Raw genomic sequence first — 114,393 nt, 5'->3', positions numbered from 1 at the left:
CGGGTGTGGAGTTCGTCCATAACGAGCTGGTCGCCGCGGCTGACGGATCAGTGCGGGTGAAATCGAGTGGGCGCGAACGGGTTATCGACGCCGGCCTGGTGCTGACATCCATCGGTTACCGAGGCCGGCCGGTGGCGGGACTGCCGTTCGACGAAGGCACCGCGACGGTCCCGCATGAGGGCGGCCGGGTCACGCGCGGCGTGTACGTGACCGGCTGGATCAAACGTGGGCCGACCGGCTTCATCGGGACCAACAAGTCCTGCGCCCAGGAAACCGTGCGGAGCCTGGTCGACGATTACAACGCCGGACTGCTCTAGCTAGCGCTTGGTCAGCGCGGCGATCACGGCCGTGAACTCGTCGTCGCGGTTGATCTCCAGGCCGCTCGCGCGCGCCGCGCCGTCCAGGACGTACCAGGCGAAGTCAGCGAGGTGCGTCACGACCTCTTCGCGTGAGCGCTCTGGCGCCGCGCCACGGATCCACGCCGACAAGGTGGCTTCCACCATCGTCACCACCGCGAACGGCACGGTCTTGAACGCGCTGTCGTCCACTCCGATAGTTTGGGCGATCGCGGCGATGACCTCCTCGGACTGCCTGGTCATCCGGAGCTTCAGCTCGCTGACCGCGTCGAGTGTGCCGTCGCCCTCGAACGTCGGACCGCGCCGGACGAAGTCATCGAGCCGCGGGTGATCAAGCATCCAATCGGCAACCGCCGCCACGGTGCGGGTCAGGATGTCGCGCAAGGAGCCGTTCGAGACATCGAGGTTGGTGTCGAGAACCGCGGCAAAATCGTCGAACACCCAGGACCGGACCCGCCGCTCAAGCTCGTCCTTGCCGGTGAACTGCCGGTACACCACCGACTTCGCCAGGCCGGCGCGCTCCGCGATGCGCACCATCGAGATTTCCGTGCCCGGCGGATTCTCCTCGACCAATGCCACCGCTGCCTGCAGGATCTGGGCACGCCGCTCGGTGTTGTGCTGCTCCCAGCGGGCCTCATAACCGCTGACCGCAGCGGGATCGGTGGCGGTCGGCATGGGTCCACCCTACCGACGGCATCGCACCCGATACGCCGGATAAGTAGCTCTCGATGAGTCAAACGGTTGCGGGCTGCGCATTCAGGCTGTTCGGTCGTAGGGTGGACGGAAAGGATGTGACGTGACGGAGCCGCAACGGCAGAACCTGCTGATCGTGCACTGGCATGATCTGGGGCGCTACCTCGGCGTATATGGCCACTCGGACGTGACCAGCCCGCACCTCGACCGTCTCGCCGCCGAGGGGGTGCTGTTCACACGTGCCCACGCCACCGCCCCGCTGTGCTCGCCGTCGCGGGGCTCGCTGTTCACCGGTCGCTACCCGCAGAGCAACGGACTGGTGGGCCTGGCCCATCACGGCTGGGAGTACCGCGCCGGGATACGCACGCTCCCGCACCTACTTGCCGAATCGGGCTGGCACACAGCCCTGTTCGGTATGCAACACGAAACCTCGCAGCCGGCCAATCTGGGGTACGCCGAGTACGACGTGTCGAACTCGTTCTGCGAATACGTCGTCGAGCAGGTCAACGCCTGGCTGACCGCTCCGCCGCGGCAACCGTTCCTGCTGACCGCCGGCTTCTTCGAAACGCACCGACCGTACCCGCGCGAGCGATACGAACCGGCCGATTCGGGGTCCGTCGAGCCTCCCGACTATCTGCCTGACACCGCCGAGGTGCGCGACGACCTCGCGGAGTTCTACGGATCGATCGCGGTCGCCGACGCGAAGGTGGGTGAACTGCTGGCCACGTTGGCCGCGACCGGTCTCGACGAGAGCACGTGGGTGGTGTTCATGACCGACCACGGGCCGGCGTTGCCCCGGGCCAAGTCGACGCTGTACGACGCGGGCACCGGCATCGCGGTGATCGTGCGCCCACCGCGGGGCGCCCGCATAACGCCACGCCGCTATGACGAACTGTTCAGCGGGGTCGATCTGCTACCCACCCTGCTGGACCTCCTCGGCGTCGAGATCCCCGACGAGGTCGAGGGCCTGTCGCACGCCAGCAACCTCACGGCCACGCCCACGGAAACGGCAGAGGTCCGGTCCGAGGTGTATACGACAAAGACCTATCACGATTCTTTCGACCCGATTCGCGCCATTCGCACAAAGGAATACAGCTATATCGAGAATTACGCGGCGCGGCCATTGTTGGACCTGCCGTGGGATATCGCCGACAGCCCCTCGGGACGCGCACTCGGCGATACCGTCCTGAGCCCCCGCCCCGGCCGCGAACTGTACGACCTCGTCGCGGACCCGACCGAGAGCAACAACCTGCTGGGAGCGGACGTCACCGACAAGGCCGAGGCGATCGCCAACGATCTGGCACTGTTACTCAACGACTGGCGCGAGAAGACGCTCGATGTCATTCCCTCCGAATTCGCCGGCACCCGGATATCGGAGCGTTACACCGAGACGTATCTGCATATCCATGGCCGCCCGGCCACCAGCAGATCGGCCATCGCCGCCGACCGCGGCATCACCGATACCCACCAATAGTTTTCCTCACGATGAACGAAAACTCTTGACGCCGAGTTAAATAGGCGCCGCAAACAAATCATGATTAGAGTCTCGCCCATGCCAGATCATCCGACGGCCTACCTGGTGCTCGCGTCTCAGCGCAGCGGCAGCACCTTGCTGGTGGAATCCCTGCGTGCCACCGGCATGGCCGGTGAGCCCCAGGAGTTTTTCCAGTACCTGCCGACCACGAGTATGTCGCCGCAGCCGCGGGAATGGTTCGCCGGTGTCGAGGACGAATCGATCCTGCGCCTGCTCGACCCGCTGGTCGAGGGCAAGCCGGACCTGGCGCCGGCCGAGATCTGGCGTGACTACATTCGCACCGTCGGCCGGACTCCCAACGGGGTGTGGGGCGGGAAGCTGATGTGGAATCAGACGCCGCTGCTGCTGGAGCGTGCCGAGGGTCTGCCCGAACGATCCGGGCCCGGCCTGCTCGCCGCGATCCGCGATGTCACCGGCAGCGACCCGGTGCTCGTCCACGTCTACCGTCCTGACGTTGTGTCGCAGGCGGTTTCGTTCTGGCGGGCGGTGCAGACCAGGGTGTGGCGCGGCCGGGCCGATCCGGTGCGCGATGCCCGCGCCGAGTACCACGCGGGTGCCATCGCCCATGTGATCCGGCTGCTGCAGGCCCAGGAGGAGGGCTGGCGCGCCTGGTTCGCCGAGGAGAACATCTCCCCCATCGACGTGTCGTACCCGTATCTGTGGCGCAACCTGACGACCGTGGTGGCCACGGTGCTGGAGGCACTGGGCCTCGACCCGCGACTGGCGCCGCAGCCGGTTCTGGAACGTCAGGCAGATCAGCGATCCGACGAATGGGTGGACCGCTACCGCCGCGATGCCGAGAAGGAGGGGTTGCCGGTATGACGAGCGCCGATGAGCCGCTTGCGCGAAGAGCACCAAGCACTGACACCGTGCACGTCGACGAGCTGCGACTGCTGGAAGCCGAGGCGGTGCACATCATCCGCGAGGTCGTCGCCGAACTGCAGCGCCCGGTGCTGCTGTTCTCGGCGGGCAAGGATTCGATCGTCCTTTTGCGGTTGGCCGAGAAAGCTTTTCGTCCCTCACCGTTGCCGTTTCCGGTGCTTCATGTGGATACCGGGCACAACTTCGACGAGGTCATCGAGTTCCGCGACCGCCGCACCACCGGGCTCGGGCACAAGCTGGTGGTGGCCTCGGTACAGGAGACCATCGACAGCGGTCGGGTGGCCGATCCGGGGCCGGGTGCCTCACGCAACCGCCAGCAGACGCGCACGCTGCTCGACGCGCTGGAGGCCGGCGGATTCGACGCGGCGTTCGGCGGCGCCCGCCGTGACGAAGAACGGGCCAGGGCCAAGGAACGCATCCTCAGCTTCCGTGACGAGTTCGGTCAATGGGATCCGCGGGCTCAGCGCCCCGAGCCGTGGTCGCTGTATAACGGCCGGATCCGCAAGGGTGAGCAGGTGCGGGTGTTCCCGCTCTCGAACTGGACCGAACTCGACATCTGGCGCTACATCGAACTGGAAAACCTTGAGCTGCCGTCGATCTACTTCGCCCACGAGCGCGAGGTGTTCGAGCGCGACGGCATCCTGCTCGCGGTGTCCGAGTACGCCGCACCCGCCGGCGCCGAGAAGGCGGCGGTGGAGTGGGTGCGCTACCGCACCGTCGGCGACCTGACCATCACCGGAGCCGTGCGGTCGCGAGCCACCACCATCGACGGGGTGATCACCGAGATCTCGGCGGCCACCGTCTCCGAGCGCGGCGAGACCCGCGCCGATGACCGAACATCTGTTGCGGCGATGGAAGACCGGAAACGGGAGGGTTATTTCTGATGAGCGCTCGCGCGAAGAACCGAGGATCCTGATGTCCACGCGTCAACTGCTGCGCATCACCACCGCCGGTTCGGTGGACGACGGAAAGAGCACCCTGATCGGCCGCCTGCTGCATGACACCGACAGCCTGCCGCTGGATCATCTTGAGGCCGTGACCGATTCGGAAGGCGTTGCCGATCTGGCCGCACTGTCCGACGGGCTGCGCGCCGAACGCGAACAGGGCATCACCATCGATGTCGCCTACCGTTTCTTCTCCACCGCCACCCGCAGCTACATCCTGGCCGACACCCCCGGGCACGAGCGCTACACCCGCAACATGTTCACCGGCGCCTCCAATGCGCATGTGGCGATCCTGCTGGTCGATGCCCGGGCCGGAGTGCTGCGCCAGACCCGTCGCCACGCCCGCATCGCGAAGCTGTTGGGTATCACGCACTTCGTCGCGACGGTCAACAAGATCGACCTGGTCGACTTCGACAAGAGCCGGTTCGCCGAGGTCGAGCGGGAGCTGCAGCAGGTCGCCGACCGGCTCGGCGGGCTGGATCTGACGGTCATCCCGATCGCGGCCAAGCTCGGCGACAACGTGGTGCACCGCTCCGAGAACACCCCCTGGTACGACGGACCGACGCTGCTCGAATACCTCGAAAACGTCGAACTGTCTGCGCCGCATGCCGATCCGTCCAGTCTGCGACTCGCCGTCCAATGGGTATCGCGGCCGACTGCGGAACAGCGCCGTCGCTACACCGGCCGTCTGTCCGCGGGCACGCTTCAGGTCGGTGACCCCGTCGTGAGCCTGCCGGCCGGTACCCGCTCGGTCGTGACGGCCCTGGACACGCTCGACGATGACCGGTCGGTGGGCGTTGCGCCGCTGTCGGTTTCGATCGAGCTGGCCGACGACATCGATGTGGGCCGCGGCGACGTCCTCGTCAGTGGCCTCTCGGACCCGGCGCTGCCGGTGCTGGCCCGTGAGGTCGACGCGACGGTGTGCTGGTTCTTCGACGATCCGCTGCGCGCCGGCGACCGGCTGGCGCTCAAGCAGGGCGCCCGCACGGTGCGGGCCACGGTCCAGGAGTTGCACACCAAGCTGGACCCGGAAACCCTGGACGAGGTCGAGACTCCGGTTGAGCTGGCACTCAACGACATCGGCTCGGTCACGCTGCGCACCAGCTCGGTGCTCGTCGCCGACAATTACGCCGACAACCGCGACAACGGCGCGTTTATCCTGATCGACGAGGTGTCCAACGACACCGTCGGCGCCGGGATAATCCTGCAGGCCCGGGAACTCAAGCCGAGCGGGCACAACCGCTCCGACATCAAATGGCACCCCTCGTCACTGGACCGCGACTACCGCTGGAACAGCACGGGACAACGCGGCGCCACGATCTGGTTCACCGGCCTGCCCGCATCCGGCAAGTCCACGCTGGCGGTAGCGGTCGAGCGGGCCCTGGTCGAATCGGGTCAGGTGGCGTATCTGCTCGACGGCGACAATCTGCGCCACGGCCTGTCCGATGATCTCGGCTTCTCCGCCGGCGACCGGACCGAGAACATCCGCCGCGTCGGACATTTGACCCGGCTGCTGGCCGATGCCGGCGTCGTGGCCCTGGCCTCGCTCGTCTCACCGCTGAAGTCGGATCGGGATACCGCGCGGGCCCTCAACGACGCCGCCAAGCTGCCGTTCATCGAGGTGCATGTGGCGACGCCCGTCGAGGAATGCGCACGCCGGGACCCCAAGGGCCTCTACGCCCGGGCCCGCGCCGGCGAGCTCACCGGGCTCACCGGGGTCGACGCCCCCTACGAGGCCCCCGAGAACCCCGATCTGGTGCTCGACACGACCGGCGCCGTCATCGACGACCTGGTCCAGCAGGTGATCGACCTGCTCGGCACCCGCCGCTAACCGCCGATCGGTGGAGTACCGGCGGGTACGGCTGAGACTCCGCAGATCGCATCGACGATGCGGTCGGTGTGGGTGACGTACAACCCGTGGGCGGCGCCGGGGATCTCGATGAGCTCCGCGCGCGGCAGCAGCGCGGCGGTGCGTCGCCCGGTGAGTTCGATGGGTGTCGATGCGTCGGCGTCGCCGTGGACCAGCAGCACCGGAAGGTCGAGTTCGGCGAGCTCGGCCCGGTAGTCGGTGTGGGCGCCCATGCTCTGCGTGCCGAGCAGGGTCTCGACGGGCACGGCGGCGATCTGGTCCACCGTCCAGTCGACGACCTCGGGCGCCACGGTGTGGGCCCCGAAGAACGGCGGGGCGTTGTCGATACACCATTGCCGCACATCGCGTTCCAGCTCGACGAGGATTCCGTCGAGCATCTCCTCTGGAACACCGTCCGGGTTGTCCGGTGTCTTGACCACCAGCGGGAGTTGCCCCGCCACCAGCACCGCGCGGTTCACCCGTGCCGTTCCGTGCCTGCTGAGGTAGCGCACAATCTCCCCGCAGCCCAGCGAATGCCCCACCAGCGTCACATCGTCGAGATCCAGGTGTTCGACCACTCGGGCCAGGTCGTCGGCCAGCAGATCCACGGTCCACTCACCGTCATAGGCGCCCGAGCTTCCGTGCCCACGCCGGTCATAGGAGACACACCGAAAGCCCTTGTCCACCAGGCGGTCGATCACCTGATTCCACTGGCCCGAGTTGAGTCCCCACGAGTGGGTGAACACCAGCACCGGCCCGGACCCGGTATCGGTGTAGTGGATGTCGGTGCGGTCGGCGGTCTCTAACGTAGGCATGCGTCGATGGTCGACCGCGCAGGTACCCATGTCGATTACGTCGTAGGTAATGCCGGCTCCCCCGCTGCGCCGGGCTCCGCCGCTCTCCACGCCCGCCACCGCTCTCCACGTCCCCTTTGTCACGCTGGAGTGGCACTCGACTTCGAGTGCCACTCCAGCGTGACAATGGCGCAGGATGGGCGGGCGGAGGATGGGCGGGCGCAGGATCGGCGGGCGGCGGCTCCACGGGCGGCGGCGGATCTACCGCACCCGCGCCACCACGAACACGCGACGGAACGGGAAGAACGTCGTGCCGTCAGCGCGCCGAGGGTAGGCCTCGGCCAGCATCGGGATGATGGTCTGGCGGTATTGCTCCCACATCTGCTCGCTCAGCCGACCCTTGACCTGTGTCAGCGCGGTCCCGGTGATCCAGTCCAGAACCGGTGTCTCGCCGGTCAATTGGTGGACGTAAGTGGTCTCCCAGGCGTCCACCACACACCCCGCATCGGTCAGCAGCGCGGCGTATTCGACAGGTGTGTCGACCTGGCCGACATCGCGCCACGGCATGTCGCGCAGCGGCTCGATGAACGGTTCACGACGGGCCAGTTCCCGCACTGCATGGTGGGACGGGGCATCGAAATTGCCCGGCACCTGGAAGGCGATCCAGGATCCCGGCGCCAACTGTCCGGCCCAGCGCACCAGGAGTTCGCGATGGGTGGGCACCCATTGCAGTGCCGCGTTGGTGACCACCACATCGGTGTCGGGTTGCGGCGTCCACTCCTCGATCGCCCCGACGTGTGCTTCGAGCCCGCGGGACTGCGCTGCCGCGACCATCTCCGGGGAGCTGTCCCAGGCCTCCAGCGTGGCACCCGGCCAGCGCTGCGCGAGCGTCTCGGTGAGGTTGCCCGGCCCGCAACCCAGGTCGACCACCCCGCGTGGTGCCTCCGCCGCTACCCGCGTGAGCAGGTCGTAGAACGGCCGGCCCCGATGGTCGGCGAAGGCGAGGTACGTGTCCGGATTCCACATGCCCCGATCATGCCCGGAACCCGGGTCGATATCGTCGGACGCGATGGATGAATCGGAGAAGGTGCGGAAGATCTGGACGGAGCTGGGGCTTCCCGGCATCGTTGACGTGCACACGCACTTCATGCCCAAGAACGTCATGGACAAGGTGTGGCAGTACTTCGACAGCCAGGGCCCGATGATTGGCCGGGAATGGCCCATCACCTACCGCGCCGACGAGGCCGAGCGGGTCGCCACGCTGCGGGAGTTCGGGGTCCGCAGGTTCTCCTCACTGATCTACGCGCACAAGCCCGAGATGGCCGCCTGGCTCAACCAGTGGGCGGTCGGCTTCGCCGAGGACACCCCGGATTGCCTGCACACCGCCACGTTTTTCCCGGAACCCGAAGCCCCCAAGTACGTCGCGGAGGCCATCACCGCAGGTACCCAGGTGTTCAAGGCGCACATCCAGGTGGGCAACTACGACCCGAACGATCCCCTGCTCGACGAGGTCTGGGGAGTGATCGAGGACGCCGGCGTGCCGGTGGTCATTCACTGCGGTTCCGGACCGGTGCCGGGTCAGTTCACCGGCCCAGACCCCATCGCCAAGCTGTTGGGCCGCTATCCGCGGCTGGTGCTGATCGTCGCGCACATGGGGATGCCCGAGTACTCCGCCTTCCTGAATCTCGCCGAGCAGTTCGAGCAGGTGAGGCTGGACACCACGATGGCGTTCACCCCGTTCGTCGAAGAGACGATGCCTTTTCCCACCTCGGAGACAGACCGGCTGAAAGCGCTCGGTGAGCACATTCTGTTCGGCAGCGACTTCCCGAACATCCCCTACGGCTACGCCGAGGCCATCCACCACCTGATCGACCTGCCGGGCGTCGACGACGCCTGGCGCCGCAACGTCCTACACGACAACGCCGCGAAGTTGTTCGGGCTGAGCTGAGCAGTTGGCTAGCATCGGGAAGCGTGGAGCCGTCCAGCGCAGATCCGGTCGAACCCCCGATCCCTGTTCCCGACGTTCCCGGCGGTGAAGCCGGTGCGCGCGGCCTGCCACGCCGCTCCGACCTGACGCTCAAGCAGCGGGCCATCGTCGACACCTCCGCGATCGCCGACATCGCGTTGCGCACGGGGGTCGCCTCGATCGTGGCCACGTCGATGGTGCCGACGACGTTGGCGTCGCTGTTGCACCCGTCCGCGTCGCGGGCCGAGCACGACCACATGCGGTTCTACGCGGATCTGGCCGCCGCACGGGATCCCGCGGTGTCGTTCCCGGCGCCCACCCGGCCACCCCGGGTATCGACCCGCCGGGCCAGTCCGGTGGCCGAGTTGATCGCCCACGGCCGGGTCGAGAACATCCGGTTCCAGAGCGGCTTCACCGCAGTCAACCCGGCACTGCGGGATATGTGCAGCGGATTCACGCGCAACAACGTTGTGCGGGCCCAACATTGGCGCCATGACGACGGACCGCACCCGACGTTGTGCGTGATCCACGGTTTCATGGGATCGCCGTATCTGGCCAACGGGCTGTTTCTGTCGTTGCCGTGGTTCTACCGCTCCGGGTACGACGTGTTGTTGTACACCTTGCCGTTTCACGGTCAGCGCGCCGAACGGTTCTCACCGTTCAGCGGCTACGGATACTTCGCCCACGGGTACGCCGGCTTCTCTGAGGCCATGGCCCAGGCTGTGCACGACTTCCGTTCGGTGATCGACTATCTGGAATCCACCGGTGTCGACCGGATCGCCCTGACCGGCATCTCACTGGGTGGGTTCACCTCGGCGCTCCTGGCCAGTGTGGACGACCGGATTCAGGCCGTGGTGCCGAATGTTCCTGTGGTGACGCCGGATCGCACGGTCGACGAGTGGTTCCCGGCCAACAAGCTGGTGGCCCTGCAACGCCGGGTGGCCCGAACCGATCCCGCTTTGATCGAAGCGGCGGCCCGGTATGCCTCGCCGCTGAACTACCGTCCGCTGGTGCCCAAGGAGCGACGGATGATCATCGCCGGCCTGGGCGACCGGCTGGCTCCGCCGCAGCAGGCCGAGATGCTGTGGGAACACTGGGATCGCTGCGCGTTCCACTGGTTCCCCGGCAACCACCTGTTACATGTGAGCCAGCCGGACTACCTACGCCGGATGACCCGCTTCCTGCGGGATTTCATGTTCGACTGACCGCTGCAGCAGTGCCTGCGGCAGTTCGGCAGGGGCGCCGTCCAGACGGTCGGAGGACAACGGGTTCAACGCTGCCAGTGCCGGACGGTGCCGGCCACCCGCCGGCTTCAGACCGGCCAGCGGAGCCTTGCGTGCGGGCCGGTCCGTCGTGCGGATCGCCGCACCGACCGTCAGCTGCGGCTGGGTGGGAGATCCGGTGAATTCCAGTGCCGTCCACGTTTCCTGGGCTGGCAGGGCGCCGATCCCGGCGAGCACAGCGTCCAGCTTGTCGCTGACGCCGACCAGGTAGGCCGCCACGAATCCCGAGTCGTCCTTCACCCCGCGCCAGGTTTCCTTGCCCGGGTCGGGCAGCGGGGAGTCCACCCCGTCGACGAGCGTGACGGTCCAGCCCTGCTCACGCAGGTGGTCGGCGAGCCGGCGCCCCACGATTTCAGTGGTGTCCCGCAACGGGACCTGCGACGAACGGGCGCGCAACGCAGCGAGATTGTCCGCTGCGGCAACCGTCAGGCTGATCCAGCTGCGCCGGTTGCCACCGGCGTCGCGGTGAGTGACCCGGACCTTGTCGCAGCGAATGCCGTAGCGGTCGAGGTAGCTGACCACCACCGGCAACTGGGCCGGGTCCGCGGGATCGACCCGCAGGACAACGGTCTCCGCGCCCGGCTGGTCGACCGGCTGGTCCTTGGCGAGGTTGCGACGCCACACGGCGATGTGCCGGGCGACCCGCGTGGTCAGGAACAACCCGCCCCACCACGCCAGCAACAGCACGACAGCCACGACGGAAACTCCGAGCACCCACCGTTCGGTGTTGGTCTGCCATGGCCGGGCCAGGACGGCTGCGACGATGAACAGCGACGCCAGCGCGAGTCGGGCGGTCATGTGGTGGGGTCCTTCCGTCGGTATGCGGCGAAGGCAACGGCCAGCGCCGCCAGCGCAAGTGCTCCGGTGCCGGCGAAAGCAACGATTCGGCCGGTGTTGTCACGCGGGGCTGGTTCTTGTGGTGCGGCAATGGGTTTGCCTGCGGGAGTCGCCGGTCCGTCCAGCGGCATGTCCGCGACATCCCAGGTGAGTGCGGCCACCGGATCGACACCGCCGGCGCCGATGACGTTCGACGGCGAGCGGGCGGCACCCTGCGCCGTCGTGGTCAACCGGTGGACCACCTGGCGGGCGTTCAGATCGGGAAACTTGCTGCGCACCAGGGCCGCAACGCCGGACACATAGGCCGTGGCGTAACTGGTGCCGCTGAGCGGAATCAGCTTGCCCTGATCGGTGGGCAGCGCGTTGGCCAACCCCCCGCCGGGTCCGTTGCTCACCGAGGAGATGTTCTCGCCCGGCGCCGAGATCCCCACCCAGGGACCGGCCATGGTGAATCCGGACGGCTGCCCGGTGGCGTTGAGCGCACCGACCGACAACACGTAAGGCTGCCACCACGACGGGATCGACACCGAGGAGACGCCGCCCCAGTTGCGGGGGTCACTCGGAGTTCCGGACAGCGGATTGGACGCGCACGCGGTCCCCGTCGTGACCCCGCCCTCCGTGTTGCCCGCGGCCGCGATGATGACCGCGTCCTTCTCCACCGCTGCATAACGCAGTGCCGCACCGAGTTCGGTCTGGTCCACCTGTTTGTCGGCGGGCAGGCACGTCACCACCGAGATGTTGATTACGCGCGCACCCATGTCGGCGGCACGCACGACGGCCCTGGCCAGGCTGGCCACATCGGCAACAGCGCGAGCCTCGGCGGCGTCGGCACTGGGCGTACGCGGCGCAAAGCGCGGTGAATTCTGCCGGATCGAGATCAACCGGGCTTCCGGTGCCACCCCGGAGAATCCGTCGGACCCGGGTTGGCCTGCGATCAGACCGGCGACCGCGGTGCCATGGCCGTCACAGTCGGTCAGGCCGTCGGTGGATTCGATGAAGTCTCCACCACCTTCGACGTGGGGCAACCGGGGTCCCGGCTGCACTCCGGTGTCGATGACCGCAACGGTCTGGCCCTGCCCCCGACTCTGTTTCCAGGCACCGGACAGGTTGAGCGCCAACTGGTTCGGATTGACCGCACCGGGGTCACTACCCGGCCTCGCCTCGGTGGCGACACAGGCCGAACGCTGCGCCATCGCCTCCACCGGGCCGGCACTGCCAGCCGGTGGGGCGATCTGCGGGTCGACCTCGGGCGGGCTCACCGCACCCGCCGACGGGGCGCCGACCAACAACACCAGACCGGCTGTGGCCAGAACACCCAGACTCTTGTGGATCACCGATTCATCACCTGTCGAGGACGAGGCTGAACAGCCCGATGAGGAAGGCCATCACAGGAATCAGCGATGCATCGACCCCGGTTGCCAGGAAGCCCACCAGGCGCCGCATCGGCAGCGAGTAGGTGTCCGGCGACGCCGCCCGCGGATTCAGTGCGGCGAAAACCCACACCACGACGAGCGCGGCGAGCACGGCCAGCGCCAACCAGGCGGCCTGGTACCGGCCGTCGATCACGAAGGCCACCAGCAGGACGACGGACAGCAGGTAGGGATGGCCCAGCAGCCACGACTTGCAGGAGGCGGAGTCCCAGACACGAGCCCGCAGCACGGCGCCGAGCGCGGCGGCGACGACGACGTACCAGGCCCACGGCGACGCGGTCGACGAACCGACCAGCGCCACCGATCCGGCGACACCGAGCAGCACGCCCGCGGCGATCACGCCGGTCTGGTGCGACTGGCTCACGCGGACCCGCCGCGGCAGGTCGGCCAACACCGAAAGCGGTTGTGCCGACGGGGAAGGATCACCCGGCGCCGGGATGACCGGCAGCGGGAAGCGGGCCCACATCGCGGACAGTTGGGCGGCCTGGACCGTGACCACCAGGGCGATCAGGATCAGGGCGCACCCGATCACTGTCGAGTTGATCTCCCACAGCGAGGCGGCACCGGCCACCAACAACACGCCGGTTCCGGCCACCGTGGTCGCGGTGAACACGGCGATACCACGGTCATCGGGCGAGCTGGCCATGCTGATCAACGACCATGCCGCCACTCCGGCCGCGGCCAGCAGGATGCTGGGTGCACCGAAACCGCCTGGCACACCGAGTGCGAACGCTGCGCCGACGGGAACCAGCCCGGTGACAGCCAGCGCGGTGGCCAGAGCTCCCGAGCGGCTCCGGGTCGACAGCGAGGCGAGCACGGTGGCGATGGCGATGCCACCGACCACGAACAGCCCGAGCAGTTCGCCGGTCAGCACGCGATGGGCGACGGCCAGGCCGGTGCCCACCAGGATCAGCCCGATCACGGCCAGCGCCGCAGCACGCGCAATGTGCGCGGCGCCCCACGGGCGTCGGCGGGCAGCCGAGAAGATCACAGCGGCGTCGGCGATGTCCTCGACGATGCGCGGGGCGGCCGGGCCGGCGGGGACGGCCTGCAGCGCAAGCAGATCCCCGTCCACCACGCCGACCGTGTCGAGGGTGGCGTCCAAGCTGTACGGCGCACCCCCCACCGGGGCCAGGCTGAGCCGCACCGGGTCCGGGGCGCTCGCCCCGTCGTCGCCGCCGGCGTTGGGGGGCAGCACGATGCGCTGGACCGCGGGCAGAATCTCGCGCAGCGGCAGCTCGGACGGCAGGGCCATCTCGGTCAGCCGGCCACCGTCGTCTCCAGCGGCCAGCACGGCCACCCGGACGATCGGCATCACAGTGTTGTCGGACATTCCTATGCTTTCTGGGTTCTTCTCATGGAGCGTGGATCTCGGTGGGATACAGGGTTGTTAGATACAGCGGCGTTGGATAACTCGTCGTTTTCGGCTTCTCTGTCGAAGTCGCGGATGAGCGGTTGGTCGGGGAACCAGGAACCGCTCGGCAGGGAGGCGGTGAGCCGTTCGACCGCCATGGCGATCGCGTCGGCACTGCCTGCCGTGAAGGTCGAGATCCACTCTCCGTCGAAGGCTTTCGACGGAGAGACCAGAATCCGGCCCCCGGGGGAGTCGATGATGCTGACTCCCACCTGGGTGGTTACCCGGTGGCCGTCACGGTGCTCTCCGGCCACGATCTCGACGTATGTCCGCCGTCCTTCGAACACCGCCTCCACGATCGGGCGGGCCGAGGCGGGGACTCCGAGGAATCCCAGCACCTCGGTCAGCGGGGTGCCGTTGCGGATCTGCTCGTCGGCGCGGGCGCCGGCCGCGGCCGGCAGCGCGAACTCTTCGAACCGCGCCGGCTTGCGGTTCGACAGCCCGGCCGTGAGCACCGGGCCCAGGGCGTGCGGGTGGGCGATGTCCATCTCGGTGAACGTCACCAACTGCGCGTTGCGCAAGACGACAACAGTCCGACCGTCCGACCGCGCCACGATGCCTCGCAGCAGATCCCCGGGCCCGGAGACAAACCGCAGGTCCAACCACTGGGTCGCCCGGCAGGCCAGCCGAACCCATTGCGCCACCCGCGGATTGACTCCGCCGCCGGCGTCGAGCACGCCCATCCTGGTCAGTTCAGCGGCCTGTTCGGCGACAAAGCCGGCCCGCTGTACCGGTTCGCTGTAGGGCGGCGTGATGGCCAGCACCCACGGATACGCCCCGGCACCGAGTACCTCGGCGAGGTACCAGGCCTGATCGGTGGTCAACTCGACGGCGTTAGCTCCCACTGGTCACAATCAGCCCCACTTGGCGCCTTCCGCGGCATCGCGTGCGCTCATCGACATGGTGTTCATCTCGTGAGTGGACGCCATGGCACGGTAGGCCCGGGTCAGCTCTTCCATCGCCTGGTTCCACTGGGCCTGCCAGGCCTGGTAGGTCATACCGGTGTCACCCTGCCAGGCGCTGCTCAGTGCGGCCTGCTCGCTGGCGATGTCGGCACCGACGGCGTGCAGGGCAGCCGAGTAGGTGTTCATCTCTCCGGCGTGAGCCAGCATTGCCGGGTAGTTGTACATGATCTGAGACATGAAAACTCCTGTATCGCTGTGGATCTAGCTCGGTCAGATGGAGGTGTAGGTGCTGGCCGCGGCCGCATCCTGCGCCACGTAGGTGCCCGCGGCGTCGCCGAGGTTGAGCTGCGCGTAGTCGAGCAGGGCGTTGACCTTGGCCGACACCTCGACGAACCGGGCGTGGGCGGCTTGGAAGGCAGCTGAGGCCTCACCCATGTGGAAGGCCTGCGACGACATGGCAGCCTGCTCGGCCTGCGCGATGGTGCTGCGCATCAGGGCGGCCTTGGCACTGAACGCCGCCTCGGAGGCGATCAGCTGGGGGATGTGAGCGTCCAACATGCTCATGGATTTTCCTTTCGGGTCGTAGACATTTGGCGGTGCATCGAACGTGATGAAGATGATCTGGTCAGCTGCGGGTACCCCCTTGCGAATCGCCGGGTTCCCAGGAACCGGGCAGCATCGGCGAGACGGGACTTTCGTCGTCGTAGCTCTCGCCGGCGAGCGTGGTCAGCCCGGCCGCGGTGGTGTCGGATTTGGTTTCGGTGCCGGTGAATCCCATGGCGCCGGCACCGCTTTCGGACGCCCGCACCCGCGGTTCCGGCGTCGGCGCCGGGTCCGGTTCTGGTTGCTCGTAGTCCATGTAGGCGTCCGCGTAGGCGTGGTCTTCCAATGCCGCACCACGCTTGCGACGCCGCTTGCGCCGTGCCGCCAGCGACGCGGCCACACCGGATGCCGCGGCGGGAATGCCGGAAGCCGGTGCCGAGGCACTGGACTTGCCGCCCACGGTCGGGCTGAAACCCTCGTCGGGGTCACTGCCGAGCACCGCATACGGCGCGAAGGCCGCCGCCGCCACGGGCGCCGGTGCAGGAACACCTGCGGGGGCAGGCGCAGCGGCGGGCGCAGCGCCCGCGCCGACTCCACCGCCGAAGCCCGCCGGCGACAGGCCGGCCATGGGCAGTCCCTGATCGACGCGCGCCGGTCCCGCCGGAACATCGGCGTCGGCGGGAGCGTCGGCCGGTACATCATCGGTGGGAAGCAGGTCGAGGAAACCCAGTGCAGCAAGGCCGATGCCGAGCAGCGGTACCAGGAACGGCGAGAGCGCCACACCGATCCAGGTTCCCCAACCCACCGGCTGGAAGATCATCTGGTAGATGACGCCGAACAGGAAGGGCCCCCAAGTGGTCAGGAAGCCCGCCGGATTGGTCATCAAGTCGGTGAGCATGCTCTGCAGCGTCCCCAGCGGATCGTTGAGGAACCTCAGCAGCTCCTTGCCGCCGATCATCGAGTCGTTACCGAGATAGTCGATCAGCCATTGCGGCAGATTCGGGTACTCACTGTCGGCCGTCGCGTCGGCGTTCGTCAGCGCCGTACCGGAATCCGTGGCCGTGCCCTGCGCCATCATCTGCTGTGCGTTGGCCGACGCGGTGCCGGCCTCCCCGGCGCCCGGCTTGAGCAGCATCGGCGACGGCGTGCTGGTCGGTGCCGCCATCACGGCGGCCCCCGAGACAGCCTGGTAGGTGGCCATGGTGGTGGCCGCCTGGATCCACATCCGGACGTAGTCGGCCTCGTTGACCGCGATCGGAATCATGTTGATGCCGAAGAAGTTCGTGGCCAACAGCACGCCGTGCACCACATGGTTGAGCGCCAGCTCGGGCATGGTCGGCATGGCCGCCACCGCCGTGGTGTAGGCCGCGGCCGCAGTCTCGTGCTGGACAGCCACCGCAGCGCTGTTCGCGCTCTGCTGCGCCAGCCAGGTCAGGTAGGGCCCGTGCGCGGCAATGTACTGCTCCGAGCTCGGCCCTTCCCAGGACCCGGCCTGCACCGAGCCCAGCACGCTGGTGAGTTCGGCTGCCGCCGAGGCATATTCGGTACTCAGCGACTGCCAGGCCCCCGCGGCGGCCAGCAACGACCCGGCGCCTGGACCGCTGGAGAGCAGCGTCGAGTGCACCTCGGGTGGCAGGGCCATCCAAATGGGGGCAGTCATCTCAGATGCCGCGCGCAGTCATGTAGGACGAAGCCGCCATCGCGTCACCGGTCATGTAGCTGGCACCGGACTCGCCGACGCCGACGCCGGAGCGTCCGAGCTCCTCGACACCCTGCGCGGCCATCGTCGAGTGCTGGGCACCGTGGGCGCTGAAGCCGGTCGCGGTCTGCAGCGAAACCGCATCGGCCGCAGGCGGGATCACCGCCGAGACCAGGGGGGCGGCTGCCGCGTGCGCGGCGGCCAGGCGCGCGGTGAGCGCCTCCACGGCCGCGCTGGCGGCGGTCAATCCTTCTGGAACTACCCGCAATGTCATCAGAATTCCTTTCGCCCGTTGTTCACGGAGAGTGCCGTGTCTTCGATGAGTGGGTTGACGAGCTGGACGAACTCGGGCGCGTCACCGTCCCCGAGCAACATGCCGCGTCCCGCCGGGAACCGGGCGAACCGGTGCCCGCGGAGCTTGCCGCTGTCTGCCGGATTGCCCGACAGCATCAGTGTGGTCGCCTGCAGATCGTTGAGGCGACGCAGCAGCGGTGCCGTCATCACGGCGTGGGCCGATCCGGTGGCCCTGGCCGTCACGATGACCCGCAGCCCCAGATCGGTGGCCTCGGCCAACAGTCCGACGATGTTGGTCCACGGACGCTGCCCGGCGAACGGACCGCTGGCCGAGGGGCCGTCGGGGATCTGGTCCACGTCGTCGATGATCAGGTAGTGCGTGTGGCCATCCTGTCCGGACCGCTGGTTCCAGGCGCTGAGTTCCTGCGCGCTCAAACCGGCCGGCGGACGACGCTTCTCGATCAGCGACGACAGCCCCAGCATCGCGGGCAGCACGCGGTCGATGTTGGCCGTGTACTCGTTGTCCGGGAACAACGGCTCCTCGACCAGATGCAACCGTCGGTCGATCACGGTGAAAGCCACCTCGTCCGGCCGGGAGTTCTCCCGGATGGTCCGGATGATGTGACGCAGCAGCGTGGTCTTGCCCGACTTGGTATCGCCGAACACTGCCAGCAGCGGGTTGTGCTTGAAGTCGAGCACCACCGGCGCCAGATCCTCTTCGCGCTGCCCGATGACCACCTGCTCGGGGGCCGGGTACAGCGGTGCCAGCGCGGCGGGGGCCAGCGCGGTGGGCAGCAGCCGCACCGGCGGTGCGCTCTGACCCGGGTAGCGGGAGTTGATGACGGCGATGTCGCTCAACTGTGGCTCGGCGAACAGGAAGTGTTCGGCGGCCATGGTCAGGCCGCGGCCCGGCTGATCAGCAGGCACCGACTCCGCCGGCCGGCGCAGCGCACCCACCACCCGCACGATGCTGTCGTGGCTGTCGTGCAGCTTGAGCTCCAGCCGCAGGCCCAGGCCGTCACGCATCGCCAGCGGCACCTCCAGCCAGTTCGGCGTGGTGATGACGACGTGGATGCCGTAGGACAGGCCGGTGTTGGCCAGCTCGGTCACCTTGGCCAGCAACGGGTTACGCGTGTTGAAGGTGTCGGTGTTGTCGCGGCTGAACGCGTACAGGTTGTCGATGACCAGGAATACCTCGCCATACCCGTCTGCGTAGCTGCCCACCCGGCTCACGGCACCCTGCCGCTGGCGGGCCTGCAGCAGCTGTTCGAGCTCGCCGAAGGTACGACGGATGCGCTCGGGCTCCAGCGGGGTGGCCACGCTGCCGACGTGGGCCAGGTCCTCCAGGCCGGCGAGCTGTCCGCCGCCGTAGTCGAGGCAGTAGAAGCTGACCTCGCTCGGCGAGTGCAGCGCCGCGGCCGACAGCACAAAGGTCTGCAGCGCGGTCGACTTGCCCGAGCGCGGACCACCGTGGATCAGCACGTTGGCTGCCGACGAGTTGGCGTCGAACACCAAGGCGTCGCGGCGCATCTCGAACGGCTTGTCGATCTCGCCCAGCGGCCAACGCAGTTGACCGGGTTCGATGTCGGTGCTGGCAAGCACGTCGTCGAGGGCGATCGCGCCGTCCAGCGGCGGTAGCCACAGCTTCGGCGCCTGCGGTCCGTAGGTGGCCAGCTGGTCACCGATGGTGGCGATCAGCTTGCGCGGCGGCAGGACGTCGATCTCGGGCTCGTTCGTGACGATCACGGTATCGGGTTCGGGCTCCACCCGCGAGGCAGTGAACAGCTGAGGTTGCGGCAGCGCCCGGACCACGATCGACTTCTCGGCCCGCGGCGGGTCGTAGATGCCGTCGACGTAGGTGCTGCGGAACTTGATCGGCACCGCACCCGGGGCGGGTACCAGGAAGCCCTCGCCCTTGTGCTCGCGACCCGATTCGATGTGATACGCGTCCTCGACCCCGATGATCTGGCGGGAGATGCTCGGGCTGGCCACCTTCAGGCCGATCCGGTACGACGTGTTCTTGTCGATGTCCTTGATGCGGCCCACGTCCAGGGTCTGCGACGCGAACAGGATGTGGATCCGGAACGAGCGGCCCTTGCGCGCAACGTAATCGAACAGGTCGGCGTACTCGGGGTGCTCGGCGAGCATCAGCGTGAACTCGTCGGCGACCACGAACAGCGTCGGCATCGGCGGCAGGTCATGCCCGGCCGCGATCGCTGCCTCGTACTCGGTGACCGAGTTGAAGGCGCTGCCCTGCACCCGGCGACCGGCTTCCTTGAGCAGCTGCTCACGGCGGGCCACCTCACCGCGCAGGGTGTCGGCGAACCGGTCGGCCAGCGACCGCTTCTCGGCCATGTTCGAGATGACCGCGACGACCTGCGGGAAGTTGCGGAAGATGTCGGCTCCGGCCTCACCCTTGAAGTCGGCGTAGATCACGATGAGCCGATCAGCGGAGTGAGTGGTCAGCAGCGACAACAGGATCGACATCAGGGTCTGGGACTTGCCCGAGCCCGTCATACCGATCATCAGGCCGTGCGGGCCCATGCCGCCCTCGGCCTCGTCCTTGAGGTCGAAGTACAGCGGTTCGCCGGTGGCGGTGACGCCGATCGGCACCCGCAGCTCGTCGTCGCGGTTACGCGGGGCCCACAGACTCGCGACGTCCAGGGCCGAGGCATCTGGGATGTCGAGCAGCGTGCCGAAGGTGGCGCCTCCAGTGGCGGTGGACCGCACATAGCCGGGGTTGGAGTCCCAACGCGACAGCCGCCGCGCGATGTGGGCGGCCTCGGCGGCCGACATCGAGTCCGCCTGACCGACGTAGGGCTGCCAGCCGCTGCTCTGCCAGCGCTCGATCCGACCTTCGGTGACCCGCAGGATGGGCCGCTCGGGATCCGGGTACTGCTCGCGGTTGGGCAGCTTGTCACTGCGATGGATCACGGTCACCCCGGTCAGACCCGGCTTCCGCGCGATGTCGTCGGGATCGGCCTCGGGATCGTCGAGGACCACCAGCAGATGCTTGAGCACCTGGTCCGCCTCGGCGGGGAACGCGGGCCGGCCGACCAGGGCCGAATCGAGCTGCTCGCGCAGCTCGGTGACGCCGGTGGTCAGGTAGCGGGCCGGGCCCACACCGTCGGCCTGTGACGGAATATCCACGTGTGGAAGCCATTTCAGCCACGACCAGGCGTCGGAGTCGACGTCAGGAGAGGCCAGCGCCACCCCGAGCATGGTCGGGTCGTGCCAGGTGACGGCCTGGGCGATCCAGGCCCGCAACGCATCCCGGACCTCATCGGCCTCACCGATCACGGTGATCCGGGCGAGCTTGGTGACGTCGATGCCGGTCGGGGCATCACGCACGGTGCGCTGCACGTCGAGCAGACCGCGAAGGGTGCTGTGCGACACCGGCTCCAGGTCGATCTCGTCGGCGGTGTCCTTGACCTTGAGCGCGGCGTCCAGCGGCACGTCGTGCAGCCCGGCGCGCAGCACCAGGAAGTCACGGTCACGTGGATCGCGTTCCCACTGCCTGCGGGTGCCCGGGACGGAGGCCAGCGCCTGAGGCTCCGGGTGTGACCACTCCAACGCCTTGCGCTGCTCGGCGGCATGGGCCCGGACATTGTCGCGCACCACCGACAGGTAGCGCAGGTAGTCGGCGCGTTCGGCGTCGACCTCCTCGGTGCGCATCTTGTTGCCGCCGCGGTAGAGCGCGGTGGCGGCCAGCAGCAGCACGAACGGGAAGAACAGCATCGTCGGCGAGATCATCCGCATCCCGGTGGCGAACAGCGCCACGATCATGCCGACGATCAGGATGACGATCAGGTAAGGCAGCACCCGGCGCAGCAGCGACGGCGGGACCATCCGCTCCAACTGGGGCGGCGGCTCGATCGTGATGGTGCCCTTACGGGTGGTCGGCGGGGCCAGCCTCCGCTGGTGCTCGAAGATCAGCCGGCTCATCGGGTCGTCGCCTCCAGGCGTGCAGCGTTTGCGTTGGGCGACAGCGCATCGTGTGCGGTCAGGGCGTCGCCACGGGACAGGGTCGGGCCGGCCGCGAACTGCGTCAGGATCGACCACGGAATGGGCAGGGCCGGCGCGGTGAGGCCAAGCGCCTCGACAACTTTGTCGTTGCCGGCGGTATCGATGCCGTAGCGGACGCCGGTGTCGCTGACCCAGAACAACGAGCCTGCGGTCGGCGAGCCGGGCTCGGCCCCGACGGTCTGGACGAAGTAGCCGCTGCCCGGGGTCAGTGCGACCCGGTTGGCGGCGCCGTTGCTGCCCGCGCCGACCAGGTCGACGGTGTGCAGGCCGTCCGGCACCGGCAATGCCGCACCGGAGAGGACCGACAGCTTGCTCTCGGTGGCACCCGTCGGCTTGATCCACTGCGCACAGGTCACCGGGGCGGTCGACGGCGCGACCAGGTTGACCGGAGCGTCCGGGTAGCCGGCGGTGTCGATGGCGTGCGAGACAGGCATCCGCGATACCTCGTCGGGCCCGATCCGCGGTGCCTGGTCGAGGCCATAGGAGTTGGTGTTGCGCAGGATCGAGGCCAGGACCGGCGAGACCGGCTGCAGACCGTCGTTCAGCACCGCGTAGTAGCGGGCAGTGTTGTCGGCGTCGTAGGCCGCCAACACGCCACCCACGGGCACCGGGGTCGACAGCTCGTAGCTCGTCGGCGCACCGGCGTCGGCGATGTGCGGGGCCGCCAGCGCCGGGGCTTCGGGGATCGCGTTGAACAGGCCGGCCGCGATGGGCCGCGGCGTCGGGATCTGCCCGCCGAGACCGAGGGCGTCGGTGACGGCGCGGTTGGCCAGATCGACCGGGCTGCGCTTGCCGTCCCACAGCAGCCAGTCGCCCGGGGTCGGACCCTCGCTGTTGTGCACCAGGACGGCCTGATCGGACGTCAGCGTCAGGGCACGCTCACCGCCCGACGCGAGGGTGCCGGCAATGATGGTCACACCCGCGTTGGCGCCCGAAACCGCATCGCACACAGTCCAATCCGCGCCGGTGCTGACGCTCTGCACCATCCGCTCCGGCGCACCGGCGATACCCAGCAGGTTGCCGCGCGCGAACTTGTCGATCTCACTGGTCTTGACCGTGCTCGGGTTGTCCGCCTTGCCGGTGATCAACCGCGCCGAGGTCAGGTTGAGCACGGGGTGCAGCTGCTCCCCCACCCGCACGTACAGCGCGGCCGTTGACCGGTCGGCGAGAACGGCATCGTTTCCGGCAGTACCACCCGGCCGGAACAACGAGAACAGGAAACAGCCGACCAAACCGGTGATCATGATCAATGCACCGGTCAGCACCGCACGGCTCTGCGTACGGAGCGGGTCGACCAGCATGCGGGTGTCGTGCAGCGCGACGCCGGAGGCGATGCGGCGCATCACGAATCGCCAGCCGGTGACCTGGTTCTTGGTGACGAACCCGCGCCGGTAGGTCACCTGGTCGGGGTTTTCGTTGTTCGGCGTGCGGGACGCGAAGGAGCGCCGGTCCGGATCGGGCGCGGTCATGCGGGCACCGTCAGCCCCAGGCCACGCAGCAGCGGGCCGGCCGAACTGTTCACGTCACCGGCGGTGATCGTCATCATTTCCTCGTCGGTGAAGTCGTCGTGGTCGGAATGATCGAGGCGGTACTCGCGCTCCTCCTCGGAACGCTCGACCAGGTTGCGGACGAAGCGGCCGTTACCGGCGATGTCGAGGCTGCGGCGCGGCACACCTTGGGCGTCGGGCGTGGTGGCCTCGGCCAGGTAACCGAACAGCCGCTCCATCTCGTCGTGCGCGGTCTTCTCGAACGTGCTGTCCCGCTTCTCGGCCATCCGCTCGGCGATCTCGACGAGTTCGGACGAGGAGTAGGACGGGAAGTCGATGCTGCGGGTGAAGCGCGAGCGCAGACCTTCGTTGGTGTCGAGGAACATGTCGAGGTCCTTGCGGTAACCCGCGACGATCACGACCAAGCGGTCGCGGTCGTTCTCCATACGGGCCAGCAGGGTGTCGATGGCGACCAGACCGAAGTCGTTCTTGGCGCCGGTGGACACCAGTGCGTAGGCCTCGTCGAGGAACAGCACGCCGTCCAGGGCGCTGTCGATGATGGCGTTGGTCTTGGCCTCCGTCTCACCGATGTGCTGACCGATCAGGTCGGCACGGTGCACCTCGCGGACCGTCTCCTTCTTGAGAAGTCCGAGGCCGCAATAGATCTTGGCGACGACGCGGGCGATGGTGGTCTTACCCGTTCCGGGCGGGCCGGCGAACACGAGGTGGTTGGTGCGCTGCGCGACGGCCAGCCCACGCTCCTGGCGACGGATCGACATGGCGACCGAGCTCTTCAGCCGCGCCACCTGGAACTTCACTTCTTCCAGGCCGATGAACTCGGCGAGCTCGGCTTCGGCCTCGACGAGCAGGTGCGCCTTGCGTTCCTTGGCGCCCGGGTCGACGAAGTCGGACTCCGACGGTTCCGTCTCCGGGTCCCACGGATCGGTGCGCGCGTCGATGCGGGCGGCATTGGTGATGAGCAGCCCGAAAGTCGGATCCGACAGGGCTTCTTCGACCTGCTTGTTCTCCGGGTGGGCGGCGAAGAGATCCTGCAGCACCTCACTCGCGTCTTCGTCCTCACCCTGCGCGCGCAGCGTCAGCGCCTTGGCGAGCGCGCCGTCGAGCGCGGCCACCGTGATCGGGCCGGACGGGTCCTCCAGGTACGACAGCGCGGGCGCCAGCATGCCGAGCCGGGCCAGCGCGATGCCCAGGGTGACGCGGGCAGCGTGCGTAGTGACCTCGTCGAGCGACGGGTTGGTGACCACCGGGGTGAGCAGCCGCACCACGTCGTTCCAGCGCTGGGCCCGGTGGTTGATCGCCACCCGCAGCCAGGTGGCGTTCAGCCAACCCGGCCGGCGGTCGAGCAGCTCCCCCACGAGCGCGTCCGCCTCGGCGAGTTCACCCTGGCCGGCGCGGCGCGCCGCGTAGGCCAGCTGGAAGTCGTCGACCTCACTGGCGCGGAACTGTAGGTACAGCCCACTGTCAAAGGTGAAACCGAGGTCACCGGCAGCCAGGTCGATCTCGCGCTGGAGCAGACCGGCGCTGGCGCGGGTGCGCCACACCGCGTCGATGACCGCACCGGACACGTCGCCCGCGGCGGCCAGACCCGTCCAGGCGTCACAGTGGTCGTGTGCGATGTGTGCCAATCCAGCAAAGCCGGACCGGGCCGCGGTGAGGTCGGCCGGCCGCTGCCGGTCGTTCACCGTCAGACCCAGCGCACGACAACATGTGGCGAAACGGCTGATCACATCGCGATCGAGCCGGGGCGCTCCCTGAGGCGGAGCCGCAAGCGTGTCACTACCCATATGCGTGCACGGGAGCGACTAAGCCCCCGAATCTCTCCCTTATGTATGGCTAAGCTAACTTTTGCTGAAGTTAGCATTGCATAACTTAACTGTCGAGAGGCACGTACTCGGGCTAGCTCGTGAACTGCCTCACCTTTTGGTCGCAGCCACCAAGGTGATAGTTCCCGTCATCAGGCCTGCTTCGGAGTCCGGACCGGGCACGGGCCGCCCCGCGCGGGCCAGAAGCTCATGCAGCGGAGTCTCAGCGGCTTCCCAGCCACGCTCGCCGAACCACTGCTGCGCGGGCGCGTGCTGCTGGTTGTACACGAGAGTGAAGAACGCGTTCTCTTCTCCGGAGGAGACCGCTTCGGCGCGCTTGGCCTGGAATGCCTCGTCCGGCATCGGGATCGATTCCTCGATGCCGACGAAGCTGCCCGGCGCTGCCAGCGCATCGATTCCAGCAAACAACCGTTCCTGTGCTGTGGCAGGCAGATAGATCAACAGTCCCTCGGCGATCCAGGCCGACGGCCGCGACGGGTCGAAGCCGCTCTCCCGCAGCGCGCGTGGCCAGTCGTCGCGCAGATCGATCGCCACCTCGCGCCGCTCGGCCGTCGGCGCCTCGCCGAGGCGGTCTACCGTCTCGCGCTTGAACTCGAGCACTCGCGGCTGGTCCAACTCGTAGACCACGGTGCCGTCGGCCCACGGCAGCCGGTAGGCGCGTGAGTCCAGACCGGCGGCCAGAAGGACAATCTGTGTGACGCCGGCCTCGATGGCCCGGCCGAAGTACTCGTCGAAGTACTTGGTCCGCACGCCCTGGAAGTTGACGAAGTCCTTGCCGAATTCGGTCTGCAGCGGATGCTCTGGATCGGTCCCCTCGGCAGCGATCGCCCAATCGCCACCGACTGCACGGCAGAACGCCTCGGCATACTTGTCGACAGCGATGGGATCAGGCTTTCGGGCCTCCAATGCCCTTGAGGCAGCGACGAACAACGCTGTCGCACCTACGCTCGTGGTGATATCCCAGTTGTCTGAATCTGTTCGCACCGCCGCGAGGGTACGCCGCGAGCCTGACAGCTACACCAATGGACGGCCGGTGCGGATCCGCCAGTCGAGGTCTTTGAGCAGCACATTGAACGGGAACTGCCGCAGGACCGAGGGCAGCAGGTCGTTGATCGTGCGGAGCACTTTGATCAGCTGGTCGAACCGCTTCTGACTCTTGGCATCCCACGGCAAACGCATCTCCTCACGGAACCGCTGCGGCAGGAATCCTGTGGTGATCAGCAAGGCCACTGCATCGAGCCGACGTTGCACGAAGCGGGGCAGCACCGGTTTCTTGGGCCGGCCCGCCGCGATCGGATAGAGATAGCCGCGCACGGTGTCGTCGATGTGCAGCTTTTCCAGGGATTCCTCCCAGTACCGGTCGAACGCAGCCCGGTCGGCCGGCCACATCGACTCGGGCACCTGCAGTGTGGTGCCCATGGTGACACTGTCGCGGTAGTGCTGGTCGGCGGTCTCGTCGTCCAGCTCGCCGATGAACATGCGGAACACGTCGACGCCACCCTTGTAGAGGCAGGCGGCCACCCAGAGCTGGAGGTTCTTGTCGAACGCGTTGTATTTCACCGGACTGTCCTCGGTGGAGTACACCTGCGCGTGCGCCTTGTTGACCGCGCGCCGGTATGCCGCCTTCTGCGCGTCGCTGCCGCGGGTGGCCACGGCCAGGTAGGTGAAGGTGGTCCTGGCCCGCTTGATCGGGTGCAGGTCGGTGCGGCCGCTCTCGACGCGGCTCTCGACCACGCCGTAGCCGACGCCGGGGTTGGCCAGCTGCATGATCACGTTGGCCGGGCCGGCCAGCAGCGCCACGCCCATCAGCCCGTCGTCGAAGCTGGCGCCGCGCCGGCGCTTGGGCGCGGCGCCGGGCCGCGGCGACTCGTTCATCGGCCGCTCGACGTGCGGGATCGGTTCGCTGACCGTCATGGCCACCCCTTCTAGAAACTGAGAACCTGCGTTTCCTGATACTGGCCCGCCGGAGTGACAGGTGTCAAGATGTGGGGGTGAAGCAGGTCCGCCCGTACCGCGGCGTCGAAGCGGCCGACCGCCTGGCGCAACGTCGCAGCCAGCTGCTGGAGGCCGGGCTGGATCTGCTGGGAGCCGAGGACGGCGAGGTCACGGTGCGGGCGGTGTGCCGCACCGCCGGTTTGGCCGCTCGGTATTTCTACGAGAGCTTCACCGACAAGGACGACTTCATCGCCGCGGTCTACGACTGGGTGATCGCCGATATCGCGAGCTCGACGCAGGCGGCCGTCGCGGCCGTTCCGCTGGCCGATCAGACCACCGCCGGGATGACGAACATCGTGCATCTGATCGCCAAAGACCCGCGGATCGGCCGGCTGCTCTTCAGCGTCAAGCTGTCCAACGAGGTACTGGCACGTAAGCGCGCCGAGTCCACCGCGCTCTTCGCCACCCTGCTCGGTCAGCACGCCGGCGATGCCCTGCAGCTGCGCGCGAACGACTACCTGCGGGCCACCTCTCATTTCGCCGTGGGCGGGGTCACCCAGACCATCAGCGCATGGTTGTCCGGCGAGATCACCTACTCCCCCGAACAACTCATCGACCAGCTGCGGTCGATGCTCGACGCACTGGCCGGAATGCAGCAGCCGGGGGTTTGAGGTGGCCGGCCCGGTATTGCTACGTCCGAGCCCACCGCTGGCCGCCCACGTTCAGTTCTTCGGATATTGGCACAACGCGCAGGCCACGACCCATCGCAGCCGTGCCCTCCCCCGCGGCGCCGCCACCGTGATCATCGATCTCGGTTCCCGCGAGCGGGTCGATTTCTTCGCCGCCGATGGCACCACCCGCCTCGACGTCGGGACCGCTTTCATCGCCGGCGCCGGTGTGGCCTCCTACGTCACCCAGATCGATCCGTCGCAAACCGTGCTGACCATCCATTTCCGTCCCGGTGGCGCGTCGGCGTTCCTGCCGGCGCCACAGGACGACCTGGAGGACCGCTGTGTGGACCTGGACGCGATCTGGGGTCGCGACGCATCGATCCTGCGCGCCCGACTGATCGAAGCACCCTCGGCGCGGTCGCGAGTGGCACTGGTGGAGTCATTTCTGCTGGCGCGCATGAGCTCCCGCGATCCCACAGTCGGCGCGGTCTTGCTCGCGGCCGAAAGTCAACCCTCGCTGCGGGTGGCTGAGGCGTCGGCGATGACCGGGTTGTCAGCCCGACGGCTGATCGCGTCCTTCCGCGCCGAGGTCGGCCTGACGCCCAAGACCTATCTGCGGTTGCGTCGGTTCCAGGCGGCAATGAGGCTCTTGGACGCCGGCGACACCAACGGTGCCCGAATCGCGGCCGATCTGGGCTACTTCGACCAGGCGCATTTCGTCCGCGAGTTCCGATCGTTCACCGCGATGACACCGACGGAGTACACCCGGCGCCGCACCCTGCTGCCCAGTCACATCGGGATCAACCCACACCGGTGAATCGGCGCATCTCCCCCGGCGCCCAGCCCGGATCTCCCGTGGTGGCGTACCGGACCCAGGCACCGTGCATCTCGGCGGCCAATGCGCCAGGAGGCTCGCCTGGCCCCAGCAGGGCACCGGGTCCGCGTACCGACTCCAGACCGGTTCGTTCGAAGACGAACGGTAGTTCCACCGCGTGAGCCGCCCCCAGCTTTCCGTCCACTGCTGCTGAGCGCCAACTGAATTCGTAGCGGTGGGTCGCGGGGCCCGACAGCTGCTCATGGGCCTGAGCCGTGCCTTCACTACCGGTGCGGAACAACGCGTCGCCCAGGATCGCCGACCGCAGCTGGCCCCAACCCGCCCGGGGGAAGCGGGAGCGGTACCGCTGGACCACGGCGGCCGGGTCGGCGTCGACCTGCGTGGCGAGCCGCTCGACGTCATCGAGGGTCGAGGAGTCGAAGTTCCCTTGCGGAACCAGGTACAGGTTGCCCTCCTCGGTGTTGGTCCCGATCAGCAGGTCCACCTCCGGATTGAGCTGCCGTGCAGGCTGCTCGGCCAGCACCAGACTGAACGGACTCAACCCCAGCAGCGGGTCAAAACGTCCTTCGGTGCGCAGATCCAGCCCGGCCAGTTCGGGGATCGCCTCGACCAGCTGTTCATCGGAGAGGGGGTCAAATCCGGTGACCGTGGCCTCGACGTCGAGAACCTTGGCTGCCGCCCGGCTGACCTGTTCGGCCTGCTCCGGATGGAACGCACCGAAGCCGTTGCCGCTCTGCATGATTGCGCGACGGATCAGCTTGTCCGCGCCGGGTGCGGCCAGAGCTCCGGCGGTGATCGTCGCACCGGCGGACTGGCCGAACAGGGTGACGTTGGCAGGATCACCGCCGAAGGCCGAGATGTTGGCCTGCACCCACTCCAGCGCAGCCAGCACGTCGAGCAGGCCGCGGTTGCGCGACGCGCCGGGCAGGTCGAGAAATCCGGTGATGCCCAGCCGGTAGGTGACCGTCACCAGCACCACGCCGTCGCGGGCGAAGGCGATGCCGTCGTAGAGCGGTGAGCGGGTGGAGCCTGCCACGAAACCGCCGCCGTGGACGAACACCATCACCGGACGGCGCTGGGCGCCCGGCGGGGCCCACACATTGACGGTGAGGTAGTCGGAGCCGCGCACCCAACCCGGTCCGAAGAACGGTGTCATATCCAAGCGCCCGAAGCCGTTTCGGCGTGGCTGGGGTGCCGTCGGCGCGGGGCGGGTCGCATCGCGCACGCCGCGCCACGGCTCGTGTGCTGCCGGAGCCGCGAAGCGGCCGGTGATGCCGGGCGGTGCGGCGTAGGGGATGCCGAGGAAGGCCGAGCCGTGGGCGGTGCGGATTCCCCGCACCACCCCGGTGGCAGTGTCGACGGTCGGGTCGATCATGCCGTCGCCCGCTCGAACGCTGCCCATTCCTTGACCGCGAACCGGTCCCCGTCCCGCATCACCTCGGCCGCGCCGTAACCGCCGAAATGCGCTGGTATCACGAGCGTGTTGGTATCGGCGGCGTGGCCGAGTACCCGTCGGCGCGATGCCCGCGCCTGTTCCAGGTCCTCGCAGTAGCAGCTGTTGACATCAGGATGAACGATCTGCAGCGCGGTGTGCATCATGTCGCCGACGAACACCGCACGGTCACCGCCGGACTGCAGCCGGACCACCGCCGAGCCTGGGGTGTGCCCGGGGGCAGGCTCCAGCGTGATGTTGTCGTCGATCTGAAAGCCGTTCTCCCACAATGTGGCCTGACCGGCCTCGTGGACCGGTGCCACGCTGTCGAGGAAGACGTTGTCCCGTCCCGCGGCGGGGTCGTCACGATTGGCCGGGTTCCAGAAATCGAAGTCGGCCCGCGGCATCAGGTAGGTGGCGTTGGGGAACGTCGGGACCCAGTTGCCGTCGTCGAGGTAGGTGTTCCAGCCGACGTGGTCGATGTGCAGGTGGGTGTTGATCACGACGTCGACGTCTTTTGGTGCGACCCCGGCCCGGGCCAGATTGTCCAGAAAATCAGTGTCCAGGTGATGCCACACCGGGGCATGCGGCCGCTCCTTGTGGTTGCCCACGCCGGTGTCGACCAGGATGGTGCGGCCCGCACTGCGCAGTACCCAGGTCTGGATGGCCGATACGCAGTCATCGCGGCCGGGATCGTAGAAATCCGGAGCCAGCCAGTCCTCGTTGCGCTGCCACATGTCGTCGGTGCTCTCCGGGAAGAACTCCTGCGGCGACAGCCGCACCGAGCCGTAGTACTCCATGACCCGGGTCACCGTGACGTCGCCCAACACAATCTCGTTCATGTCCCCAGCCTGGCGAGGCGGTGATCGGCCAACCAGGCCCAGCCGTGCCTACCACTGGCAGGGATAGGCACAACCCCTCGAACCGGAGGCATAGTGGGCTGATGAGCACCGGACAACTCGGCGAGTTCCTGCGGGCCCGGCGCGGGCGGCTGCATCCGGAGGACGTGGGCCTGGACCGATACGGCGAAAGACGACGCGTGGCCGGTCTTCGGCGCGAAGAGGTCGCCCAGCTGGCCGGAGTCAGCGTTTCCTATTACACCCGGTTGGAGCAGGGGCAGTCGGTGAATGCCTCGGAGGCGATCCTCGACGCGCTGGCCCGGGCTCTGCAGCTCGATGTTCACGAGCAGGCACATCTGCGGGAGTTGGCGTCCCAGCGCGTACAGCCGCCCCGCCGACCTCCCGTCGAACGCGTCAGCACCTTTACCCGCGATCTGTTGCGCTCCATGGACCACCTGCCGGTGCTGGTGATCGGTCGGCGCACCGACGTGCTCGCCTGGAACGAGCTCGGCCACGCCCTGTTGGCAGGCCATCTGGATTTCACCTCGGTGGACCACCCCGCGACCCGGCCCAACCTGGCCCGGCTGCTGTTCCTCGATCCGCACACCCGCGACCTCTACGCGGACTGGGGCCGCAAGGTGCGCACGGTGGTCGGCAGCCTGCGCCTGGCCGCGGGCCGATATCCCGACGATGCACTGCTGTCCGCCCTGATCGGTGAATTGTCGGTCAAGAGCCCGGAATTCGTCGCGCTGTGGGCCGATCACCGGGTCAAGCCGTGCGAAGCCGACTCCTATGACATGCGTCATCCGCTGGCCGGATCGCTCACCGTCACCATGCAGAACCTGGCGATTACCCGGGATGTCGACCAATCGCTGTGTGTCGTCACGACCGCGGAAGGTTCGAGTTCGGCGGACGCGCTGCGGCTCCTCGCGCAATCGATCCAGGACAAAAATATCCAAGGCTCCACGGCAGCTGCCCGCGCATGATCGCTGTATGACTAACTCTGGACCCACCCCAGGTCAGGCCGTCGCGGATACCGGCACCCTGGTGGCGGCGATCCGCGCCGAGGAAACCCGCCGCCCAGACCGGCTTTTCGACGATCCGTTCGCCGAGCGGTTGGCCGGGGAATCAGGGCGGCGGATGCTCGCCGAGTCGGTGGCCGCGACCGGCGACAAATCGACATTGCAGATCGTGGTGCGCACCCGGTTCTGGGACGAGGCGCTGTTGAATGCCGTGCCACCGGTGAAGCAGGTGGCGATCCTCGCCGCGGGTCTGGACGCGCGGGCCTACCGGCTGCCCTGGCCCGATGGCACCACAGTCTTCGAACTCGACCAGCCCGCCGTGATCGCGGCCAAGGCCGATCTACTGGCCGGCAGTGAACCGAACTGCCGGCGGGTGGCCATCGGCGTCGACCTCACCACCGACTGGACCGATGCCCTGCGGTCCAACGGTTTCGACCCTGATCTGCCGACAGTGTGGTTGATGGAGGGGCTGCTGCAGTATCTCGACGAGGAGACCGTCCACACCGTCTTCCAGCGGGTCGATTCACTGTCGGCGCCGGGTTCGGTGCTGCTCTACGACATCGTCGGCAAGACGTTGCTGGACAACGTGATGCTCGCAGCGGTTCGCGAGCAGATGGCCCGCAACGGCGCGCCGTGGCTGTTCGGGACCGACTCCCCGGAGCAATTGTGTGAACCGCTGGGCTGGTCGGCGGTGGTCACCGACATCGCTGAGCCTGGAAACAAGTGGAACCGGTGGTTCGCCCCGGCAGTGCCACTGGACGTCCCCGGGGTACCGCGCGGCTACTTCGTCACCGCCACCAAGCCTTGACGCACTGGCGCCCGGGGTCGGTTGCGGCGCCCTTTGTGGCCCGTTGCCCGCTGCCGGGGGCGGTTGCGGCCCCCTTTGTGGCCCGTTGCGCCCCGTTGCCGCGCGCCGTTGCGCCCCGTTTGTCACGCTGGAGTGGCTGCCGGGTTCGACGGCCGCGCTGGCGTGACAATGTCTGCGGCCAACTCGGCCGACGCACACCCATTGTCACACTGGAGCGGCGCTCGACGGCGACAGCCACTCTGGCGTGACAATGGCAGGGCGGGCGAGGCCGGGCCGGTGGGCCGGAGCGGGCCGGAGCTAACTGCCCGCCGTCACGGGCGGACGACGGTCGGCGGCCGTCTTGGGCGGCGTCTGGGCGTCGTTGTCAGTGAATTCCTTGGTCCAGCAGGCGAATTCCAGGGTGATGCCGTCCGGGTCGAGGAAGTAGAACGACCGGACGTAGACACCGGGGTGCACCGTGGCCGACGCCTGCATGGGACTGTCGTCGTGGTTGAGCACCGGACCGACGCGAACACCCTTGGCCTTGAGCTTCTGCCGGTACTCGTCGAACTTCTCGGCGGGCACATGCAGGGCGATGTGGTTCAGCGAGCCGGTGGCGCTGACGAATTCGCCGATGCCGGGAATGGCGGCCGGCGCCGAGATCCCCGGCACGCCGTCGGGGGCGTCACGGAACCAGAAGAACGCGATGCAGTCCCCGTTGCCGGCGTCGAAGAAAAAGTGCTGCCCCATGTCGCCGGGCAGGTCGAGCGACTTGATCAGCGGCATGCCGAGCACGTTGGTGTAGAAGTCCACCGTGCGCGCCATGTCCGCGCACACCAGGGCCACGTGGTTGATTCCGCCGAACTCGAACTCCGAGTTGGGATTGTTGGGCTTGATCACGTCGACATACCTCCGGGGCGAACGCGCCAAGGACTGGCGCTGCGGCGAATCTGAATCTAACATCAGATTCAGATGTGATCAATGATCGTGCAAGATTTCCCGGCCCGCCGGGAAACGACATTTCCCGGTGCCGCCGGGAGTGAGGAAATCCGTGACCGTCAGTCCCCGCACCCCGTTGCCGACCGCGCGCGGCCGCCAGACCCAGGCGGCGATCGACAATGCGGCCCGTGCGGTGATCGCCCGCAAGGGCATCCTGGCCACGACGATCACCGACATCGCCTCGGAGGCGGGCCGGTCGGCCGCCTCGTTCTACAACTATTACGCCTCGAAAGAGGCCATGGTTCGCGAATGGGCTCTGCGATTCCGCAACGAGGCCCGCGAACGGGCCCTGCCCGCGACCGCGCCGAATCTGACCAACTGGGAACGCTGCCACCAGGCGGCTTCCGCACACTGGATGACCTACCGGCACCGTCTCGCCGAGATCATCAGCGTCTCCCAGATGGCCATGATCGACGACGACTTCGCCGAATACTGGGACGAGATCTGTCAGCTGCCGATCGCCATGATCACCGAGATGGTCAAACATGCTCAGCAGCAAGGGTTCTGCCCCGATGACGACGCCCACCTGACGGCCGTCGCGCTGGTATCGATGCTCAACCAGTTCTGCTACGCACAACTGTCCGGCGGCCGCGACGCCGCCGCCGACGACACCGCCTGCATCACCACCCTGGCCAACGTGTTCTACCGGACCATCTACCACGAGGAGACCCCGCGTTCATGACTACAGCGTCACCGGAAGTGGTCCGCGAGTTCATCGGGCTGGAATCCCCGACCGCCCAGCGCGCCGGCGCCGGCGGATACCCATGCCAGGGCCTCTACTACCGCGGCGCGGGACACAAACCCAAGGTAGCCGTGATCGCCACGCACTATCAGATCGACTTCTCCGAGCACTACATCGCGGACCATCTGGCGCGCAGGGGCGTCGGCTTCCTCGGCTGGAACACCCGTTTCCGCGGCTTCGAGAGCAGCTTCCTCTTGGACCACGCGCTGGTCGACATCGGGGTGGGCGTGCGCTGGCTCCGCGAACAACAGAACATCGAAACCGTTGTCCTGCTCGGCAACTCAGGCGGAGGATCGCTGATGGCCGCCTACCAATCGCAGGCCGTCGACCCGAACGTGCTGCCGCTGGAGGGCATGCGGCCGGCAACCGGCCTGACGGACCTCCCGCCCGCGGACGGCTATGTGGCCAGTGCGGCCCACCCGGGGCGCCCAGATGTGCTGACCGCGTGGATGGATGCCTCCGTCGTCGACGAGAACGACGCCGTCGCCAGCGACCCCGAGCTGGACCTGTTCGACGAGCGCAACCCGGCGCCCTTCTCGGCCGAGTTCGTGGCGCGCTACCGCGCGGCCCAGGTGGCCCGCAACGAGAAGATCACCGACTGGGCCGAGGCGGAGCTCAAACAGATTCAGGCAGAAGGCTATTCGGACCGTCCGTTCACGGTGATGCGTACCTGGGCCGACCCCAGGATGGTCGATCCGGCCATCGAGCCGACCAACCGGCAAGCCAATCTCTGCTACGCGGGAACACCGATCAAGGCCAACCGGTCGGCTCGCGGCATCGCCGCGGCCACCACAGTGCGGAACTGGATCGGCATGTGGAGCCTTCGGCACGCCCAGACCCGAGCAGAGCCGCACCTGGCCCGGATCACCTGCCCGGCCCTGGTGATCAACGCCGACCAGGACACCGGGGTGTACCCGTCGGACGCCAAACGCATCTTCGACGCGCTGGCGAGCACGGACAAATCTCAGTTCTCGATCGACACAGATCATTACTTCACCACTGCCGGCGCACGCGACGAGCAGGCCGATACCATCGCCGGATGGATCGCGAAGCGGTGGCGGTGAACCCCGGCCGGATCAAGGTCCTGGCCCACTTCACTCCCGGTGACAAGGTGCTGGATTTCCTTGCACCTCATCAGGACTGGCTCGACGTGACGTTCTGCGCCGAGGACGACGACACCACGTTCTACCGGGAGCTGCCGTCCGCCGAGGTGCTCTGGCACGTGCTACGGCCGGTGTCCGGCGACGATCTTCAGCGTGGTCTGCGGCTGCGGCTGGTGCACAAGCTCGGCGCCGGGGTGAACACCATCGACGTCGACACCGCCAGTCGACTGGGCATCCTGGTGGCCAACATGCCCGGGGCCAATGCCCCTTCGGTGGCCGAGGGCACCGTGCTGCTGATGCTGGCCGCATTGCGTCGGTTGCCCGAGCTCGACCGCGCCACTCGGGCTGGCAAGGGCTGGCCGTCGGATCACAGCCTGGGCGAGACCGTCCGCGACATCAGCGGGTGCACGGTGGGCCTGATCGGCTACGGCAACGTCGCGAAGCGGGTCGAGAAGATCGTCATCGCCATGGGTGCCGAGCCGGCACAGGTGCTGCACACCAGCACGCGCGATACCGGTCACCCACGGTGGCGCAGTCTGCCAGACCTGTTGGCTGCCAGCGATATCGTCTCGCTGCATCTCCCGTTGACGGAGGCCACCCGGGGCCTGCTCGACAAGGCGGCCCTGGCGTCGATGAAACCCGGTGCCGTCGTCATCAACACCGCACGTGGGCCGATCATCGACGAGCCCGCCCTGGTGGAGGCGCTGGGTACCGGACAGCTGGCCGCGGCCGGCCTCGATGTGTTCACCGAGGAGCCGGTACCGCTCGGCAACCCCCTGCTGGAGCTGCCGAATGTGGTGCTGACACCGCATGTCACCTGGTACACGGCGGACACCATGCGGCGGTATCTGACCATGGCGGTGGAGAACTGCCGGCGCATTCATGACGGCGAGCCGTTGGCCCACGTAGTTAACGGGGTGAGATAGGCCGCCGGAGTGGCGCCGGTCACGCCGGGGTACCCTCGGCCCAACCGACCGGTTAATAGATGTACGCCCCGGATGGAGGAACCGCATGCCTATTGCGATCACGTCTGAGCACAGCGACCTGGCCGATTCGGTCCGGTCCCTGGTGGCGAGAGTGGCGCCCTCGGAGGTGCTTCACGAAGCGCTCGAGACCCCGATCCCCAATCCCCCGCCGTACTGGAAAGCCACGGCCGAACAGGGGCTGTTGGGCGTTCACCTCTCGGAATCCGTTGGCGGACAAGGTTTCGGCATTCTCGAACTGGCCATCACACTGGCCGAGTTCGGCTACGGCGCGGTCCCCGGGCCCTTCGTGCCGTCGGCGATCGCCAGTGCACTGATCTCGGCCGGCGACCCCGAGGCGAAGGTCCTGAGCGGACTGGCCTCGGGCGAGACCATCGCGGCCTACGCCATCGACTCCGGTCTGACCGCGACCCGCCACGGTGACGGCCTGGTGATCCGCGGCGAGGCCCGGGCGGTGCCCTCCGCAGCGCAGGCTTCGATCCTGGTGCTGCCGGTCGCGATCGAGTCCGGTGTCCAGTGGGTGGTGCTGGACGCCGCCCAGCTCGAGATCGAGCCGGTTCGCAGCGTCGACCCGTTGCGTCCGTTGGCCCACGTCCGGGCCAACGCCGTCGAGGTCGAGGCCGACCGGGTGTTGACCAGCCTGAGCACCGCCCACGCCCGCGCACTGATCACCACACTGCTGTCGGCCGAGGCGATCGGTGTCGCGCGCTGGGCCACCGACACCGCCACTGCATACGCGAAGATCCGCGAGCAGTTCGGCAGGCCGATCGGGCAGTTCCAGGCGATCAAGCACAAGTGTGCCGGGATGATCGCCGACACCGAGCGAGCCACCGCCGCCGTCTGGGATGCGGCCCGGGCGCTCGACGACGCGCAGGAAGACCCTTCTGCGGAAACTCATTACGAGTTCGCCGCCGCAGTGGCCGCCACCTTGGCGCCCGCTGCGGCACAGCACACCGCCCAGGACTGCATCCAGGTGCACGGCGGGATCGGATTCACCTGGGAACACGACACCAACGTCTACTACCGGCGTGCTCTCGTGCTGGCTGCCTGCTTCGGGCGGGCCTCGGACTACCCCCAACTGGTGGTCGACACCGCGACGGCGACCGGGATGCGGCCGGTCGACATCGACCTCGATCCGGACACCGAGAAGCTGCGTGACGAGATCCGCGCGGAAGTCGCTGGGCTGAAAGCTATTCCGAGTGGCGCCGAGCGAAATACCGCGATCGCCGAGGGCGGTTGGGTGCAGCCGCACCTACCCAAGCCGTGGGGCCGCGCGTCGGAGCCGATCGAGCAGATCATCATCGCCCAGGAATTCAGTACCGGCCGCGTGCGGCGGCCGAACATGGGCATCGCCTCCTGGATCATTCCGTCGATCGTGGCGTTCGGCACCGATGAGCAGCAGCAGCGGTTCCTGCCGCCGACGTTCCGCGGCGAGATGATCTGGTGCCAGCTGTTTTCCGAGCCGGGTGCCGGTTCTGACCTGGCCAGCCTGACCACCAAGGCCACCAAGGTCGACGGCGGCTGGCGGATCACCGGACAGAAGATCTGGACGACGGGTGCGCAGTTCTCGGAGTGGGGCGCCCTGCTGGCGAGAACGGAACCAAGCGCGCCAAAACACAATGGCATCACGTACTTCCTGCTGGACATGAAGTCACCTGGCGTCGAGGTGAAACCGCTGCGCGAGCTGACCGGCAACGCGATGTTCAACACCGTGTTCATCGACGACGTGTTCGTACCCGACGACATGGTGCTCGGCGAGGTCAACCGTGGCTGGGAGGTCAGCCGCAACACGCTGACCAACGAGAGGGTGTCGATCGGCAGCAGCGAGCCGCCGTTCCTGGCCAACCTCGACCAGTTCGTGGCCTTCTTACGGGACGGGCAGTTCGACCAGATCGAGCAGAACCGCGCGGGCCAACTGATCGCCGAAGGCCACGCCGCCAAGGTGCTGAACCTGCGATCCACGCTGCTGACACTGGCCGGCGGGGACCCCATGCCGGCGGCCGCGATCTCCAAATTGCTGTCGATGAAGACCGGCCAGGGCTACGCCGAGTTCGCGGTGGCCTCCTTCGGCACCGACGGCGCCGTCGGGGACCCTGAGCAGGAATTCGGCCGCTGGGCCGAGTATCTGTTGGCCAGCCGCGCCACCACGATCTACGGCGGCACCACCGAAGTTCAGCTCAACATCATCGCCGAACGCCTGCTGGGCCTGCCCCGCGATCCGTAACCCTGTTTGCGCGACCAGACGTAGAACTGCCTCTTTTCCCTGGAAAAGGGGCAGTTTTGCGTGTGCTCGGCCGGTGACTCGAGTGCTACCGTCGAAATAGACGGCTACCAGAAACGGTTGGCACTCAACGATGAGAACGTCAGGACAGCGCATCCTGCGCCCAGTGGCAGTGGGCGCAGCGGCAATCGCGGTCGTCATCGCGCCGACGGCCGTATCGGGGCAGGTCTCCGCGGAACCTGCCGAGATTCAAGCTGAGCCATGTGTAAACGGGGTCATCCCGTGGAACCCGTACGTCGTGAACTGCAATCTGCAACCCAGACCGCCGCGGGTGCGCGGGTCGGCTCCCGATGCCGGCGCCATCATCGCGTGCCGCGGCCGGCCGGGTTGCCTGGCCTGGTACATCAACGGGCCGCCGTGACGGATGTGAGCCGAAGATATGGGCAGCGATGAAGACGATGTCGAAAAGCGTTGGCACAACCCGGAAATGTTCCGATCCGCGGTGGGCTACGTGGTCGCCGTCGTTGTCGTGGCAGGCTTGGCGCTGACGTTCTACGCCTTTGATCACTCCGTGCTCTCGGCCGCGCTGGTGCCCACGATCACCTTCGTCGGCGGGCTCGGGGCGTTTATCCGGACCTACCAGGTGTGGAAAGCCGAGGGCACCTGGCCGATCTGGCAGGGCGCAGGGTGGTTCCTGCTGGCGTTGTCGTTGGTATGCCTGGCCGTGCCCGGCACCGCGATGCTCTCCTAATGCCCCTTGTTGAGCTCTGCTTGCACCGCACGGCTTCGGTTGAGTGCCGTCTTCGCGAGGCGCAACGACAGCCGCGGTGACAGCCGCTCCAGATACCAGAACAACTTCCACCACGCGGGCACGATGATCATCGCGTCGCCCCGCATCACGGCCCGCACCACACGCTCGGCGAAAACGTCAGGATCCATGGGCCGCAACGGCTCCCACACCTTCTTGACGAAGTCTTCGTCGGTGACGCCGGGGCCCTTGAGCCGGCCGTACTTGCCACCGCTGAGAATCGGTGTCCGGACGACTCCGGGGCACAGCGCCGAAACCAGCACGTTGTGACGCTCGGCCTCGACGCGCAAGGTCCGCGAGATGGCCACGACGGCATGCTTGGTGGCGGAGTAGCTCGCCTGACCCGCACCGGTCATGAGACCAGCCATGGACGCGGTGTTCACGATGTGGCCGTTGTGCTGCCGGATCATGATGGGATAGACCGCCTGGATGCCGTGCACCACACCACGCAGGTTCACGTCGAAGACTTCGTTCCAGTCGTCCAGCGTGTACGAGTCGATCTCGCCGCCGACCCCGATTCCCGCGTTGTTGAACAGGTAGTCGATGCGGCCCGACCGCTCCACGATCGTGGCGATCGCGCGCTCGAACGAGGCGAAGTCGCGCACGTCGAGTTCGATGGCGTGCGCTGTTCCACCACTGACACCAAGCTTGTCGGCGAGGTCCTGCGCCACATCCTTCTGCCGATCGGCTATCCACACCTCAGCACCTTGGCCGGCCAGCCTGGCCGCGAGCGCCGCGCCGATACCGGATGCACCACCGGTGATCACGGCGACTTTTCCCGATACGCTCTGCGCCCCCATGGCGGCAGAATACGTTCGATCTCTCGGCCCCGCCGGAGGTTGAGTTTCTAGGGCAGGATCGAGTCGACGTAACCGCCGTCGACTCGCAGTGCCCCACCTGTGGTTGCCGAGGCCAGGGGCGACGCGAGATAGGCCACCATGTTGGCGATCTCCTCCGGCTCGATCAGGCGCTGGATCAGCGACTGCGGCCGATGCTTGATCATGAACTCCCGCTGCGCTTCGTCCCACGGCAGCGACTTGTCGACGAGCTGGTAGACGAAATCCTCGACGCCCGCGGTATGGGTCGGCCCGGCGATCACCGAGTTCACGGTCACGCCGGTACCCGCAGCTTCCTTGGCGAAACCACGCGACACCGCGAGCAGCGCCGTCTTGGATACGCCGTAATGGATCATCTCCGCCGGGGTGACAATCGCGGAGTCACTGGCGATCTGGATCGCCCGGCCCCAGCCGCGCTCGGTCATGCCCGGCAGGTAGCTACGGATAAGCCGCACGGCTGCAAGCACATTCACGTCGAAGTAGGTGCGCCACTGCTCGTCGGTGATCTCCATCGGCGGAACCGCCCCGAAGATGCCGAGATTGTTCACCAGGATGTCGACGTCGGGCAACTGACGCAGCAGATCGGCAGTTCCCTCCTCTGTCGAGACGTCGGCGGCAACACCCAGGACGTCGAACTCGCCCAGTTTGGCGACGGCCTCATCGACGCGGGCCGACGTACGACCGTTGACGGCGACGCGGGCACCGCTACGTGCCAGTTGCTCGGCGATGGCCAGCCCGATGCCTTGCGTCGAGCCCGTGACGAGTGCGGTCTTTCCGGTCAGTTCGATGTTCACAAGGAGCTATTACCTCCGGTCAGACCGAACTATTCCTCGTTCGGCAAAGACAACACCGGCGAGCAGACGCTCCGGTGCCCGGAAACAGGCATTTCGGGGTACCGACACGTCTGCTCGCCAGGATTCATTCCAGGTCGCGGAGTTCCCGCTTGAGGATCTTGCCGGTCGGGTTGCGCGGCAACTCGTCGAGGAACACCACCTCACGCGGCACTTTGTAGCGCGCCAGATGCTCTTTGACGTAGGCCTTGACCGTGTCCTCGTCGAGGCTGGCTCCCTCGGCCTTCACCACGAAGGCCTTGAGCCGGGCACCCCATTCCTTGTCCTCGACACCCAGCGCGGTGGCCTCGATGACATCGGGATGTCCGCTGATCAGATCCTCGACCTCGGCCGGGAACACGTTCTCGCCACCGGAGACGATCATCTCGTCGTCGCGACCGCTGACGTAGAGCAGGCCGTGCTCGTCGAAGTATCCGACGTCGCCCGACGACAGCATGCCGTCGATGATCTCCTTGCCCCCGCCTCCGGTATATCCCTTGAACGGGAAGGTGTTTCGCACGAAGATGCGCCCCACCTGCCCCGTCGGCACCTCCTTGCCATTGTCGTCGATGATCTTGACGGTGATGCCCTTGACCACCGGCCCGACCGTCGACGGATTGATCGACAGATCCTTGGGGCGCGCGATGCTGGCGAAGGCGATCTCGGTCGATCCGTACAGGTTGTAGATGACCGGCCCGAGCTCCTTGAGGGCGCGGGATGCCAGTTCCGCGCCGAGTTGGGAGCCGGAGACGAACACGATCCGCAACGACGACAGGTTGGGTTTGGGCTGCATCTGATCGAGATGGTCGAGCATGCGCGAGAGCATCACCGGCACCACCACCATGCCGGTGACTCCGTGCTTCTCGACGTCTTCGAACACGGTGGCCGGCTTGAACCGGCGACGGAGTACCAGCGTGGAACCCAGCATCATCGCGATGGTGGCGTGCAGGAACCCGAGCGCATGGAACATCGGCGCGGGCAGTGCGGTCACCTCACCGGCCTTGAACGGGACGTGGGACAGCACTCCCCCGATCGGCGCCAGTGACGGCGGAGCGGCCCGGTTGGCGCCCTTGGGAGTGCCGGTGGTGCCGCTGGTCAGGATGATGATGGCGGGATGTTTGGTGGCCTTGGGTGCGGGACGGCCGTTGCTGCGTGCGATGACGTCGGCCAGCGTTTCATCGGTGCTGCCTGACGGCATTTCCGAATCGGGGTTGACGCCCAGCGCCCGCAATTTGCCCAATGCCGGTTCGGCGTGTGCCACGGCAGCGGTGTACTCGTCGTCGTAGATGATCACCTTCGCGCCCTCGCGCGCGGAGACCTCTTTGATCTGCGGCCCCGAGAACTCGGAGTTCAGCATGATGATCCGGGCTCCGACCCTGGCTGCACCGTATTGGGAGATCAGGAACCAACGGTGATTGCGGGCCAGGATGGCCACTCCGTCCCCACCGCGCACGCCCATCGTGAGCAGCTCGTTGGCGACCGCGTGCGCGGCGGCATCGAGCTCTCCGAACGTCAACTCGCCCTCGTCGTCGATGACCGCGACACGGTTGGGGTGCCGACGCGCATTGAGGGCGGGGATCATGCCGATCTCGCCCCAGGTCCGGATGTCGTTGAGCATGGCCGCGATGTTCTGCGGGGGCTCCAGCCGCAGCGCGCCCGCCTCGAACATCTTGCGCGCGTAGTGCAATTCGGCCGCGCCACGCTCCGCGTACTGCTTGGCTTTCGCGGTCAGGTTCGCCGGCAGATCAGACAGACTTGGCATGTCGCCACAATAAGTGACGTCTGTCGCACCGCGGGCGGTAACTACCATGTGGTCATGGCCGGTGCAGAGTCGCTGGAGATCGACGGCCTCGAGGTGGCCGTCAGCAACCCCGACAAGGTGGTTTTCCCTGATGCGCATGTCACCAAGCTGGACCTGATCAACTACTACCGATCAGTCGCCGACGGTGCACTGCGTGGTGTCTATGAACGCCCGATGATCCTCAAACGGTTCGTGAAGGGAATCTCCACCGAAGCCATCTTCCAGAAGCGCGCTCCGGAAAAACGGCCGGACTATGTGGACGTCGCCGAGCTCAAGTACCGGTCCGGCACGTCGGCCAAGGAAGCGGTGCTGCGCAACACCGCGGGACTGGCCTGGGCGGTGAACCTCGGATGCGTCGATTTCAACCCCCACCCGGTGCGCGCCGACGATCTCGACCACCCCGACGAATTACGGGTCGACCTCGACCCGATGCCCGGGGTCGGCTGGTCGCAGATCGTCGATGTCGCGCAGGTGGCCCGCGAGGTGCTGGAGGAACACGGCCTGACCGCCTGGCCCAAGACGTCGGGCTCGCGCGGCTTCCACATTTATGCGCGCATCCACCCGCGGTGGCCGTTCACCAAGGTGCGGCTGGCTGCCGAGACGGTGGCTCGGGCGGTAGAGCTCCGGATGCCGGACATTGCGACGGCGCGCTGGTGGAAGGAAGAGCGGGGCTCCCGGGTCTTCGTCGACTTCAACCAGAACGCCAAGGACCGCACGGTGGCCTCCGCCTATTCCGTGCGGGCCACCCCCGATGCCCGGGTGTCCACCCCGCTGCGCTGGGACGAGGTCGACGGCTGCCGCCCCGAAGCCTTCACGGTCACCACCGTGCCGTCCCGGTTCGCCGAGATCGGCGACCCGTGGGAAGGCATGGATCTAGCGGTCGGCGAGCTGGACGCGCTGCTCGCGCTCGCCAAGGAACTCGGCCCGGCGGAGAAAGCCCCGAAGGGCACGTCTCACGATGGACGACGACAGTCGAGCATGCCGCTGATCGAGATCGCCAAGACCAAAACCAAAGAAGAAGCCATGGCAGCACTGGACGTATGGCGCGAGCGCTATCCGGCTGTGGCGGCGCAGCTCGAACCCGTCGACGTCCTGCTCGACGGCATGCGCGGGCCGAGCTCGATCTGGTACCGGGTGCGGATCAACCTGCAGCACGTACCCGAGGCCGAGCGCCCACCGCAGGAAGAGCTGCTCGCGGATTACAACCCGTGGGAGCACTATCGCGGTGCTCAGTTGCCGCCGGATCGACACCGCGACTGATCGGAAACCACCTGAATCAGCAATTCAGCAGTGCCTTCTGGTGATTCGACGTGGAAGTGATGGCTGCCCAGATCCACGGGCACGATGTCGATCCGGTCGCGGTAGCGTTCGATGGCTTCCTGCCTGATGAGTGAGCGCACCGCGAACAGCGTCACCGGCTCTCGAACGTCACCGAGCGCGGCGTCCATGTCCCAGTCCACCAGGCCCTCGATAGCGCGCAGACCGGCCGGCTGGCGTACAGCCGCCATCTTCGTGAAGTAGGCGTTCGTACGCGCCGGGTCGGTGCCCTCGGGCGATCCTCCCTCGACCATGCCCCGCGTCGCCGCATCGAAGTCGTTGTAGAAGGGCTGCAGCACCGCCCGTGCCTGCCGTTCGTCCTGGGCCGGATACAGCGACAGGTAGTGCAGGCCGTCCAGCGCAACGACGTGCGAAACCGCGGCGGGCAGCAACCGTGCGGATTCGACCGCTACCGCACCGCCGAGGGAATGTCCGACCACGACGACGCTGTGCGCAGCCTCGGCGGTCAGGACTGCCACCACGTCACGGCCGAACTCCTCGATCGTCCAGACCTCGCGCGCCGAGCGAGATTCGCCGTGCTCGGCGAGATCGATCGCGATGACGCGGTACCGGTCCGACAGGAAGCCGGTGACGGCGTCGTAATCGGTTCTGTCACAACCCCACCCGTGAATGAAGGCGAACGTCGGCCCGTCGGACTGGCCGGTGACCGCGTATCGGATCGTGGTGTCGTGTGGACGCTGAACCTCGCGGACCGCAGGTGCAGCCTCGCCCGTTGCCGACATGCTGGCCTCTCACTCTCCGACCGCGTTCCGCGGCCACGCCGAACAACAGCCGCCCGCGGTTACGGATTCCCGGCATATTGTGGATACGTCACGGTTTAGGAGTGTGCATGCGAATCGCCCTGTTCGCGACCTGCCTGGCGGATGCGATGTTTCCACCTGCGGCGATCGCCACGGTGCAGTTGCTCGAGCGCCTGGGTCACCAGGTGGTCTTCCCTGCCGGCCAAACCTGTTGCGGCCAAATGCATGTCAACACCGGCTATCTGCAGGAGGCCACCGCGCTGGTGCGCAATCACGTCGAGTCCTTCGAATCCGCGAATTGCGATGCCATCGTCGCGCCGTCGGGATCGTGTGTGGGGTCCGTCCGTCACCAACATGCGATGGTGGCCCGCCGCGCCGGCGACGAGAGCCTGGCCACCCGTGCCGACCGCCTGGCCGAAAAGACCTATGAGTTGTCCGAACTGCTGATCGACCTGCTCGGGGTCGACGACGTCGGCGCCTACTACCCGCACCGCGTCACCTATCACCCGACCTGTCACTCACTGCGCATGCTCGGGGTGGGCGACAAGCCTCTGCGCCTGCTACGCAACGTGCAGGGACTCACTCTTGTGGAGCTGCCGGAAGCCGAATCCTGTTGTGGATTCGGCGGAACATTCGCCATCAAGAACTCGGACACGTCCACGGCGATGCTGACCGACAAGATGGCCCACATCCTGGCGACCGAGGCCGAGGTGTGCAGTGCCGGAGACTCCTCATGCCTGATGCACATCGGTGGCGGCCTCAGCCGGCTGCGCTCCGGGGTACGCACCGTGCACCTGGCCGAGATCTTGGCGGCCGAAGCATGACGACATTCCTGGGCACCCCCGGCGTCGGCAACCTCCGCGGCGACGAGTCCTTTCCGAAAGCCGCGCGCACCGCGCTGGCCGACTCCCAACTGCGCCGCAACATCGGCCACGCCACCCACACCATCCGGACCAAACGGTTGACCGCCGTGGCCGAATGCGACGACTGGGAACAGTTGCGCGCCGCGGGCAGCGCCCTCAAGCAGGACGTGATGGCGCGGTTGCCCGAGTTGCTCGAGCAACTCGAGTCCAACGTCACCCGCCGGGGCGGCGTGGTGCACTGGGCCCGCGACGGCGAGGAGGCCAACCGCATCGTCGCCGACCTCATCCGCGCCGCCGGATCCGACGAGGTGGTCAAGGTCAAGTCCATGGCCACCCAGGAGATCGGCCTCAACGAGTACCTGGAAGCTCACGGCATCGCCGCTTTCGAAACCGACCTGGCCGAGCTGATCGTGCAGCTCGGCCACGACAAGCCCAGCCACATCCTGGTGCCGGCCATCCACCGCAACCGGGCCGAGATCCGCGAGATCTTCGACCGGGAGATGCCCGACGCGGGTGAGCTGACCGATGACCCGCGGGTGCTGGCCATGGCGGCCCGGGCCCATCTACGGCGCAAGTTCCTCACTGCGAAGGTCGCGGTCAGCGGGGCGAACTTCGGTATCGCCGAGACCGGCACCCTGGCCGTCGTGGAGTCCGAGGGCAACGGCCGGATGTGCCTGACGTTGCCGCAGACGCTGATCACGGTGATGGGCATCGAGAAGGTGGTGCCGTCGTTCACCGATCTCGAGGTCTTCATGCAGTTGCTGCCGCGCTCCTCGACCGCGGAACGCATGAACCCGTACACCTCGATGTGGACCGGCGTGCATCCCGGCGACGGCCCCCAGGAATTCCATCTGGTGCTGTTGGACAACGGCCGTACCCGGGTGCTGGCCGACGAGGTGGGGCGTCCCGCCTTGCACTGCATCCGGTGCAGCGCGTGCCTCAACGTCTGCCCGGTCTACGAACGCACGGGCGGGCACGCCTATGGCTCGGTGTATCCCGGACCGATCGGGGCGATCCTGAGCCCTCAGCTCACCGGCACCACCGGTCACAATGACCCCAACGCCAGCCTGCCGTTCGCCTCGTCGTTGTGCGGAGCGTGCTTCGAAGCCTGCCCGGTGCGCATCGACATCCCGACGATCCTGGTACACCTGCGCGCGCAGCAGGTGGATCAGGAAAGAGGGGGCATTCCGTCCGGACAGGATCTGGCGATGAAGGCCGCGGGCTGGGCGATGTCCGGCGCGGGCCGGTTCGCACTGGCGGAGACGGCGCTGGGCGCCGGACGGCTGATCGCCGGACGTGATCACCGCATCTCCGCGCTGCCCTGGCCCGCCTCGAAGTGGACGGCCAGCCGTGACATTCCCGAGCCGCCCGCCGAGACGTTCCGGCAGTGGTGGAACCGGACCCACGAGGGAGGCCGAGGATGACGGGTCTGACGTCCGAGTCGGCCCGGGCGGCGGTGCTCGGTCGGATCCGCGGTGCCCTGGCCGCGGCACCGCCACCGTCGGTCGCGGTGCCGCGGGACTACCACCGTGAGCCCCTGACCGGCGCCGGTGACGTCGAGCGCTTCGCCGAGGCGGTCGCCGAGTACCGCGCGCGGGTCCATCGGATCGGGGTCGACGCGATCGCATCGACGGTCCTCGAGCTCGTAGGGCCCGAAGCCACTGTGGTCATCCCGGCGGATCTGCCGCTCGAGTGGGCGACCGGGCTGACGACGGTCCCCGACGCGCCGACGCTGAGTGTGGAGCAACTCGATCGCGCCGATGCCGTACTGACCGGATGCACGCTGGGAATCGCCGCGACTGGCACGATCGTGCTAGATGCCGGTCCTGGGCAGGGGCGGCGGGCGCTGACCCTGGTGCCAGACCATCACCTCTGTGTGGTGCGGATTGATCAAATCGTCGACACCGTGCCGCAGGCATTCGCCGAGCTGACGGCGACCCGGCCACTGACCTTCATCTCCGGCCCCAGCGCCACCAGCGACATTGAACTGCAGCGGGTAGAAGGCGTCCACGGGCCCCGAACTCTGGACGTACTGATCGTCGCCGACCTTACCGACGGGTAGGTCCCAAATGTTCTTAGCAAAGCATTAACGCTGGCTCCCAGCAGCCTTATTTTGCCCACTTAGCGTTATGAACAGGTTGACGCGACGGAGCTCAGCCAGAGCTCAGGAAAGACGGCGGGAGGCTGATCATGACATTCACGAACAACACCCCGGCATTGGATCGACACTTTCGGTACGGGAACTCGGCAGTCATCTGCGAGGGCGCATCGATGCGTGCGCAATGCCGCCAGCTGGCGACAGTGGTCACCGTAAAGGGAGACATCGACACCAACAACATCGATCAGATCGCGTCGTATGTGAATCGATTCATCCTTGCGGAGAAGCCATTGGCACTCGATCTGAGTGGCGTGAACAGCTTTACTCCGCAGGCGATCTCACTGTTCTACGACATCGATGACCGGTGCGGCGCACTCGGTGTGGACTGGGCGGTAGTCGCCAGCCAGCCGGTCGCCGCCGAGATCCACCACCAGGAGGTGGGCGTCCCGCTCAGCTCGTCGGTGCCCGAAGCCCTGCATCACTTCGCCGAAGGCAATACGGCACGCCGCCGGTTGCTGCCCCTGCTTACCAAGAGCGCCTGAGAGAAAGGCCAACACTATGTTGATCGATGTCCGCTGGTTGACCCGCCTGCTTCGTCATCGCCACCGGGCGGTGCGCGTGTAGCTCATCGCTACACCCGATAAAACGAGATGGCTGCCAGACCTGGTCTGGCAGCCATCTCGTTTTTTGTTGGCAGTTGCCTGGCAAATCCCTTGTCAGGGAGCCTTCTTCACCGCCGGCGGCTTCCACGAACCATCGATGATCGACGGCGGGGTCTCCTTCGGCCAGTACAGGCGCAGCATCAGGTTGAACTTGCCGGCCGGTGCGGGCAGCCAGTTGGCTTCCTTTTGCGGACCCGGGTTGTCGCGCTGCAGATAGAGATCGACCGACCCATCCGGGTTGGTGACGAAGGGGTTCCGCTGGCTCAGGGTGTAGCGGTTGAGCGGATTGTCGACGAAGAAGAAACCCTCGTCGTACATCGTGAGTGACCAGAATCCGTTGACGGGCGGAAACTGGCCCTTGTCGAAGTGCAGCGTGTACTTGTTGGCGCCGTCGTAGGTCTGGCCGTCGGTATCGGCTTCCGAAGTCGGGTAGACCGCATCCTGGGGGCGGTTGGCACCGAGGCCGATGGCGGTGATCACCGCACGCTGCAGATAGTCGGTTCCGTACTGACCGGTCTTGGTGGTGAACCGCCAACCGTTGATGTCATCCCAGTTCTTGGCAGCGGCCATGATCTTGTCGACCCCGTCCTTGGGAACCGACTGCAGGGCGGCGGCGACATCGGAGCCGAGCTTGTTGATGTCGAACTTCTCCCCGGGGGCGATGCCGAGCTTGGCCATCTTGTCCACGATCGGCTTGTCGGCCTCGACGGGCGGGTTGTCCTTCATCAAGGTGGCCATCAGATTGAAGTAGACCTCGGTGCTCAGGTTGTTCACCTGATCGCGAACCGGGGTCTTCATGTCGATGGCCGGATCGACCTTGCCGGCCGGCGGAGTATAGGGCTTGCCGTACGAGCTGAGCGGCACCAACGAGATCTCGTCCTGCAGCTTGTGTACGGCGGCGTAGTCCTCGGGCGTGCCATCGCAGTAGATGCGGCCCAACAGCCATACCGTCGAGGTGGGCGACTTGTACTCCTTGACGCCGGCGGGCAGCGTGCCCTTCCAGCCGGGACCGGTGATGGCGTAGGTCTGTGGACCGGTGCCCGTGGTGCGCTTCCCGGGAACCTCGAATACGTTGGTGTAGCCGTCGAGCATCGGGAACAGGTAGTAGCGGTCGCTTGCCTCCGGGAGGCTCAGCACCCACGGCTGATCTTTCACGTCGACGAATCCGTTGACGTACAGCGTGTCCGCGTTGGGCGCGGTGACGTCTCGGAACTGGGCGTTCGGGTACTCACGCATCCGCATCAGCTGGCCCATCGGGGCGCGCGGGGATTCAATCTTCTCGACATTGGTCATGACGCGTCGTGTCATCTCGACGGTGACCAGGGAGTAGCCGTAGACATACGCATCCTGGGCGATGGCCTTGGCCTCGTCGGGCGTCAGCTGCCCGGATCCGGACTGACCGGACTCTTCCGGCGACGACGGCGAACAAGCCATCGTGGCCATCATCAACATCGTGGTGCCGAGCACGACCAGCCATCTGGCCGTGTGCCGATCCTTCTTCACGAAAAGCCGTTCCTTTCTTAGGGTTTTCTGCCGGCTAGGTGTAAGCGACATGTACGCGGTGGATCCTTCCCTCGAACGGGAACGGCGCACGTTCGCGGTAGTCGAGCGACACCGGTGAGCCGAGACAGGTGCCGATGTCGAGGCAGTCGTTGGCGGTGAACAGCAACGGTGCGCTGATCGGGACCTGGCCATCGGCGAGCGTCTCACCGTTGCGCGCAACGGTGATGTCGAGCGGGCCGGCCGGGCGCGGATCGGCGTACTGGGTGGTCACGGCGAGAGTGGCCCGCCCCGGCGGCACCTTGTCCTCCGAGCGGATCTTGGTGCGCGACAAGATGAACAGGTTGTACTCGTAGCAGAGGTAGCCCTCGTCCAGATAGAGCGTCAGCCCGCCGGCCGCCGCACCGAGGGCGTACAGCACCCCGTTCGCATTGGCCGGGATGTCGACGTCGATGGTGACGACGTTGTTCTTGTTGCCGAGCGCCGGGGCACAGAACTCCGGCATCCGGATGGTGTCGCCCGAGAATTCCCACTCCTTGTACGGCGGGGCGATGCGCAGCTCCGGGTGATAGACCGGCACCCACAACCCACCGCCGATCGGCAACACTTCATTGCGCGCCGCTTCGACCATGAACATCTCTCGCATCTGGGCAAGCTTCTCGGGCTGTTCGGCGGCGAGATCGTGGGCCTGCGACCAGTCTTCGTCGAGGTGGTACAGCTCCCAGGTGTCATTGTCGGGGGTCCAGGTGGCGATCCCGGGCGGCTGGCCCGGTACCCACGGCAGCCGCGGTCCGCGCGCCGAGGCCATCCAGCCATCGTGGTAGATGCCGCGGCTGCCCATGATCTCGAAATATTGGGTCTTCTTGCCGCCGGGCGCATTTCGGTCTCCCAGCGTGCGGGCGAAACTCGCTCCCGCCAGCGGCATCTGAGGTTCACCGTTGACCGTGTGCGGCGGCACGATACCGACGATGTCGTAGATGGTCGGCACGATGTCGTTGCAGTGCAGGAACACGTCCCGCGGGGCGCTCTCGGCGGTGATCTTGGCGGGCCAGCGCACCGCCATCGGGTTGCGCGTGCCACCCAGGTGCGACGCGAGCAGCTTCATCCCCTTGTACGGAGTGCTGCCGGCCCACGCCCATGCGGCGTGATACTGGTTGTCGACCAGCGGGGAGCCCAGAACGTCGAGGCCGCCCAGCTCGTCGAGAGCGTCGATGTGCTGACGCACGGTGGTGGGAATCCCGTTCTGCGCCAACAGTTCGGCGATGGTGCCGTTCTGTCCCTCGCCCGACGAGCCGTTGTCACCCCAGATGTAGAGGAACAGGGTGTTGTCGGCATAGCCCAGCGATTCGAGCTCGTCGGTGATGCGGCCGACCTGGACGTCCACATGCTCGGCGTAGCCGGCGGCAACCTCCATCAGGCGGCGCTGGAACGGCTTCTCGTCCTCGGGGATGTCGTCCCAGGACGCCATCGCCTCGTCGCGTTCGGTGAGGGCACAGTCCTGCGGGATCCAGCCCTTGTCCTTGGCGCGTTCGAAAACCCGCTGCCGGTAGGCATCCCAGCCGTCGTCGAACTTACCCGCGTACCGGTCAGCCCACTCTTTCATGATGTGGTGCGGGCCGTGCAGGCAACCGCTGGCCCAGTACATGAAGAAGGGCTTGTCGGCGTTGAACGCCTTGTGCCGGCGCAGCCACGAGATGGCGTCGTCGGCCAGATCCTCCGACAGGTGGTAGCCCTCCTCCGGAGTCCGGGGCGGCGGGACGATGGTGGTGTTGCGCACCAGGTTCGGTTCGTACTGAGAGGCTTCACCGGCGAGGAAGCCGTAGAAGTACTCGAAACCCAGACCGGTGGGCCAGTTCTCGAACGGCCCGGCCGCGGTGGTCTCCTCGGCGGGGGTGTTGTGCCACTTCCCGAAGGCCGATGTCGCGTAGCCGTACTGCTTGAGCACCTCGGCCACAGTGGCACTGGACCGCGGGATCTTGCCGGCGTACCCGTCCCAGTCGTTGGCCAGCTCGGCGATCTGGCCGTTGCCGATCTCGTGGTGGTTGCGGCCCGTGAGCAGCGATGCGCGGGTCGGCGAGCACATCGCCGTGGTGTGAAAACGGTTGTACGACACCCCTTCAGCACAGATTTTGTCGAGGGTCGCCGTCGTCACCTCACCACCGAACGTCGAGGGCAGGCCGGGCCCGGCGTCGTCGATGAGCACGATGACGATGTTCGGCGAGTCATCGTGTAGTCGCTTGGGAACTTCCCGCGGGTTGTACGTCGACTCCTGCAACGTGCGGCCCGCGATACTGCCCGATGGGATCGGCGGGAACGGCAAAACACCGCCGTCCGGTAGAGCTGCCGCAACCAACTGGTCACCCTGCACGTCAGACACCGCGCCCCTCTTCTCCATAAGAACTGGGCTGTGCAGCCGACCACTGGTGGGGCAAGCCGCGCAGCCGTTTCACCCCGACCCGGGCATCTACTGTGCAGCAAACTGACAGCTTCTGTCTTGACATTCCGGGACAAATCTTTGACATTGTGGGACATGGCCGTGATCCGGGGCACGGCCCTCACGAATTTTCACCAGCTGGTCACCGAACTCGGTGGGGATAGTCACGCTCTGGTCGATGCCGCCAACATTCCCTACGACGATGTCGGCCGCCATGACCGCTTCATCTCCCTGCCCAACGGGGCACAGATGCTCGAAGACACTGCCGCCACACTCGAAACCCCGGACTTCGGGCGGCGTTTGGCGCTCCGCCAAGGCATCGACATCCTCGGCCCGGTCGGGCTGGCGGGTCGTAACGCCGCCACCGTTGCCGAAGCCTTCCTGATCTTCGACAAGTTCATGGCGGCCTACAGCCCGTCGATCACCGCGCGGGTGACCACACATCTCGACCCGGATCTGCGCCGTTTCGAATTCGAGTACGCCCTGAACCCGGTACCACCGCAAGCCCAGGCCATCGAGCTGTCGCTGGGAGTCACGTTGCAGGTACTGCGGCTGTTCCTCGGCGCCGACTACCGGCCTGTCGCCGTGCACCTACCCCATTCCGCGCTGACGCCCAGCGACGACTATCAGAGCTACTTCGGCTGTCCGCCCAGCTTTTTCGAACCGGTCGCCGGCTTCACCCTGCGCACCACCGACCTGCAGCAGCCACTGCCCACCGATCGACTTGCCCACCAGACCGCGGTCGACTATCTGGCCCAGGTGATGGGTGAATCCAACCCGACCACCAGCCAGCTGGTCCGTAGCCTGGTGCGCCAACTCCTGCCCACCGGGGTGGTCGGCCTGACCGACATCGCCCGTCACATCGGTCTTCACCCGAAGGCCCTGCAACGGCGTCTGCTCGCCGAGAACGCCACGTTCGCCGACCTCGTCGACCAGACGCGGCGCGAGTCCGCTCAACGTCTGCTGCTCGACACCGACCTCAGCCTCGACCAACTCTGCCACCAACTCGGCTATGCCGAGCAAAGTGTCCTCACCCGCTCCTGTAAGCGCTGGTTCGGCACCACCCCGACGGCGTATCGCAATGGCCGCACCGTAGTACCGCCGCGGCCCTAAAGGCCGACGCACCAAGACATGCCACGTTCTTGCCGAGCGAAAGATTCGTCGCACACACCCACTCCCACCTGCTAAAGTTCGGCCCGCCGGGCGATGCAATCGGCACCTGCCCACCTCGGGAAGGAGTCCCGCTGTGTCCCGCACACCGATCACCGTGCGCTACGGAATGGTGCCGGCGTTCGCCGCCGGTGCCGTCGGGGTTGTCGTCGGCCTGTCGAGTCCCGTGACAGCAGCCGCCGAGCCGCCACCGCCCAATTGCACGGCCGCCGATCTCGCCGGCATCGCCTCCGGAGTCGCCGCGGCAACCTCCACGTATTTGTGGACCCATCCGGACGTGAACGATTTCTACACAAATCTGCACGGCCGCCCACAGGAAGAAGTGCCGGGTGCCACCAAGGACTTCTTCGACGCCAACCCGCAGGCCCACGCGGACCTGGTCGGGATTCGTCAGCCGCTGACCGACTTCCGCGCCCGTTGCGGGATCAAGCCACCTGATCAGCCTCTAGGACAACGATGAACACCCCAACGTCTCGATCATCATGGCTCCGCGCGGCCACGGTCGCGCTCGCCTTCACCGCGCTGCCCGGCGCCATCGTCCTGGCCGCCCCAGCCGGGACCGCCAACGCCGACGTGTGCGCCAGCGCCGGGCGCCGGATTTCGGTCGGCGGCTGCGTCAACATCGCCGACGCCGTCGCCCCTTATGTTCCGCCGCCGGCCTACTACGCGCCGCTCCCGGAGGACGTGCCTCCGCCACCGCCCCCACCGGGTTCCAACGTCAGCGGCTGCATCGGCTACAACGGCCGGTGGGTACACGCTGGCGGCTGCAACTAGCCTCAGGCGATCGCGCCCGAGTCTTTGAGCTCTTCGATTCGGTCCCAGTCGAGGCCGAGTTCCATCAGCACGATCTCGGTGTGCTCGGAAGCCTGAGGTGCCCGGGTGGTCTCGAGCGGTTCGTGGTTGAACTGCACCGGCCCGCGCACCACCTTGAACGGCTTGCCGCCGTCACTGGCGTCCACCTCGACGATCATGTCGTTGGCGACAGCCTGGTCGTCCGTGGCCAGGTCGACCAGGCTTTGGAACGGCGCCCACTGACCCTTCATGGTCTTGAGGTGCTGACGCCAGTACTCGAACGGCTTGCTGCCGATCGCCTTCGCGATGAGTTCGACACCTTCCGAGGCGTTCTCGATCAGCGGCAGCACATCGGAGAACCGCGGATCGTCGGCGAGCTCGGGTAGACCGAGATGTTCGAAGGCATCGCGGATGTAGCCGGTCGGGCTGACGATGCACAGGTTGATGGTGCCGCCGTCGGACGTCCGGTAGTTGGCCATGAACGGGTTCACTGAAGTGGCGTCGTCGGGCATCAGCGAGCGCATCGTCTCACCGGTCTCCATGCCCTGCGTGACGCTGGCGCCGGCCGCCCACCACGCCGTGCTCAGCAGTGAGACGTCGATCTCGGCCGTTTCCCCGGTCCGCTCGCGGTGGAACAACGCCGCCGAGATGCCGCCCGCGATGTTCATCCCGCCGATCGAATCACCGAACGCCGGAATGCCTTGCGAAAGTGCACCGTTGATCGCCTCCGGGGTGAGCGCGTGCCCGACACCGCTGCGGGTCCAGAAGGCGGTGCCGTCGAAGCCGCCGGTATCGCGCTCGGAACCTTTGTCGCCGTAGGCGCTGCCGCGGGCGTAGATGATGTCCGGGTTCACCGCCCTGATGTGCTCGACATCGAACTTGTTCTTCTGCCGTTGGGCGGGAAGGTAATTGGTCAGGAAGACATCTGCCGTCTTCGCGATCTCATACAGCACCTCCTGCCCGCCGGGGGTGGAGACGTCGATGCCGACGCTGCGCTTACCGCGGTTGGGGTGCTCGATGAGCGGATGCCGGTTCGGGTCGAGCTGGAACCCGCCCATGTTGATGAACCCACGCTGGGTGTCGCCGCGCACCGGGTGCTCGACCTTGATAACGTCGGCACCCCAGTCGGCGAGAATGGCTCCCGCCGCCGGCACGAAGGTGAATTGCGCGACCTCGAGCACTCGCACGCCCTGCATGACCTTGATCAACGCGGCTCCTAACCGTCGGACTTACGGTAAGTGTACCGAGACCCGTGTCACAGCTGAATCTGCCCGCCGTCGACCGCGAGCTCCGCGCCGGTCATGAAGCTGCTCTGATCCGAGGCCAGGAACAGCACCGCAGAAGCGATCTCCTCCGGACGGCCGAGCCGCTTCATCGGCACCTGCGAGGCCATACCGTCGAGCAGATCCTGCTTCTGGTCCACCGGTGCCAGCCCGGTCAGGCCGGGAGTTTCGATCGGTCCGGGCACGACAGTGTTGACGCGGATCTTGCAGTCGGCCAGTTCAGCAGCCCACGTGCGGCCGAGCGAGCGAATGGCGGCCTTCGACGCCGCGTAGAGGCCGAACGCGGCCACGCCCTCCGAGGCGGCAGTAGAACCGGCGAGGACGACCGAGGCGCCCTCGTTCAGCAATGGCAGCATCTTCTGCACGGTGAACACCGTGCCGGCCACGTTGCGATCGAAGTTGTCCCGGTAGTGCTCTGGGGTGACGTCGGCGAGGGTGGCGAAGTCACCGCCGCCTGCGTTCGCAAAAACGACGTCGAGCCCCTTGCCGTGCCCACCGATCTCCTCGGCGAGGGCGTCGAGATCCTCGATCTTGCTGATGTCGCTCTGGATGCCGTGGGCGCCGATAGAGGCGGCCGCCGCGTCCAGGCGGGCGCGGTCGCGGCCGGTGATGAAAACGTAGGCGCCTTCGTCGGCGAGCCGCCGGGCGGTGGCCAGCCCGATCCCCGAGGTTCCCCCGGTGACGAGTGCCGTCTTGCCGTCGAGCTGTCCCATGATCGAACTCCTTTCGTATGCGGTTCGTGCGTTCCGTCCGCTACAACATAGGTGATACGTCACCTATTCCGGCGAGTTCAGCACCGTCCACATCCGGACGATTCGCTCGCCCGATATCTCCGCCACGTCAAAGCCCGACGCCACGGTGCCATCGTCCGCGGTGCGCACCTCCCAGGCCAGAAATCCCAGACCGCGCGTTTGCCGGACCGGGCCGACCTTCGCGAAATGCAATCCGGAAAGCTTTTCCTGCAGTTCAGCCGCCTTGGCATCAAGTTGGGCGTGACCGGTGGCAACCCCTTCGTCATCGATCCACTGCACATCATCCGCGTACGTGGTCGCGATGGCTACGGCCCGGAGTTGCGGGTCGCGCTGGTCGAACACAGCCAGAAGATTGGCCTCCATCAGACGGGTGATCACTTCACTCATTTCGACTCCTGACATTTAAGTGATACTTCACCTAAATGCTAACTCGGCGCAGGAGGCAGCGAGCTGTTGTGGTCGAGGTTGACGTGGATGTGCTCCAGCGCCGCAGTGAACGGTGCGAGCAGGTTTTCGGGCAGGGGATCGAAGAAAAGTCTGCGCACCAGATCGACATGACCAGGCGCGGCCTCCCCGATCGCCTGCCGACCATTCTCGGTGAGGATGACGTTGGTGGTGCGACCGTCCTCGACGCTGGCGCGGCGTTCGGTCAGGCCACGTTCCTCCATACGACGCAACTGATGTGACAGCCGACTGCGTTCCCAGCCGATCTGCGCGGCGAGGTCGCTGACGCGCATGCCGTCGTCACCCACGTTGCTCAACGCCACCAGCACGTCATAGTCGGCGAGCGACAACCCCGAATCGGCCTGCAGCTGGCGGTTCATTTCGTAGTTCATCCGCAATTGCACGCGCATGTAGGCGACCCAGGCACGCTGCTGCTTGGGTGTCAGCCAACCCTGCTTCGGTGATGTGTCCCGCACTTTTCTCGGCGCCACTTCGTCAGTATGACGGTCCACACCGCAGTTGAACCCAGCCGCGCCCGGCGGTCCGGCGAAACCGGTGCGGGTCCCTATGCTGGCCGGGTGAGGCTCCTCGGCGCGGTGGCCGGCAGTCCGTATGTCTATCGGCTGATGCTCAAGTGGCACCGGCTGGTCCCTCCGGTCGAGCGCCTGGCGCGCCGGCTCAGCCGCGGTCGGTACGGCGTACTCGAACTCGCCGGGCTGCCGTCGCTGCAATTGACGGTCGCCGGACGCAGGTCCGGCATCTTGCGGACGGTGACGGTTCAATACGTCTGCGACGGCGGTTCACTGTTGTTGGTGGGCTCCAATTGGGGCCTGCCGACCCATCCGGACTGGACCCACAATCTGCGGGCCACCGACCGCGCGCGGATCACTCGCGACGGCACCACCGAGAACGTCGCCGTCGAGCTGCTCACGGGTGCGGAACGTCAACGCGCGTGGCGCACGATTCTCGACTTCTGGCCCAACTACGCGTTGGCCCAGGAGCGCGCCGGCAGCCGCTCTTTTCAGATATTCGCGTTACGGCCGACCAGCGACGGAGCGTGAGCAGGGCCGTTTGCGGGTATGCCACCAGAGAACGGACATATGGAGGCCGGCGATGACCGCTACCGGAGAAGTCAACGAACGACAAGCCAGGCAGGTCGCCGAGGAGGCGCGGGAAGCGCGGTGGGACCAGCCCAGTTTCGGCAAAGAACTGTTTCTCGGCAGGCTGCGGTTGGACCTGGTCCACCCGCACCCGCGTGGTTCGGCCGAGACCACGGAGCGGGGCGAGGCCTTCCTCGCCGAACTTCGGGAGTTCTGCGAGACGCAGATTGACGCCGCGGTCATCGAACGCGATGCACAGATCCCGGACAAGGTCATCCAGGGTTTGAAGGGGCTCGGCGCGTTCGGCATGAAGATCGGCGTCGACTACGAAGGGCTTGGCCTGTCGCAGGTGTACTACAACAAGGCCCTCGCCCTGGTCGGCTCGGTTCACCCCGCTCTGGGCGCGTTGTTGTCCGCGCATCAGTCGATCGGCGTGCCGCAGCCGGTCTCGATGTTCGGGACCGCCGAGCAGAAGCAGACCTGGCTGCCGCGGTGCACGCGGGAGATCAGTGCCTTCCTGCTCACCGAACCCGACGTCGGCAGTGACCCGGCCAGGTTGCACGCCACCGCGACCCCCGACGGCGACGACTACCTGCTCAACGGCGTCAAACTGTGGACCACCAACGGGGTCATCGCCGATCTGCTGGTGGTGATGGCCCAGGTGCCGCCGGGCGAGGGACACAGAGGCGGCATCACCGCCTTCGTCGTCGAAGCGGACACCCCCGGCATCGTCGTCACCAACCGCAACGCATTCATGGGGCTACGCGGAATCGAGAACGGTCTGACCAAGCTGACCGACGTGCGGGTGCCCGCGGCGAACCGCATCGGCCGCGAGGGTGAAGGCCTCAAGATCGCGCTGACCACGCTCAACGTCGGACGGCTGTCGCTGCCGGCGGTGTGCACCGGAACGGCGAAGTGGTGCGTGAAGATCGCCAGGGAGTGGTCGAAGGAACGCGTGCAGTGGGGCCGACCGGTCGGTGAGCACGACGCGGTGGCCGGCAAGGTGGCATTCATCGCGGCCACTGCTTACGGAATCGAGTCGATGGTCGAGCTTGCCGGCGAGCTCGCCGACGCGGGCCGCACCGACATCCGGATCGAGGCCGCACTGGCCAAGCTCTACGGCTCGGAGATGACCTGGCTGATCGCCGACGAGCTGGTGCAGATCCGTGGCGGCCGCGGCTTCGAGACCGCCGAATCGCTGGCGGCTCGCGGCGAGCGCGGGGTGCCCGTCGAGCAGGTACTGCGCGACATGCGGATCAACCGCATCTTCGAGGGTTCCACCGAGATCATGCATCTGATGCTGGCCCGCGAGGCTGTCGACGCCCACCTTTCAGTGGCGGGCGACATCATCGACCCCGACGCCGACCTCAAACACAAGGCGAAGGCAGCCGCACAGGCCGGCAAGTTCTATGCGCGCTGGCTACCCACCCTGGTCACCGGGAAGGGTCAACTACCAACATCATTCACCGAGTTCGGACCACTCGGCGAACACCTGCGGTATGTCGAACGGGCCAGCCGCAAGCTCGCCCGCAGCACGTTCTATGCGATGTCCCGGTGGCAGGGCAAGTTGGAATACCGGCAGCGCTTCCTCGGCCGGATCGTCGACATCGGCGCGGAACTGTTCGCGATGACGGCGGCCTGCGTCCGGGCCCGCAGCGACACCCCCGACTCCGCGACGGAGCTCGCCGACGCGTTCTGTCGTCAAGCCCGAGTGCGGGCCGACCGGCTGTTCACCGAACTGTGGGACAACAGCGACGACTCTGACCGAACGTTGGCGCATGCTGTGCTCGACGGTCGGTACACGTGGCTGGAGGACGGGATCATCGACCCGTCGATCGACGGACCGTGGATCGCCCAGGACGGCGGCGAGGTGACCGAGGACGTACACCGTGTCATCGGCTGAACAAAGTACTTGCGCACGTGAACAACTCACGCCCGCAGGCTTCCTGACAGCCCGGTACGCTCGTAGACTCGATAGGTTATGACGACCCCGTCGAACGCGCACGGCGGCTGGGCACAGTGGCCGCATTCGGTCGATGCCCTCGATCACCGTCTCACCCGCAGACAGGCGCGTCAGATGAGCCGGCGATTCGACCGCGTTGGGGTGGGCATCGCCGCAGCCCGCCTTCGGGAAATCTCCTCCGGGGCCCCTGCCGCCGATGCCGAGCTGGAACGCGTCCAATTCGCCTTCGTCGCAGACGAACTCATGCACGACGAGCGGATAGCGAAGCTGGCACGCGGCAAGCAGCGCTGCGCGTCGTGGTTCGTGGTCGTCATCATGGGGCTGATCATGTTCAGCTCACTGCTGTGCATGGTCGTGCTGATGTTGAGCCTGATGCAGCACTCGGCGCCGTTCTGAGCCGACCGGTCAGTCGAACGCCACGCTGAAGTACTGCGTCTCCTGGAACTCCTCCAGGCCGACACGTGCGCCTTCGCGGCCGAGTCCGCTCTGCTTCATCCCGCCGAACGGGGTCGACGGATCGGACACGACACCCCGGTTGATGCCGACCATGCCGGCGTCGAGGGATTCGGCGAGCCGCACCGCATCTTGCAGCCGCCCGGCGTAAACGTAGGCGGCCAAACCGTATTCGGTGTCGTTGGCCCAACGCAGCAGGTCTTCCTCGTCGTCCCACACCACCACCGGGGCGACCGGGCCGAAGATCTCGTCAGCGAGCACGGCGGCATCCGGGGCAACCCCGGTCAACAGTGTGGGCGCGACGAACCAGCCTTCGGACGGCGCCTCGGCCCGCGCGGCGATCACCGCGCCGTCGGCCACTGCGGCATCGATCGTGGCAGCCACCCGCTGCGCTGCGCGCTCGCTCACCAGGGGGCCGATCTGCGATGCCGGATCGGATGCCGAACCCACTCGCAGCGCGGCCACCTCGGCGCCGAGTCCGGCGACGAACTCCTCGACGACCGAGGCGTGCACATAGAACCGGTTGGCCGCTGTGCAGGCCTGCCCACCGCCACGGAACTTGGCCACCATCGCACCGGCGATCGCCGCCTCGACGTCGGCGTCGGCGGTGACGATGAACGGAGCGTTGCCGCCGAGTTCCATGCTGGCGTTGACGATCCGGTCCGCGGCCTGCTTGAGCAGCACCCGGCCGACGCCGGTGGAACCGGTGAACGACACCTTGCGGACCCGGTCATCGCTCAACCAGTCCTCGACCACGGCAGCGGCATCGGTGGTGGGCACCATGTTGACCACACCGTCGGGAACGCCTGCGGCCGACAGTATTCCGGCGATCGCCAGTGCTGTCAGGGGCGTCTCGGCGGCCGGCTTGAGGACCACGGTGCAACCCGCGGCCAGCGCGGGGGCGATCTTGCGGGTCGCCATCGCGGCCGGGAAGTTCCAGGGCGTCACCAGCGCAGCGACCCCGACCGGCTTGTGCGTGACCAGGGTCCGGGTGCCACCGGCGGGGCTCACCCCGTAGGCACCGTCCGTCCGCACCGCTTCCTCGGAGAACCAGCGGAAGAACTCGGCGGCATAGCCCACCTCAGCCCGGGCGTCGGCCTGCGATTTGCCGTTCTCCGCGCAGATCAGGGCGGCCAGACGCTCGGAGTCGGCGACCATCAGGTCGAACACCCGGCGCAGGATGTCGCTGCGCTGCCTCGGGCTCGTCGCGGCCCAGCCGGCGAAGGCCCGGTGTGCGGCATCGACGGCCGAGCGGGCGTCGGCCACCGTGCCGTCGGCGACCTCGGCGATGGGCCGGCCGGTCGCCGGGTCGTGCACCTCGAACGTGGTGGCAGCACCGCGGTTCTGCCCGTCGATGAGGATGCCGTGCTTGGCGTCGAGTCCGGCGATCGCGTTCTGTGTGTTCACTCAAATCTCCAGGGATCGAGCCGACCAGCGCTCAGCGGGTCTCGGCGAAGATGGCGGCCAGGATGTCCAGCCCCTCCTTGAGCAGGTGGTCGGGCATCGACAGCGGCGGCAGGAAACGGAGCACGTTGCCGTAGGTTCCGCAGGTCAGCACCACCAGCCCCTGCGCGTGGGCGGCGGTCGAGACCCGCTTGGCCAGATCGGCGTCGGGTTCGGTCGTACCGGCCTTGACCAGTTCGACGGCGATCATCGCGCCGCGGCCACGGACCTCGCCGATCCGGGAATCCTCGGCAGCGATTGCCTCGAGGCGGCCGGTCATCGCCTTCTCGATCTCCACCGCACGGGCCAGCAGTCCGTCGCGCTCGATGGTGTCGATCACCGCGAGTGCTGCCGCACACGCGATCGGGTTACCGCCGTAGGTACCGCCGAGGCCGCCGGCATGCGGCGCATCCATGATCTCGGCGCGACCGGTGACCGCCGACAGCGGCAGGCCACCGGCGATGCCCTTGGCGGTGACGATCAGATCCGGCACGACGCCGTCGTGCTCGACGGCGAACATCGCGCCGGTGCGGGCGAAGCCCGACTGCACCTCGTCGGCGACGAACACCGCGCCGGCCTCGGTACACCAGTCCTGCAGTGCGCGCAGGAATCCCGGTGCGGGAACGACGAATCCGCCTTCACCCTGAATGGGCTCGATCACCACGGCAGCGACGTTCTCGGCCCCGACCTGCTTGTCGATCAGGTCAAGGGCTCGGGCGGCCGCAGCGACACCGTCAGTCTCGCCGTCACGGAACGGGAAGGACGTCGGAACCCGGTACACCTCACCGGCGAACGGCCCGAAGCCGTTCTTGTACGGCTGGTTCTTGGCGGTCATCGCCATGGTCAGGTTGGTACGGCCGTGGTAGGCGTGGTCGAACACCACGACGGCCTGCCGACGGGTGTAGGCCCGCGCGATCTTGACGGCGTTCTCGACGGCTTCGGCGCCGGAGTTGAACAGCACGCTGCGCTTGTCGTGGTCGCCGGGGGTGAGCCGGTTGAGCTCCTCGGCCACCCGCACGTATCCCTCGTACGGGGTGACCATGAAGCAGGTGTGGGTGAACGCCGCGACCTGCTCGGTGACGGCCTCGACGACGGCCGGTGCGCTGTTGCCCACGGTGGTCACGGCGATGCCGGAGCCGAAGTCGATGAGCTGGTTGCCGTCGGCGTCGACGAGGATTCCGCCGCCCGCGGCGACCACGTACACGGGCAATGTGGTGCCGACCCCGCCCGCGACCGCAGCTGTCTTCCGAGCCTGCATCTGCTGCGAGACCGGGCCCGGAATGGCGGTGACGATCCGGCGTTCCTGGGTGACGGCCGCACCCGCGATCTCGGCGATGCTCACGTGTTCCTCCTGCTGCTGGCGGTTGTCTGCCCTCACGCTAGGCAACGGCCACCGCGCGCGGCAGGTCAGGAATGCACATTCCACCGCAGATGATTGTGCAAAACTGGCAAGATGGTCCTGGTCGGCGATCTCCTCGACGCACGCGCACTCGGACTGAGTGCCGTCCAGGTCGGTCGCCCGGAGGCAGCGGTCCGCTGGGTGGCCACGAGTGAGCTCGCCGACCCGGGGCCGTTCCTGGAAGGCGGCGAGATCCTGCTGACCACGGGCCTGGAGACCGGCGACTGGCACGGCCAGTGGGACGGCTACGTGCGCAGGCTTGCCGACGCCGGTGTGGCAGGCATCGGATTCGCCGTCGGACTCACCCACGCCGAAACGCCCGCCGAACTCGCCGATGCCTGCCGCAGACACCACGTGAATCTGTTCGAGGTACCGCGCCCGACCACGTTCGTCGCGATCAGCCGATACGTCGCGCATCTTCTGGAAGAACAGGAGTCCACCGCCACCCGCGAGTCACTCAAGACGCAGCGCAAGCTCATCTCGGCGGCGGCCAAACCGGAGCCCGCCGTTGCGGTCATCACGGCACTGGCCGCGGCGCTCGACGGCGCGACCTGCCTGCTGAATCCCGATGGCCGCGTCGTCACCGGCCCGGTCGGCGCCCGTCGCAGCGAGTTTCCGCTCGACGAGGTCGCCGACGACGTCATGCGGCTCCAGGCACACGGATTGCGGTCGGCTGCGGCACAGTCCAACCCGACCGCCTCGGTGTCGGTGCACCCCATCGGTTTGCGCGGGCGGGCGTCGGCCTATCTGGCCGCCTTGATGCCGGCTAGGGCATCGGAAGAACAACGTCAGGCCGTGACGACCGCCGTGGCACTGTTGGGCCTCATCGACGAACAGGATCGCAGCCGTGCCACCACCCGTCGGCATCTGCGCGAACGGGCAATCGAGCTCATCGCCGAAAGCGATGTCCGCACTGCCCAATTGGTGTTGGAGGTGGACCAGGCGGGGACCGTGCTGCCGAAGCGCATTCGCTTCTTGCGGGCCACCGGGGACGCGGCCGCCATCGAGACCGCGGCGGCCGCTCTGGAACGGCGCGGCATCCTTGCCGGGGTCTACGCCGGTGAGCTGTGCGCGATCACCGAACCGTCCCGGGCCGGGTCGACGGCGTCCCGGTTGACCGAGGACGCGCTGCTGGTCGGGGTGGGGAATTCGGTCGCGCCCAGCGACGGCGAGACCGGTTACCGTACCGCCGGATTGGCGCTGGGACAGGCCACCGACGGCTCCGGTCCGGTGGTCTGGGACCGGGTGATCGACAACGGCCCCCTCGGTCTGATCGATCCCGACAAGGCCGCCGCCTTCGCCGAATCCTGGTTGCACGGCCTGGATTCCGAACAGCTGGACACGTTACGGTGTTTCCTGCGCCATCACGGGTCCAGACTCAAGGTCGCCGAGGAACTCGGCCTGCATCGCAACACCGTGCGCAATCGTCTCGCGGCCATCGAGAAGGTGCTGCCTGGGAAGCTCGACGATCCGCAGACCCGGGTGAGCGCCTGGATCGCCCTTCAGTCGGTCCCCGAGGACCTCAGGCCTTGAAGTACACGAACTGGTGGCTGGTGGCCAGCAACGTACCGCTTCGCCCGAAGAGGCTTGCACTCTGATCGAAGTAGCCGCCGGAATACCGGTGCGCCCGTGCCGTTCCCAGCACGAAGTCGTCCCCCTGAGCCGCGAGCTGCTCGTCGTCGGCGTGGAAGTACACCGAGATCGATACCGTTCCGGCCGGAACGAAGTGGCCACGCCGCAGGAACACCCGCGGATAGAAGATATCGCTCACCGCGGTCAAGGCGGCGAAATCCATTGGCCTGGAGGGCTTGTTGCGCACCCATATGGTCGTGGTCGAACTCGCCGATTCGGTCGGTTCGGCAGAATCATTGCCTGCATCCGGCATCGCGCCGTCGACGAACCGCATGTCGAAGTTGTCGAACCACACCACGCCGAACGGCGGCACCGACGGCTCGATGTCCTCGGGCGCCGGAGCCTGCGGCCACTCGACCTCGGTGTCCGACCAGCCCTCCCGGCGCAGCCCGAATACCGCGGTGGCCGTGGTCTTGACCTCATTGTCCTGGCCGAGTTCGACGATCCAGTGCTGATTGGACCGGTTGGTCTTGACCAGCCTTGTCACGACCTCGAACTCGCCGTCAGCGATCGGCGCCACATAGTTCACGGTCAGCGCGATCGGCTGGCCGTGCCGTTGTGGGTGGAGCTCCACCGCGCGCAGCAGGGTGGCTGCCGTGACACCACCGAACGGGCCCACCATGTTGGCCCAATCCGGCAGCGTCCGCCCGCGCCACCGGTCGTCACCTGCGGATTCGAGTTCAAGGGCGTTGTCCAAGGGATGCACCCGGCCACAGTACCCAGGCCGCCTGCGCGGGTTTTCGGCGCGCCAGGGGCTTCACGGGCGGCCTCACGACCGGCCGCGCCTCACTTCGCGGGCGAGTAGTTCGGCCGGCCCAGCCCCAGCGCCTGCTGGGCGATCATGTTGCGGAACACCTCGAGAGTTCCACCGTAGATGCCGGTCGGACCGGCAAGCCGGAAGATGTACTCGGCCCCGCCGTCATCGACGGCCCCTGGCGTACCGACGGACAAAGCGCCGGCCGATCCCACAATATCCATCAGGTCCGGCGACACTTCCCGCATGGTCTGGGCGATCGCAACACGGCCGTACATGTCGGGACTGCTCAGGGCGGCTTCCAGTCGGGCGACGCCCCGACCCAACCGGTAACGCGACGCCGCGTCGTCCGGGGCGACGGCCGCGACGCGGTCCACCGCCTCGGCCATCAAGGTGATGTGCTCGGTCATGGTGGCGAGCTTCTGCAGGCCTCGGGTCTCGCGTTCGAAGGTGCCGTGTTCGAGTTCGAGCGCGCCGCGCAGCACCGTCCAGCCGCCGTTGACCTCGCCGACGCGGTACCGGTCGCTGACCCGGACATCGCTGTAATAGGTGATGTTGGTGCGATCCCCGTCGACGGTGCGGATCGGCTGGATCTCGACGCCCTCGGAATCCAGCGGCACCAGGAACATCGTGAGGCTCTTGTGTTTGGGCGCGGCGGGGTCGGTGTTGGTCAGCAGGAACACGTATTGGGCGTTGTGCGCATTCGAGGTGAACATCTTGGACCCATTGATAACCCAAGTTGATCCATCCGCTTCCCTTACGGCGCGGGTCTTGCAGGTTGCGACGTCGGACCCGCCTTCGGGTTCGGTATAGCCCAGGCACAGCCGCAGCCGCCCGTCCAAGACACCGGGCAGGACCTCATCGAGAAGCTCGCGTGAGGCGAACTTCTCGATCGAATGCGCGACCATCGCGGTCGTACCCCAGTGGAACCAGGGGGTGTGCGCTCGGCCCACTTCCAGTTCCCAGATGCGGCGCCGGACCGCACTGAATCCGCCGTCGGCCTCGGCCTGGTAGTCACCGGCCAGGTACCCGGCCTTGCCCAGGGCCAGATGCACTGCCTCGTCGAAGTTCTCGCCGGTCTCGCGGTCACGCTGGATCACCTCGTCGGTGACCACTTCGGCCAGGAAGGCCCGCAGCTCATCCCGGAAGGTCCGGTCTTCCTCGGAGAGCTCGACGTGGGAGAAGTCCATCAGGACACCGTGACACTTTTGTCGCCATTTGTAAATATGACCGGTCGACGGCGCAGCAGTAGCAGAAGGGCGCCTCCGATGAAGGCGGCGACTCCCGCCAACACCAGGAACCCGTCGAAGCTGTTGGTGGTAACCAACATACGACTGAGCACCACGGCCCCCACTGCCGACGAGACGCCGATCACCGCGGACAGGATGCTGAGGACGGTGCTGTACACGCCGAGGCTGAAGTGGCGCGCCACCAGGTACGCGATGACATCGCCTTCGGCTCCCCAGGCCGCACCGAGACAGCAGACGGCCACGGCGAGAACACCGATGCCGTCCCACGGCGAGGCGATGAGCAGACACCCGAGGCCCGGCAGTGCCATCGCCACCGCGGCGACCACCTGCGCGGGCAGCCGGTCGAGCGCCACGCCGCACACGAAGCGACCGACGATGACGGCGGTCGCGAACACCGTGATGAGCACCGCGACGTCGGCGCCGGCCCCAGCGTCGCCGAGCATGATCCCGAGCTGGGTGGTGGTGACCGAGTGGTACAGATTGCACAACAGCACCCCGGTCAACAGAATCCAGAAGACCCTGCTGCGCCCGATGGCGCGGTAGTCCTTGCCTGCCTTACGTTCTCCCGCGCTCGGCGACGGGTCGCCGTTGCGTCCGGGCACGAGCACCAGGGCGATGACGCCGACGACGGCAATGGTGCCCGCGATGGCCAGACACCCGACACGCCAACCAAAGGTGCGGTTGACGACATCGAGGGCCGGAACGCCGATGGCGCCCAGCAGCGGCGGACCGGAGATCGCGATTGCCAGGGCCAGGCCCCGGGCCGCCTGGAAACGCGTCGCGACCAGCCGGCTGTAGATCGCCGGCGTCGTGGTCACCCCGAGCGCGATGAGGGCGACGTTGATCGCGAAGTACTGCCAGATGGGGCCGGACATCATCGCGTACGCGATCCAGCACGCAGGCAGTCCGACGACACCGACGGCGGCAATCCGCCGCACCCCGAACAGGTCGGCGAGGCGGCCGTAGAACGGCAGGAACACGAACGTCAGCAACGTGATCGCACCGGTCAGGGCGAAATCCGAACGACTCCAACCGAACGCCGCGAGGAACTGCGGCCCCATCGCGGCATTCGTGTAGGCGCTCAGGCTCAGGCCGGCGCTGAGTCCGGCGGTCGCGGCGGCCAGCGGTTGCCAGTGGGTACGCAGCTCGCCGAAGTACGTCATGGTGCCCCTCCCTGCCGCCGAAATGGCATTCCAGCAGGCCCTTACTCGCACTTCTCCTGCCGGAATGCGGTTTCGGCGAATGCTAGGCGCTGGAGGCCGGGTCGACACTCACCAGGTGACCGGCAGCTCCACAACGCCATAGATCTCCTTGTCGTTGTGGAATCTCAACTCCTCCGGCTCGACCGCCAATCGCAATCCGGGCAGTCTGCGCACCAGCGCGGTCAGGGCGATCTGCAGTTCGGCCCGAGCGAGGTTCTGACCGAGACACTGATGCACGCCGTAACCGAAGCCGAGATGCCCTCGGCTGTTGCGGTTTACGTCGAAGGCATCGGGCTGATCGACGAATCCCGTGTCGAAGTTGCCCGCAGGCAGGTTCATGAGGACCGTGTCACCGGCCCTGACGAGCTGTCCACCGATGACCACATCCTCCAGAGCAACGCGGTCCACGAGGCTGTGCACTATCGACAGATAACGCATCAACTCCTCGACGATGCCGGCCACCACGGCTGGGTCATCGGTCTCCCGTAGGCGCGCGGCAGCGTCGGGATGCTGGATCAGGGCCAGCGCACCCAGAGCGATCATGCCCGCGGTGGTTTCGTGGCCGGCAGCCAACAACATCTGGCCGTTCATGGCGGCGGTTTCGCGGTTGAGTTCACCCGTGGCCACATGGTCGGTGATGAGCCGACTCATCAGATCGTCACCCGGTTCCCGTTCCTTGCGGGCCACCAGGTCGAACATGTAGGTGAACAATGCCAGCTGGGCCTGCAGGCGCTCTTCCTCGGATGCGTTGGCGTCGAGCCCGGCGGCACTCTGCTTCTGGAAGAACTCGTGATCCTCGTACGGCACTCCCAGCAGCAGACAGATGACCATCGACGGCACCGGCAGCGCGAACTTGCTCACGAGGTCCGTCGGCGGACCGGCCTCGATCATCTCGTCGAGGAAGCCGTCGACCAACTCCTGAATCTGCGGTCGCATCGCTTCTGCGCGACGGAAAGTGAAGTCCCTGGTCAACATCCGACGCAGCCGCTGATGCTCGGGATCATCCAGACGCGGAAAGATCAGGGCGATCTCGCCACTCTCGGTCGGTACGCCGTACAACCCGGTATTGGCACTGAGCCGGTCGTCGACGAGGGCCGCCCGGATGTCCTCGTAGCGACTGATCATCCATACCGGCTTCCCCTTCCAGACTGCGGCCTGAAGTCCTTCGGTCTCCCGCCAGCGGGCGAAGGCCGGGGCCGGCGCCAACGGGCATCCGCCGGCGCGGGGAGCGGGGATCGTGGGAAGTTCGGCCTCCACCGACACGTCAGGACGAGGAATGGTCATCGGGCGGTCCTCACAATCTCCGCGGTGTCAACTGGCAGTCGGCTGCCAGTTGCTGCGAGGTTAGAGCGAGCAGATCTGGCAGTCAACTGTCAGATAGGCTGACGTCATGGCCGAAGTCGCGTCGATGGCAGAACGCCCGCTACGCACCGATGCGGCGCGCAATGCCGACCGCATCCTGCGGGCGGCTCGTGAGGTGTTTGCCGAACTCGGCCCCGATGCACAGATCGATACGATCGCCGACCGCGCCGGAGTGGCTGAACGAACGCTGTACCGCAGATTCCCGACGAAGGCTGACCTCCTGCGCGCGGCACTCGACCAGAGCATCGACGAAAACCTGTCTCCGGCAATCGAAAAAGCGCTCGCCCGGACGGATCCACTGCGCGGGCTGACCGAACTGATCGAGGCCGCCACGGCACTCGGGGCCGCCGAGCACAACATCCTTGCTGCAGCCAGGCGCGCGGACGCGCTGGCCAACATCGCGGATCGCCTCGAAGCCGCCATGCAGGAACTCACGACCCGCGCCCAGGATGAGGGCCTGGTTCGCGGCGACCTCGTCGCCGAGGATCTGCCGAGAATCGTTGCGATGCTCAACAGCGTGCTGTGGACGATGGAGCTCGGCAGCGACGGCTGGCGCCGCTATGTGGCCCTGGTCCTGGACGCCATCACCACCACACAGCCGCGACCACTGCCCGCCGCCGCACCCCTCAATAGTCCGAATTCCCTGGACAATTGGCCTATGTGACCGCGGCGTCGGCTAACCCGACGACACCGGGATAGCCGCAGTGTCCTCATCGTCGGCGCGGGGCGGACGCGGCGGCGCCGACTTTCGGAAGTGGTTGTCCCCGCGGGGATACACCACTTGCGGCCACCAGAACCACCTGCCCAGCAGGGTGGCGATGGACGGCATCAGCAGTGACCGCACGATGAAGGTGTCGATCAGCAGGCCGATCGCGATGGTCGAGCCCATCTGGGCCAGCACAATCAGATTGCTCGCCATCATGCCGGCCATCGTGGCCGCGAACACCAGCCCGGCCGAGGTGACCACGCCGCCGGTGCCGGCCATGGACCGGATGATGCCGGTCTTCAGGCCCGCGTGGATCTCGTCCTGGAACCGGGACACCAGCAGCAGGTTGTAGTCGGATCCGACTGCCAGCAGGATGATCACCGACATCAGCATGACCAGCCAGTGCACTGGCATCCCGAACAGGTCCTGCCACAACAACACCGAGATGCCGAACGACGCGGCGATCGAACTACCGGCCGTCAGCACGATGACCAACGCGGCCACCGCACTGCGGGTCAGAATGAGCATGATCATGAAAATCAGCGTCAAGGCCGACACCACCGCGATCATCAGGTCGTAGCGGGCGCCGTCGGACATGTCCTTGTAGGTTGCCGCCACACCGCCGAGATAGATCTTGGCGTCCGACAGCGACGACATCTTCAGCGCCTCCTGCGCGGCCTTGCGCTCGGATTCGACTCGTGCGATCCCGTCCACCGTCGCCGGATCGGTCTGGTGGGTGATGAACATGCGGGCGGACTTTCCGTCCGGCGACAGGAACATCTTGAGGCCGCGCTCGAAATCGGGGTTCGTGAAGGCTTCCGGGGGCAGATAGAACAGGTCGTCGTTCTTGGCGTCGTCGAAGGCGGCACCCATTGACAGCGCGGTGTCGTTCATCGCCTGCATCTGGTCGATCAGTGCCTTCTGCGAGTTGTACGACGCCAGCGAGAGGTCCCGGCTGGTTTCCATCGACGCGATCGTCTGCGGAAGCAGCGCAGTCAATTTGGGCGCCAGGTCCGCCAGTTGGTCGGTGTTGACCTGGACCGATGAGGTCTTGTCGGTCAGCTCGTCGATCCCGTCGAGGGCGTCGAAGACCGAACGCGCCGCGGAGCACATCGGGATGTCGAAGCAGTGCGGTTCCCAGTAGAAGTAGTTGCGCATGGGCCGGAACTGATCGTCGAAGTTCGCGATGTTGTCGCGCATCTTCTTGGTGACCTCAAGCAGCTCCTCCGACTTCGCCGCGGAGTCCTGGGTGAGGCGGGTCTGTTCGAGCGAGAGCTGGTATTGCCTCTTCATGATGTCGATCGACGTGTTGGTCGCATCGATCATCCGAAGCTGGTCGTCGAGTTGCTTGCGCTGGAACGGCAGGTTCATATTGCTGGTCTGCCCCGAGATACTGGTCTGGAACGGAATCGAGCTGTGCTGGATGGGGATTCCCAGCGGTCGGGTGATGCTCTGCACCATCGCGATGCCATCGGCGTGCATCACGTTGCTCGAAATCTTGTTCAGCACAAGCATGTCCGCGGGATTGCGCATGTCGTGGGTGGACTCGACCATCAGGATGTCGGGGTTCATCCTGGCCTGGGAGAAGTGCCGGTCGGCAGCAGCGAAACCGACGTTCACCGGGGCGTCATCGGGCAGGTAGTACCGGTCGTTGTAGGCCGGCTTGTATCCGGGGATGGCCACTACCCCGATCAGCACGACGAACAGGCTGGTCACGAAAATCGGTGCGGGCCAACGCACCACCGCAGTGCCGACCTTGCGCCAGAACTCGCTCTGCGGGGGGCGCTTGGACTCGTACAGCCCGACCCGGCTACCGAGGTAGAGCACCGCCGGGCCGAGCGTGACCGAGATGACCACGACCACGACCATGCCGATCGCGACGGGGGCACCCATGGTGGAGAAGTAGGGCAGTCGCGCGAAGCTGAGGCAGTAGGTCGCTCCGGCGATGGTCAGACCGGAACCCACGATGACGGGTGCCACCGATTTGAAGGTCGCGTAATAGGAGTCATCCCGGTCCAGGCCCATGCCGCGGTCTTCGCGGTACCGGCCGAAGATGAAGATCCCGTAGTCGGTGGCTGCGGCGATCGCCAGCATGGTCAGGATGTTGCCCGCGAAGGTGGTCAACCCGAATACGTCGTGCATCGCCAGCACGGACACCACGCCGCGGGCGGTCAACAGCGCCAGGAACGTCAGGAACAACTGGATCAGCGTGGTCCTGATCGACCGATAGACCACCAGCAGCATTGCTGCGATGGCGACCAGGGTGATCAGGGTGATCTCGGCCAGGCTCGCGTTGCCGATGACGTGCATGTCGTTGGTCAGTGCGGCAGGGCCGGCGACGTGCGCCTGCACCCCGGGCGGAGCCTTCGTCTCCTCGATGACCTTGCGGACGGCTTCGACGCCCTCGTTGGCGAGCGTCATGCCTTGCTCGCCGGCGAGGTTGATCATCACGTACGACGCTTTGCCGTCGGCGCTCTGCGCGCCGGCGGCGGTCAGCGTGTCACCCCAGAAGTCCTGGATGTGCTGGATGTGCTCGGGATCCTGCTGCAGCTTGCGGATGATCTCGTCGTAGTACCTGTGCGCGTCCGGGCCCAGCGGGTCCTGACCCTCGATGACGATCATGATCGTGCTGTTGGAGTTGAACTCCTTGAAGTTGGCGCCCATCAACTTCATCGCCTGCATCGACGGGGCGTCCTCGGGCGCCATCGGTGCGGCATGCAGTTCGCCGACGATCTCCAGCTGCGGCGCGATCACATTCACGACGACCGCGATCGCGATCCAGATCAGGATGATCGGCCACGCCAGAATGCGCAGCAGGTGCGGGACGGCAGGCCGCTTCGGCGTGCCGGTGGATTCGGGCGAGGTGACGGATGTGGTCATGCGGACTTCACCAGGCAGTAGGTCTGGGCGTTGACGCCATTGGCGGATTGCTCCTCGCGGACAGTGCCGTTGACGGTGACACGGCACCCGATGTGGTCGCCGCTGCTTTCACTGTCGCTGCGCGCCATCAGGTTCGCGCTGACGGTCGGCAACGTGGTGGACAAGGTGACGGACCAGGGCAGCTGGGCGTTGACCGAGTGCACCTTGGCGTCCGGATCGAAATAGCTGATCTCAGCGGAAGTTCCGGGTGGTCCGTACACCTCGTACAAGACCACCTTGGGGTTGAACTGGACGATCTCGATCCCGGCGCCGGCATTCGCGTTGAGATCCTCCGAGCCGAACATCCGGTGTAGTCGTGAGACCACCAGGCCCGACACGGCCAGTACCACAATCAGAACCACTGGAATCCATGCGTGTTTCAACACACGACGAGCACCCCGACCAGGACTCACCCGTACCTCCAGACGATTACCCGAACCCGCCGACAGCGATGACGCTTCGGCGCTCGGCGAATTAGTTCGAATAACTATGTACAGCGCGGGGAACTTTACACCGCTGCGACCGCGGACGCAGTCGCGGCCTCAATGCTGGGAACTTGCTGTCGATTTCCTGAATGACGGGAGGCGGAGGCGCTAGGCCGCCGTGCCGTCATGCGAAGGGTGATCCAGATAGCCTCGGGCGGCAGCCATTTCAACCAGCCTCGAACGCAGCGCGCGGCGTCCGCGATGCAGCCTCGACATCACCGTTCCGACCGGAATCTGCAGAATCTCCGCGATCTCCCTGTACCGGAAACCCGCAACGTCGGCGTAGTACACGACGACGCCTTGCGATTCCGGCAATGCCCGCATCGCCCCGCGCACCTCGTCATCGCCCATCGACTCCAGGGCCGCCAGTTCCGCCGAGACCACGCCGAGCGGGAATCGCTGCGCCACCTCCGCGAGCTGGGCGTCGGAGAGTTCGTCGGCGAAGACCTCCTGCGGTCGCCGCTGCGCGGTGCGGTATGAGTTGATCCACGTGTTGGTCAGGATCCGAAACAGCCAGGCCCGGATATTCGTGCCGTCCTGGTAAGTGTGAAAACTGCTGTACGCCTTGACCATTGTCTCCTGCACTAGGTCTTCGGCGTCTGCCATGTTGCGCGTGTAACGGCGCGCGGCCGCGAAAAGCTGATCCACCAGCGGCAGCGCATCACGCTCGAATCGCTCCGCGCGACAATCGTCGTCGAAACTCACGTGCCTACCTGTGCTCATCGGCATGGCCCCCGCTCCTGCCACTGCTCATATCGCCGGCCTCAGATGCTCGCCACTCGAAGCTATCCGGCGACGCCGCCGATCCCCAGGGGGATTACCCCCAGGTTCGCGGTGGTTTTCCACACCGCAGCGACCGCACCGAACTGTCATGCACGCAGCATGACACCTCAACCCAAGTTGAGGTCAAATGGTTTTTCCGGCGCCAATCTCTTTGCGGCTGTTGCGTTTGCACATCTCGCTGATGAATCCGCGGCAGACATCGGCCATACGTCAGGAAACCGGGCCGCTCCCGCCTTAGGCTCATCGGTTATGAATCGACTCGATCGCTTCTTCGAGATCTCGGCTCGCGGCTCGACGGCCCTCTCCGAGATCCGCGGAGGCCTGGTCACCTTCATCGCGATGGCCTACATCATCGTGCTGAACCCGGTCGTGCTCTCCGGCTCCGCCGACGTCGCGGGCAACAAGCTGGAATTCGCCCAGGTCTCGGCCACCACCTGTCTGGCCGCGGGCGTGATGACGATCCTGTTCGGGATCATCGCGCGGCTGCCCTTCGCGTTCGCCGCGGGTCTGGGCATCAACTCGTTTCTGGCCACGACCGTGGTGGGCACGGTCACCTGGCCCGAGGCCATGGGCCTGGTCGTCATCGACGGCCTGATCATCGTGGCGCTGGCCGCCAGCGGGTTCCGCCGCATGGTGTTCGACGCGGTACCCATGCAGCTGAAACTGGCGATCACCGCGGGCATCGGTCTGTTCATCTTGTTCATCGGACTGGTCGACGCCGGATTCGTCGGCTCGACCGGCCTACCCTCTCCCCCGGTCGGGCTCGGCACCGGCGGCGTCGGCTCGATCAACACCGTGCCAACCGTCGTCTTCGTGTTCACCCTGCTGGTCACCGGAATCCTCGTGGCCCGGAAGGTCCGCGGCGGCATCCTGATCGGCCTCGTCACCGGCACCGTGGTCGCCGTGATCGTCGAGGCCATCTGGCACCTCGGGTCGGCGCAGGACAAACCGGGCGGATGGGGACTGTCGGTACCGACCCTGTCCGGCTCACCGTTCGCGCTCCCCGACCTGTCACTCGTCGGCGACGTCAGCCTGGGCGCCTTCAGCCGGATCGGGTACTTGGCGGCCATCATGCTGGTGTTCACGCTGGTGTTCGCCAACTTCTTCGACGCCATGGGCACGATGACCGGGCTGTCGCGGGAGGCCGGTCTGTCCGACTCGCAGGGCAACTTCCCGCGGCTGAAGTCAGCGCTGATCGTCGAGGGCGCCGGTGCCGTCGTCGGCGGATCTTCCTCGGCGTCGTCGAACACCGTGTTCATCGAATCCGGCGCGGGCATCGAGGAGGGCTCCCGCACCGGGTTCGCCAACCTCATCACCGGTGCGCTGTTCCTTGCGGCCATGTTCGTCGCCCCGCTGGCCTCGATCGTGCCCACCGAGGTCGCGGCCGCGGCCCTGGTGATCGTCGGCGCCATGATGGTGTCGCAGCTGCGCCACATCGACCTCTCCGAGTTCTCGGTGGCCCTGCCCGTGGTGCTCACTGTGGCCACCATGGCCTTCAGCTACTCGATCGCCAACGGCATCGGCGTCGGCTTCGTGGCGTGGGCGGTGTTGCGGTCGGCCGCTGGTAAGGCCCGTGAGGTCAGCCCGCTGCTGTGGGTCGTGGCCGCCGGCTTCATCCTGTACTTCGCCCGGGGCTGGATCGAGTCGCTCATCGGGATGTAGAGGCCGGTAGCCTTCTCGAACATGGGGACAACGGTATGAGCGCCGGCCTGTTCGGTTTGCTCGACGACATTGCCGCCCTGGCGCGGCTGGCGGCGGCTTCGATCGACGACATCGGTGCGGCCACCGGCAAGGCGACCGCCAAGGCGGCCGGCGTGGTGATCGACGACACCGCGGTGACACCGCAGTATGTGCATGGCATCAGCGCCGACCGCGAGCTACCGGTCATCAAGCGCATCGCGATCGGCTCGCTGCGCAACAAGATCCTGTTCATCCTGCCCGCGGCCTTGCTGCTCAGCCAGTTCGCACCGTGGTTGCTGACCCCGATCCTGATGCTGGGCGCCACCTACCTCTGTTTCGAGGGCGCCGAGAAGGTCTGGGGGCGGTTCACCGGCCACGGCGGACACGACACCCACGGCGAGCCCACCACGGCCGTCGGCGGGGACGCCGAGAAGTACATGATCACCGGGGCGATCCGGACCGACTTCATCCTCTCCGCCGAGATCATGGTGATCGCCCTCAACGAGGTGGCCAACCAGACTTTCTGGCCGCGGCTGATCATCCTGGTGATCGTCGCCCTGGTGATCACCGCAGCCGTCTACGGCGTGGTGGCCGGCATAGTCAAGATGGACGACATCGGCCTGCTGATGGCGCAGCGCTCATCCAAGGCGGCACAGAAAATCGGCCGTGGCCTGGTCGCCGGGATGCCCAAGCTGCTGTCGGCACTGTCGACCATCGGAACGGTCGCGATGTTGTGGGTCGGTGGGCACATCCTGCTGGCGGGCACCAACACGCTGGGCTGGCGCACCATCTACGACGTGGTCCACCATGCCGAGGAGGCGGTGCACCACGCGGTGGGCGACCCGTTCGGCGGAATGCTGGCCTGGCTGACCAACACGGCCGCGTCGGCAGTCATCGGTCTGGTGGTCGGCACTGTGGTCGTGGGGATCGTGCATGTGCTGCCGTTCGGTAAGAAAGCGGATCACTACACCTCAGCCTGACCGTCGACCCAGTCGAAGCTATTCCACCGAACGGCATTTGGGCCTGCTCCGCAGGAAAACCGATTGCGGCAAAGGCAAATACTTTTAGGCGCGCCGCCCATCGACGTGTCATACTCTTCGAGGACGTTTTTGGTACGTCCAGTTTTACGATGAGAGAAGTAAAAATATGACACAGGGAACTGTGAAATGGTTCAACGGCGAAAAGGGCTTCGGCTTCATCGCTCCTGACGGCGGCGCCCCGGACGTCTTCGTCCACTACTCCGAGATCAGCGGTGGTGGATTCCGGTCGCTCGAAGAGAACCAGCGCGTCGAGTTCGAGATCACCCAGGGTGCCAAGGGCCCCCAGGCGGTGGGAGTCACTGCGATCTGATCGCCCCAATACCTGATGATGGGCTGGTACGGATGCTTCCGTACCAGCCCATTTTCATGTCACACCGGCGTCTCGGCCTGCAGATGCCCCAGCCATCGCACGGACTCGACCCGGGCGACACCCAGTACCCGATCTGCGGTATCGAACATCGGGGTGCGTCGCATCGATTCCTCCACGGGCATGGCTGCGGCACAGCGCATCACCAACCCGCCCAGAGTTACGGATGTCTTGCACGGGACGACAAGGAGTTTCACGCACGCGTCACGTCCCGCCACCATCATCAGACGGGGCCGACTCAGCTTCACGCCGTTGGGCACCCGAGTGCCGGTGACGATCGAGTCGAGGTCGAGCTGCCCCTCCGCGGATGACCAATTGACGCGAATATCAACAACTTCCCCCAGTGATTGATGCAACGCCCCCACCAGTTCGGGCAGCTCGCTTGCCACCGAGGCGGTGTGAGGCCACCAGGCGCCGTCGATATCGGCGCCCAACTCCCGGGCGAGGGTGAGGCGGACGGGACTGGCGAGTCGCCGCGCCCCGTTGAGGCCGTTCACGACGACTGCGAATCTGCACGCGCCTGCGGCCTGGGCCGATCCGAGAAAACCAAATCCGGCGGCGGAGCATTCGAGCTCTCGACTGCCCGCACAGGTTCTTGCTGTTCGGGATGTGAAAACAGTTCGGACGATTCCATAAGAGTGTCCTTGAAAGGTGCGGGACTACCGCACGGGGTTTGGAGGCGAGCGATGGTTGATCACCGGGCCTATCCACAAACTTACACCCGATGGCCGCGACGGCGCGGCGCCGGGGGCACCACGGGCCACCACCGTCATCGGCCGCGGACGGCCGGCAGGATCAAGGTGTCGATGACATCGCGGACAAACTTCGAGTCGACGCTCTGGCCGTTGACCACTCGCATCAGGCCCATTCCGGTCAGCACATCGGCCACCAACGACCAGTCCCGGTCGGCAGCGACCTCGCCGCGGGCAACGGCCTGTGCCAGGATCGTCGTCATCACCCGCCGCCCCTTGAGCAGCATCAGATCTTCGAGCGCCGAGCCGAGGTGCGGATCGTGGGTGGCCTCGACCGCCACCCTCAGCACCAGGTCGTACGAGAAGAGGTCGTTGTCGCTGCGCGCGGTGCGCCGCACGATTTCATCGAAATCGCCTTCCAGACTGCCGGTGTCGGGCGCGTCGTCCTCCATCAGATCAGGCTTCCAGTACACGAGCGCATCGGTGATCAACGCGGCCTTCGACGACCAGCGACGGTAGATGGCCGCCTTACCGACACCGGCGCGCGCGGCGATGTCGTTCATATTGGTGTTGACGTAACCGTTTTCGGCCAACGCGGCCAACGCGGCATCGAGAATGGCCGGATCCCGCGATCGGTCGAGTCGGCCGACCGTACGCTGACGCAGTTTCGGCTCTGCGTCAGGCGTATCGGCCGGGTCGGTCATGATCGTCATACCGTCGTTGTCGGTATCGGCGCGGTATTGTCGTCGGTCTCACCGGCCGCCTTGCGGGCACGCTCTTCACGACCGCGCCGGGTGATCTCAAAAGTGTTGAGCGGCCACCAAAACCAGCGACCCAGCGCCGCCGCGATGGACGGTGTCATGAACGAGCGCACGATCAGCGTGTCCACTACCAGGCCGATGCCGATCGTCATACCGAGTTGGCCGACCACCCGCAGATCCGACACGATCATCGACATCATGGTGAAGGCGAACACCAGGCCGGCCGCGGTGACGACACGTCCGGTGGCCCCGATCCCGCGGATGATGCCCGTGTTGAGCCCGGCGTGTATCTCTTCCCTGAAGCGCGAGACCACCAACAGGTTGTAGTCCGAACCCACCGCCAGCAGGATCACCATCGACAGCGGGATCACGATCCACTGCACGCCCAGGCCCAGGATGTCCTGCCAGAGCAACACCGACAAGCCACACGCCGTTCCCAGAGAAGCGGCCACGGTGCCCACAATCACCATGGCGGCCACCACACTTCGGGTGATGATCAGCATGATGCTGAAAATGAGGATCATCGCCGCGATCACCACGATCATGAGATCGGTTACCACGCCATCCTGCATGTCGCTGTACATCGATGCCGTACCGGCGAGCGACACCTTCGCACTGGCCAGCGGGGTGCCCTTGAGCGCATCGGCGACAACGCCTTTGAGGTCGCGGACATGTTCGATACCGTCCACCGAGGCCGGGTCGCCCTGGTGGGTGATGATCATTCGGACCGCCTTGCCATCGGGCGACATGAACATCTTGACCGCACGGTTGAAGTCAGGGTTCTCGAACACATCCGGAGGCAGGTAGAACATGTCGTCGTTCTTGGCCTGATCGAAGTACAGGCCGATCTCCGTCGCCCCCTTCGCCGCCTCCTGTTGCGCGGCCTGGGTACCGGCCATGGTGCTGTGCGTCGCGATCATGAAGTCTCGCATCCGCTTCATCGTCCCGATGGTGTCCTGCAACACCGGCAACATCTGCGGCATCAGCTGATCCATGCGGTCCATGTCGACTGTCAGGCCCTGCATTTCATCGGTCAGTTTGTCGATGCCGTCGAGAGTGTCGAAGATCGACCGCATCGACTGGCACATCGGAATGTCGAAGCAGTGCGGCTCCCAGTAGAGGTAGTTGCGCAGCGGCCGGAAGAAATCGTCGAAATTGGCCAGGTTGTCCCGCATCTCCTGGGTCGCTTCCACCATCTCGTGGGTCCGACCCACCATGCTGTGGGTGGTTTCGGTGAGCTCTTTGGTGATGGCGTACATGCGTTCCATGCTGGCGACGGTCTTGCTCATCTCGTCGGCCTGTTCGAGCATCTGCGCCGAGTTGTCGTTGTTGAACTTCGCCGACTGCAGCGTGCTGGCGTTCTGCGCGCCGAGCAGGAACGGGATCGAGCTGTGCTCGATCGGGGCACCCAACGGGCGGGTGATGGTCTGCACCCGTTCGATTCCCCGCATGTGCATCACGTTCTTGGCGACCTTTTCGATCACCAGCATGTCCGACGGGGTGCGCAGGTCATGATCCGCTTCGAGCATCAGCAACTCGGGGTTCATCCGGGCTTGGGAGAAGTGCCGATCAGCAACGCCCATGGCCAGGTTCGCCGGCATGTCAGCGGGGGTGAACTGCTTGTCGTTGTATTGCGGCACATAGGTCATCAGGGCGGCGAAGCCGATGACGGCGATCAGGCTGGTGACGAAGACGATGGGGATCGGCCAGCGAACCACCGACGTGCCGACCTTGCGCCACCCCGGCGACGCGATCTTGTGCTTGGGATCGAGCAAGCCGAACTTCGACGCGATGGTCAGCACGGCAGGCGCCAACGTCAGTCCGGCGATGATGATCACCAGAACAGAGATGGCGCAGGGCAGACCCATGGTCTGGAAGTAGGGCAGCGTGGTCATGGTGAGGCACAGGCAGGCCCCGACGATCGTCAAACCGGAGCCGAGGATGACATGCGATACGCCGCTGTAGGCCACATAGAACGCGTCCTCGCGGTCCAGGCCTTTCGATCTCTCCTCGTGATATCGGCCGAGGAGGAAGATCACATAATCGGTGCCTGCGGCCAGGGCCAACATGGTCACCATGCTCACCGCGTACGGGGTCAGGCCGATGATGTTCAGGTAACCGGCGGCAGCCGTAACACCCTGTGCGGCAAACAGTTCAAGAAGAATGACGACCATCGACACGAGCAGTGTCACGACGGAGCGGTACACCGCGAGCAGCATCAAGATGATGACGCCGACCGACACCAGCTCCATTTTCGCCATACTTTGATGGCCTGCCACGCTGGTATCGGCGTTGAGCACGCTGTTTCCGGCGACGTGGGCCGAGATACCCGGCGGAGCGGGCACCGAGGCCACGATGTCACGCACGGCGGCCACGGAATCGTGGCTCTTGCTGGTGCCCTGGTCCCCGGCAAGGAAGATCTGCACATAAGCGGACTTGCCGTCCACACTCTGCGAACCCGCCGCGGTCATCGGATCGCTCCAGAAGTCTTGAACGTTCTGGACGTGCTCGGTATCGGCCTTCAGCTTCGCGACGATCTCGTCGTAGTACTTGTGCGCGGCCGCACCGACCGGTTCGTCGCTCTCCAGCACCACCATCGCTGAGGAATCCGAATCGTACTGCTGAAACACCTTGCCGATGTTCAGCATCGACTTGTAGGAGTCCGAGCTGGTGGGGCTCAGCGGTACCGACCGGGATGCGGCGACCTCATCGAGCGACGGGACAAGAGTTCCCAGCGCAATCGTGAGGAGCACCCAGAACACGATGATCGGCAGCGAAAAGATCCGAACCATCCGGCCCAGGAACGGGCGATGGGAGTTCTTGTGTGCGTTGCTCATACGGATTTCACCAAGCAGTAGATGAACGGTTTGAAGGTGTCGGTACTCGTCCGGTCGTCGCGCACGTCGTCGTCGACAGTCACCCGGCACCCGAGGTCTGTGACGTCGCGCTCGCCCTGAGCCATGATGTTGGCCGACATCGACGGCAGCGTCGTCACGATCGTGAAAGACCAGGGCAACGGGGCATTTTCGATGAGGTTGGGTTGACCGTATTCATCGAGATAGTTGATGTTCGCCGTGCCCCCGGAACCGGTGATCTCGTACTTGATGTGCTTCGGATTGAAGTTCTCGGTAATTCCGGAGCCCTCTGCCAAGTTCGGTCCCTGCTGCCCGCCATCCCGAATTCGAAGGATCGCGTACGCGCCCAACGCGACGACGACCACCAAAGTGAGTGGCATCCACGCCTTCTTGAGCAACTTGAACACAGTTGCGCCTCTCCCCGACCTACTATTCACTAATTGACCCAGACGGAACTCAAGTTCCGCCTAAGAGGATGCTGAGCACTGTACCCGAGTCAGGCTCGGCCGACGACTCGGCGTCTACTCCGCCAGAAACCGCTCGAGGCCGGCAATCACGATGTCGAGGTTGAAGTCGAAGTCCTGGGCCGCGGTCCCCGCGACGCCACGATCGGCGACGACACCGCTGAGCAGCGGGAAGTCGCTCGACGGAAGGTCTTTCAACGCCCGAACCACCTCGGGCGTCTGATGGTGCAGCCGGGACCCGGCCGAACCCAACACATCGTGCGCGGCCGACATGGCAAGCCCCGACACCAAGGTGAGCACTCGGCCGGCGTCGTCGGTACCGAATCCGCCCGCGGTCAGTGCCCGCAGCACCTGCTCGGCCAGCGCCAGACTCGCGGCCCCACCGGTACCACTCAACCGGAAGCTGGTCGCCGTCACACCGAGCTTGAGCACACCCTGGCGGATCGCGGTTCCGTACGCCCGCAGAATTTCCTGCCAGCTCGCGCCCTCGGGCAGCTTGATCGAGCGCAACTCGGCCTCGAACAGGTCGGCCACCACCAGCTCGAGCAGGCCGTCGCGGTCACCGACGTAGTAGTGCAGCGTCGTTCGGTCCACCCCGAGCGCATCGGCAACCGCCTGCATCGTCAACGCACCCGGCGGGATCGCACGCGCCGCGGCGACGATCTGCTGCTGATCGATACGCGGTGGGCGGCCGCGCCCCCGACGGGGCGCGTTTCCGGTGGTCACATGGGCAATTCTAGTTGCTCACGACGCCGGCGACGCACCACTCTTCCTTTTTTCTCACGGTCGTGGAAAACTGCCGGAAACCGAGTAAGGGAGCCGCTGCCGTGTCACAAACTTCGCCATACCGGGTCGTCCAGTGGACGACGGGGAACGTCGGGAAGAGTTCGGTGGCGGCCATCGCCCGCAACCCGAACCTGGAACTGGTGGGCTGCTACGCGTGGTCGCCGGACAAGTCCGGAAAAGACGTCGGCGAACTCGTCGGCATCGAGCCCCTCGGCGTCGCGGCCACCAATGACGTGCAGGCACTGCTGGCCCTCAAACCGGACGTCGTGGTCTACAACCCCATGTGGATCGACGTCGACGAACTCGTCGAAATCCTTTCCGCCGGCATCAATGTCGTGGCGACGGCCTCATTCATCACCGGACACAATCAGGGCGAGGGCCGCGATCGCATCGTCGAGGCCTGCCGCAAGGGCGGTTCGACGATGTTCGGATCGGGCATCAGCCCCGGCTACGTCAACCAGTTGGCCGTGGTGGCCGCCGGAATCTGCGACCGGGTGGACAAGGTCACGGTCAACGAGGCCGCCGACACCACCTTCTACGACTCACCGGAAACCGAGAAGCCGGTCGGGTTCGGCCAGCCCATCGACCATCCCGACCTGCAAGCCATGACCGCCCATGGCACCGGGGTCTTCGGTGAGGCGGTGCGGATGATCGGCGACGCACTCGGTATCGAGTTCGACGAAGTTCGTTGCGACGCCGAATACGCCCAGACCACAGAGGATCTCGACCTCGGCTCGTGGACGATTCCGGCGGGCTGTGTCGCCGGCGTGTTCGTCAGCTGGAAGGGCATCATCGGCGATACCACCCGTGTCGAGCTCACCTTGCGCTGGCGCAAAGGCCAGACGTTGGAACCGGATTGGCAGATCGATCAGGACGGATGGGTCATCGAGGTCGCGGGCCGGCCGACCGTGACGATGAAAGTCGGCTTCCTGCCACCGCCGGATTTCGAGGCCACCACCCTGGAGGAATTCATGGTGCTCGGGCACATCATGACCGCCACTCCCCCGATCAATGCGATCCCCGCGGTGGTCAACGCCGCGCCCGGCATCGTCACCTATAACGATCTTCCGTTGATCCTGCCGCGCGGTGTGGTGCCGGCGGGCTAGGAAAGTCAGGACGGTCCCGGCCGACACAGTGTAATGACAGGCCACATTTCACTGACACTTTGCAGCATCTGAACGCGTGCTCCTCACCACAGGATTGTGTGCACCGTCGAACGCAACCGACGGCATCGATCAACGACGATTGAGGAGACCGGAACCGTGGATTCGTTGCGCGCCAACCCCATTGCGCCCGATATGCAGGATCAGCAGGCCGGGGTTGTGGTACCCAGCCGGCTACTGGAAGCCAAGGCGCTCAACGATCTGACGGGCGATGCCGTCGAGGTGAACCTCGACTGGACCGACGCGGACGGACGGCTCAACTTTGCGCTCGCTGCCCTCGAGCCGGTGCCGCTGCGCCGGATGCTGCCCGCGCTGCAGAGCATGGACCTGGAGGTCCTGGAGGAACAGGCGGGCACCTGGACCAGGCCGGACGGGCGGGTCTGCCACGTCTACCACCTGCTCTTGCAGCCCGGTCCCGATGTCGTCGAGGCGGTGGCCCAGCCGCGGGACGACACTGTCGATCGCATCCGCGAGACCTTCCGGGCGATGTGGGCCGGCCGGGTTGAATCGGACGGATTCAATGCGCTGCTACTGCGGGCCGCTCTGAGCTGGCGACAGGTGACCGTGCTGCGCAGCTACAGCCGGTACCTTCGGCAGCTGCCGATGCCCTACGGCCAGAAGCGCATCCAACGGGTCCTGCTGGACAACCCGGCGGCCACGCGCGCACTGCTGGATCTGTTCGAGGCCCGATTCGACCGCACCGAACAACCCGCCGACAGCCCCCACCGCATTTCCCGCATCGCAGCGGCTGAGCAGCAGGTGGCCATCGAGATCGATCAGGTGCTGCACATCGACGCCGACCGGATCCTCCGCGCGTACCACAATCTGATCAACGCCACGGTGCGCACCAACGCGTTCGCGCCCGATGCCCTCACCGTCTGGGCGCCCTATCTGGTCCACAAACTCGATGCCCAGTCCGTCGACGAGCTGCCACAGCCACGTCCCCTTTCCGAAATCTTCGTGTACTCACCGGAATTCGAGGGCCTGCATCTTCGCTTCGGGCTGGTGGCCCGCGGCGGGCTCCGTTGGTCCGACCGCCACGATGACTATCGCACCGAGGTTCTGGGCCTGGTCAAGGCACAGGCCGTCAAGAACGCGATGATCGTTCCGGTCGGAGCCAAGGGCGTGTTCGTCGTCAAGGCCCGCACCGCCGCGGGCCAGTCGCCCCGTGTTCAGGGACTGCGGAGTTATCGGCAGTTCATCGCCGCACTGCTCGACGTCGTCGACAAGACCGCCCCGTCAGACTCCGAAGACCGACCCCGCTTCGGCGGAGTGGTGTGCCACGACGGACCCGACCCCTATCTGGTGGTGGCCGCGGACAAGGGCACCGCCACATTCTCCGATTCCGCCAATGCGGTGGCGCTCGACCGCGGTTACTGGATGGGCGACGCCTTTGCCTCCGGCGGTTCGGCCGGTTACGACCACAAGGCGATGGGCATCACTGCTCGCGGTGCCTGGGTCAGCGGCGACACCCACCTGGCCGAGCTCGGTATCGATTCGGCGACCGATGAGTTCACCGCCGTCGGCGTCGGCGACATGAGCGGGGACGTCTTCGGCAACGGCATGCTGCTGCGTCCCGGCCTGCGCCTGGTGGCCGCATTCGATCACCGACACATCTTCATCGATCCGCAGCCCGACACCGTGCCGGCCCGCAAAGAACGCCAACGGCTGTTCGAACTGTCCCAATCGTCGTGGGATGACTACGACCGTTCTGTGATCAGCCCGGGCGGAGGGGTGTGGCCGCGGACCGCGAAAACCATTGCCACCACACCACAGATGCGCGCCGCGCTCGACATCGACGACGACCAGACCCGGCTCACTCCCACCCAATTGATCAGCCATATCCTGCGCGCCCCGGTGGACCTGCTGTTCAACGGTGGAATCGGCACCTACATCAAGGCCCGCGACGAACAGCACTCCGACATCGCCGACAAGGTGAACGATCAGGTGCGGGTGGACGCCGAGGATGTCCGAGCCCAGGTGATCGTCGAGGGCGGCAACCTCGGGCTGTCCCAGCGCGCCCGCATCGCCTACGCCCGCCGCGGCGGCCTGGTGAACACCGACGCCATCGACAACGCGGCCGGAGTGGACTGCTCGGATCACGAGGTCAACATCAAGATCCTGCTGGACTCTGCCACCCGGTCCGGCCTGATCACGGGTAGCGCGCGCAACCGACTGCTCGCCGATATGACCGACGAAGTGGCACAGCTCGTCCTGGCCAACAACCAGGCGCACAATCGTCTGCTCGGCGATGCCCGTTCCAACGCCACCCAGATGGTCGACGTGCACGCCCGGATGACGGCGGACCTGGAGGCCCGACGCGGGTTACACCGATCTCGCGAAAATATGCCCAGCCCAGAGGAATTCGCTGACCTCGCCAAGGACGGTCACGGCCTTTCCGCGCCACAGCTGGCGACCTTGATGGCGCACGTGAAGCTCGACCTCAAGGCTGACCTGCTCGCCGGCGAGATGTTCGACGCCCCATACTTCGTCACGCTGCTGACCCGGTACTTCCCACCGACGTTGCGGCGCCAACTCGGCGAGCCACTGCCCGAGCATCCGCTCCGTCGGGAGATCATCACCACCACGATCGTCAACCGCGTGCTGGCCACCTCAGGGCTGACCTTCGCGTTCCGGCTCTCCGAGGAAACCGGCGCAGCCCCAGCCGACATCGTGCGGGCTCATGCGGTGGTGTCCGAGGTTTTCGACCTCGACACACTCTGGTCCGACATCTACGCCGCCGACCTCTCGCCCGCGCTCACGAATGCGATGGTCATCGAGGGCAGGCGTCTCCTCGACCGGGCCGCCCGATGGTTCTTGCTCAACCGGCCCCAACCGCTCGAAATCGACACCGAGATCACCCGATTCAGCAACCAGCTGGCGATGCTGCACGGGCAACTCGGATCGATGCTGCGAGGCCAGGAGCGGGCAACCGTCTTGACGGCACACGACGACCTGGTCGCTCGCGGCGTACCAGGCAACATCGCGCATCGGATCAGCGAATCCCTGTATGCGTTCAGCCTTCTGGACATCATCGAGGTCGCCCATTTCCACGGAGAGGACCCGGCCCAACTGGCCAGGATCTACTTCGAACTGTCGGACCGGCTCGGAGTGGATCGGCTACTGCTGGCGGTGTCGTCGCTTCCGCGCGGTGGCCGCTGGCACGCCCAGGCCCGGCTGGCCCTTCGGGAAGACCTGTACCGCTCCTTGCGCGATCTCACGATCGACGTCACCAAGCACGGGCTGGAGGGCGATAAGGCCGCATGCAGCATCCGCGACTTCGAGGCCTACAACCGGCCGCGCCTGGACCGGGCGAAACGCACGCTGGACGAGTTCCTCGACTCCGCCGAGCCCGACCTGGCGGTGTTGTCGGTGGCCTCAGCCCAGCTGCGCCGGCTCCATCGATGAACTCGTAACCAACCCACCGAAAACCTGATCCGGCGGCCGATTCCGCGGTTAGCATCCAGCCAATCGCGGAATCGGCGCACCAGGGGGGTACACGTGGCGTACTTGGGATGGGTGGGCGCCGGTGTGCTGACCGCCGGAGTATCGGCGGCGTTGCTCGCCGGTGCCGGCACAGCCAGCGCCGAGGCTGACTCCTCAGGTGATTCGCATGCCGGCCCGGTGAAGACGTCGACCAGCAGCGCAAAGCCGGACCGCGCCGCGCCCGCCGGTAGTCGACATGTCACACCGCACCTCAAGCGGCCCGATCGTCTGGCACGTTCCGCGGCACCTCGTGTGCGTCGCACCGTCGAGCGGGAAGCCGTCAGGAAGGACCCGATCGAGAAAGACGCGGTCGGGAAGGCAAAGGCAGCCACACCGGACGACAGCGAATCTGACGCACTGCCGGCAGCCACCAAGCAGACGCCGCTTCGCCCGCTGTCGACGCAGCGCAGTGCGGCACGCAAACAGTTGCGTGAGCGCCTGGCACCGCTGACTGCCGACCTGGCGCAAAACGACCAACCAGCCAGTGACGTTCGTAATCCGCTGACCGCGATTTCTGAAGTGCCGAAAACGATTTCAGCGACTGCACCGAGCGGCGTCGGCGTGACTGGGTCGTCGTCGGCACAACTCCCCGATCTGATCGGATCCGGCTTGCAGTCGGTGGTCGACGCTGTCGGGTCTGCGTTGTTCAACGCGGTCGGCGGAGTGATCCAAGCCGTCGACGGGCCACCCACCGTGCCGCCCGGGCTTCGCGATTCGGTCGAGGTGAGCAGCTCGACGCTGGTGGTCTCCCCGGGCAACGAGGTTCCCGCCGACTGGTACTTCCCGACGCACGGTCAGCCGGACCGGCTGATCTACCTCCAGCACGGATTCATCGCCACCGGACCGATGTACAGCTACACCGCGTCCTATCTGGCCGAGCGCACCAACAGCGTCGTCGTGGTAACCACAGTGGCGTCCAACCCGTACACCGCCGGCGGCATGTGGCTCGGTGGGGACAACATGCACCAGGCGGTTGCCGAGCTCTTTCTCGACCCGGATCGAAAAGCCTTGAACGCCAGTATGACTACCGCATCGCTGAAGGCCGGTCAGGAGAGCTTCACCGTTCCAGAGCGATTCGTGCTCGTCGGCCATTCACTGGGCGGCGGCTTCGCGCCCGGGGTGGCCGGCTACTACGCCGAGGGGTTGGTCGCCCGCCGCGCCGAAGGACAGGATGCGCCCAACGACCTTGCCGGTGTGGTGCTGCTGGACGGGGTTCCTCCCTCGGGCAGTCTGCCGGCTGCGATGGACCGCCTCCATCAGCTCGAGGCCAGCAATGGCAACGATCCCGCCGACTATGTGCCGGTCTATGAGATCGGTGCGCCGCTGAACGCGTTCAACTCCACCAGCAAGGTGAACGACGAGCTCTCGGCCGCCAGACCCGGGACGTTCGTCGGGGTCGTGGTCAACGGTGGTGTCCACATGGATTCCATGCTGGGTGGTAACCCGCTGATCCAGGCGGCGGCCTATCTTGTGGCGGGCATTCCGCAGTCGCAGAACCCGCCCGCAGTGCAAAGGTTGATGGCCGGATGGGTCAACGACATGTTCGAGGGCAACATCGATCCGGTCACCGGCCGGTGCCTGAGTGACTGCAACGGCACGTACGGCGATGCGGGTCAGACCGTCGACATCGACGCCGGGACGGGCAATGCCACCGCCGTCGTCATCGACTCGGGAACGCTGCCCGACGAATCCGACTGGAGTGCACTCGAGTTCGTCCCGGTCGACGCGTCGTTCATTCCCCGCTCGGTGCTGTCACGGTGGGTGTAGCGCTCACCGGAAAATTGACCGAGTTGGCGATGAAGCACATCCGGTGGGCTTCATGATGGAGCTCGGTGGCCTCCCTCACCCGCTGCCCGTCGGTGATGGTGACCTGCGGTCGTAGCGTGACGTCGGTGAAAACGCCACTGCCCTCGGCGTTCTCGCTCATGGTACCGTCGGGCCGGTCACTGTAGGCAGTGACGACGATGCCTGCCTTGGCGCACAGCGCCAGGTACCACAGCATGTGGCACTGCGACAGGCTGACCACCAGCAGCTCCTCGGGGTTCCAGCGCTGCGGGTCTCCCCGGAAGGCCGGATCGGCGCTACCCAGGATCACCGGCTTGCCGGGTGTCTCGACGCCGGTCACGTCGTGGTCACGCGCGTAGTCGCGGTAGCCGCTGGTGCCCGAACCGGTGTTGCCGGTCCAGGTCACCTCGACCTCGTATCGATGCGTCCGGTTGGCCATGATCGCGACGCTACCAATCGTGTACGTGAGGACGATTTTCGGTATTGACACATTGGCACAGATTGCTAGCCTTTGTGCCATGTCTATTGGCAGCGTGGCCGACGAAGACGTAGTGCGGCCGAACGTACTGGCAGATTTCCGCAGGCACTCGGGCAGCATCCTGGGGGGTGCCTTCGGCGCGGCAGCCTTCGACGAGGTGGCCCTGGTCCCGGTGGCCGCGGCCGTCGATCGCAGCGGCCGGTTCGAGCGCAACTTTCTCGATCGCGGGGTGCGCAGCGGGTTTTCGGCGTTTCTGGCGATCTGGGGCGACGCGACAGATCGGGAGGCGGAGGGGCGCCGCCTGCAGACCATGCACCGCGAAGTCCGTGGACACGGTAAGGACGACTTCGCCGACGTCCGCTACAGCGCACTCAACCCCCAGCTGTGGAACTGGATTGCGATCAGCGGCATCTTCCTCGTCCTGCATTCGTTCACCCCGGCGACCGGTATCACCATGAACGCCGCCGAGCAGGAGGCGGCCTACCGTCAGCTGCTCGAAGCGTTCCGCTCTATCGAACTGCCGGGCGCATCGGCGAAGCTGCCGCAAACCTATGCCGACGCGGCTCGGTACTACGACGACATGGTGGAGAACCAGTTGCAGGGCAACGCATTCCTGAGCCGGGTGACGACCGGTCTGACCCAGCTGCCGTTGCCGACCCTGCTGCTGCCCACCCCGCTGAGACTGGCGCTGACCCCGTCCTGGATGGCGGTGCGACCGATCGCCGGCCGCGTGATCAAGGTGTGCTCATTCGGCATAATGCATCCGGGGATCCGCGAGATGACGGGGTTCCGGTGGCAGTCCCGCCATGAGCGGGAGTTCGCGGTCTACACCCGTATGCTTCAGCTGGCCTGGCGGGTACTGCCCGACCGGCTGCTGCTGGTGCCCCTGGCTTACAACCGATTGCAGTACGAGAAGCTGGTGCGCCTGCACCGATCGGTGGCCCTGGATTCGTTCGCGCCGCTGGGATGTCCGGCGGCAGGCTGACACACTGGTAGCGATGCCACGCAGCAACGCCAGCCAATCCGAACAGGAAGACGCCATCCTCAAGGCCACGGCCGAGGAAGTGGCGCTTGTCGGGCTCGGTCGGACCAGCTTGGACGTCATCGCCAAGCAGGCCGGCGTCAGCCGCCGCACGCTCTACCGTCGTTTCCCCACCCGCGACGCTTTGATCACCGAGCTGGGGCGGCGTACGTTCGACGGGGCGATGCATCGGTTACGCACGGTCGCAATCGATTCCGGCCCCAACGAGGCTGCGGTGGCGGCATTCTGTGAAGGTATGCGGCTGTTGACCACCGAGCCGGTGATGCGCCGGTTCCTGCGACTGGACACCGATTTCACCGCGGTGGCCGGCGCCTATGACCAGGCTCCGGCCTTTCTGCACCACGCGTCGTCGGCGATGGCCAAGGCACTTCGCGCGGCGGGCGCGACCATGCCTGACGCCGAACTGCTGGCCGTGGCCGAATTGCACATCCGGTTGGCGTGCTCGCTGGCCCAGATGCCGACGACGGTGTTGGACGTCAACGACGACGAAGCGGTGCGTGCCTACGCGCGAAAGCACCTGGCTCCGCTGGTGCGGTAGCGGACTCTCAAGCCTGGGCCGGACCGCGCAGACCGGCCGCCGCGTCGCGAACCGCCGCCGTGATGGTGTCGACCATGGGGCTGTCGAGCTTCCAGCACTGCCAGTACAGCGGCACGTCCAGATACTGCTCGGTGATCCGGACGAAGTCTTCGTCGACCAGTTCCTCGGGGTACATCCCCCAGCCCAACCCGGCCCGCACCGCGGCGCCGAAACCCTCGGCCGTCGGGATGAAATGGATCGGCCTGACGATATCTTTGCGGAACACCTTGCGCACCAACTGATCCTGCAGTGCGTCATCTCGGTTCCAGGCCAGCGACGGCGCCGCCTGCGCGGCGTCGTGGGTGAAACCGTCCGGTAGGTAGCGCTGCACGTAGCCGGCACCGGCCACCGGCACGTAACGCATCGCCCCCAGGGCATGCACCCGGCAGCCCGGCACCGGGCGCCGCTCGGTGGTGACCGCGCCCATCACCACACCCTCACGCAGGAAGCGTGCCGAAAGGTCCTGGTCCTCGATCCGGATGTCGAACAAGAACTCGGACGCCCGGGCGAATACTCCGGTGAACCAGGTCGCCATCGAATCGGCGTTGACCGCCAACGCGATCCTGGTGCGGTGCCCGGCACCACCACCCATCTCCGCCAGCGTCTCGGACTCCAACAACGCCGTCTGCGCAGCCAACCTCAGCAATGGGACACCGGCAGGTGTTGCCGTGCAAGGCTTTTCGCGCACCACCAGAACCTGACCGACACGCTGCTCCAAGGCCTTGATGCGCTGACTGACCGCCGACGGCGTCACATGCAGACGCTGCGCGGCCGCGTCGAAACTCCCCAACTCGACCACCGCGGCGAAAGCAGCGAGCTGCTGGCCGTCGATCTGCACGCAACGATCCTAATCGGGCAGACCATCGTTGCCGCGTAAACCGCTGCCGGTGAACCGGACCAACTGGTCAACCCACCCGCGGTCCAAGCCGCCGGGCCCCAAGGGCCGACCGTAGAGCGACAAGTCCGAGCTGGCCAGCGCGCCGATCATCCCGAGGATGGCAATTGTGCTGCGCTGCTGGCCTTCTCTGGTCTGAATGTCCGGCACCGCACGCCCTGCCGCGGCAAAGAACAACTCCGGCAAACTCGGTGTGCCCGCCAGCTGGTCGAGCCAGATCTGGTCTTCATCCAGGGCAAGCTGATTCATCACCTTCAGCCAGCGCAATCCGCCGACCGGATCCTCGTCGAGCAGCCTGACGTAGGGCGCGATGAGTGCTTCGACGACGTCAGAGACCCCGATCTCGTCACCGCCCTCAGCCACCCGCACCAGCTCGGAGACAACGGCCTCGAACACCGACGGGGCGCGCCGTCGCGCCACCTCCAGCACGAGGTCGCGCTTGGCCGGGAAGTGATAGGCCACCGCACGACTGGCCACGCCCGCCTCGCGGGCCACTGCCCGCGCCGCCACCGCACCGATCGACATCTCCGCGAACATTCGCTCTGCGGTATCGACGATCAGAGTTCGGGTGTCGACATCACGCCGGGGACCACGCCTACGGGTCGAACTCGAGGGCACAACAGGAGCCTAACCAGTCGCGGCCCCATCGTCCTGTGGTCGGTTCAGTTGTCCTACTACGGTCGTAGGTCAAGATCGGACAGCAGCGCGATGTGGGCTGACCTGCATTCTTCGTAGCGTCGAGCCATGACACGAGCACAGCGTTCCCCAGCTATCTCGATAGCGAATTCGATGACCGGCGTCGCCCGTGGATGGACGGCGAAAGACGCCGTTTTCACCCCTCCGGTGACAGATCCAGCGATCCCGAGCGGCCCCGCCCGTCGGGAGGGTGGTTTCTGGCGGCGCACCCTGACCGCGGTGCGTACAGCGCTGGCGGCCGCTCCCCGGCCCGATCTCAAGCAGCCGTACTATCCGCCGCTGCGCGAAAAATTCGTCGAGGACTCCGCGATGGCACGTGAGATGTGGCGACTCTGAGTGTTGAAATCCGGCCCCAAAAAATCCGACTCTGGTAGGACGTGCGGAAACAAGCTCACCTTCTACGATCAGAACATGCTCGGCAGCATCGCCCGCGGCTTGCGCGCGCATGTACACCGGCGGGGGTATGCCCTGCCGGTCGGCTACAACTGGGCCATCGTTTTGGCGTTCGACACCACGGTCATGGGTGCCGGCGTGGTGGCGATGTTGCAACGGCCTACGGCCGACCTTCCGGCGGGCCTGCTCGCACTCGTCGTCTGCATCGCCCCCTTCGCGTTGTTCTACCTGTCCGGCGTCGATTTCAAGGCGCCGATCGTCTGGGCGACCTGGACTACCTCGACCGCGATCCTGCTGTTCGCGACCGCGACACCGGTCCCCAATGATTTCGCCCCGCTGATCGCGGTGCTGATGGTGGGTGAGGTGGCCTCGCTGGCCGGCGTGTGGGGCGGATTCCTCGCGTCGCTGACCGCGGCCACCCTGCTGCTGACCGCCGCGGCACAGCACCGCCTCGACGCCCTGCCGCTCTATCTCGGAATCCTCGGGATGGGCTGGCTGGTGGGCTATCTCGTATACACCCAACAGCAACTCATGCGACAGCAACAGGAGTCACAGGCCGCGCAGGCCCGCCACGCGGCGGCCGATGAACGCCGCCGGATCGCCCGCGAGGTCCACGACGTGATCGCGCACTCGCTGAGCGTTACCTTGCTGCATGTGACGGGCGCACGTCGCGGGTTGCAGCAGGACCGCGACGTCGACGACGCCGTGGAGGCATTGGAGCAGGCTGAACGCCTCGGCCGTCAGGCCATGGCCGACATCCGCCGCACGGTCGGGCTACTCGACGGTGCCCCGATGAGCATGGCTCCCGAGCCGGGCGTCGACGACATCAGTTGTCTGGTAGACGATTTCGTGCGTGCCGGGCTCAATGTGCGGTGCGACGCCACCGGCCGCACCGATGCGGTCTCGGCAGCGGTGGGCTTGGCGTTGTATCGCATCGCCCAGGAGTCGCTGGCCAACATCGCCAAACATGCACCCGATGCGGAAGCGACCGTGCTACTGAGAATCTCACGCACCTCGGCGACCTTGACGGTCGCCAATCGACTCCCGGTCCCGGCGTTGGCCGTGCGGAACGGTCACGACGTGGAGGGTCGCGGGGTGCGCGGAATGCGCCAGCGCGTCGAGCTCCTCGGCGGGATCATCAGCGTCGGCCCCGCCGACGACGGATGGTCGGTGCGCACGAACATTCCGTTGGACGACACCGACCGGGCACCCCGCTGGTGCCCCGTGGTGTCATGACGGACCCGGTGAGCGAGGTAGCGGTCCTCCTCGTCGACGATCAGGATCTGGTGCGCTCCGGCCTGCGCCGCATCCTTCGGCGCAAGGACGGCTTCACGATCGTCGCCGAATGCGCCGACGGTGACGAGGTGCCCGACGCCGTCAGCCGGTACCGCCCCGACGTGGTGGTGATGGATCTGCGGATGAAACGGGTCGACGGGATCGAGGCCACCCGCCAGGTGACAGCGGTCGACGGGCCGCCGGTGCTGGCGCTGACCACGTTCAACGACGACGAGTTGCTCTCGGGGGCGTTGCGTGCGGGAGCCAGCGGGTTCGTGCTCAAGGATTCCTCCGCCGAGGAACTGATCCGGGCGGTGCGCGCAGTGGCACTGGGTGACAGCTATCTCGACCCCGCGGTGACCTCGCGAGTGCTCACCACCTACCGCAAGTCCGCCGAACCACGTCGCGCCGCCGCCGTGGGCGACCTCACGGCCCGTGAGCTCGATGTGCTGACGCTCATCGCCAAGGGGCATTCGAACGCCGAGATCGCCGATGAACTGAGCATCTCCGGGCTCACCGTCAAGAGCCACATCGGCCACATCTTCATCAAGCTCGACCTGCGTGACCGCGCCGCCGCGATCATCCACGCCTACGACTCCGGGCTGGTCAGTCCCCGGTAATAGGGTCTTTGGGCCATGGGCTGAAGGACTTTCGGCAGGCGAATGCCGACGGATGACCACTACCTTCTGTAGTCCAAGCCGAGCCATCATGGGTTATGGCCGCTGCCGAAATCCACGAAACACACACCGGGGTCGTCGCGTTGGTGGGCGAGAAGGCTTACAAGGCCAAGAAGGCCGTCACCACGGACTTTCTCGATTTCAGCTCGGTCGAGCAGCGGGAACAGGTGTGCCTACGTGAGGTTCGCCTGAACCAGCGGCTGGCGCCCGACAGCTATCTCGGGGTCGCCCATTTTTCCGATCCGCAAGGTGGCCCGCCCGAGCCGGTGATCGTGATGCGCAGGTACCCCGATTCGCGCCGGTTGACGTCGATCGTCGTCAATGGTGAACCCGTGATGGAGCATCTGTCGGCGATCGCGGAGGTGATCGCGCGGTTTCACGCCGGCGCGGAACGGTCGGAAGACATCGACCGCGCAGCGGCGGTGCCCGCGGTTGCCGGCCGTTGGCGTGACAACCTCACCGAATTGCGCAAGTACGCCGGAACCGTGGTGCCTGCGGAATCGCTGGCCGAGATCGACCGTCTGTATGACCAGTTCATCGCAGGACGCACCGCACTGTTCGACGGCCGCATCGCCGAGCGCCGCATCGTCGACGGCCACGCCGACCTGTTGACCGGCGACATCTTCTGCATGCCGGACGGGCCGGCCATCCTCGACTGTCTGGAGTTCGACGACGCCCTACGCCATGTCGACTGCTGCGACGACGCCGCATTCCTGGCGATGGACCTGGAATTCCTCGGCCGCCGAGACCTGGCGGACTACTTCATCGCCGAGTACCAGCGGCTCTCCGGGGATACCCCGCCACCGGCGTTGGTGGATTTCTACATCGCTTACCGTGCCGGAGTCCGCGCCAAAGTCGACTGCATCAGGGTTGATCAGGGCGACGCGAGCGCCGCGGACGACGCCAGGCGCCATCTCGACATCGCCCTCGATCACCTCCGCCGAGGTGCCGTGCGACTGGTCATCATCGGCGGAGGTCCCGGTACCGGTAAGACCACGCTCGCGCACGGTCTCGCCGAACAGGTGGCGGCCCGGGTCATCTCCACCGATGACGTGCGCCGCGAGCTGCAAGAGCGTGGGCTCGTCGACGGCGCGGCCGGGATATTGAACGAGGGGCTGTACAGCAGCGAGAACGTGGCCGCTGTGTATGAGGCCGTGCTGGACAAGGCCCGCGAGACGTTGGCCATCGGGCAGTCGGTGATCCTCGACGGCACCTGGCGGGATCCGGATCTTCGCCGGCGAGCGCGGGAGATGGCAGCGGACCAGAAATGCCCGACAGCGGAGTTGTCGTGCACAGTGCCTCTCGACGAAGCCAAGCAGCGCATCGTCCAGCGTCGGGTCACCAACTCGGATGCCACCCCGCAGATCGCAGAAGGTTTGGCGTCCGACGCCGATTGGTCCGACGCCCATCCCATCAACACGCGTCGCCCGCTTGCGGACTCCGTCGCCGAAGCCCAGCGGATCTGTTGCTCGGCGATCTGACCGCCACCGTTCGCCTCCATTACGGAATGCGGCCTGGGTGTAAACCCGGAGCCGCGGGCCGATCGATAGCCCTTGTAAAGTAAAACGGCGGCCTTCCTTTCGGCTGCGACCAGTACAAACCTTCCGGGTCACCAGGTTCGGCACATCCACCAAGGGGGAAATATGAATGAAGTGCTGGCCCGCGCCGGCATCTTCCAAGGTGTGTCGCCTGACGCCGTGGCCGCGCTCGTCCGGCAGTTGGAACCGGTGACCTTCCGTCGGACCGAGGTGGTGTTCTCCGAGGGCGAGCCCGGCGACACGCTGTACATCATCACCTCGGGCAAGGTGAAGATCGGCCGCAAGTCCGTGGACGGTCGCGAGAGCCTGATAACACTGATGGGTCCGTCGGACATGTTCGGCGAGCTCGCCATCTTCGATCCGGGGCCGCGGACCTCGACCGTGACCGCTCTGACCGAGGTGAAGGCGGTCGTGATGAGCCGCAGCGTGCTGCGGAGCTGGATCGCCGACCGGCCCGAGATCGCCGAACAGCTCCTGCGCGTGCTGGCCCGCCGGTTGCGCCGCACCAACGACAACCTGTCCGATCTGATCTTCACCGATGTGCCGGGCCGGGTCGCCAAGCAACTGCTCTACCTGGCGCAACGGTTCGGCAGCCGCGATGGCACCGCGCTGCGTGTCGACCACGAGCTGACCCAGGAAGAGATCGCCCAACTCGTCGGCTCTTCGCGCGAGACGGTCAACAAGGCGCTGTCGGACTTCGCGCAGCGCGGCTGGATCCGCGTTCAGGGCCGCAGCATCCTGATCGACAACGCCGAACGATTGGCCAAGCGCGCGCACTGACCGTGTGAGCATGTGACCGTCGAGACATTGTTAGCACCCTAACTATTAGGGTACTTTCTAAGTATGACCGCAGTATCCGAAGCGTCTGCCGCACCCCCTGTGCAGCTCAGCGCCGACCCCCTGGCGCTCGAGCGGCAGGTCTGTTTCGCGCTGGCCGTGAGCAACCGCGCCGTGCTGGCGGTGTATCGGCCACTGCTGGAGCCACTGGGCCTGACCCATCCGCAGTACCTGGTGATGCTGGCGTTGTGGGATCACCAGCGGTCCGATTCCGGCGGCACTCCGCCGCTGTCGGTCAAAGAGATCGCCTCCGCGCTGCAGCTGGATTCGGCGACGCTCTCGCCGATGCTCAAACGGCTGGAAGCACTCGGCCTGCTCACCCGCAGCCGCCGCGCCGGGGATGAACGCGCGACCGATGTCGAGCTCACCGAGGCCGGGATCGCCCTGCGTGAACGGGCTCTGGCCATCCCACCCGCGGTAGTGGAGCGCCTGGGCGTCGACATCGCCGAACTCGAAGAGCTGCATCGGGTGTTGACCCGCATCAACGTGGCTGCACTGGCGGCCAATTCACTCACCGATTGACACCAGGAGCCCTCATGGCCGGCCAGAAAACCAAAGACCGTCCCAACTTCTTTCAATACGTCGCCTACTGCTACGGCAAGCGGTTGCCCGATTCCATGCGCGAGTGGGTGGCTCACGACCTTGCCGACCATGGCGCCGTGCGGCGGCACTTGATCCGGATGGCGATCCCGCCGCTTTTCGTACTGGCGCCGCTCTGGCTTCTGCCCGCCTCGCTCTATGTGCACATCGAGATGACCGTGCCGATCTACATCTGGGCCATCTTGATGGCGCTCGCGCTCAACAAGATCTGGCGCCGGCACCGGTTGGCGCAGCACGGCCTGGACCCCAATCTGGTCGACGAGATCCAGTACAAGAAGGACCAGCGAAAGCACGAGGAGTACATCCGGCGGTTCGGGCCCCGTCCCGAAGCGTCCAAGCATCAGGCCAACAGCAGCCCGTTCTAGGGTTTGACCTGGCCACACCCCTTGCATGCAAGCTTGCATGCAAGGGGTACAGTGGTCTTCCGTGGGCCAGGACGAGAAATCGAGCAACAGCCAGCGCGTCTACCGGATGACCAAGGACCAGATCCTCTCCGGTGAGTTTCGCGGCGGGCAGCTGCTCAGCGAGGTTGAGGTGGCGACGCAGCTCGGGGTCAGCCGGACGCCGGTGCACGAGGCGTTTCTGCGCCTGGCCGCCGAGGACTTCCTGGACCTGATGCCGCGACGCGGCGCCGTCGTCGTCCCCGTGTCCGCCCAAGAGGCCACCGACCTGCTGGAGATGCGCCTGGCACTGGAGACCGCGGCGGTGCGCCGGCTGTGCCGGTCATCGGAGTCCATCGACACTCTGTTCGGTGAGCTGACCGAGTTGGTCGAACGGCAGCGCCACGGCGCCGCGATCGGTGACGCCGATCAGTTCGCCGCCGCCGACGATGCGTTTCACCGCCGGATCGTGCAGGTCGCCGGGAATTCGATCGCCGGCCGCTTCTACGGATCACTCAGCGATCGGCAGCGCCGCATGATGGCCGACGCCGCCCGATCGGACTCCGCCCGGCTCACCGAGCTGATCGGCGAACACGCGGATCTGGCCGATGCCATCGGCCGCCGTGATGTCCCCGGTTTCGAGGGTGCCCTCCTGTCCCACCTGGAAGCGACCTACCGGGTGGTGCTGGCATGACCGCTGTCGCAACGGAATTCGTCGAGGTGCCCGCCCGGCGCCGGCGACGCATGCAGCCATGGCTCGCCGTCGCCGTCGCCGTCTTCTGCATCGGTTGGGGCGGAAACCAATTCACCCCACTGCTGATCGCTTATGCCCAGCACTCCGGCTACACCCGGGTCGACGTCGACATCCTGTTGGGCGCCTACGTTCTCGGCCTGATTCCGGGGCTGCTGATCGCCTCGACGCTGTCGGACCGCCACGGTCGACGCAACGTGATGGCCGCCGGCGTGGTCAGCGCCGCGCTGGGCAGTCTCATACTGGCCGTCGGCGACTACTGGGGCTTCCCGGCCCTGTTCGTCGGCCGGTTGTTCAGCGGAGTGGCGGTCGGCATCGCGATGGCAGTCGGTTCGGCGTGGATCGCTGAACTGTCCAAGCCACCCTTCGACAACGATGCTTCCGCCGGGGCCGGAGCGCGCCGCGCCTCGATCTGCCTGTCCCTGGGCTTCGGCGTCGGGCCGCTGTGCGCCGGACTGCTCACCGTGTACGCGCCGCTGCCGTTGGTGCTGACCTACCTGGTCCACGCTGCCCTGTGCGTGCCGGTGGTGTGGGCGGTGTGGAACCGGGCCGTCGAGACCCGGTCCCGCACGACCTCGCGGCCCTTCCTCGACGGGTTGAAAGTGCCTGCAGCCGGCCATCGCCGGTTCCTACATGTGGTTGTTCCCATGGCACCGTGGATCTTTGGCTCGGCCGCCATCGCGTACGCCGTGGTGCCGGCGCTGGTCGCCGACCAGCTCGGGTCCTGGGCGCTGCTGTACACCGTGGGGTTGACCGTGCTGACATTGGGCTGCGGCGTGGCGATCCAACCCGTCGCGCGCCGACTCGACGACGTGTCCAGCTCCCGCGCCGTGGTGGTGTCGATGGCGTTGATGGCACTGGGCATCTTCGCCGCGGTGGCCACCGCTGTCACACACTCAGCGCTCGTCGCGCCGCTGGTCGCAATGCTGCTCGGCAGTGCCTACGGCATCGCGATCGTGTCGGGTCTGCTTGAGATCCAACGCATTGCCCCGCCCGACGAGCTCGCCGGTATCTCCGGGGTCTACTACTCGCTGGCCTATCTGGGGTTCCTGTTGCCCGCGGTACTCGCTGCGCTGGCGCACTGGTTCAGCTATCCGGAGATGCTGACTTTCGTTGGCGTACTGGCGATTGTCTGCACGGCCGTGTGCGCGTCGGGGTGGGCCAAACATCTGGAGCCGCGGACGGCCGGCGCACGCTCACAGTGATGCGGGCACCCGGCTGTCATCGCCCACACCGGCACGACGCGTGAGGTAATCGATCTGCAGATAGATCGCGTAGAGAACGAGCGGCGGCAGCACGATGAAGGGAACGTTCTCCTCGGTGGTCAGTATTTGCGGTCGCCTTCGCTGTCATCGAAGAACGCCCAGTCACCGTCGGCCGAGAGCACTTCCATGCGCCAGCCCAACTCCGGCTCCGCCTTCTGGTCGACGAACCACGCATGGGCGTCGTCAGCACTCTCGATGTCCTTGGTGTCGACGACCTCGCCCTTGGGATTGAGTACACGATAAGTAGCCATTGGCTCAGCGTTCCCCCGAATTAGGCCGTCGAATCAGCGCCGTGGACGGATTGGAACCCGCGACTGTGGGTAGCCAATCGCCATGCCCAGCGCAGACAAGCCCCATGACGAGAGCGCCGACGATGCCAAGGAACCACCTCCAGGGCCTACCGATCACGGTCGCGAAGGCGGGATGGCCACACGAGAGATCGCGCCGGAGCTGACCGAACCTGACGTGAACCAAGACTCCGGCTGAGCGCAGGCCGGCGCGGACCGCTGCCGTCCGGTGTCACGGGTGCAGCAGCGCAGCGGCGATGTGGTCGGCTACCAGCCCAGCTGTCCGCAGCGTCTCGGCATCCTCGGCCGGCACGTACTGATCTCGCGAAGCGTCGTACCTGGTACCGGCGATCGTGGCGTGATCAGCCGGTAGCTCGACGAGGGTGACCGGCCACCCGACCTTCTCGAGTTCGGCAGCGAACGTGCGGCTCACCGAGACCGGGACGACGTCGTCGCCGACACCATGCAGCAAGGTAAAAGACGCACCCACCCGATCGGCGGAAAGGCTGGATGTCAACTGCTCACCCGAGATCGGGTCCGTCGCCATGAAGGCGCCGGCCAGGCACACCGTATGAGAAATGGCGGCGCCGAACCGGGCGGCGTGGATGGTGAGTCCAGCGGCCGCGGTACCACCCAACGACCACCCGGCCAATGCGAGATGGTCAGGTTCCACGGCCCAGGAGTGGGCGAACTCCACGGAGCGCAGCAGGTCTGATCGGCCCCCATCAGGAGCGTGGGAATCCCAATCGGGCACGACGACACCGAAACCGCGTCTGGCCACCAGCTCGGCAATCGGGCGTACGGCGGCGCGGGCATCGGTCTGCATGCCGTGCCACAAGACGAGCGTCGGCGCCGCGCGGTCACCGAAAACGTCGGCCGAGCGCGCCGGCGCGTACTGCACGGACTCGGTCACGGCGGCGACCGCCGATCAGGCACAGTCGACGCAGACCGGATTGTCGGGTCCACTACTGGCCAGGCGGTGACTGTGCTGGACGAGAAAGCAGCTCGAACAGGTGAACTCGTCAGCCTGCTTCGGTACCACCCGCACGGTGAACTCCTCACCGGAAAGGTCGGCACCTGGTAGTTCGAAGTCATCGAGCGCATCGGCCTCGTCAACGTCGGTGGCAGCGTCGTTGCCTCGACCGGCCAACGCTTCCAAAGACTCGTCGACTGACTCTTCGGTTTCCTTCTGGCGGGGCGCGTCGTAGTCGGTGGTCATTACGTGTCCTTTCGGCCGGTCCTGGGTCTCGGCCCGACATTGCGATCCGGGCTGCATTCCCCCGCGAGCACATCGCCAAACCGCAGAACCATGGATCGCCGACGCCTTCGTGGATATCGGCAGACGCCGGCGCTACAACTCGGCGACGCGCCCGTCGTCGACCAGCCACCTTCGGTCCAGCCGAACGTTCTGCAGCATGCGGCGGTCATGCGTCACCAGTAACAACGCACCGTCGTACGACTCGAGCGCCTGCTCAAGTTGTTCGATGGCGGGCAGGTCCAGATGGTTCGTCGGCTCATCGAGAACCAGCACATTGGTGCCACGTGCCTGTAGCAGCGCCAGGCCGGCACGGGTTCGCTCCCCCGGTGACAGTTCGTCAACCGGGCGTTCGACATGATCGGCCCGCAGCCCGAACTTCGCCAGCAGGGTTCGCACATCGGCGGTCGACCAGTCCGGCAGGTGCTGCTCGAACCGGTCGACGAGTCGCACGGTACCCGTGAAATCGGCACGGGCCTGGTCGATCTCGCCGATGGCGACACTGGCGCCCAGGCCGGCGCGACCCTCATCGGGCTGTCGGCGCCCCAGCAACAGTCGCAGCAATGTCGACTTGCCGGCCCCGTTGGCGCCGGTGATACCGATCCGCTCGCCGGCGTCAACCTGCAACGACACCGGGCCGAGAACGAAATCACCTTGCCGCACAACGGCATTGTCGAGGGTGGCGACGACCGAGCTCGACCGTGGCGCGGTGCCGATGGTGAACTGCAGGGTCCATTCCTTCCGGGGTTCCTCGACCTCCTCGAGGCGGGCGATCCGGCTCTCCATCTGACGCACCTTCTGCGCCTGCTTCTCGCTGGACTCGGTGGCCGCACGTCGACGGATCTTGTCGTTGTCCGGTGACTTGCGCATGGCGTTGCGGGTGCCCTGGCTCGACCACTCACGCTGGGTGCGGGCCCGAGCCACCAGGTCGGCCTTCTTCTCGGCGAACTCTTCGTACTGTTCCCGCCGGTGCCGTCGGCCGACCTCCCGCTCCTCCAGATAGCTTTCGTAGCCACCTCCGAAAACGGTGGTGGTGTTCTGTGCCAGATCCAGCTCGAGCACGCGAGTCACGCTGCGGGCGAGGAACTCCCGATCATGGCTCACCAGTACCACACCCCCGCGAAGCTCCCTGACGAACTGCTCGAGCCGGGCCAGCCCGTCGAGGTCGAGATCGTTGGTCGGCTCATCGAGCAGCACGATGTCGAACCGGGACAGCAGCAGCGCCGCCAACCCCACCCGCGCCGCCTGCCCACCGGACAACGCGGTCATCGGCGTCGAGTCCGGTCGCACCGCATCGGTGTCGAGTCCGAGATCGGCCAACACGGCCGGCAGCCGTTCGTCGAGGTCGGCCGCGCCGGTGGCCAGCCAGTGATCCAGCGCAGCGGAGTAGGCAGCGGCCGGATCCTCCTCCCCGGGGTCCGGGTCGGCCAGTGCCGCGGCCGCGGCATCCATGGCCTGCGTGGCTTCGGCGCATCCGGTGCGACGCGCGATGTAGGCCGCGACGGTCTCCCCCGGTACGCGCTCGTGTTCCTGCGGCAGCCATCCGACGAACGCGTCGGCCGGCGCCACGCTGACCATGCCGTCGAGCGGCTCGAGATCGCCCGCCAGGATCCGCAGCAGTGTGCTCTTGCCCGCACCGTTGACGCCGACGACCCCGACGACATCGCCCGGTGCCACGGTCAGGTCGACCCCCTCGAACAGGGTGCGATGGGCGAATCCGCCGGCCACATTCTTCGCGACAAGCGTTGCGGTCATGGCCCCCATCGTCGCATCACCGCGGTCACGATCCCCAACCGCGCAGATACGTCAGCACGGCGCGCACCCGGCGGTGCTGCTCGCCGTCGATCGGCAGGCCGAGCTTGGCGAAGATGCTGCTGATGTGCTTCTCCACCGCGCCGGCGCTGACGACCAGGGTGCGGGCAATGTTCGTGTTCGACCGGCCCTCCGCCATCAGTGCGAGCACCTCCTGCTCGCGCGCGGTCATCTGTCGCAGCGGGTCATCACGCCGGCGCCGGACCAGCAGCTGGGCCACCACATCGGGGTCGAGCACCGTGCCACCGGACGCCACCCGCTGCACCGCATCGAGGAAGTCGGCGATCGCCACGACCCGGTCCTTGAGGAGATAGCCGATCGCGCCGGCGCCGTCCGCCAGCAGGTCGTCGGCGTAGGACACCTCGACGTACTGGGACAGCACGAGAACTGGCGATCGGGCCACCCGTCGCCGGGCTTCCACTGCGGCACGCAGGCCCTCGTCGGAGTGAGACGGCGGCATCCGGACGTCGACCACCGAGACGTCCGGCCTGTGCTGTTCGATCGCCTGGACCAGCGACGGGCCATCGCCGACCGCGGCAACCACGTCGTGGCCGTTCTCGTTCAGCAACCGGATGAGGCCTTCCCGCAGGAGGACCGCATCGTCGGCCACCACCACTCTCAACACAACAGTTCCACCCCGATCGTGGTTGGCCCACCGGCGGGACTCACCACACTCAGCGTGCCACCGCCGGCCCGAATCCGATCGGCCAGACCCGCCAGGCCGTGGCCCTTGGCCACGTGAGCACCGCCGTCACCGTCGTCGACGATCTCGACGCGCACACCGCCGGGACCGTGTGCGACCGTGACCCAACAGTTCTGTGCACCACTGTGTTTGGCGACATTGGTCAGCGCTTCGGCCACCGCGAAGTAGGCGGTGGTCTCCACCGCGGCGTCGAGCCTTCCCGCCGGCTCGCCCAGGGCGGAGTCGACCGCGAGCTCGACCGGGATGGTGCACCGCGCCGCCAGTGCGGCCAGCGCGCTGGGCAGTCCACGGTCGGTGAGTACCGGCGGGGCGATACCGCGGGACAGCGCACGCAACTCGTTCAGCGTGTCCTGCGTCTGACTGATCGCCTCGTCGAGGGTGTCGCGCAGCGGCCCCGGATCACCATCCAGGTGCTGGCGCGCGCGACCCAGATCCATCGCGAGGCGGATGAGCCGCTGCTGCGGTCCGTCGTGAATGTCGCGTTCCAGCCGGCGCAGGGCGGTGGCCTCGGCGGAGGCGGCCGCGGCCTTCTGTTCCGTCAGCACGGTGATCGTCTGACGCAGCTCGGCCACACCGGTCAACAGGGCTCGGCTGAAGCCCGCTTGGAGCACGGCGCACCCGCGCACCACGAGCGGGAGGCTGATCAGACAGACCAGACCGATCGCGGTCTGGAAGGCGATCCGGGCAAAAGCGCTGTCGCCGAGCCCGATCAGCTGGGCAAGCGAGGTGTTGTCGGGGCTGCGCGGGATGCTCCAGTCCCACAGAACGGTCAAGGTGCCGGCGATCGCCGAAGCCCACCAGCTGATCACGATGGTGAACGTGAGCACCGCGACCGGAAAGCAGAGAATGCCGTACACGAGGTCAAGCCAGAACTGGCCCTGGGTGAGCGGGGCGAGGATCCGCTTCCAGACGCCCGCACCCGGCGGGGCCGCCCGGTAGACGGGCCGGCTGCGGGGCCGACGCAGCACGGCCGGAAAGCGAAGCCGCTCGATATCGGCGAACAGGCGCGCCACGAACAGGGTGCCGACGAGGATCAGCAGGCCGACACCGATGACCAGAGTCCCGATCCCCGCTGACAGTCCGGTCACCAGCACACTGAAACTCACTGTGGCGAGCGGAAATCCGAGCAGTACATACCCGGTGTCCACGCCGAGCTGCCGAAGGCGGCCGACTCGTTGGGGCTGCGCCGTGTTCCTCGACAGGGTCCCGCTGGTCATGGGCTCGACGCTACGCATCTGTCGGATCCGCTCCCATCCGGCGCGCCTGCGTGTCCGGGGTAGGGCTGTCCCCACCCTCGCGGTAGTAGGACATCGGGCTGTCTGCCCCGCGGGCTCTGCGATTCCTCCGATGGTGTTGCCCGCTGAGCACTGTGGCGAACGTGCAGCCTTCTGTCTGATCTTTGGTGCCTCGCCACAAGAACCTGCACGTTCGTCACAGTGCGCCGCGAACATGTTGGGGTGCGAAGGCGCGGCGTGTTTCAACGCCCAACTTCCTCGCACTGTCCACCGCCCGGCTACCGTCGATCCGGTGGCAATGTCACGGTCGCGTCTTGCTCGGCTCTGCACCGTCGGAACCGTCGTGTTCACGATCGCCGCGGTCACATCGTGCGGGCCGTCGACACGTCCACCGGCGGCCAGTTCCACGTCGACGGCGACTACGCCGGCACCCACCGCCCCACCCCCCACGACGGCAGCCGTCGTTCCCACCGGTGACTTCGCCCCGGTGGTCCAGATCATCGACGACGCGATCGCAGCGCCCCGGCTGCCCGGAGCGGTGGTCCAGGTCGGCCACGGCGGAAACATCGTCTTTCGTCAGGCTTTCGGTTCACGCAAGCTGGCCGGCGAACCGGGGCTGGACGGGGCACCTGCCCCCGCCGAACCGATGACCGAGGACACGATCTTCGATCTGGCCTCGCTGTCGAAGTGCCTCACGACGGCTGTTGCCATCCTGCAGCTCCACGAACAGGGACGGGTTCAACTCGACGAACCCGTGCAGACCTACCTGCCCGACTTCAACCCCAACAACGACCCACGCCGTGCGCGGGTGACAGTGCGCATGTTGCTCACCCATACGTCGGGCATCGCGGGAGATCTGAGCCTGGACGGGCCGTGGGGACTGGACAAGCCCGACAAGGCCGAGGGCATCCACCGTGCCCTCGGAGCGTGGGTGGTGTTCGAGCCCGGGGAGCGGTTTCACTACTCCGACATCGGCTTCATCATCCTCGGTGCACTCCTCGAGAAGATCACCGGTGAAACCGAGGACACCTACATCCAGAAGAACGTGTTCGCACCGCTCGCGATGACGGACACCCGCTATCTCCCGGTCACCAAAGCATGTGGCCCGCACCAGGTTCGGGGAACTGCCATAACGCTCGATCCGCATGCACCCAAAGTTGGCGACTGCCCGGCCGGTACGTGGAACACCGATCTTCTGGCGCGCGTCGCACCCACGGCGCTCGACGAGGACACCCCGGGCCTCAATCCGGACTTCGGTCATCCGCTGCGCGGCACCGTGCACGATCCGACGGCCCGACGCATGGGCGGAGTGGCCGGCAGCGCCGGGGTGTTCTCCACGGTGAACGATGTCGGCCGGTTCGCGCAGGCGCTCCTCGACCGCCTCGCCGGACGGCCGAGCGCGTTTCCACTGAAGCAGTCCACGCTGGCATTGATGACGACCCCCCAGCAGCCGGGGCACAACCCGGCACAGGTCGATGCGGCCAACAACGCCAGCCGCGAAGCCGTCGAGAACACCCCCAACACAACACATCCCCTGCTCGCACCGCACTATCCCGCCATCGCCGGCCAAGACCTCCGCGGATTCGGTTGGGACATCGACACGGAGCAGTCCCGGCCGCGGGGCATGGTCTTTCCGGTCGGCAGCTTCGGGCACACCGGCTTCACCGGAGTGACGTTGTGGATGGACCCGGGGTCGGACAGCTACGTCGTCGTCCTCGGGAACGTGATCCATCAGCGCGGCGCCCCGCCCATGGCCGGGCTGAGCGGTGAAGTGGCCACACTGACCGGCCGGGCCCTACATCTGTACGGGACCTAGCTTGCGACGACCCTGTCGAGATGCAACGAAGATTGACAAGACACGCCTGGCTACTTTGACAAGATTCGGGCGTGTCGCGATGCCTTGTTAATCTTCGCTGCAAAAGCGCAGGTCAGAAGCTTGGACATCCACAAACCTTCGTCATCTCACGTCAGGCTCCCGTCTTCACACAACGAGAATTTTCGTCCAGCGCAGGCAGAAGAGTCACACCGCACGGTCTCCTGGCGGTGGCGCCTTGACGCGACACTGGGTTTCACCCAAAGCCGCCATCCTGTTTCTCCCGCCGGGTTCACTCAAGCGGGATCCCCCAACAGTTGGCACATTCGGCGCAACACTAAAAACGTTGGTCGATCCCGACACAGGCGGCCTAAATTTCCTTGCTTCGCAATGACTTTGGCTCCCAATCTCGCCATGCGGGTATGCGTACCGCGGTATCAATGGTTTTCACTGTCCATGGAACAACTCGACTGCAGCATGATCCGCAGAACCGACCACGGATACGTGCTCGATGCCCGCCGTGTCGTCGGCCTCTCCTCTGTGTCTACGCCATCTGGTTTGACCATCACGCTGACGGCCGAATCCCGCATCGACGATCCGCCCGGGCGCCGCGATCGGCGGTGAGCCCACCTTTGACCCCCAACCCCTAGGATCGTCACCGTGACCGGCAACCAATTGCCCAGCGCAACCGGCGTTAGGATCGCCGGTGACGATTATCAATGGTTGCATGCCTGGCGGGTGTGCATGGAAGCCCTCCACCAGGACTCGACAGGATACGAGGACAACCCCACGGTCGCTGTCGGCGTCGAGGAATCCGGTGTGGGCAATGGCGACGACGTCGTCCGGTACCGACGACAACCGCCGCATGCGTTCATGCAGGTCAAGTACGCCGTCGATCACCGCACTGCGGTGGGCCTGGCCTATCTGGACGACGAGGGCATCCTGAAGAAGATGGTCGCTGCGCACACCACTTTGACCGCCGACGGCGCCCCAGCCGAAATGCGCCTGGTCACCAACCGCACCATCGACCCACAAGACTTGCTGCTGCGTGACCGCGATGGCCGTGACCGACGACTGATGCCACGCGCAGCTCAGGGCACACCGCGATCTGAACGCGGCAAAGCCCGCACGGCGTGGGCTCAGGCAGCGGACACCAACGAGTCGACGTTGACAAGCTTCCTCCACGATTTCTACCTCGACGTGGCCTATGACGTGCCCCGGCTGCGCCACGAGATCAGCCTTTTGATGACGGCCAATGGGCTGAGGTCAGACGACAACGCGATCGATCAGGGTGGGGGCTGGATCGCCAAGCAGGTCCGTGCCGGCCACCGACGACTGAGCCTTAATGACATCAAAGAGGCGGTGGCCGCCCTTAACCTACGCGCAGGCTCCCCGTGGACGACCGTCTCCATTGCGACCATCAAACTTGACCCGCTCGCCGACCATGCAGCAGTGAGCATCGATTGGGTCGACCGGATCGACGGCGATACGGACTGGACCCGAGTGGCTCCCGCACCGCCAAATACCTGGGCTGAGTTAGCTACCGACATAGCCGCCATCCCAGCCAAGTTAAATGGCGCCCGCCGCATCCTCGTCGGTGGCCACATGCGGCAGGCCACCGGATTCCGTGCCGGCGCCGAACTACGTCGGGTCCTCGGTTACGAGATCGGTATCCGCCAAGGCGACCAGCTGTGGAGCAGTGAAGAATTCACGCAGGCCTACCCGATGGACGTCGACGAGGACACCGTCGGCTCCGGCACGGGTACAGCGCTTATCGTCAACGTTGCCGCCAACGCGGCATCCGACGCCATCGAATGGATCCAACGCTCGGAACTGCCGGTGAGCACTGTCGTGACCGCCACGCCCTCGGCCGGAATCGGCCCGCGGGCCGTGCCGACACCGACGGCGGCCAACAGCCTCGCCGTGGCAGTGCGCGACCTCGCGCGCCGCCACGCAAGCGCGGGATCTCTGCATCTGTTCCTGATCGGCCCGCTCGGATTGGCAGTTCTCCTGGGTCACCACTGGAACCGCGTCGCCACCACACACGTCTACGAGCATCTCGGCGGAGCCGACTACGCGCACGCCTTCACCGTCGACGCGTAAGCATCCGTACCGCTCGGGCCAGTTAGGTCGAGAAGCTGCCACGACGCGCCGTAGCGCCGACCTGTGCTGTGTCGGTGCTGCCAGCTAAATTCGACGCACTACACCACACGGCGATGATCAGGAGAGCACGTGAGCGTAAACGACGCCTTCAAAGCGTTCCAGGATGTGGTTAACGCCGACGTGACCGCCGTGCAAGATGCCCGCGCGCGCCGAGACCTTTTCAAAGAAGCGTTCGGCCCGCTGCCCGACGTCGACGAGGTCGTCCCGTCCGGCTCGCTCGCGCGAGGCACCCAGAAGGACCCGATCCGCGACGTCGACGTCATCGTCGTCTTCGACGGCGATGACCATCCCGACTGGGGCGAGCCTGGCGCCTCTGCCAAAGACGCCCTGGACTACACCCGCGAGCACGTCCATGGACTGCTCGGAGCCACCAACGGCACCCACGCCCAGGAAGTTCGCCTTGCCCGCTGGCGCAACCACGCTGTCAAGTGCTTCCTGGACGACCCAGACGATCCAGATGCATTCACCGTCGATGCAATGCCCGCAATGCGACGCGACGGAAAGCTCCTCATCCCCCAGGCGGTTTCCGAGGAATGGATCTGCGTCGATCCCGAGTACCTCATCGCTGAGGTCGCCAAGAAGCACGCTGCCTGGAACAAGTTCGCCGGCTCCGTCCGCATGCTGAAGTGGTGGGCTGCCGAACAGAACATCAAGATCAAATCTCTGGTGATGGAGGTACTCGCGCTTCAGTTCTTGCCGACGGACTCCTCGCAGCCTGCGGCGTTCGCCCAGTTCTTCGTCAGCGCGGCCTACCACATCGAGGGAGGCTCGGAAGTCCTCGACCCAGCGCAGCTGTGCGGACCGATTCAGTCCGACCTCGATTACGACACATTCGCCAAACGTCTGGCCAGCGCACGTGACGGTGCCGCTAAGGCGATCCAGGCACAAGTCAACAATGACGCCCACTCAGCGATCCACCACTGGGGCAGGGTCTTTGGTGACGAATTTCCTGTCCCCGCCAATCCGGGGCCGGTGGTCGTTCCACCGCCGCCCCGACCAGTGAAGGACACTCCGCAGGGATGACAACCCCCGCACGCCGGCCGCAGGATCTTGCGCCGATCCTGTGGCTGGACGCCGAACCCGCACGTCTGCCGCGTGACCGCGACGAGATTGCCGCTTTCGCGCCGCACCTGCAGTACATCGAAACGGACACAGAATGCGGTGAATCTTCTCAGCACGGTGGATGGTCGGGTGAGCTACCGCGGTGGCCGTTCGACCGCGAGGAACCCGCGTCTTTGATCGATCTCATCGGCGAGCACGGGATGACGGTGGCGATGCTTTACCCCTCCGCATACCCGATGGTGCCACCCATCCTCTATTCCATCGATCCCAAGCCTTCGTTGATGGAGCAGACACAGACCGCCTGGCATGTCGCGCCTGGCGGTTCGCTATGCCTACTGCAGAGCGTCGGTGCATGGCGGCCGGAGACGAGCGTCACCGAGCTATTAGCCAAAGCCGCCGGCTGGCGAGTCGAGTACGCCCTGATGAAGGCCGGCGTTATTAAACAGATGTCCACCAACGGAATTGTTTCGGATCCCTCATCTGATCACCTGATTGCCGAGGCCGTTCGCCTGGCGCCGGACGTCGCAGGCCGCGAGGACACAGATGTACCGCAATGACCCCTACATCATCCTTACAACTGACGGCGCCACAAAAATCGCATCTTCCACGGCTGCCCGCGGTGGCCTAACCATGCGAAACGTGCCTTCGGACAACATATTCGTCGTCAGCGCCGTCGAGACGGCTGGAGGCGTCCGCACTGGAGTCGATATTCCGCGGGAGTTCGCAGCCCTCAACTGGGGTGATCAGATCCGTCCCGCCCAATGGGTACGCAAGCCGACTGAGACCATCAACATCGACCACTTCGGCATGCTTCGTCGGCCGGGTGCGACCGCCGACTTCGATACCTTCAGACTATTGGTTCCACGACTAATCGATCCGGGCGCCAAACACGGAATTCTGATCACCCACCAACCCGACTTAGATCCGGAGCTCCGCGCAATCGGGGTCTGCGAGTTCGCCGGTTGGCTGATCCATCGCGAAGGGGTCCGGCCCATTCACGTGGAAGTCGAACCTTCCATCATCGGTATCGGGCAGTTAGCGGACTCGTGGCCGATCCAACGCCTCGGCACGAACTCGATCATGCTGGTCGGCTGCGGCAGCCTTGGCAGCGCCGCAGCCGAAGCCCTCGCGGGTTACGGCGTGGGCCGCGTTGAACTTGTTGACCCCGACCGATTCCTCTGGCACAACATGATTCGGCACACGCTTGGCCCTGAAAGCGTTGGGCGTTATAAGGTTTCGGCACTAAAAGACCGCCTTAATTCCTCATGGCCCTCCCAGGATGTTCGCGAGCACCGTCTCGACGTCGTTGACGATGCGCACCACATTCGGCCGCTTATCGAGGACGTCGACCTGGTCCTGTGCACCGCAGACGGGATCGCCCCACGACGCGTAGTCAGCCACCTCGCCCGCCGCAGTTCCACGCCAGCCGTGCTTGCCTGCGTCCTCGACCACGGCGCCGTCGGCGAAATTCTGCGGCTGCGTCCCACCCCACGATTCGGATGCCTCCTTTGCTTGCGGCAGCATCTTGCAGAGCGCGGAGCTATGGATGCAGAAGCAGATCAGGAACTTGCCTACGGCACCGGACGCACCCATCAACCCATGACCGCCGTCCCGCCGGACCTTCGCTACGTTGGCACTCTCGCCGCCAAGATCGCCGTTGCCACACTCCTGGAGTCGCTGCACGGCGACCACACCCAACGACTACCCGCCGAGCATGCAATTCTCGGGCTACACCCCGCAGGCGATCTCGCAGAGCCCTTCGGCCTCCATAAGCCGGGCGACATACAGTGGTTGCCCATCCCACCACCTCGCCAGGACTGCCCGACGTGCGCCGCCTAGTGGCCCCCACAGAACCACCGGTAGCGCACATCGCCCCCGCCGCGCTGCACACAATCGCCCGCGAGGCACTGCGATCACGCGACGGCCTGGAGACGGGAGGAATCCTGCTCGGACCCGACACGACCGCCACCATTTCGATCAGCCGCGCAGGAGATCCGGGGCCCAAGGCACACCGTACCGAGCACTCGTTCTTGCGGGACCTCGCGCACGCCCAATCTCTCGCGAATTCAGCGTGGCAGGAAGACGGCCACCAGTGGATCGGCGAATGGCACACCCACCCCGCGGGCGAGTTGACTCCCAGTGCGCTCGATCTTCATTCCTACCTTCAGCACCTCCACGACCCCGAACTGCACCTCAACCGGTTCGTGGCGGTCATCGTCGGACTCGCGCCGGAAACCAGAATCACCATCGCCGGCTGGCTTATTGAGCACAACAGCGTCTGCGCGCTGAGACTGGACACGGACGCCGACGCGGAGAACCCGAAATTCGCGCCGCTGCAACAACACCCGGCCCGCACTGATGGTCACCGGACAGGACGATGACCGCCGACCCTGCAGGTCCGATCTTCATCTCCTACCGGCAAAACGACGGCACCGCCATCGCCGCCGAACTCGCATGGCTGTTGCGAGCCGCAGGCCTGCCCGTATGGCGAGACAGCGACGATCTACCACCTGGCGGCACTAAAAGTCGTCTCACACTAGCAATATCCGCGGGTATATCCGGAGCGGTACTCGTCGTCACACCAGACATCAGTAATAGCGCCGTCGTCAAAACAGTCGAAGCGCCCCAGTTGCTACAACTACACCACTCCCACCCACAGTTCGCACTCGCTATTGCCAATGCAGTTGAAACAGAACGCAGTTCGCCTGATTACGTGGCACCCGACAGCCTGCTAGAAGTCGAACCGGGCACGCTCGCGGGCGTAGACCAACACTCCACCGATCGCGCTGGTCTGCTTTTCATCGTTCGCCAGCTCCTTCGGCATCGTGCGTCAAGTCATCACGCACGCGTATCCGACACGCAGACTTGCGAACTGAGTGTGCAGACCCGCAACGCCCCACAGTCCCATGACCGCACCGCAAGCGCTTTCGATATCCGACTACGGCCATCCGACCACGAGCGGTTGCCCAGCGTTGCGGGGCTCAATGACCTGCGGGACACGATCGGATTTTTACCCGACGCGATTACTCGGACAGCCGCTGAACACGTACGGATCCGCGGAGGCGGACACCTTTGTGTCGCTTTCGCGCTGGGAGCCGCCTTGCCATCCTCACGCGTGGGACATATTGAAGTGATCGATCAGCGGGGGAAGTCGTGGACAAGCGGCGACGAGGCCAAGGTGTCAACGCCGCCGCACCTCTACGTCGAGACCGAGGGAGTGAACGGCGCGTCGGTTACCGACCGGCGCCGAGGCGTCGCGGTCTACCTCGATCTCACGGGGCAGTCAAGCAACGCGGCCTTCGAACGGTACTTCGAGGAGAACCGGCGGCACTGAGGGGGACCCGTTTGGTGGTCCAGTCGCTATGCGACTTGGGGTTGGTGGGTCGTGGCCCACTGTAGGGCAAACTCGGCTGGGGTGAGTTCGTCGTG

General features: G+C 66.3%; 108 protein-coding genes and 1 pseudogene (1 of these 109 only partly in view). 56 read left to right on the top strand and 53 right to left on the bottom strand.

Annotated features, from left to right (window positions below; translation table 11 throughout):
* Nucleotides 1–317, top strand: the 3' portion of a protein-coding gene (locus AC4ELS_RS03325; RefSeq protein WP_499045831.1) for an FAD-dependent oxidoreductase. 1,102 nt of this gene lie to the left of the window's left edge; 317 of the gene's 1,419 nt are visible here — the last part of the coding sequence; the start codon falls outside the window, past its left edge; the stop codon is at nt 315–317.
* Here AC4ELS_RS03325 and AC4ELS_RS03320 read toward each other — a convergent pair whose 3' ends face one another.
* Nucleotides 318–1,031, bottom strand: a complete 714-nt coding sequence (locus AC4ELS_RS03320; protein WP_064877745.1) for a TetR/AcrR family transcriptional regulator — start codon at nt 1,029–1,031, stop codon at nt 318–320.
* A 121-nt stretch (nt 1,032–1,152) separates the two neighbouring features.
* Between AC4ELS_RS03320 and AC4ELS_RS03315 the strand changes: the two genes are divergently transcribed.
* From AC4ELS_RS03315 to cysN, 4 genes are all read left to right on the top strand, one after another.
* Entirely contained in the window at nt 1,153–2,523 is a 1,371-nt protein-coding gene (locus AC4ELS_RS03315; RefSeq protein ID WP_463790455.1) for a sulfatase family protein, read from the top strand.
* A gap of 78 nt (nt 2,524–2,601) precedes the next feature.
* Nucleotides 2,602–3,405: a trehalose 2-sulfotransferase gene (gene stf0, locus AC4ELS_RS03310; protein WP_064957666.1), complete on the top strand. Its 804-nt coding sequence runs from the start codon at nt 2,602–2,604 to the stop codon at nt 3,403–3,405.
* Complete coding sequence (cysD, locus tag AC4ELS_RS03305) at nt 3,402–4,349, top strand: sulfate adenylyltransferase subunit CysD (protein WP_499045828.1); 948 nt, start codon at nt 3,402–3,404, stop codon at nt 4,347–4,349. Before stf0 ends, cysD begins: the two co-directional genes overlap by 4 nt.
* Nucleotides 4,350–4,380: 31 nt before the next feature.
* On the top strand, nt 4,381–6,240 hold the full coding sequence (cysN, locus tag AC4ELS_RS03300; protein ID WP_499045825.1) for a sulfate adenylyltransferase subunit CysN: 1,860 nt from the start codon (nt 4,381–4,383) through the stop codon (nt 6,238–6,240).
* On the opposite strand, the gene AC4ELS_RS03295 is transcribed toward cysN, so the two are convergent.
* Nucleotides 6,237–7,073, bottom strand: a complete 837-nt coding sequence (locus AC4ELS_RS03295) for an alpha/beta fold hydrolase (RefSeq protein WP_499045822.1) — start codon at nt 7,071–7,073, stop codon at nt 6,237–6,239. The two genes, cysN and AC4ELS_RS03295, sit on opposite strands and share 4 nt — an antisense overlap.
* Before the next feature lie 240 nt (nt 7,074–7,313).
* On the bottom strand, nt 7,314–8,078 hold the full coding sequence (locus tag AC4ELS_RS03290) for a trans-aconitate 2-methyltransferase (protein WP_499045820.1): 765 nt from the start codon (nt 8,076–8,078) through the stop codon (nt 7,314–7,316).
* Between the two features lie 43 nt (nt 8,079–8,121).
* Between AC4ELS_RS03290 and AC4ELS_RS03285 the strand changes: the two genes are divergently transcribed.
* Nucleotides 8,122–9,000 (top strand): amidohydrolase family protein, encoded by an 879-nt coding sequence (locus AC4ELS_RS03285; protein ID WP_418020738.1) that lies wholly within the window; start codon nt 8,122–8,124, stop codon nt 8,998–9,000.
* Between the two features lie 23 nt (nt 9,001–9,023).
* Nucleotides 9,024–10,223: an alpha/beta hydrolase family protein gene (locus AC4ELS_RS03280; RefSeq protein ID WP_499045817.1), complete on the top strand. Its 1,200-nt coding sequence runs from the start codon at nt 9,024–9,026 to the stop codon at nt 10,221–10,223.
* Here the strand turns inward: AC4ELS_RS03280 and eccE are convergent.
* The 13 genes from eccE to AC4ELS_RS03215 form a co-directional block, all read right to left on the bottom strand.
* Entirely contained in the window at nt 10,179–11,099 is a 921-nt protein-coding gene (gene eccE / locus AC4ELS_RS03275) for a type VII secretion protein EccE (RefSeq protein WP_499045814.1), read from the bottom strand. The genes AC4ELS_RS03280 and eccE overlap by 45 nt on opposite strands.
* Nucleotides 11,096–12,472, bottom strand: a complete 1,377-nt coding sequence (gene mycP, locus AC4ELS_RS03270; protein WP_499045811.1) for a type VII secretion-associated serine protease mycosin — start codon at nt 12,470–12,472, stop codon at nt 11,096–11,098. Before mycP ends, eccE begins: the two co-directional genes overlap by 4 nt.
* A 7-nt stretch (nt 12,473–12,479) precedes the next feature.
* Nucleotides 12,480–13,901 carry a type VII secretion integral membrane protein EccD gene (eccD, locus tag AC4ELS_RS03265; RefSeq protein WP_499045809.1) on the bottom strand — a complete coding sequence of 474 codons (1,422 nt, stop codon included), beginning with the start codon at nt 13,899–13,901 and terminating at the stop codon, nt 12,480–12,482.
* 2 nt (nt 13,902–13,903) lie between these two features.
* The gene (locus AC4ELS_RS03260; RefSeq protein ID WP_499045806.1) at nt 13,904–14,827 is read right to left on the bottom strand and encodes an ESX secretion-associated protein EspG; all 924 of its coding nucleotides are present in this window, start codon (nt 14,825–14,827) and stop codon (nt 13,904–13,906) included.
* Between the two features lie 9 nt (nt 14,828–14,836).
* Entirely contained in the window at nt 14,837–15,124 is a 288-nt protein-coding gene (locus AC4ELS_RS03255; protein WP_003880383.1) for a WXG100 family type VII secretion target, read from the bottom strand.
* A 33-nt stretch (nt 15,125–15,157) separates the two neighbouring features.
* A complete protein-coding gene (gene esxG, locus AC4ELS_RS03250) occupies nt 15,158–15,451 on the bottom strand; it encodes a type VII secretion system protein EsxG (protein ID WP_064886591.1) in 294 nt (97 codons plus the stop codon).
* 61 nt (nt 15,452–15,512) lie between these two features.
* Nucleotides 15,513–17,090 (bottom strand): PPE family protein, encoded by a 1,578-nt coding sequence (locus AC4ELS_RS03245; protein WP_064886590.1) that lies wholly within the window; start codon nt 17,088–17,090, stop codon nt 15,513–15,515.
* A 1-nt stretch (nt 17,091) separates the two neighbouring features.
* Nucleotides 17,092–17,403, bottom strand: coding sequence for a PE family protein (locus AC4ELS_RS03240; protein ID WP_064886589.1), 312 nt, complete (start codon nt 17,401–17,403; stop codon nt 17,092–17,094).
* Nucleotides 17,403–21,368 carry a type VII secretion protein EccCa gene (gene eccCa / locus AC4ELS_RS03235; protein ID WP_499045804.1) on the bottom strand — a complete coding sequence of 1,322 codons (3,966 nt, stop codon included), beginning with the start codon at nt 21,366–21,368 and terminating at the stop codon, nt 17,403–17,405. Before eccCa ends, AC4ELS_RS03240 begins: the two co-directional genes overlap by 1 nt.
* Nucleotides 21,365–22,918 carry a type VII secretion protein EccB gene (gene eccB, locus AC4ELS_RS03230; RefSeq protein ID WP_499045802.1) on the bottom strand — a complete coding sequence of 518 codons (1,554 nt, stop codon included), beginning with the start codon at nt 22,916–22,918 and terminating at the stop codon, nt 21,365–21,367. The genes eccCa and eccB overlap by 4 nt, the downstream gene beginning before the upstream one ends.
* Nucleotides 22,915–24,684 carry a type VII secretion AAA-ATPase EccA gene (gene eccA, locus AC4ELS_RS03225; protein ID WP_448449018.1) on the bottom strand — a complete coding sequence of 590 codons (1,770 nt, stop codon included), beginning with the start codon at nt 24,682–24,684 and terminating at the stop codon, nt 22,915–22,917. The genes eccB and eccA overlap by 4 nt, the downstream gene beginning before the upstream one ends.
* Before the next feature lie 186 nt (nt 24,685–24,870).
* Entirely contained in the window at nt 24,871–25,764 is an 894-nt protein-coding gene (locus tag AC4ELS_RS03220; protein ID WP_448449017.1) for a class I SAM-dependent methyltransferase, read from the bottom strand.
* 30 nt (nt 25,765–25,794) lie between these two features.
* Nucleotides 25,795–26,694: an oxygenase MpaB family protein gene (locus AC4ELS_RS03215; RefSeq protein ID WP_064958438.1), complete on the bottom strand. Its 900-nt coding sequence runs from the start codon at nt 26,692–26,694 to the stop codon at nt 25,795–25,797.
* A 77-nt stretch (nt 26,695–26,771) separates the two neighbouring features.
* On the opposite strand from AC4ELS_RS03215, the gene AC4ELS_RS03210 reads away from it, so the two are divergent.
* Together AC4ELS_RS03210 and AC4ELS_RS03205 are read left to right on the top strand one after the other, a co-directional pair.
* Complete coding sequence (locus AC4ELS_RS03210) at nt 26,772–27,386, top strand: TetR/AcrR family transcriptional regulator (RefSeq protein ID WP_448449016.1); 615 nt, start codon at nt 26,772–26,774, stop codon at nt 27,384–27,386.
* Nucleotide 27,387: 1 nt separating this feature from the next.
* Nucleotides 27,388–28,203, top strand: a complete 816-nt coding sequence (locus AC4ELS_RS03205) for a helix-turn-helix domain-containing protein (protein ID WP_498886452.1) — start codon at nt 27,388–27,390, stop codon at nt 28,201–28,203.
* Here AC4ELS_RS03205 and AC4ELS_RS03200 read toward each other — a convergent pair.
* On the bottom strand, nt 28,187–29,596 hold the full coding sequence (locus tag AC4ELS_RS03200; RefSeq protein ID WP_499045970.1) for a carboxylesterase/lipase family protein: 1,410 nt from the start codon (nt 29,594–29,596) through the stop codon (nt 28,187–28,189). The two genes, AC4ELS_RS03205 and AC4ELS_RS03200, sit on opposite strands and share 17 nt — an antisense overlap.
* Nucleotides 29,593–30,495, bottom strand: a complete 903-nt coding sequence (locus AC4ELS_RS03195) for an MBL fold metallo-hydrolase (RefSeq protein WP_448449014.1) — start codon at nt 30,493–30,495, stop codon at nt 29,593–29,595. Before AC4ELS_RS03195 ends, AC4ELS_RS03200 begins: the two co-directional genes overlap by 4 nt.
* A 101-nt stretch (nt 30,496–30,596) precedes the next feature.
* Here AC4ELS_RS03195 and AC4ELS_RS03190 point away from each other — a divergent pair, with 101 nt between their 5' ends.
* Nucleotides 30,597–31,478 (top strand): helix-turn-helix transcriptional regulator, encoded by an 882-nt coding sequence (locus AC4ELS_RS03190; protein ID WP_448449013.1) that lies wholly within the window; start codon nt 30,597–30,599, stop codon nt 31,476–31,478.
* Between the two features lie 7 nt (nt 31,479–31,485).
* Nucleotides 31,486–32,322, top strand: a complete 837-nt coding sequence (locus AC4ELS_RS03185; protein ID WP_499045798.1) for an SAM-dependent methyltransferase — start codon at nt 31,486–31,488, stop codon at nt 32,320–32,322.
* Between the two features lie 297 nt (nt 32,323–32,619).
* On the opposite strand, the gene AC4ELS_RS03180 is transcribed toward AC4ELS_RS03185, so the two are convergent.
* Complete coding sequence (locus tag AC4ELS_RS03180; RefSeq protein ID WP_064881562.1) at nt 32,620–33,201, bottom strand: VOC family protein; 582 nt, start codon at nt 33,199–33,201, stop codon at nt 32,620–32,622.
* A 151-nt stretch (nt 33,202–33,352) separates the two neighbouring features.
* On the opposite strand from AC4ELS_RS03180, the gene AC4ELS_RS03175 reads away from it, so the two are divergent.
* From AC4ELS_RS03175 to AC4ELS_RS03150, 6 genes are all read left to right on the top strand, one after another.
* Nucleotides 33,353–33,982: a TetR/AcrR family transcriptional regulator gene (locus AC4ELS_RS03175; protein WP_448445226.1), complete on the top strand. Its 630-nt coding sequence runs from the start codon at nt 33,353–33,355 to the stop codon at nt 33,980–33,982.
* Nucleotides 33,979–35,106, top strand: a complete 1,128-nt coding sequence (locus tag AC4ELS_RS03170; protein WP_499045795.1) for an alpha/beta hydrolase family protein — start codon at nt 33,979–33,981, stop codon at nt 35,104–35,106. The genes AC4ELS_RS03175 and AC4ELS_RS03170 overlap by 4 nt, the downstream gene beginning before the upstream one ends.
* Nucleotides 35,082–36,071 (top strand): 2-hydroxyacid dehydrogenase, encoded by a 990-nt coding sequence (locus AC4ELS_RS03165; protein WP_499045792.1) that lies wholly within the window; start codon nt 35,082–35,084, stop codon nt 36,069–36,071. The genes AC4ELS_RS03170 and AC4ELS_RS03165 overlap by 25 nt, the downstream gene beginning before the upstream one ends.
* Nucleotides 36,072–36,156: 85 nt before the next feature.
* Nucleotides 36,157–38,352 carry an acyl-CoA dehydrogenase family protein gene (locus AC4ELS_RS03160; protein WP_463790479.1) on the top strand — a complete coding sequence of 732 codons (2,196 nt, stop codon included), beginning with the start codon at nt 36,157–36,159 and terminating at the stop codon, nt 38,350–38,352.
* Nucleotides 38,353–38,515: 163 nt separating this feature from the next.
* Nucleotides 38,516–38,770, top strand: a complete 255-nt coding sequence (locus tag AC4ELS_RS03155) for a hypothetical protein (RefSeq protein ID WP_499045790.1) — start codon at nt 38,516–38,518, stop codon at nt 38,768–38,770.
* Nucleotides 38,771–38,788: 18 nt separating this feature from the next.
* Nucleotides 38,789–39,100: a hypothetical protein gene (locus AC4ELS_RS03150; protein WP_064881571.1), complete on the top strand. Its 312-nt coding sequence runs from the start codon at nt 38,789–38,791 to the stop codon at nt 39,098–39,100.
* On the opposite strand, the gene AC4ELS_RS03145 is transcribed toward AC4ELS_RS03150, so the two are convergent.
* The 3 genes from AC4ELS_RS03145 to fadD2 form a co-directional block, all read right to left on the bottom strand.
* Nucleotides 39,097–39,957 carry an SDR family NAD(P)-dependent oxidoreductase gene (locus AC4ELS_RS03145; protein ID WP_448445215.1) on the bottom strand — a complete coding sequence of 287 codons (861 nt, stop codon included), beginning with the start codon at nt 39,955–39,957 and terminating at the stop codon, nt 39,097–39,099. The genes AC4ELS_RS03150 and AC4ELS_RS03145 overlap by 4 nt on opposite strands.
* A 47-nt stretch (nt 39,958–40,004) precedes the next feature.
* Nucleotides 40,005–40,787: an SDR family NAD(P)-dependent oxidoreductase gene (locus tag AC4ELS_RS03140; RefSeq protein ID WP_064958428.1), complete on the bottom strand. Its 783-nt coding sequence runs from the start codon at nt 40,785–40,787 to the stop codon at nt 40,005–40,007.
* A gap of 124 nt (nt 40,788–40,911) precedes the next feature.
* Nucleotides 40,912–42,585 (bottom strand): long-chain-fatty-acid--CoA ligase FadD2, encoded by a 1,674-nt coding sequence (gene fadD2 / locus AC4ELS_RS03135; RefSeq protein ID WP_064958427.1) that lies wholly within the window; start codon nt 42,583–42,585, stop codon nt 40,912–40,914.
* 54 nt (nt 42,586–42,639) lie between these two features.
* Between fadD2 and ligD the strand changes: the two genes are divergently transcribed.
* A complete protein-coding gene (gene ligD / locus AC4ELS_RS03130) occupies nt 42,640–43,884 on the top strand; it encodes a non-homologous end-joining DNA ligase (protein ID WP_448445212.1) in 1,245 nt (414 codons plus the stop codon).
* Here ligD and AC4ELS_RS03125 read toward each other — a convergent pair.
* Nucleotides 43,854–44,684, bottom strand: coding sequence for an alpha/beta fold hydrolase (locus AC4ELS_RS03125; RefSeq protein ID WP_499045787.1), 831 nt, complete (start codon nt 44,682–44,684; stop codon nt 43,854–43,856). The genes ligD and AC4ELS_RS03125 overlap by 31 nt on opposite strands.
* 107 nt (nt 44,685–44,791) lie before the next feature.
* Between AC4ELS_RS03125 and AC4ELS_RS03120 the strand changes: the two genes are divergently transcribed.
* From AC4ELS_RS03120 to AC4ELS_RS03105, 4 genes are all read left to right on the top strand, one after another.
* Nucleotides 44,792–45,526: a (Fe-S)-binding protein gene (locus AC4ELS_RS03120; RefSeq protein ID WP_499045785.1), complete on the top strand. Its 735-nt coding sequence runs from the start codon at nt 44,792–44,794 to the stop codon at nt 45,524–45,526.
* Complete coding sequence (locus tag AC4ELS_RS03115; RefSeq protein WP_499045783.1) at nt 45,523–46,989, top strand: LutB/LldF family L-lactate oxidation iron-sulfur protein; 1,467 nt, start codon at nt 45,523–45,525, stop codon at nt 46,987–46,989. The genes AC4ELS_RS03120 and AC4ELS_RS03115 overlap by 4 nt, the downstream gene beginning before the upstream one ends.
* Nucleotides 46,986–47,627, top strand: coding sequence for a LutC/YkgG family protein (locus AC4ELS_RS03110; protein WP_448445204.1), 642 nt, complete (start codon nt 46,986–46,988; stop codon nt 47,625–47,627). The genes AC4ELS_RS03115 and AC4ELS_RS03110 overlap by 4 nt, the downstream gene beginning before the upstream one ends.
* A gap of 128 nt (nt 47,628–47,755) precedes the next feature.
* Nucleotides 47,756–48,205: an STAS domain-containing protein gene (locus AC4ELS_RS03105; protein WP_064958423.1), complete on the top strand. Its 450-nt coding sequence runs from the start codon at nt 47,756–47,758 to the stop codon at nt 48,203–48,205.
* 174 nt (nt 48,206–48,379) lie between these two features.
* Here the strand turns inward: AC4ELS_RS03105 and AC4ELS_RS03100 are convergent, their stop codons facing one another.
* Together AC4ELS_RS03100 and AC4ELS_RS03095 are read right to left on the bottom strand one after the other, a co-directional pair.
* Nucleotides 48,380–49,777 carry a DUF1254 domain-containing protein gene (locus AC4ELS_RS03100; protein WP_448445258.1) on the bottom strand — a complete coding sequence of 466 codons (1,398 nt, stop codon included), beginning with the start codon at nt 49,775–49,777 and terminating at the stop codon, nt 48,380–48,382.
* 85 nt (nt 49,778–49,862) lie between these two features.
* Nucleotides 49,863–52,220 carry an arylsulfatase gene (locus tag AC4ELS_RS03095; protein WP_499045781.1) on the bottom strand — a complete coding sequence of 786 codons (2,358 nt, stop codon included), beginning with the start codon at nt 52,218–52,220 and terminating at the stop codon, nt 49,863–49,865.
* Nucleotides 52,221–52,355: 135 nt separating this feature from the next.
* On the opposite strand from AC4ELS_RS03095, the gene AC4ELS_RS03090 reads away from it, so the two are divergent.
* The 3 genes from AC4ELS_RS03090 (at nt 52,356) to AC4ELS_RS03080 (ending at nt 54,203) form a co-directional block, all read left to right on the top strand.
* Nucleotides 52,356–53,372: an AraC family transcriptional regulator gene (locus AC4ELS_RS03090; protein ID WP_064881583.1), complete on the top strand. Its 1,017-nt coding sequence runs from the start codon at nt 52,356–52,358 to the stop codon at nt 53,370–53,372.
* 166 nt (nt 53,373–53,538) lie between these two features.
* A complete protein-coding gene (locus tag AC4ELS_RS03085) occupies nt 53,539–53,889 on the top strand; it encodes a heme-binding protein (protein WP_064881630.1) in 351 nt (116 codons plus the stop codon).
* Nucleotides 53,886–54,203 (top strand): hypothetical protein, encoded by a 318-nt coding sequence (locus AC4ELS_RS03080; RefSeq protein ID WP_064881585.1) that lies wholly within the window; start codon nt 53,886–53,888, stop codon nt 54,201–54,203. Before AC4ELS_RS03085 ends, AC4ELS_RS03080 begins: the two co-directional genes overlap by 4 nt.
* A 2-nt stretch (nt 54,204–54,205) precedes the next feature.
* Here AC4ELS_RS03080 and AC4ELS_RS03075 read toward each other — a convergent pair whose 3' ends face one another.
* The 4 genes from AC4ELS_RS03075 to AC4ELS_RS03060 all read right to left on the bottom strand — a co-directional run bounded on the left by AC4ELS_RS03075 (nt 54,206) and on the right by AC4ELS_RS03060 (nt 57,191).
* Nucleotides 54,206–55,417, bottom strand: coding sequence for a CaiB/BaiF CoA transferase family protein (locus tag AC4ELS_RS03075; RefSeq protein WP_064881631.1), 1,212 nt, complete (start codon nt 55,415–55,417; stop codon nt 54,206–54,208).
* 59 nt (nt 55,418–55,476) lie between these two features.
* On the bottom strand, nt 55,477–56,217 hold the full coding sequence (locus AC4ELS_RS03070; protein WP_499045779.1) for an SDR family oxidoreductase: 741 nt from the start codon (nt 56,215–56,217) through the stop codon (nt 55,477–55,479).
* Nucleotides 56,218–56,280: 63 nt separating this feature from the next.
* Nucleotides 56,281–56,643, bottom strand: a complete 363-nt coding sequence (locus AC4ELS_RS03065) for a nuclear transport factor 2 family protein (protein ID WP_499045777.1) — start codon at nt 56,641–56,643, stop codon at nt 56,281–56,283.
* Nucleotides 56,644–56,681: 38 nt separating this feature from the next.
* A complete protein-coding gene (locus AC4ELS_RS03060; RefSeq protein ID WP_064958418.1) occupies nt 56,682–57,191 on the bottom strand; it encodes a MarR family winged helix-turn-helix transcriptional regulator in 510 nt (169 codons plus the stop codon).
* A gap of 87 nt (nt 57,192–57,278) precedes the next feature.
* Between AC4ELS_RS03060 and AC4ELS_RS03055 the strand changes: the two genes are divergently transcribed.
* From AC4ELS_RS03055 to AC4ELS_RS03045, 3 genes are all read left to right on the top strand, one after another.
* On the top strand, nt 57,279–57,761 hold the full coding sequence (locus tag AC4ELS_RS03055; protein WP_254358730.1) for a nitroreductase family deazaflavin-dependent oxidoreductase: 483 nt from the start codon (nt 57,279–57,281) through the stop codon (nt 57,759–57,761).
* Between the two features lie 52 nt (nt 57,762–57,813).
* Nucleotides 57,814–59,703 (top strand): acyl-CoA dehydrogenase family protein, encoded by a 1,890-nt coding sequence (locus AC4ELS_RS03050; RefSeq protein ID WP_499045773.1) that lies wholly within the window; start codon nt 57,814–57,816, stop codon nt 59,701–59,703.
* 78 nt (nt 59,704–59,781) lie between these two features.
* Nucleotides 59,782–60,159, top strand: a complete 378-nt coding sequence (locus tag AC4ELS_RS03045) for a hypothetical protein (protein ID WP_055110804.1) — start codon at nt 59,782–59,784, stop codon at nt 60,157–60,159.
* A 9-nt stretch (nt 60,160–60,168) separates the two neighbouring features.
* Here the strand turns inward: AC4ELS_RS03045 and AC4ELS_RS03040 are convergent, their stop codons facing one another.
* Nucleotides 60,169–61,623, bottom strand: coding sequence for an NAD-dependent succinate-semialdehyde dehydrogenase (locus tag AC4ELS_RS03040; protein WP_499045771.1), 1,455 nt, complete (start codon nt 61,621–61,623; stop codon nt 60,169–60,171).
* Nucleotides 61,624–61,654: 31 nt separating this feature from the next.
* Complete coding sequence (gene gabT / locus AC4ELS_RS03035; protein ID WP_499045769.1) at nt 61,655–63,001, bottom strand: 4-aminobutyrate--2-oxoglutarate transaminase; 1,347 nt, start codon at nt 62,999–63,001, stop codon at nt 61,655–61,657.
* Nucleotides 63,002–63,112: 111 nt separating this feature from the next.
* Between gabT and AC4ELS_RS03030 the strand changes: the two genes are divergently transcribed.
* Complete coding sequence (locus AC4ELS_RS03030; protein ID WP_499045767.1) at nt 63,113–64,591, top strand: PucR family transcriptional regulator; 1,479 nt, start codon at nt 63,113–63,115, stop codon at nt 64,589–64,591.
* Here AC4ELS_RS03030 and AC4ELS_RS03025 read toward each other — a convergent pair.
* The 4 genes from AC4ELS_RS03025 to AC4ELS_RS03010 all read right to left on the bottom strand — a co-directional run bounded on the left by AC4ELS_RS03025 (nt 64,581) and on the right by AC4ELS_RS03010 (nt 69,180).
* Nucleotides 64,581–65,396, bottom strand: a complete 816-nt coding sequence (locus AC4ELS_RS03025) for an acyl-CoA thioesterase (RefSeq protein WP_448445187.1) — start codon at nt 65,394–65,396, stop codon at nt 64,581–64,583. The genes AC4ELS_RS03030 and AC4ELS_RS03025 overlap by 11 nt on opposite strands.
* Before the next feature lie 80 nt (nt 65,397–65,476).
* Nucleotides 65,477–66,634, bottom strand: a complete 1,158-nt coding sequence (locus AC4ELS_RS03020; RefSeq protein ID WP_499045765.1) for an acyl-CoA dehydrogenase family protein — start codon at nt 66,632–66,634, stop codon at nt 65,477–65,479.
* The gene (locus AC4ELS_RS03015) at nt 66,634–67,857 is read right to left on the bottom strand and encodes an MFS transporter (protein ID WP_448445183.1); all 1,224 of its coding nucleotides are present in this window, start codon (nt 67,855–67,857) and stop codon (nt 66,634–66,636) included. Before AC4ELS_RS03015 ends, AC4ELS_RS03020 begins: the two co-directional genes overlap by 1 nt.
* 108 nt (nt 67,858–67,965) lie before the next feature.
* On the bottom strand, nt 67,966–69,180 hold the full coding sequence (locus tag AC4ELS_RS03010; protein ID WP_448445181.1) for a cytochrome P450: 1,215 nt from the start codon (nt 69,178–69,180) through the stop codon (nt 67,966–67,968).
* Between the two features lie 106 nt (nt 69,181–69,286).
* On the opposite strand from AC4ELS_RS03010, the gene AC4ELS_RS03005 reads away from it, so the two are divergent.
* A complete protein-coding gene (locus AC4ELS_RS03005; RefSeq protein WP_448445179.1) occupies nt 69,287–69,922 on the top strand; it encodes a TetR/AcrR family transcriptional regulator in 636 nt (211 codons plus the stop codon).
* 12 nt (nt 69,923–69,934) lie between these two features.
* Here the strand turns inward: AC4ELS_RS03005 and AC4ELS_RS03000 are convergent, their stop codons facing one another.
* From AC4ELS_RS03000 to AC4ELS_RS02990, 3 genes are all read right to left on the bottom strand, one after another.
* Nucleotides 69,935–72,844: an MMPL/RND family transporter gene (locus AC4ELS_RS03000; RefSeq protein ID WP_448445177.1), complete on the bottom strand. Its 2,910-nt coding sequence runs from the start codon at nt 72,842–72,844 to the stop codon at nt 69,935–69,937.
* Nucleotides 72,841–73,269 carry an MmpS family transport accessory protein gene (locus tag AC4ELS_RS02995; RefSeq protein WP_064881610.1) on the bottom strand — a complete coding sequence of 143 codons (429 nt, stop codon included), beginning with the start codon at nt 73,267–73,269 and terminating at the stop codon, nt 72,841–72,843. The genes AC4ELS_RS03000 and AC4ELS_RS02995 overlap by 4 nt, the downstream gene beginning before the upstream one ends.
* Nucleotides 73,270–73,476: 207 nt before the next feature.
* A complete protein-coding gene (locus AC4ELS_RS02990) occupies nt 73,477–74,073 on the bottom strand; it encodes a sigma-70 family RNA polymerase sigma factor (protein ID WP_236734728.1) in 597 nt (198 codons plus the stop codon).
* A gap of 327 nt (nt 74,074–74,400) precedes the next feature.
* Between AC4ELS_RS02990 and AC4ELS_RS02985 the strand changes: the two genes are divergently transcribed.
* The 3 genes from AC4ELS_RS02985 to AC4ELS_RS02975 all read left to right on the top strand — a co-directional run bounded on the left by AC4ELS_RS02985 (nt 74,401) and on the right by AC4ELS_RS02975 (nt 77,181).
* Nucleotides 74,401–75,813, top strand: a complete 1,413-nt coding sequence (locus AC4ELS_RS02985) for an NCS2 family permease (protein WP_463790501.1) — start codon at nt 74,401–74,403, stop codon at nt 75,811–75,813.
* A 35-nt stretch (nt 75,814–75,848) separates the two neighbouring features.
* Nucleotides 75,849–76,811: a DUF808 domain-containing protein gene (locus AC4ELS_RS02980; RefSeq protein WP_499045762.1), complete on the top strand. Its 963-nt coding sequence runs from the start codon at nt 75,849–75,851 to the stop codon at nt 76,809–76,811.
* A gap of 166 nt (nt 76,812–76,977) precedes the next feature.
* Nucleotides 76,978–77,181 carry a cold-shock protein gene (locus AC4ELS_RS02975; RefSeq protein WP_055110820.1) on the top strand — a complete coding sequence of 68 codons (204 nt, stop codon included), beginning with the start codon at nt 76,978–76,980 and terminating at the stop codon, nt 77,179–77,181.
* Between the two features lie 59 nt (nt 77,182–77,240).
* Here the strand turns inward: AC4ELS_RS02975 and AC4ELS_RS02970 are convergent, their stop codons facing one another.
* The 5 genes from AC4ELS_RS02970 to AC4ELS_RS02950 all read right to left on the bottom strand — a co-directional run bounded on the left by AC4ELS_RS02970 (nt 77,241) and on the right by AC4ELS_RS02950 (nt 82,736).
* Entirely contained in the window at nt 77,241–77,735 is a 495-nt protein-coding gene (locus AC4ELS_RS02970) for a DUF5994 family protein (RefSeq protein WP_064958405.1), read from the bottom strand.
* Nucleotides 77,736–78,007: 272 nt separating this feature from the next.
* Nucleotides 78,008–78,643: a TetR/AcrR family transcriptional regulator gene (locus AC4ELS_RS02965; RefSeq protein WP_064881615.1), complete on the bottom strand. Its 636-nt coding sequence runs from the start codon at nt 78,641–78,643 to the stop codon at nt 78,008–78,010.
* Entirely contained in the window at nt 78,640–81,528 is a 2,889-nt protein-coding gene (locus tag AC4ELS_RS02960) for an MMPL/RND family transporter (protein WP_448445169.1), read from the bottom strand. The genes AC4ELS_RS02965 and AC4ELS_RS02960 overlap by 4 nt, the downstream gene beginning before the upstream one ends.
* The gene (locus AC4ELS_RS02955; protein ID WP_064883034.1) at nt 81,525–81,953 is read right to left on the bottom strand and encodes an MmpS family transport accessory protein; all 429 of its coding nucleotides are present in this window, start codon (nt 81,951–81,953) and stop codon (nt 81,525–81,527) included. Before AC4ELS_RS02955 ends, AC4ELS_RS02960 begins: the two co-directional genes overlap by 4 nt.
* Before the next feature lie 114 nt (nt 81,954–82,067).
* Nucleotides 82,068–82,736 carry a TetR/AcrR family transcriptional regulator gene (locus tag AC4ELS_RS02950; RefSeq protein WP_498886504.1) on the bottom strand — a complete coding sequence of 223 codons (669 nt, stop codon included), beginning with the start codon at nt 82,734–82,736 and terminating at the stop codon, nt 82,068–82,070.
* 101 nt (nt 82,737–82,837) lie between these two features.
* On the opposite strand from AC4ELS_RS02950, the gene AC4ELS_RS02945 reads away from it, so the two are divergent.
* The 3 genes from AC4ELS_RS02945 to AC4ELS_RS02935 all read left to right on the top strand — a co-directional run bounded on the left by AC4ELS_RS02945 (nt 82,838) and on the right by AC4ELS_RS02935 (nt 89,212).
* Nucleotides 82,838–83,902: an NAD(P)H-dependent amine dehydrogenase family protein gene (locus tag AC4ELS_RS02945; RefSeq protein WP_498886506.1), complete on the top strand. Its 1,065-nt coding sequence runs from the start codon at nt 82,838–82,840 to the stop codon at nt 83,900–83,902.
* 192 nt (nt 83,903–84,094) lie between these two features.
* Entirely contained in the window at nt 84,095–87,367 is a 3,273-nt protein-coding gene (locus AC4ELS_RS02940) for an NAD-glutamate dehydrogenase domain-containing protein (protein WP_498886883.1), read from the top strand.
* 93 nt (nt 87,368–87,460) lie between these two features.
* The gene (locus tag AC4ELS_RS02935) at nt 87,461–89,212 is read left to right on the top strand and encodes an alpha/beta hydrolase (protein ID WP_448445160.1); all 1,752 of its coding nucleotides are present in this window, start codon (nt 87,461–87,463) and stop codon (nt 89,210–89,212) included.
* Here AC4ELS_RS02935 and AC4ELS_RS02930 read toward each other — a convergent pair.
* Entirely contained in the window at nt 89,178–89,669 is a 492-nt protein-coding gene (locus AC4ELS_RS02930; RefSeq protein ID WP_064880253.1) for an OsmC family protein, read from the bottom strand. The genes AC4ELS_RS02935 and AC4ELS_RS02930 overlap by 35 nt on opposite strands.
* Before the next feature lie 79 nt (nt 89,670–89,748).
* Between AC4ELS_RS02930 and AC4ELS_RS02925 the strand changes: the two genes are divergently transcribed.
* Nucleotides 89,749–90,693 (top strand): oxygenase MpaB family protein, encoded by a 945-nt coding sequence (locus AC4ELS_RS02925; protein ID WP_064958399.1) that lies wholly within the window; start codon nt 89,749–89,751, stop codon nt 90,691–90,693.
* Between the two features lie 13 nt (nt 90,694–90,706).
* The gene (locus AC4ELS_RS02920) at nt 90,707–91,288 is read left to right on the top strand and encodes a TetR/AcrR family transcriptional regulator (RefSeq protein WP_064887775.1); all 582 of its coding nucleotides are present in this window, start codon (nt 90,707–90,709) and stop codon (nt 91,286–91,288) included.
* 7 nt (nt 91,289–91,295) lie between these two features.
* Here the strand turns inward: AC4ELS_RS02920 and AC4ELS_RS02915 are convergent, their stop codons facing one another.
* Nucleotides 91,296–92,165 (bottom strand): LysR family transcriptional regulator ArgP, encoded by an 870-nt coding sequence (locus AC4ELS_RS02915; RefSeq protein WP_064887773.1) that lies wholly within the window; start codon nt 92,163–92,165, stop codon nt 91,296–91,298.
* Nucleotides 92,166–92,174: 9 nt separating this feature from the next.
* On the bottom strand, nt 92,175–92,840 hold the full coding sequence (locus AC4ELS_RS02910) for a TetR/AcrR family transcriptional regulator (RefSeq protein ID WP_131811726.1): 666 nt from the start codon (nt 92,838–92,840) through the stop codon (nt 92,175–92,177).
* A gap of 126 nt (nt 92,841–92,966) precedes the next feature.
* Here AC4ELS_RS02910 and AC4ELS_RS02905 point away from each other — a divergent pair, with 126 nt between their 5' ends.
* The 9 genes from AC4ELS_RS02905 (at nt 92,967) to AC4ELS_RS02865 (ending at nt 100,574) form a co-directional block, all read left to right on the top strand.
* A complete protein-coding gene (locus tag AC4ELS_RS02905) occupies nt 92,967–93,254 on the top strand; it encodes a hypothetical protein (RefSeq protein WP_131811725.1) in 288 nt (95 codons plus the stop codon).
* A gap of 75 nt (nt 93,255–93,329) precedes the next feature.
* Complete coding sequence (locus tag AC4ELS_RS02900; RefSeq protein WP_064887767.1) at nt 93,330–94,547, top strand: sensor histidine kinase; 1,218 nt, start codon at nt 93,330–93,332, stop codon at nt 94,545–94,547.
* On the top strand, nt 94,544–95,206 hold the full coding sequence (locus AC4ELS_RS02895) for a response regulator transcription factor (protein ID WP_448445155.1): 663 nt from the start codon (nt 94,544–94,546) through the stop codon (nt 95,204–95,206). The genes AC4ELS_RS02900 and AC4ELS_RS02895 overlap by 4 nt, the downstream gene beginning before the upstream one ends.
* Before the next feature lie 95 nt (nt 95,207–95,301).
* Nucleotides 95,302–96,744, top strand: a complete 1,443-nt coding sequence (locus AC4ELS_RS02890; RefSeq protein ID WP_448445153.1) for a bifunctional aminoglycoside phosphotransferase/ATP-binding protein — start codon at nt 95,302–95,304, stop codon at nt 96,742–96,744.
* A 162-nt stretch (nt 96,745–96,906) separates the two neighbouring features.
* Nucleotides 96,907–97,581 (top strand): cAMP-activated global transcriptional regulator CRP, encoded by a 675-nt coding sequence (gene crp, locus AC4ELS_RS02885; protein WP_064887761.1) that lies wholly within the window; start codon nt 96,907–96,909, stop codon nt 97,579–97,581.
* Nucleotides 97,582–97,644: 63 nt separating this feature from the next.
* A complete protein-coding gene (locus AC4ELS_RS02880; protein WP_064887759.1) occupies nt 97,645–98,160 on the top strand; it encodes a MarR family winged helix-turn-helix transcriptional regulator in 516 nt (171 codons plus the stop codon).
* 14 nt (nt 98,161–98,174) lie between these two features.
* Nucleotides 98,175–98,603, top strand: a complete 429-nt coding sequence (locus AC4ELS_RS02875) for a DUF5313 domain-containing protein (protein WP_064887757.1) — start codon at nt 98,175–98,177, stop codon at nt 98,601–98,603.
* A 61-nt stretch (nt 98,604–98,664) separates the two neighbouring features.
* Nucleotides 98,665–99,312, top strand: coding sequence for a GntR family transcriptional regulator (locus tag AC4ELS_RS02870; protein ID WP_448445149.1), 648 nt, complete (start codon nt 98,665–98,667; stop codon nt 99,310–99,312).
* A complete protein-coding gene (locus AC4ELS_RS02865; RefSeq protein ID WP_448445147.1) occupies nt 99,309–100,574 on the top strand; it encodes an MFS transporter in 1,266 nt (421 codons plus the stop codon). The genes AC4ELS_RS02870 and AC4ELS_RS02865 overlap by 4 nt, the downstream gene beginning before the upstream one ends.
* Here the strand turns inward: AC4ELS_RS02865 and AC4ELS_RS02860 are convergent.
* Together AC4ELS_RS02860 and AC4ELS_RS02855 are read right to left on the bottom strand one after the other, a co-directional pair.
* Nucleotides 100,566–100,685, bottom strand: a pseudogene (locus AC4ELS_RS02860) (emopamil-binding protein); the annotation flags it as partial. The gene AC4ELS_RS02865 and the pseudogene AC4ELS_RS02860 sit on opposite strands and share 9 nt — an antisense overlap.
* A gap of 8 nt (nt 100,686–100,693) precedes the next feature.
* A complete protein-coding gene (locus AC4ELS_RS02855) occupies nt 100,694–100,885 on the bottom strand; it encodes a hypothetical protein (protein ID WP_039313160.1) in 192 nt (63 codons plus the stop codon).
* 82 nt (nt 100,886–100,967) lie between these two features.
* Here AC4ELS_RS02855 and AC4ELS_RS02850 point away from each other — a divergent pair, with 82 nt between their 5' ends.
* A complete protein-coding gene (locus AC4ELS_RS02850) occupies nt 100,968–101,120 on the top strand; it encodes a hypothetical protein (protein ID WP_448445145.1) in 153 nt (50 codons plus the stop codon).
* A gap of 33 nt (nt 101,121–101,153) precedes the next feature.
* Here AC4ELS_RS02850 and AC4ELS_RS02845 read toward each other — a convergent pair whose 3' ends face one another.
* From AC4ELS_RS02845 to AC4ELS_RS02825, 5 genes are all read right to left on the bottom strand, one after another.
* Nucleotides 101,154–101,834 carry an alpha/beta hydrolase family protein gene (locus tag AC4ELS_RS02845; RefSeq protein ID WP_448445143.1) on the bottom strand — a complete coding sequence of 227 codons (681 nt, stop codon included), beginning with the start codon at nt 101,832–101,834 and terminating at the stop codon, nt 101,154–101,156.
* Between the two features lie 15 nt (nt 101,835–101,849).
* Nucleotides 101,850–102,140, bottom strand: coding sequence for a DUF4193 domain-containing protein (locus AC4ELS_RS02840; protein WP_448445141.1), 291 nt, complete (start codon nt 102,138–102,140; stop codon nt 101,850–101,852).
* Nucleotides 102,141–102,272: 132 nt separating this feature from the next.
* Nucleotides 102,273–103,931, bottom strand: a complete 1,659-nt coding sequence (gene abc-f, locus AC4ELS_RS02835; protein WP_448445138.1) for a ribosomal protection-like ABC-F family protein — start codon at nt 103,929–103,931, stop codon at nt 102,273–102,275.
* Nucleotides 103,932–103,956: 25 nt separating this feature from the next.
* Complete coding sequence (locus AC4ELS_RS02830; protein WP_448445253.1) at nt 103,957–104,610, bottom strand: response regulator; 654 nt, start codon at nt 104,608–104,610, stop codon at nt 103,957–103,959.
* Nucleotides 104,607–105,908 (bottom strand): sensor histidine kinase, encoded by a 1,302-nt coding sequence (locus tag AC4ELS_RS02825; protein WP_448445136.1) that lies wholly within the window; start codon nt 105,906–105,908, stop codon nt 104,607–104,609. Before AC4ELS_RS02825 ends, AC4ELS_RS02830 begins: the two co-directional genes overlap by 4 nt.
* A gap of 316 nt (nt 105,909–106,224) precedes the next feature.
* Between AC4ELS_RS02825 and AC4ELS_RS02820 the strand changes: the two genes are divergently transcribed.
* The 8 genes from AC4ELS_RS02820 (at nt 106,225) to AC4ELS_RS02785 (ending at nt 114,298) form a co-directional block, all read left to right on the top strand.
* The gene (locus tag AC4ELS_RS02820) at nt 106,225–107,742 is read left to right on the top strand and encodes a serine hydrolase domain-containing protein (protein ID WP_448445251.1); all 1,518 of its coding nucleotides are present in this window, start codon (nt 106,225–106,227) and stop codon (nt 107,740–107,742) included.
* Nucleotides 107,743–108,195: 453 nt separating this feature from the next.
* Nucleotides 108,196–108,363, top strand: a complete 168-nt coding sequence (locus AC4ELS_RS02815; protein WP_499045757.1) for a hypothetical protein — start codon at nt 108,196–108,198, stop codon at nt 108,361–108,363.
* Between the two features lie 36 nt (nt 108,364–108,399).
* Nucleotides 108,400–109,842 (top strand): SAVED domain-containing protein, encoded by a 1,443-nt coding sequence (locus AC4ELS_RS02810; protein ID WP_499045755.1) that lies wholly within the window; start codon nt 108,400–108,402, stop codon nt 109,840–109,842.
* A gap of 129 nt (nt 109,843–109,971) precedes the next feature.
* Nucleotides 109,972–110,925 carry a nucleotidyltransferase family protein gene (locus AC4ELS_RS02805; protein WP_499045753.1) on the top strand — a complete coding sequence of 318 codons (954 nt, stop codon included), beginning with the start codon at nt 109,972–109,974 and terminating at the stop codon, nt 110,923–110,925.
* Entirely contained in the window at nt 110,922–111,521 is a 600-nt protein-coding gene (locus AC4ELS_RS02800; protein WP_499045751.1) for a hypothetical protein, read from the top strand. The genes AC4ELS_RS02805 and AC4ELS_RS02800 overlap by 4 nt, the downstream gene beginning before the upstream one ends.
* On the top strand, nt 111,508–112,803 hold the full coding sequence (locus tag AC4ELS_RS02795) for a ThiF family adenylyltransferase (RefSeq protein ID WP_499045749.1): 1,296 nt from the start codon (nt 111,508–111,510) through the stop codon (nt 112,801–112,803). The genes AC4ELS_RS02800 and AC4ELS_RS02795 overlap by 14 nt, the downstream gene beginning before the upstream one ends.
* Nucleotides 112,791–113,345, top strand: a complete 555-nt coding sequence (locus tag AC4ELS_RS02790; protein WP_499045747.1) for a Mov34/MPN/PAD-1 family protein — start codon at nt 112,791–112,793, stop codon at nt 113,343–113,345. Before AC4ELS_RS02795 ends, AC4ELS_RS02790 begins: the two co-directional genes overlap by 13 nt.
* Nucleotides 113,342–114,298, top strand: coding sequence for a TIR domain-containing protein (locus AC4ELS_RS02785; protein ID WP_499045744.1), 957 nt, complete (start codon nt 113,342–113,344; stop codon nt 114,296–114,298). The genes AC4ELS_RS02790 and AC4ELS_RS02785 overlap by 4 nt, the downstream gene beginning before the upstream one ends.
* Nucleotides 114,299–114,393: the final 95 nt, after the last annotated feature.

The organism is Mycobacterium shunyiense (genome assembly GCF_058270035.1).
The sequence above is the reverse complement of the archived record's forward strand: the minus strand, read 5'-3'. Positions and strand labels throughout refer to the sequence as shown.

What these genes read in the sequence shown, in the direction of transcription:
- AC4ELS_RS02840 (WP_448445141.1), bottom strand. Translation starts at nt 102,140, where the DNA reads ATGACCACCGACTACGACGCGCCCCGCCAGAAGGAAACCGAAGAGTCA.
- eccB (WP_499045802.1), bottom strand. Translation starts at nt 22,918, where the DNA reads ATGACCGCGCCCGATCCGGACCGGCGCTCCTTCGCGTCCCGCACGCCG.
- AC4ELS_RS02875 (WP_064887757.1), top strand. Translation starts at nt 98,175, where the DNA reads ATGGCCGGCCAGAAAACCAAAGACCGTCCCAACTTCTTTCAATACGTC.
- AC4ELS_RS02795 (WP_499045749.1), top strand. Translation starts at nt 111,508, where the DNA reads ATGTACCGCAATGACCCCTACATCATCCTTACAACTGACGGCGCCACA.
- AC4ELS_RS03170 (WP_499045795.1), top strand. Translation starts at nt 33,979, where the DNA reads ATGACTACAGCGTCACCGGAAGTGGTCCGCGAGTTCATCGGGCTGGAA.
- AC4ELS_RS02850 (WP_448445145.1), top strand. Translation starts at nt 100,968, where the DNA reads ATGCCCAGCGCAGACAAGCCCCATGACGAGAGCGCCGACGATGCCAAG.
- AC4ELS_RS03050 (WP_499045773.1), top strand. Translation starts at nt 57,814, where the DNA reads ATGACCGCTACCGGAGAAGTCAACGAACGACAAGCCAGGCAGGTCGCC.
- eccE (WP_499045814.1), bottom strand. Translation starts at nt 11,099, where the DNA reads ATGACCGCCCGACTCGCGCTGGCGTCGCTGTTCATCGTCGCAGCCGTC.
- AC4ELS_RS02965 (WP_064881615.1), bottom strand. Translation starts at nt 78,643, where the DNA reads ATGACGATCATGACCGACCCGGCCGATACGCCTGACGCAGAGCCGAAA.
- AC4ELS_RS03285 (WP_418020738.1), top strand. Translation starts at nt 8,122, where the DNA reads ATGGATGAATCGGAGAAGGTGCGGAAGATCTGGACGGAGCTGGGGCTT.
- AC4ELS_RS03290 (WP_499045820.1), bottom strand. Translation starts at nt 8,078, where the DNA reads ATGTGGAATCCGGACACGTACCTCGCCTTCGCCGACCATCGGGGCCGG.
- fadD2 (WP_064958427.1), bottom strand. Translation starts at nt 42,585, where the DNA reads ATGCCAAGTCTGTCTGATCTGCCGGCGAACCTGACCGCGAAAGCCAAG.
- AC4ELS_RS03165 (WP_499045792.1), top strand. Translation starts at nt 35,082, where the DNA reads ATGGATCGCGAAGCGGTGGCGGTGAACCCCGGCCGGATCAAGGTCCTG.
- eccD (WP_499045809.1), bottom strand. Translation starts at nt 13,901, where the DNA reads ATGTCCGACAACACTGTGATGCCGATCGTCCGGGTGGCCGTGCTGGCC.
- AC4ELS_RS02900 (WP_064887767.1), top strand. Translation starts at nt 93,330, where the DNA reads ATGCTCGGCAGCATCGCCCGCGGCTTGCGCGCGCATGTACACCGGCGG.
- AC4ELS_RS03090 (WP_064881583.1), top strand. Translation starts at nt 52,356, where the DNA reads ATGGCCGTGATCCGGGGCACGGCCCTCACGAATTTTCACCAGCTGGTC.
- AC4ELS_RS03190 (WP_448449013.1), top strand. Translation starts at nt 30,597, where the DNA reads ATGAGCACCGGACAACTCGGCGAGTTCCTGCGGGCCCGGCGCGGGCGG.
- AC4ELS_RS03015 (WP_448445183.1), bottom strand. Translation starts at nt 67,857, where the DNA reads ATGACGTACTTCGGCGAGCTGCGTACCCACTGGCAACCGCTGGCCGCC.
- AC4ELS_RS03295 (WP_499045822.1), bottom strand. Translation starts at nt 7,073, where the DNA reads ATGCCTACGTTAGAGACCGCCGACCGCACCGACATCCACTACACCGAT.
- AC4ELS_RS03110 (WP_448445204.1), top strand. Translation starts at nt 46,986, where the DNA reads ATGACGGGTCTGACGTCCGAGTCGGCCCGGGCGGCGGTGCTCGGTCGG.
- AC4ELS_RS03095 (WP_499045781.1), bottom strand. Translation starts at nt 52,220, where the DNA reads ATGGAGAAGAGGGGCGCGGTGTCTGACGTGCAGGGTGACCAGTTGGTT.
- AC4ELS_RS02980 (WP_499045762.1), top strand. Translation starts at nt 75,849, where the DNA reads ATGAGCGCCGGCCTGTTCGGTTTGCTCGACGACATTGCCGCCCTGGCG.
- abc-f (WP_448445138.1), bottom strand. Translation starts at nt 103,931, where the DNA reads ATGACCGCAACGCTTGTCGCGAAGAATGTGGCCGGCGGATTCGCCCAT.
- AC4ELS_RS03080 (WP_064881585.1), top strand. Translation starts at nt 53,886, where the DNA reads ATGAACACCCCAACGTCTCGATCATCATGGCTCCGCGCGGCCACGGTC.
- AC4ELS_RS03100 (WP_448445258.1), bottom strand. Translation starts at nt 49,777, where the DNA reads ATGTTGATGATGGCCACGATGGCTTGTTCGCCGTCGTCGCCGGAAGAG.
- AC4ELS_RS02825 (WP_448445136.1), bottom strand. Translation starts at nt 105,908, where the DNA reads ATGACCAGCGGGACCCTGTCGAGGAACACGGCGCAGCCCCAACGAGTC.
- AC4ELS_RS02920 (WP_064887775.1), top strand. Translation starts at nt 90,707, where the DNA reads ATGCCACGCAGCAACGCCAGCCAATCCGAACAGGAAGACGCCATCCTC.
- AC4ELS_RS03070 (WP_499045779.1), bottom strand. Translation starts at nt 56,217, where the DNA reads ATGGGACAGCTCGACGGCAAGACGGCACTCGTCACCGGGGGAACCTCG.
- AC4ELS_RS02855 (WP_039313160.1), bottom strand. Translation starts at nt 100,885, where the DNA reads ATGGCTACTTATCGTGTACTCAATCCCAAGGGCGAGGTCGTCGACACC.
- AC4ELS_RS02785 (WP_499045744.1), top strand. Translation starts at nt 113,342, where the DNA reads ATGACCGCCGACCCTGCAGGTCCGATCTTCATCTCCTACCGGCAAAAC.
- AC4ELS_RS03045 (WP_055110804.1), top strand. Translation starts at nt 59,782, where the DNA reads ATGACGACCCCGTCGAACGCGCACGGCGGCTGGGCACAGTGGCCGCAT.
- AC4ELS_RS02800 (WP_499045751.1), top strand. Translation starts at nt 110,922, where the DNA reads ATGACAACCCCCGCACGCCGGCCGCAGGATCTTGCGCCGATCCTGTGG.
- AC4ELS_RS02815 (WP_499045757.1), top strand. Translation starts at nt 108,196, where the DNA reads ATGGAACAACTCGACTGCAGCATGATCCGCAGAACCGACCACGGATAC.
- AC4ELS_RS02975 (WP_055110820.1), top strand. Translation starts at nt 76,978, where the DNA reads ATGACACAGGGAACTGTGAAATGGTTCAACGGCGAAAAGGGCTTCGGC.
- AC4ELS_RS02820 (WP_448445251.1), top strand. Translation starts at nt 106,225, where the DNA reads ATGTCACGGTCGCGTCTTGCTCGGCTCTGCACCGTCGGAACCGTCGTG.
- AC4ELS_RS03120 (WP_499045785.1), top strand. Translation starts at nt 44,792, where the DNA reads ATGCGAATCGCCCTGTTCGCGACCTGCCTGGCGGATGCGATGTTTCCA.
- cysN (WP_499045825.1), top strand. Translation starts at nt 4,381, where the DNA reads ATGTCCACGCGTCAACTGCTGCGCATCACCACCGCCGGTTCGGTGGAC.
- AC4ELS_RS03320 (WP_064877745.1), bottom strand. Translation starts at nt 1,031, where the DNA reads ATGCCGACCGCCACCGATCCCGCTGCGGTCAGCGGTTATGAGGCCCGC.
- AC4ELS_RS03000 (WP_448445177.1), bottom strand. Translation starts at nt 72,844, where the DNA reads ATGACCACATCCGTCACCTCGCCCGAATCCACCGGCACGCCGAAGCGG.
- AC4ELS_RS03075 (WP_064881631.1), bottom strand. Translation starts at nt 55,417, where the DNA reads ATGCAGGGCGTGCGAGTGCTCGAGGTCGCGCAATTCACCTTCGTGCCG.
- crp (WP_064887761.1), top strand. Translation starts at nt 96,907, where the DNA reads ATGAATGAAGTGCTGGCCCGCGCCGGCATCTTCCAAGGTGTGTCGCCT.
- AC4ELS_RS03115 (WP_499045783.1), top strand. Translation starts at nt 45,523, where the DNA reads ATGACGACATTCCTGGGCACCCCCGGCGTCGGCAACCTCCGCGGCGAC.
- AC4ELS_RS02925 (WP_064958399.1), top strand. Translation starts at nt 89,749, where the DNA reads ATGTCTATTGGCAGCGTGGCCGACGAAGACGTAGTGCGGCCGAACGTA.
- AC4ELS_RS03245 (WP_064886590.1), bottom strand. Translation starts at nt 17,090, where the DNA reads ATGACTGCCCCCATTTGGATGGCCCTGCCACCCGAGGTGCACTCGACG.
- AC4ELS_RS02880 (WP_064887759.1), top strand. Translation starts at nt 97,645, where the DNA reads ATGACCGCAGTATCCGAAGCGTCTGCCGCACCCCCTGTGCAGCTCAGC.
- AC4ELS_RS03240 (WP_064886589.1), bottom strand. Translation starts at nt 17,403, where the DNA reads ATGACATTGCGGGTAGTTCCAGAAGGATTGACCGCCGCCAGCGCGGCC.
- AC4ELS_RS03005 (WP_448445179.1), top strand. Translation starts at nt 69,287, where the DNA reads ATGGCCGAAGTCGCGTCGATGGCAGAACGCCCGCTACGCACCGATGCG.
- stf0 (WP_064957666.1), top strand. Translation starts at nt 2,602, where the DNA reads ATGCCAGATCATCCGACGGCCTACCTGGTGCTCGCGTCTCAGCGCAGC.
- esxG (WP_064886591.1), bottom strand. Translation starts at nt 15,451, where the DNA reads ATGAGCATGTTGGACGCTCACATCCCCCAGCTGATCGCCTCCGAGGCG.
- ligD (WP_448445212.1), top strand. Translation starts at nt 42,640, where the DNA reads ATGGCCGGTGCAGAGTCGCTGGAGATCGACGGCCTCGAGGTGGCCGTC.
- eccCa (WP_499045804.1), bottom strand. Translation starts at nt 21,368, where the DNA reads ATGAGCCGGCTGATCTTCGAGCACCAGCGGAGGCTGGCCCCGCCGACC.
- AC4ELS_RS02940 (WP_498886883.1), top strand. Translation starts at nt 84,095, where the DNA reads ATGCAGGATCAGCAGGCCGGGGTTGTGGTACCCAGCCGGCTACTGGAA.
- AC4ELS_RS02865 (WP_448445147.1), top strand. Translation starts at nt 99,309, where the DNA reads ATGACCGCTGTCGCAACGGAATTCGTCGAGGTGCCCGCCCGGCGCCGG.
- AC4ELS_RS03150 (WP_064881571.1), top strand. Translation starts at nt 38,789, where the DNA reads ATGGGCAGCGATGAAGACGATGTCGAAAAGCGTTGGCACAACCCGGAA.
- AC4ELS_RS03215 (WP_064958438.1), bottom strand. Translation starts at nt 26,694, where the DNA reads ATGACGGTCAGCGAACCGATCCCGCACGTCGAGCGGCCGATGAACGAG.
- AC4ELS_RS02895 (WP_448445155.1), top strand. Translation starts at nt 94,544, where the DNA reads ATGACGGACCCGGTGAGCGAGGTAGCGGTCCTCCTCGTCGACGATCAG.
- AC4ELS_RS03010 (WP_448445181.1), bottom strand. Translation starts at nt 69,180, where the DNA reads ATGACCATTCCTCGTCCTGACGTGTCGGTGGAGGCCGAACTTCCCACG.
- AC4ELS_RS03160 (WP_463790479.1), top strand. Translation starts at nt 36,157, where the DNA reads ATGCCTATTGCGATCACGTCTGAGCACAGCGACCTGGCCGATTCGGTC.
- AC4ELS_RS02905 (WP_131811725.1), top strand. Translation starts at nt 92,967, where the DNA reads ATGACACGAGCACAGCGTTCCCCAGCTATCTCGATAGCGAATTCGATG.
- AC4ELS_RS03020 (WP_499045765.1), bottom strand. Translation starts at nt 66,634, where the DNA reads ATGGACTTCTCCCACGTCGAGCTCTCCGAGGAAGACCGGACCTTCCGG.
- AC4ELS_RS03185 (WP_499045798.1), top strand. Translation starts at nt 31,486, where the DNA reads ATGACTAACTCTGGACCCACCCCAGGTCAGGCCGTCGCGGATACCGGC.
- AC4ELS_RS02930 (WP_064880253.1), bottom strand. Translation starts at nt 89,669, where the DNA reads ATGGCCAACCGGACGCATCGATACGAGGTCGAGGTGACCTGGACCGGC.
- AC4ELS_RS03030 (WP_499045767.1), top strand. Translation starts at nt 63,113, where the DNA reads ATGGTCCTGGTCGGCGATCTCCTCGACGCACGCGCACTCGGACTGAGT.
- AC4ELS_RS03195 (WP_448449014.1), bottom strand. Translation starts at nt 30,495, where the DNA reads ATGAACGAGATTGTGTTGGGCGACGTCACGGTGACCCGGGTCATGGAG.
- AC4ELS_RS02890 (WP_448445153.1), top strand. Translation starts at nt 95,302, where the DNA reads ATGGCCGCTGCCGAAATCCACGAAACACACACCGGGGTCGTCGCGTTG.
- AC4ELS_RS03255 (WP_003880383.1), bottom strand. Translation starts at nt 15,124, where the DNA reads ATGTCTCAGATCATGTACAACTACCCGGCAATGCTGGCTCACGCCGGA.
- AC4ELS_RS02960 (WP_448445169.1), bottom strand. Translation starts at nt 81,528, where the DNA reads ATGAGCAACGCACACAAGAACTCCCATCGCCCGTTCCTGGGCCGGATG.
- AC4ELS_RS03145 (WP_448445215.1), bottom strand. Translation starts at nt 39,957, where the DNA reads ATGGGGGCGCAGAGCGTATCGGGAAAAGTCGCCGTGATCACCGGTGGT.
- cysD (WP_499045828.1), top strand. Translation starts at nt 3,402, where the DNA reads ATGACGAGCGCCGATGAGCCGCTTGCGCGAAGAGCACCAAGCACTGAC.
- AC4ELS_RS03085 (WP_064881630.1), top strand. Translation starts at nt 53,539, where the DNA reads ATGGTGCCGGCGTTCGCCGCCGGTGCCGTCGGGGTTGTCGTCGGCCTG.
- AC4ELS_RS03200 (WP_499045970.1), bottom strand. Translation starts at nt 29,596, where the DNA reads ATGATCGACCCGACCGTCGACACTGCCACCGGGGTGGTGCGGGGAATC.
- AC4ELS_RS03125 (WP_499045787.1), bottom strand. Translation starts at nt 44,684, where the DNA reads ATGTCGGCAACGGGCGAGGCTGCACCTGCGGTCCGCGAGGTTCAGCGT.
- AC4ELS_RS03065 (WP_499045777.1), bottom strand. Translation starts at nt 56,643, where the DNA reads ATGAGTGAAGTGATCACCCGTCTGATGGAGGCCAATCTTCTGGCTGTG.
- AC4ELS_RS02985 (WP_463790501.1), top strand. Translation starts at nt 74,401, where the DNA reads ATGAATCGACTCGATCGCTTCTTCGAGATCTCGGCTCGCGGCTCGACG.
- AC4ELS_RS03105 (WP_064958423.1), top strand. Translation starts at nt 47,756, where the DNA reads ATGACATTCACGAACAACACCCCGGCATTGGATCGACACTTTCGGTAC.